This window comes from Proteus sp. CA142267 (genome assembly GCF_003336825.1).
GTDB classification, from domain to species: Bacteria; Pseudomonadota; Gammaproteobacteria; order Enterobacterales; family Enterobacteriaceae; genus Proteus; species Proteus terrae.
The window spans coordinates 749729-865071 of record NZ_QPMG01000001.1 but is presented as its reverse complement, the minus strand read 5'-3'; the positions used below and the strand labels follow the sequence as shown (position 1 = coordinate 865071).

Sequence of the window (115343 nt, the reverse complement as noted above, 5' to 3'; positions counted from 1 at the left end):
TTACAAGCGCGTTATTTCAAACAGCAATTACCTAATTATGGTGTGTTTGATGAGAAGCGTTATTTCCAACAAGGAAATGAGCGTTGTGTGGTACCGTTTAAAGGTTATCACCTAGGTTTGTTAATTTGTGAAGATATCTGGATCAATGAACCTATTGATGCATTAAAACAAGCGGGTGCCGATCTCGTTCTATCTATTAATGCTTCACCTTATAATCGTGAAAAACCGCATGTTCGTACACAGCTAATTAAGGAACATTGCCAAAGAACACACCTTCCAGTGATTTATCTTAACCAAATTGGTGGTCAGGATGAGTTGGTATTTGATGGTTGTTCAAAAGTATTTGATGAACGGGGTACTATTACACATCGTTTAGCTGCATTTGATGAACAGACTGCTATTGTTGAATTCGACGAATTAAACATTATTCCAATGGCAGATCCTGCTCCGGAACTTTCACCTTTAGCGCAAGTTTATCAAGCATTAGTGCTTGCAACGCGTGATTACGTCACTAAGAACGGTTTTAAAGGGGCAATTCTAGGGTTATCTGGTGGTATTGACTCTGGATTAACCGTTGCTATCGCAGCTGATGCCTTAGGCAAAGAGAGTGTTCAGGCTGTTATGATGCCATTTCGTTATACATCAGAAATGAGTATTCATGACGCTAAAGAACAAGCCGATTTATTAGGTGTTGAGTTTGATACGGTTTCTATTGAACCCATGTTTGATGCTTTTATGGCGCAGCTTGCACCTATATTTAAAGGTACTGCCGCAGATACTACAGAAGAAAATCTACAAGCACGTTGTCGCGCTGTTATTTTAATGGCAATGTCAAATAAACGTCGCCGTTTAGTGTTAACTACAAGCAATAAAAGTGAATCAGCTGTGGGTTATTCCACATTGTATGGTGATATGGCTGGTGGTTTTGATGTACTAAAAGATGTGCCTAAAACATTGGTTTTTGAGCTTTCTAAATATCGTAATACGCTTTCGCCTGCTATTCCTCAGCGTGTTATTGATAGACCGCCATCAGCAGAACTTGCACCGGGACAAACAGACCAAGATAATTTGCCTCCTTATGATATTTTGGATGCGATCCTTGAGGGTTATGTTGAGCAAGATAAATCAGTATCTGATTTAGTTGCGGCTGGATTTGATGAAGCGACAGTCCGTAAAGTGATAAAATTAGTCGATATTAATGAATACAAGCGACGTCAAGCCCCTGTTGGGCCACGTATTACAAGTCGTAATTTTGGTAAAGATCGCAGATACCCAATTACAAGCGGTTTTGGTCGCCACAACTGGTAATAGCAGGATAATACGATGAAAAAAATTGAAGCGATAATTAAGCCGTTTAAATTAGATGATGTAAGAGAAGCACTCGGCGAAGTGGGTATCACGGGAATGACTGTAACAGAAGTGAAAGGCTTTGGTCGCCAAAAAGGGCATACTGAGCTTTACCGCGGTGCTGAATACATGGTCGACTTTTTACCTAAAGTGAAGATTGAAATTGTTGTCTCTGATGAAATTGTTGAAACTTGTGTAGATACAATTATGACAACGGCACAAACAGGTAAAATTGGTGATGGTAAGATTTTTGTCTTCGATGTGAGTCGTGTTATTCGTATTCGCACTGGCGAACAAGATGAAGAGGCTATTTAGTTAAGCTATATATTAATTAAACTTAAGCTAAATATTTATATTATTCATTTTTATTAAAGCCCGATATTTTTAATCAAAATATCGGGCTTTTTCTTTTTCTTGCGCATAATTTATTTTTTAATGTTTTGCCTATAATGCTATTTATATCTTATACAAGTCTATTGAAGATGCTGAACAATTTATTTTACTATTTTTTATGAACTTTAAGGCACAAAATGTTATTCAATAACTTTTAAGGAAAGTTATTATCATCATATTAAAAAATTATTAAGGTACGGGCAAAATAGTGTTTAATTATTTATTAAAGCGTTTCGCTTTATTTTTATGTGCAGCAGTGTTAATCGTCATCACTACGGGATTTATTTTTCTTGATATTTTGGTTCTTGATAATGGTATTTCTGAAACGTCAGTAACTGAATTAGGCCAAGAAATCATCGTCGCCATTATTTGCTTATTCTTTTTTATTAAAGCATGTCAAAACAGTGAACAACGGGGAGCGTTCACACTTATTATGGGCTTTTTCTTGTGTATTTTAATTCGTGAGTTAGATGGTGTTTTTGATCAGATTGCACACGGCTCTTGGGTTTGGTTTGCTCTAACGGTAACATTTATTTGTATTGCTATCGCAATTAGAGAAGGCAAGAGAACGTTGAAAGGCTTAATCCACTTTATTACTCATCCTAGCCATGGGATATTAGTTGCTGGCCTGTTATGTATTTTACTGTTCTCTCGTCTATTTGGCATGGGAATACTTTGGTATAAATTATTGGGTGAAGATTATAACCGGGCCGTTAAAAATATGGTGGAAGAGGGCAGTGAATTATTTGGTTATACGCTCTGTTTAATTAGTGTTATTTGGTACGGTTTTTCTGCTAAAGATCATGTTATTCCTGCTGCGATTGAAAATAAATATCGACCATAAAAAGGCAGTGAAATAACCAAGAAAAGCGCTGATAAATATAACCAGCGCTTTTTTTATTCAATTTAAAATTGAACGTTAATGAAGGTATTTTTATTGTAAGTCTTGTGTAATAACAGTATGAGGACCAAAACATTCATAATGAAGTTTTTCACTATTAATACCTAGTTCAATAAGTTGTTTAGCAACAGATTGCATAAAAGGTAATGGACCACAAAAATAGAAATGCATATCGGGAATAGTTAGCCAATCTTCAACTTGTTTTAATGTCATTAAGCCTTCGAATTGATAATCTTTATTTTGTACATCTTCAGTGCGTGGCGTGCGATACCATATCGCTTGTTGATAGTGTGAAAGTTGATTGCCAACTTGATTAACTTCATCTTTAAATGCATGGACACCACCATGCTCAGCCGCATGTAACCAATTAATATTAGCTTGATGAGCTGAAAGCGTGTGCAACATAGACAACATTGGTGTTAAACCCACACCTGCTGAAATTAAGGTTACTGGTGTTGTTGGTGATATATCTAAATAGAAATCGCCCCCTGGTGCGGCAACTTGTAAAGTATCACCTTCTTGAATATGGTCATGAAGAAAATTCGATAAAATACCTTTCTCTTCGCGTTTTACTGCAATGCGATAGGTTTTATTATTTGAGGATTGAGTTAATGAATATTGACGTATTTCTTGATTTTCAAGGCGCTCATTACGGATATAAAGGCTTAAATATTGGCCCGCTTGATAAGGAGTAACAGCAAGTCCATCTTCAGGCTCTAATTCAAAACTAGTAATGACATCGCTTTGTTTTATTTTATGTTTAACTTTAAAGTTCCGTAATCCTCTCCAGCCCCCGTTTGTTTGTTCTTTTTGCTGATAAATTTGTTCTTCACGATTGATAAAGACATCTGCCAATACTTGATAAGCGGCACCCCAAGCATCTAATACTTCTTGCCCAGGATTAAACATCTCATCAATTGTTGCTAATAAATTTTCACCGACGATGGGATAGTGCTCAGGAAGAATATTTAAACTGACATGTTTTTGCGCAATTTTCTCCACGGCAGGCAATATGATGGCTAAGTTTTCAATGTTCGTCGCATAAGCGCATATCGCATTAAATAAGGCTTCGCGTTGTGCACCACTGCTTTGATGGCTCATGGTGAAAATATCTTTTAATTCTGGATGGCGAGAGAACATTCTGTCATAAAAGTGGGCAGTTAATGCAGGGCCTGTTTTAGCAATGAGAGGGATTGTCGATTTAATTGTCGCGATAGTTTGTGCATCTAACATAATTGCTCCTGAAAAATTTTCAGTTTATTGTGAATTTTTATAAATTGTATTTTATATGCAACTTATCTCTTTTTGATTATTTTGTAAATCTCTGTTTTTATTTTTTAACAAAAAATCTCAATTCTTAGAGAATGATGCGGGGTGTTTGCAAAATAAGGCGAGATGTGCCTCAAAAAGGGGAATAAGTACAGGATAAAATGAGGTTGTTAAAAAGTAATAATGTGCTGTTATAGTTGGATAGCAATCGATTGCGTATTTTTTCATTAGGGGCTATCTCAATGAAGAAAAAGAGTTTACACTGTATGCCATTCTTTCTCCCGCATGGGAGTTTGTCTTTAGTGAAGTTAGCTGAGTCAGGAGATGTGAATGTTAAAACGTGAAATGAATATTGCTGATTACGATCCAGAATTATGGAATGCAATGGAAGGTGAAGTGACTCGTCAAGAAGAGCACATCGAACTTATTGCTTCTGAAAACTATACCAGCCCTCGTGTTATGCAGGCGCAGGGATCTCAGCTGACAAATAAATATGCTGAAGGCTATCCGGGTAAACGTTACTACGGTGGTTGTGAGTATGTGGATGTTGTAGAGCAACTGGCTATCGATCGTGCTAAAGCATTATTTGGTGCAGATTACGCTAACGTACAGCCTCACTCAGGCTCTCAAGCGAATGCCGCTGTCTATATGGCATTATTAAAACCAGGTGATACTGTTTTAGGTATGAACCTAGCACAAGGCGGTCACTTAACTCATGGTTCACCAGTTAACTTCTCTGGTAAACTGTATAACATCGTACCTTATGGTATTGATGAATCAGGTAAAATTGATTACGAAGATATCGCTATTCAAGCTAAAAAACATCAACCAAAAATGATCATTGGCGGATTCTCTGCTTATTCTGGTCTGGTTGACTGGGCTAAAATGCGCGAAATCGCAGACAGCATTGGTGCATTCTTATTTGTTGATATGGCACACGTTGCAGGTATGGTTGCAGCAGGTGTTTATCCTAACCCTGTTCCTCATGCACATGTTGTTACAACAACAACCCATAAAACCTTAGCAGGTCCACGCGGTGGTCTTATCCTTGCTAAAGGTGGCGATGAAGAGTTTTATAAAAAACTGAACTCTGCTGTATTCCCAGGCTCTCAAGGTGGCCCTTTAATGCATGTTATTGCAGGTAAAGCGGTCGCATTAAAAGAAGCTATGGAGCCAGAATTTAAAGTTTATCAGCAACAAGTTGCTAAAAACTCGAAAGCAATGGTAGAAGTTTTCTTAGATCGCGGTTATAAAGTAGTGTCTGGCGGAACTGAAAACCACCTGTTTTTATTAGATTTAGTTGATAAAGATATTACAGGTAAAGATGCAGATGCTGCACTGGGTCGTGCAAATATCACTGTTAACAAAAACAGCGTACCAAATGATCCACGTAGCCCATTTGTAACTTCTGGTGTTCGTATCGGTTCTCCAGCAATTACACGTCGTGGTTTTAAAGAAGCGGAAGCTCGTGAATTAGCCGGTTGGATGTGTGATGTCCTTGATAATATCAATGATGAAGCGAACATTGAGAAAGTGAAACAAAAAGTCTTGGATATCTGCGCTAAATTTCCAGTTTACGCATAAGTTTGTAACGATATAATAAAACCCGTTGTACAAGCCCGCTTCGAGAACTTGTTCTTGGCGGGTTTTTTTGCATCTTAAAAATGGGGGATTGGATGGTTATTCCATCAACATTGTGGCTTGCCTTAGATTATTTTACCTATTTCTTTTCATACGGCATCTTTTTACCCTTTTGGTCCATATGGCTAAAAGGAGAGGGCGTCGATCCTGCAATGATAGGTCTGTTATTAGGTGTAGGTTTAACCGCACGTTTTGTTGGTAGCCTAATTTTAACGCCTGCGGTAAAGGATCCGTCAAAACTTATCACTGCATTGAGATTGTTTGCTTTTCTCTCATTACTTTTTACTGTTGCATTTATGATGGGTAGCCATTGGGCATGGTTATTCTTTGTGATGACAGGATTTAACGTTTTCTTTTCACCGATGGTACCTTTAGGGGATTCTCTAGCTGGAACGTGGCAAAAACAGTTTCCTTTTGACTATGGGAAAATCCGCGTTTGGGGCTCAATTGCTTTTATTATTAGCTCATCATTGCTAGGTGTTTTAATTGATGTTTTTGGGCATCCCATTATTCTTTATGGATTGATTGCTAGTACTTTTGCACTATTCCTAACATCTATGCTCCGTCCTAAAGTTATGCCACAGGGTAAAGTAAAAAAAGCAGAACACAGCAATGTATCCTTTATGAAACTCATTTCAGATGGGCCAGTTTGGCGTTTTCTGTTGTGTGTCTCTTTACTGCAAGGTGCGCACGCCGCTTATTATGGTTTTAGTGCACTTTATTGGGAAAAAGCAGGGTATGACACCGCAACAATCGGCTATCTTTGGTCATTAGGTGTGGTTTCAGAGGTGGTTGTTTTTATGTTGAGCCATCGTTTATTCCGTCGTTGGAGCGCAAGAAATCTACTCTTACTTTCTGCTTTTGCTGGGCTTCTACGTTGGGGATTAATGGGGAGTTTTACCGCATTACCCGCGCTTATTGTTGTTCAAATCTTACATAGTGGTACGTTTACGGTGTGCCATTTAGCGGCAATGCGCTTCATTAGCGCACGTCAAGAGCACGAAATTATTCGTCTACAAGCGGTGTATTCGGCTTTAGCGATGGGCGGAAGTATTGCGATCATGACTATTGTCTCTGGTTGGCTGTATGAAAAACTTCCTAATCAAGAATCGCTGATCTTCTGGTTAATGGCTGCATTAACGATCCCTGCAATGTTTATTAGACCAAGAGTACAACCTCAAAATACCTAATTCCTCTATTTCATAAAAATTAAGATCTGTAATGTCCTTTGATATTGCAGATCTTTTAATGATGATCGCCGATCATATGCAGGCAAAACTACGTGGTGATTTGCAGTGGATTGATGAAGACAATCTTGTTGTAGGAAAAACAGGGCGTAATATTGCTCAATTATGGACCTATTGGCTTTGATACTGCTCCGGGTATCGAATCATTACCATTGGCGAGTCGTTATAAACAAATTGAACGATTACCAAATCCGGGTCGAGAGCTTGTGTTACAAGAAGGTATGACGTTTGCGTTTGAGCCTAACTGTGGCTTTGGTCATCACTTATGTAACTTAGGTGGTACGGTTGTAGTTGGTAAAAGTAAAGGGATTGAGTTAAATTCAAACTCAACACAATTAATGCGGGCTGATTTATAAGCCTAATAATAAATAGTTAATAAATAATGAAAAACACCAGTAAAACCGCAATAAGTACAGAACAGACTCAAGAAAAGTTAGTACAAGAAGGTATTAAGCTTTTTGCACTACACGGAATTAGTGGGTTGAGAACGAGACAACTTGCGCAGGATGCTGGTGTTAATCAATCAGCAATTCCTTATCATTTTGGTGGAAAACTAGGCGTTTATACCGCCGTTATTCAATATATTGCGACAGAATTAGCGTCAGAAATTCATTTTGACCAATTTGATAATAAGCTTCAGTTTTTATTAAAAGAAATAAGTTAGATCGTGAATTACTTGCTTCTCTGATCCCTTTATTAGTCACGGGATTAACGCGTGCTTTATTAGCACCTGAACGTCATTATTACAGTCAGTTGATTTTACGTGAGCAATTGGAACCGACTGAAAATTATGAGTTGATTTATCATAACTTAATTGAGCCTTTTCATTTACGGCTATCTCATCTCATCGAATTAATCGATAAAAAGAGTGATACATTAACTACTACTATTCGTGCTCATGCAGTTATTGGGCAAATACTTGGGTTTGTGATCGCGAGAAAAGCATTTTTATTACGTATTGATAAACAAGAAATGACATCGCAATTATTAGATAAAATAGCTCAAGAAATTAGCCAATTATCAGTAAATGCACTATTAACGATAAATCAGTAGGCAATAAAAAAGACCATAATATTATGGTCTTTTTCTCTTATATTTTTTATTCGTATCAACGAAATTAACGTTTTAATGCGTCTGTTAATTCACTACGAATTTCAGCTAATAATGCTCTGACAACGCGCGGGTTACCTGCCACAATATTACCTGTTTGTAGGTAGCCATGATTACCAGTAAAGTCAGAAACGATAGCACCGGCTTCACGAGCGATTAATTCGCCACCTAAGAAATCCCAAGGTTTTAAGCCAATCTCAAAGAAACCATCAACACGGCCTGCAGCAACATAAGCTAAATCTAATGCTGCTGAACCTGTGCGACGGAAATCAGCACAAGGTACAAACAGTTTGCCTAACATATTCATGTAAGCGGCTGAATGTTGTTTGCTTTTGAATGGGAAACCAGTCGCAAGAACAGCACCGTCTAAATCGCGAGCGTTAGAGCCACGTAGACGATAACCATTTAATTGTGCGCCTTGACCACGAACGGCTGAGAATAATTCGTTACGCATAGGGTCGTAAACAACAGCCACTTCAGTACGGCCTTTAATGCGTACAGCAATAGAAACAGAGAAGTGTGGAAGACGTTTAATGAAGTTAGTCGTGCCATCAAGTGGATCAATAACCCATTGTATGTCGTGATCTTCACCGAGTAACTCGCCACTTTCTTCCGTAATAATGGTGTGTTTTGGATAAGATTTACGGATGATTTCAATGATTGCTTGTTCTGCGTCACGGTCAACGTTAGTGACAAAATCATTGGTACCTTTCTGATTAGTTTCTACAGATTCAGGATTTTCGTAATTTTTGGCGATTAAATTACCAGCCTTACGTGCGGCACGTATGGCAATATTCAGCATCGGATGCATGGTTATCTTCCACAAGATGTTAAAGAACGGGGATAAAAAACGTGCGAGAGTATAACAGGCATTCGTGTTTCTGGCTACAATTGTGATAAAATAGATGGATCACAAAGCAATTAACAAGAAATCAATGTTAGAAAATATTCGCATCATCCTTGTAGAAACCTCGCATACAGGCAATATGGGCTCTACAGCTCGTGCTATGAAAACCATGGGATTAACCAATCTTTATTTTGTTAATCCAAAAGAAAAACCAGATTCACATTCTATTGCCCTATCAGCAGGTGCAAGTGATGTTATTGGCAATGCACATATTGTTAATAGTATCGATGAAGCGATTGAAGGCTGTGGTTTAGTCATAGGAACAAGTGCCCGTAGCCGTACACTTTCTTGGCCAATGCTTGCACCTCGTGAATGTGGTGAGCGTTGTGTTATGGAAGCTAAAAATAAGCCTGTTGCTGTTATTTTTGGCCGTGAACGTACAGGTTTAACCAATGAAGAATTACAAAAATGTGATTTTCATCTATATGTTCCGACTAATCCAGAATATGGTTCTTTAAATTTAGCGATGGCTGTTCAGCTTGTTAGTTATGAAATTCGTATGGCAGCACTTGCCCAAGAAGAAAAACAAGAGGAAAATAGCCCATCAGAGATTGATTATCCACCAGCAGACGATATAGAACGTTTTTACGTTCACTTAGAGCAGGTGCTTAATGAATCTGGTTTTATTCGTCCTAAACATCCGGGACAAGTGATGAGCCGTTTACGCCGTCTATTTACGCGTGCACGTCCAGAAACACAAGAGCTTCATATCTTACGTGGTATCCTAACGTCAGTTGAGAAATGGGCTAAGAAATAGAGGGCAAAGTTGATTAACTTAAGTCAACTTTTGGCTGAGTATAATACTTGACTAAAACACTCGGATAAATAGTTGACTAAATTACTCGGGAATGACACAATTTGATTATTGTTCACCACGGAGTATTTGTTATGAGACTGACATCAAAAGGGCGTTACGCAGTTACTGCAATGCTTGATGTTGCATTGCATTCACAGCAAGGCCCTGTCCCCCTCGCTGATATTTCAGAGCGTCAAGGGATTTCCCTTTCTTATCTTGAGCAGCTTTTCTCACGTTTGCGCAAAAATGAATTAGTCGCAAGTGTTCGTGGTCCTGGTGGCGGTTATTTATTAGGCCGTGATGCAGGGCAAATTTTTGTTGCTCAAGTTATTTCTGCGGTTGATGAATCTGTCGATGCTACTCGTTGTCAGGGTAACAAAGAAGGTTGTCAAGGTGGCGATCGTTGCCTGACTCATACTTTGTGGCGTGATTTAAGTGATCGTATAACCAGTTTCCTAAGCAGTATCAGCCTTGAAGAGTTAGTAAATAACGAAGAGGTTATGGATGTCGCCGATCGTCAAGACAATGAAAAACGCCATGCTATTAATGGTCGTTTACAAGAAACCATTGTTAATATGCGAGTTTAACGGCGATCTCTAGGTAGGCAAAAACAAAATTATTAAAGAAGATCCGTCGTCTTTGGAGTTAGTGAGCAATGAAATTACCCATTTATCTAGATTATTCAGCAACCACTCCTGTTGATCCACGAGTTGCTGAAAAAATGATGCAATGCCTGACTATTGATGGCATTTTTGGTAACCCAGCCTCTCGTTCACACCGTTTTGGTTGGCAAGCAGAAGAAGCTATTGATATTGCACGTAATCAGATCGCTGATTTAATCGGTGCAGATCCTCGTGAAATCGTATTCACATCAGGCGCAACTGAAGCTGATAACCTCGCACTAAAAGGTGTTGCTAACTTTTACCAGAAAAAAGGTAAGCACATCATCACTTCTAAAACCGAACATAAAGCCATTTTAGACACTTGTCGTCAACTTGAGCGTGAAGGTTTTGAAGTCACGTATTTAGCACCAAAAAGTGATGGTCTGATTGACCTGAAAGAGCTTGAAGATGCGATGCGTGAAGACACTATTTTAGTTTCTATCATGCATGTAAATAACGAAATTGGTGTTGTACAAGATATTGCTGCTATTGGTGAATTATGTCGTAGCAAAGGTATTATTTACCACGTAGATGCAACACAAAGCGTTGGTAAATTACCGATTGATCTTTCTAAGTTAAAAGTTGATTTACTTTCTCTTTCTGCGCATAAAGTTTACGGCCCTATGGGTATCGGTGCACTTTATGTTCGTCGTAAACCACGTATTCGTTTAGAAGCACAAATGCATGGTGGCGGACATGAGCGTGGTATGCGTTCAGGTACATTAGCCGTTCATCAAATTGTGGGTATGGGCGAAGCTTACCGTATTTTGAAAGAAGAAATGGCTGATGAAACTAAACGCTTAAACGAATTACGTTTACGTTTATGGAATGGCATTAAAGATATCGAAGAAGTTTATATCAATGGTTCTTTAGAACACACTGCGCCAAACATTCTTAATGTGAGCTTCAACTATGTTGAGGGTGAATCATTAATGATGGCACTGAAAGATCTTGCTGTTTCTTCAGGCTCAGCCTGTACTTCAGCAAGTTTAGAACCTTCTTATGTACTGCGTGCGTTAGGTTTAACTGATGAACTTGCACACAGTTCTATTCGCTTCTCTCTGGGTCGTTTCACCACAGAAGAAGAAATAGATTATGCAATTGAACAAATTCACAGTGCAATTGGTCGCTTACGTGATCTTTCTCCACTTTGGGATATGCATAAACAAGGTGTTGATATCAACAGTATCGAATGGTCTCACCATTAATCAGACGTTTTCAGGAGTTAAATCATGGCTTATAGCGATAAAGTAATTGATCATTATGAAAACCCTCGTAATGTGGGATCATTTGATAATAATGACCCTACTGTAGGGAGTGGTATGGTTGGCGCCCCTGCTTGTGGTGACGTTATGAAACTGCAAATCAAAGTTGACGATAATGGCGTAATTGAAGATGCGCGTTTTAAAACTTATGGTTGTGGTTCAGCAATTGCATCAAGTTCACTGGTAACAGAATGGATGAAAGGCAAAACATTAGATGAAGCCGAATCTATTAAGAACACAGCAATTGCAGAAGAATTAGAATTACCACCAGTGAAAATTCACTGTTCAATTCTTGCAGAAGATGCAATAAAAGCAGCGATTGCAGACTATAAAAGCAAACGCCAAGGCAAGTAATTGTCTTTTATAATAAAAAAATAAAATATTGGCGGATGCTGAAACTTTTTTTCAGTATCCGCTTTCGTTCTTTATGAGTGAGGTGTGCCATGTCAATTTCCCTTACAGAATCCGCCGCTAATCGTGTTCGCTCTTTCCTATCTAACCGTGGAAAAGGTGAAGGTTTACGTTTAGGCGTAAGAACATCCGGTTGTTCTGGAATGGCTTATGTTCTTGAGTTTGCTGATGTCATCAATGACGAAGATACTGTTTTTGAAGACAAAGGTGTGAAAGTTATCGTTGATGGTAAAAGCATGGTCTATTTAGATGGAACAGAGCTTGATTTTGTCAAAGAAGGATTAAACGAAGGCTTTAAATTTAACAACCCAAATGTATCGAATGAGTGTGGTTGTGGTGAAAGCTTCACTGTGTAATTTGTGTTAAAACACAGTATTAACGTTAATTAATCCAAGAGTAGATGTATGGACTATTTCACACTATTAGGCATGCCTAATCGTTTTGATATTGATAAACAGCAACTTGCTACACGTTATCAAGATATGCAGCGTCAATATCACCCAGATCGTTTTGCAGGTCAGTCTGAAAAAGAACAGGCTCAAGCAATTTCGCTTGCTTCAACCATCAATCAGGCTTATCAGACCTTAAAAAACCCACTCTCAAGAGCTGAATACATGCTCTCATTACACGGTATCGATATTGCTAATGAGCAACAAACGATGCACGATACTGCTTTTTTAATGGAGCAACTCACATTACGTGAAGAGCTGGATAACATCGAACACAGTGCTGAAGCCGAAAGTTTGTTAACCGACTTTTCTGCGCGTTTAGAAAAAATGTACACAGTACGCCATGATGAAATGGTCAAAACGCTAGAGGATCAAACTTGGGATGTTGCTGCAGATAATGTGAGAAAATTGCGTTTTCTCGCGAAATTAAAAGAGCAAGTAGAACAACTTGAAGAACGCTTGTTTGATGGTTTTTAAGGGAAATAGTTATGTCATTATTACAAATTAGTGAACCAGGTCAAACGCCTGCACCGCATCAGCGCCGGCTAGCAGCGGGTATTGATTTAGGTACGACACACTCATTAGTTGCCACTGTACGTAGTGGGCAAGCCGAAGCGCTTTCTGACAGCGAAGGTCGCTATTTATTGCCATCTGTCGTGCAGTATCAAGTTGATAATATCAACGTTGGCTGGAATGCTAAAAAAGAAGCAGAAAAAGATCCTGCTAACACGATAAGCTCAATTAAAAGAATGGTGGGTCGCTCACTGAGTGATGTGACAAGCCGTTACCCGAATCTTCCTTATCATTTTCATGAAAATGACAATGGGTTACCGCTGATCAAAACAGTGGCAGGTATTGTTGATCCTATTCAAGTTTCTTCTGACATCTTAAAAACATTGGCTGAACGTGCAACGCAATCATTAGGTGGAGAACTTGATGGTGTAGTTGTCACTGTACCTGCTTATTTCGATGATGCTCAACGTCAAGGCACAAAAGAAGCCGCTCGCCGTGCTGGTTTGCATGTTTTACGTTTATTAAACGAACCTACAGCAGCCGCTATTGCCTATGGCCTAGATTCAGGAAAAGAAGGCACCATCGTTGTTTATGACTTAGGTGGTGGTACTTTTGATATCTCCGTTCTTCGTTTAACTAAAGGTGTTTTTGAAGTTTTAGCGACTGGCGGTGATACTGCGTTAGGTGGCGATGATTTTGATATGATGCTGGCAGATTGGATAAGAGAACGTGCCGGTTTTGGACATCAGAAAGACGCTGTATTACAACGTCAATTACTGGATGTTGCATCAGAAACTAAAATTGCACTGAGTGATAACGATGTTGCAGATATTAATATTAATGGATGGAAAGGTGAGATCACTCGTGCTGAGTTTGAATCATTAATTCAATCATTAGTGAAGCGTACACTATTATCTGTTCGTCGCGCATTAAAAGACGCAGATGTCGAAATAGATGAAGTTTTAGAAGTGGTTATGGTTGGTGGTTCAACACGTGTACCATTGGTTCGTCAAATGGTTGGTGATTATTTCAAACGTGAACCTTTAACCTCTATCGATCCAGATAAAGTGGTTGCCATTGGTGCTTCAATCCAAGCTGATATTTTGGTGGGTAATAAACCGGATAGCGAAATGCTATTGCTGGATGTTATTCCTCTTTCTCTTGGCCTTGAAACAATGGGCGGATTAGTTGAGAAAGTGATCCCTCGCAATACCACTATTCCTGTTGCTAGAGCACAGGAGTTTACGACATTCAAAGATGGTCAAACTGCAATGAGTGTTCACGTTGTTCAAGGTGAGCGTGAAATGGTGAGCGATTGCCGTTCTCTTGCTCGTTTTACACTGCGTGGAATTCCGCCAATGGCTGCGGGTGGCGCACATATTCGTGTCACATTCCAAGTTGATGCTGATGGCTTACTCAGTGTTAGTGCGATGGAAAAATCAACGGGTGTTGAAGCCTCAGTACAGGTCAAGCCTTCTTATGGTCTTAGTGATACTGAAATCGCTAAGATGATCCAATCTTCGATGGAAAATGCCCAAGAAGATTTACAAGCTCGTCGTTTAGCCGAGCAAAAAGTCGAAGCAGCTCGTGTGTTAGAAAGTTTAACCGCAGCATTAGAAGAAGATGCTCATCTGTTAAATGAAGATGAGAAAACGGCTATCGACAAAGTTGTAGATACCTTAATAGAGAGCGTTGAAGGAACAGATCCTGTTGCTATTGAAAACGCGATTAAACTACTGGATAAGCAAACTCAGGATTTTGCAGCGCGTCGTATGGATTCATCTATTCGACAAGCGTTGGCAGGTCATTCTGTGGATGAGATATAACTATGCCTAAAATTGTATTTTTACCCCATAGCACACTGTGCCCTGAAGGTGCTGTTGTTGACGCAACAGAAGGTGAGTCTATTCTAGATGTCGCATTACGCAACGGTATCGAGATTGAACATGCTTGTGAAATGTCTTGTGCATGTACAACTTGTCACTGTGTAGTGCGTGAAGGTTTTGATTCACTCGAAGAGAGCTCTGAGCTTGAAGACGACATGTTAGATAAAGCATGGGGTTTAGAGCCAGAAAGTCGCTTAAGTTGCCAAGCAAAAGTGACTGACGAAGATTTAGTTGTTGAGATCCCTAAATATTCGATTAACCACGCAAGAGAGCATTAATTTTAGGAGTCGAGCATGAAATGGAGTGACACGCGTGAAATAGGGGAGGCGTTATTTGATCTTTACCCTGACACTGATCCTAAAACGGTACGCTTTACTGATATGCATCAGTGGATTTGTGATTTAGAAGATTTTGATGATGATCCACAGAAATCCAATGAAAAAATTCTTGAGGCTATTTTACTTGTTTGGCTTGATGAATTTGAATAATTGACGACATCGTAAATTTAAAAGACTGGCTTATTGCCGGTCTTTTTGCATTATGACCTTTTACATTTTACCTTGTCAGTGATTTAAAAATAACCATAAAGTTGGTAGTAGAGATATTTTGTTATGCGATCCTCTTCGAAGAATATCATGTAAATACGGAAGATCACTGGATGATAATGGTGACCTCTTGGTTTTTGCAGTAAATTGATCACGCTAAACGCTAAATATCTGGTAGTCTGAATAGGTTAACTGCCACCAGTAATAATAAGTGAGACAATAAATGAATAAACAAATTATGCCTATCATGCTGTCAAATGAACCTGCTGCTGCATGTTGGGGTGAAAAAGCACTAATTAGCACTAGCGAAATCGGCATGACAATCCACTTAACGGAAGAAAACCGTTTAGGCGCTATTCAGCGTGGTGGACGTAAAGTTGATGGTCAAGGCATTCGTAATGTTGCACTTGTTGGCGACGGCTGGGATTTAGAACGTAGTTGGGCTTTCTGGTTAGGTTTCAGAGCACCTAAAGGCGCTCGTTCAATCGAATGGCCACAATTAAAGGATGCAGATAAACACGAACTAGAATCACGTATTCGCATCGTTGATTGGGTTAGAGATACCATCAATACACCTGCTGAAGAATTAGGCCCAGAGCAACTGGCACAACGCACGGTTGATCTTTTCTGTGGTCTTGATAAAGAAGACATTAGCTATAAGATCACCAAAGGTGCTGATCTACGCGATCAAAACTATGCAGGTATCTATACAGTAGGACGAGGATCTTCTCGTGATCCTGTTTATTTAGCGTTAGATTTCAACCCAACCAAAGATAGTAATGCTCCTGTATTTGCTTGCTTAGTCGGTAAAGGTATTACTTTTGACTCAGGTGGTTATAGCATCAAACCTTCATCATCCATGAATTCAATGAAAGCGGATATGGGTGGTGCAGCAACGTTAGCAGGTGCTTTAGCATTAGCGATTACTCGTGGTTTAAATAAACGTGTGAAACTACTGCTGTGTATCGCAGATAACATGGTTAGCGGTAATGCCTTTAAATTAGGTGATATTATCCGTTACCGTAATGGTAAATCAGTTGAAATCATGAATACTGATGCTGAAGGTCGTTTAGTTTTAGCGGATGGTTTAATTGATGCAAGCAATATTGCACCAGAATTGATTATCGATGCCGCAACATTAACAGGCGCCGCTAAAGTTGCGGTAGGTAATGATTACCACTCTGTATTGAGTTTTGATGATAAATTAGCAGCAGAGCTACTGACTAGTGCTGAACAAGAAAATGAATTGTTCTGGCGTCTACCATTAGCGGATTTCCATCGTAGCCAATTACCTTCTAGCTTCGCTGATTTAAACAATATCGCCGCACCTTCTCATACTGCGGGTGCAAGTACAGCTGCTGCATTCTTATCGCACTTTGTAACTAACTACAAAAAAGGTTGGGTACATATCGATTGTTCAGCAACGTACAGAAAATCTTCTGTAGAGCAATGGGCAGCAGGCGCTACGGGTTACGGTGTGCGTTCTATCGCGAATCTGTTATTAGCAAAAGCAAAATAATAAACGTTATTTGATTTGGAGTTTGTAATGGGTGTATCTGAACAATTTGAGACACAAGAAATTGTTTCTGTTGAAGGTTCTTCTTTAAAGCTAAGCGTTCTAGAGCCACAACCTGAAAAATTAACAACCGCACTTAGCGAGTTTTTTGGTGAGCATAAACCGATCCGCCGTGCCTTTATTGTTAATGCTCAGGAGCAAGATAATGAAGAGTCATTTTATCTTATTGGTTTAGAAATAACAGGTGAAGAAGAGGTGATTGCGCAGATACTCCCACAAGCGGCTGAATCGGCTTTTGAATATTTAGAAGAAGGGCAATCTCTAGATTTTTGCTTTGTGGATAAAGATGAAAAAGGTGTAAGTCATTTTATGATCCACCATGTATCACCTTTTTATCAACGTAAACTTGGGGGATTCTTAAGAAAAGGGATCCCGATAGTTAATCTGGATAGTTAATTCAGCTCTCTAAATTTAGGCGATATCTCATCAGATATCGCTTTTTTTTACCTTATAATAGAAAATTGACTAAATTAGCAAGTCGTTTGCATTTTTATATAAGGCTTTGTTTTAGATAAGCTTTGTTTTTAAAGTAAAAATAAGGTGATTTCGTGTTGTAAATTATTTTGTTTTACGCGATAAAAAATAGCTTATCTCGTTATTTTTTATCTTATTAGAATGAAGAAATACATATATTATCTCTACCTGCATAAAACATCGCATTATTCAGGGGTTGAATTAAAGGAAATGGATATGAACCAAAACCAGTTTAGACAATATACAGAAAAGAGAGGTTATCGTTGGAGCTCTCTTGCTGTTGTATTGGCATCAGCATTAGCTCTCACAGGCTGTGATGATAAAGCGGACGAAAATGCATCATCTGCTGATAAGACGCAAAATACACAAGTTACCGAACAAAAAGACACTGCTCAGAGCACATCAGGCACCGCAACTCAAACAAGCGAAAAACCTGCAGTTACAACAAAAACGAATAACGAAACTGCATTAAAAAGCAAAGAAGTCCGTGATGAGTTAGCAATGCGTTTTGCAGGTAAAGAAGTCACTGTATTAGATGCATCAGAGTTACAACGTGATGGTGCGAGTACTATGGTTGTGACTTTCTCTGTACCGCTTGATCCTGACCAAAAGTTTGATGATGTTATTCATCTTGTTGATACCAAAAAAGGGAAGTTAGAAGGTGCGTGGGAGTTATCTGATAACTTAATGGAACTGCGTTTCCGTCATTTACCTCCATCAACAGAATTAAACTTAACGATTGATGAAAAAATCAAAGGTATTAATGAACGTACATTAACGACACCTTTTAGCCAGAAATTAACGACAGAAGAAATTTTCCCATCTGTTGGTTTCACTAGTAAAGGATCGTTACTGCCACTTGAAGCAGCTGAAGGTCTACCGATTATTGCGCTAAATGTGGGGCAAGTTGATGTAAACTTTTTCCGGGTTAAAGATGATCAACTAGCTCAATTCTTAACGCAATGGGAAAGCCGTTCCAATATTAATTATTGGGAATCAGATGAGTTTCTATCTCAAGCTGATTTGGTTTATACCGGTCGTTTCGAATTAAACACAGAAACAAATACCCGTGAAAACGTATTGTTACCGCTAAAATCGATAGATGCCTTGAAAAAAGAAGGTGCCTACATTGCGGTTATGCAACAAGCGGGTAAATACTCATATACAGTGCCAGCAACGGTATTCACATTTAGTGATATCGGGCTGTCAATGCACAGTTATCTTGATACGTTAGATATCTTCACCCAATCACTTAAAAATGGTTCAGCGCTAGATAAAGTAGAAATTCGTCTGCTAGATGAAAAAGGTGGTTTGATTTCTAAAGCGCAAACCGATAGCCAAGGACATGCCACACTTGAGAAGAGTGATAAAGCACGTTTATTAATGGCTATTCGTGATGGGCAAACCAGTATGATTGATTTGCGTAAACCTGCGCTTGATCTTTCTGAGTTTGATATTGGTGGGCCACAAGGTTATAGCAAACAATTTTTTGCTTTTGGTCCCCGTGATCTCTATCGCCCCGGTGAAACATTAATCGTTAATGCATTGCTACGTGATGGTGATGGTAATCCTATTAAAGAGCAGCCTGTTAAAGTCGATCTACTTAAAACAGACGGGCAAGTTTCTCGTAGTTTTGTTTGGCAACCAGAGAATGGCCTTTACCAATTAAAATTAGTTATTCCTGCGGATGAAAATACTGGTACACGTACCTTACGTTTTGATGTAGGCGATGGTACTCCTCGTTTCTATGAGTTTCAGGTCGAAGATTTTATGCCAGAACGTATGGCATTAGAAATCACGGGTAAGAAGGGAATTATACTAAGCGGTCATGACGCTTATTTTGATATTAAAGGTCGTTATCTTTATGGCGCGCCAGCTGCCGATAATCGCTTACAAGGGCAAGTTTTCTTAAAAGCCTCTCGTGAAGCTGTCAGTAAATTACCGGGCTATGAATTTGGTGCTGTAAAAGATGAAAACTTCAGTCGTTTACTGGATGAGTTTGAGCTTAATTTAGACTCTGATGGTGAAGGTGGCGTGAATGTTGATAGTGAACGCTATGAAGAACTGAAATCACCTATCAACATTATTTTACAAGCAAGCTTACTTGAAGCTGGCGGACGCACTGTTACACGTCGCTATCAACAAGCTGTTTGGCCTGCAACTCATCTTGCTGGTATTCGCCCTATCTTCCCTAAAAAAGAAGTCTATGACTATCGTACGGACAAATATAAATCAGGTTACAGCGTTGATGAAAATTCAATGGCTGAATTTGAAATAGTCTATACAGACCAAGATGGTAAGAAACTACCTGCTAATGATCTTAAAGTGAAGTTTATCTATGAACGTCATGATTATTACTGGCGTTGGTCTAGTTCGAATGGTTGGGAATCTGGCTATAACGAAAAAGATCTGCAAATGGATGAGCAAACAATCAAGATTGCAAAAGATGGCACTGCAAAAGTGGCATTTCCTGTTGAATGGGGCTCTTATCGTATCGAAGTTGTCGATCCTAAAACAGAATTAGTCAGTAGCCTACGTTTCTGGGCAGGTTATTCTTGGATGGATAACACTGGTGGAACAGGTGCGGTAAGACCAGACCAAGTTAAGCTTAAACTGGATAAAGAAGGTTATTTACCGGGTGAAAAAGTTAAGTTAAACATCGTTGCACCTCATCCGGGTAAAGGTTATGTGTTACTAGAATCAAGTAATGGGCCTTTATGGTGGCAAGAAATTGATGTACCAGAAAAAGGGCTTGATGTTGAAGTGCCTATTAATAAAGAGTGGGCAAGACATGATCTCTATCTGACTTCTGTTGTCGTAAGACCGGGAGATACGTCAAAACAGGCGACAGTAAAACGTGCTGTGGGTATTTTGCATTTACCATTGCAGGATAAAAACCGCCGTATTGATATTTCACTTGATGCACCGGAAAAAATTCGCCCTAACCAAGATTTAAAAATCCGTATTAAAGCGAATCCAGTTGCAGGTCAGCCATTACCTGAAAATATTAATGTATTGGTTTCTGCGGTTGATACTGGTGTATTAAACATCACAGAGTATAAAACGCCAGATCCTTACGATGCTTTCTTTGGTCGTAAACGTTATAGCATCGACCAATATGATGTTTACGGGCAATTAATTGAAGGGCAAGGACGTTTAGCTAATTTACGCTTTGGTGGTGATGGTGGTGAAGCAGCAGCATTATCTCGTGGTGGTAAAAAACCATTAACTGATGTGCAAATCATTGCTCAACAAACGGCTCCAGTAAAATTAAATGCACAAGGTGAGGGTGAAGTTTCTTTACCTATTCCTGAGTTTAATGGCGAAGTTCGTTTAATGGCACAAGCTTGGACTGCCGATAAATTTGGTAGCCAAGAAGGTAAAGTTGTTATTGCAGCACCGTTAGTCACTCAGCTTTCATTACCTCGCTTTATGGCTGGTGGTGATAATGCACTTTTATCTTTAGATTTAACTAATCTAACGGACGACGCTCAATCTATTACCTTAAATTATACCGCTTCAGGTTTGGTGGGGTTAGGTGGCGCAGAAAGCAAAACCGTCTCGCTAACGAAAGGTGAACGTACTCAAATTCAAATTCCAGTAAAAGCGAAACATGGCTTTGGACAAGGTGAATTCTCACTATCTATTTATGGTATTAAAGTACCGGGTGAAGAGATTAAACCTTACCACAATACATGGAATATTGGTGTTCGCCCTGCATTCCCAGCAGAAACTATTCACTATGCAAGTACATTGCAAGATGGTGATACTTGGCGTTTACCATCAGAAATTTTAAGTCGCTTTAATAGCTCAACGCTTGAAGGTGAATTATTACTGACAAGTCGTCCTCCATTGCAGGTGGCGCGTTATGTTAGAGAGCTGTTTGCTTATCCTTATGGTTGCTTAGAACAAACAGTCAGTGGGCTTTATCCTTCACTGTATTCAACGGAAAAAGAGTTGAAACAGTTGGGAATTAAAACGCAAACTGATGCTGATAGAAAAGCAGCTATCGAGAAAGGTATTACTCATCTACTGACGATGCAAAAATCAGAAGGTGGATTCTCTCTGTGGGATCAGGGTGGACGTGAAGAATATTGGTTAACTGCGTATGCAACCGACTTCTTATTCCGTGCATCACAACAAGGTTACTCAGTTCCTGCTGATTCATTAAAACGCGCAAACGATCGTTTATTACGTTATTTACAAGATAAAAACTTAGTTAACTATGAATATGCAGTTAACCAAGATGCAGCGCGATTCTCAGCAAGGGCTTATGCTGCGTTAGTATTAGCAAATCAGCAAAAAGCACCTTTAGGTGAATTACGTCGTCTCTATCTTGAGCGTAATCAAGCAGGAAGTGGCTTAGCTTTAGTTCAGTTAGGTATCGCATTAAAATTAATGGGTGATAGCAACCGCGCTGAAAGCTTGATTGCTGAAGGTGTGACAACAACACGCAAATATAATTATGGATTGGGTGATTACGGTAGCACCATTCGTGACCAAGCATTAATTATTGCATTGTTAAGTGAAAATAACCTTGAAACACAATCTCGTGATGCAAGTGTGATTGCACTATCTGATAACTTAACCAGCCGTGAATGGTTCTCGACCCAAGAAAGTAACTCGTTATACCTTGCTGGACGCTTCTTTATTAATATGGCTGAACAGCCTTGGGAAGTTGCTGTTAATCGTCAAGTCCCTGCAATCAGTAGCGATCGAGCAGTCAATGAGACATTAACATCAGCACAATTACAAGAAGGCTTAGAGCTAAATAACCGTGGTGGCGCCGCGATTTATTCTCGTATGAATATCGTGGGTTATCCGAAAGTTGCTCCTGTTCCTTATAGTAATGTATTAAATGTTTATCGTAGTTATTATGATTTGAAAGGAAACCGCGTTCATCCTAATCGCTTACAAAGTGGTGAAATGCTGGTGGTTAAACTGGAAGTTTCTGCTGATAGAGACGTACCTGATGCATTAGTTGTTGATTTATTACCAGCAGGTCTGGAAATCGAAAACCAAAACTTAGCATCAAGTAGTGCAAGCTTAAGTGATAGTGCGGCAGACTTGCAGGAATTTATCGACGATATGGGACAAGCTAATATCAAACATCTCGAATATCGTGATGATAGATTTGTTGCTGCTATCTCTGTTGATAAATATCGTCCAACAACATTGCTCTATTTAGCGAGAGCTGTAACACCAGGTAGCTATCAAGTACCACCACCACAAGTTGAATCTATGTATGTGCCTTATTGGCGTGCAATAGGGTCAACAGAAACCAAGATTGACGTTGTTCCTTAAGTCTTGTAGCCCTTTCTTTGGAAAGGGCTTTTTCCTTTGAGTGATTGAATGAAACTAGGATATAAACGGCTTATTGCTGTTATCATTATTTTTTTGCTAGCAACGCCTATTTTAGTCTGGTTCGCAGATAAAATTTGGCCCCTCCCTGATCCTGAACCTCAAATTGCGACTATTGTTACAGCGCAAGATGGTACACCTCTTTGGCGCTTTGCAGATAAAGAAGGGGTATGGCGTTATCATGTCAAACTCACTGATGTCTCTCCTGAATATTTAGAAGCCTTAATTACTTATGAAGACCGCTGGTTTTATCAACATCCCGGTGTTAATCCGATGGCGATATTACGTGCGGCATGGCAAGACTTAAGTTCAGGAAGAATTGTATCTGGCGGAAGTACGCTATCAATGCAAGTGGCTCGTCTTATTGATCCTCACTCTCGTACTTTAGGGGGGAAAATCAAACAGCTTTGGCGCACCTTGCAATTAGAGTGGTATTACTCAAAAGATGAAATTCTGGAGATTTACCTCAATAGAGCACCCTTTGGCGGCACGTTAGAAGGTATTGGTGCTGCAAGCTGGGCTTATTTAGGTAAGTCACCCGCTGATTTATCTGCGGGAGAAGCGACTTTGATGGCGGTATTACCACAAGCGCCAAGCCGTTTACGACCAGATAGATACCCTGAACGTGCTCAAGCTGCTCGGGATAAAGTATTAGATAGACTGGCAGAATATCAAATATGGCCACAAGAAAAAGTTGATGAAATTAAGGAAGAACAGGTTTTATTAGCACCAAGGCAAACACCACAATTAGCACCATTGCTGGCTCGTCGTATGTATAACGAAAAGCGAGAACCTGTTATTACAACAACGATTGATATCAATATTCAACGACAGCTCGAAGATATTGCGAACCAATGGAAGTATCAATTAGCGGATAAAACATCTTTAGCTATCTTAGTTGTTGATCATACAGATATGAGTGTGAAAGGGTATGTCGGCTCTGCTGATTTTAATGATAATTCGCGCTTTGGTCATGTCGATATGATTAGTGCATGGCGCTCACCAGGTTCAACATTAAAGCCATTTATTTATGCACTTGCATTAGATGAAGGACTTATTCACGCAGAATCGCTTTTACAAGATGTTCCTCGTCGATTTGATAATTATCGTCCTGGTAATTTTGACTCTGATTTTAATGGTGCAGTTAGTGCCAGTGAAGCATTAAGTCGCTCTTTAAATTTGCCAGCAGTACAGCTTATCGAAGTGTATGGTGCAAAGAAATTTGCAGCAAAATTACGTCATAACCATCTTGAAATGCGCTTTCCTTATGGTTCAGAGCCAAACTTAGCACTGATCTTAGGAGGAACTGCGACGCGAATGGATGAGCTTGTTTCTGCCTTTAGCGCATTAGCAAGGCAAGGAAAAACAGCACCGTTACGTTTTAAACCGGAACAAATAATAGAAGACCGAGTGTTGATGTCACAAGGATCAGCATGGATTGTTAGACGTATTTTAGCCGGAGAAGCCAGACCTCGCCCAGATAGCGCAATTTCACCCGTTGTTCCTTTAGCTTGGAAAACAGGTACAAGTTATGGTTATCGTGATGCATGGTCTATTGGTGTGAATGCACGCTATACCATAGGTGTTTGGGTAGGTAGACCTGATGGAACACCTGTTGCAGGGCAGTTTGGCTTTGCGACAGCAGTCCCTATTATGAATCAAGTCAATAACTTATTAACGAGCTACTTCTATCAAAATAAACAAAGACCACCAACAGATTTACGCCCTAACAGTGTAACGGCAGCCACTATCTGTTGGCCGACAGGTAAGGTATTACCTAAAGAAGATAGCAACTGTAGAGTCAGTCGTCGAAGCTGGATCTTAGATAACACCATTCCACCAACTTTGTTAAATGATAGCCAAGAAGGCATTTTGGGGATCAACGAAAAAATTTGGTTAGATAATGAAGGCAAACGTACAGGCCCTAATTGTCCTAATGCAGAGTTAAAAGATATTGCCTTATGGCCGATAGCATTAGAAGCATGGTTGCCAGAAAAAGAGCGCAGAGCAAAACGACTGCCGCCGATTTCTGAAACTTGTCCACCAATTAAAGAAGATATTATTCCTCTGTTTATCTCGGGTATTCGTGCAGGCGATTTATTAAGACCATTACCCGGCGAAACTAATCTTGAAATAACTGTTTCTACGCAAGGTGGAAGTGGTATGCAATGGTGGTTTTTAAATGGTGAGCAAATAGGTAAGACAGAAAACGGAGAAACATTTTCTTATTTATTAGAGAAACGAGGTAAATATCAACTTTCAGTGCTTGATCTAAGTGGTCAAACGGATATGGTTAATTTTATATTTCGTTAAACTAAAACGATAAAATAAACGAGAACTGGGTGATTTTTCACTAAATTAGTTTTTTCGATAAAGATAAAGAGGCTATTTATCGTGTTTCATTTCGATTCTTTTTTATTCTTATTTTCAAGGTTGAACATGGAAAACGTCAAAAATGTGATTAGATCGATAATTTATAACTTTTTTGCCACAGTTTTTTAAAAAAAAAGGATATTCAATCTGTGCAATTCATTTTTATCCTCCTATAATCGAGCACTATTTTTTGCAGGGAATGCGGTTTTTGATTCGTTTTTCCATGATCTGCGATAAAAGAGATAACAAAAGTTATCATTAATAAAATAATTTAGAGGTAAGACATGGCTATTCAGCGCACATTTTCTATTATCAAACCAAACGCAGTGAAAAAAAATGTTATCGGTGCTATCTATCACCGTTTTGAAAGCGCAGGCTTTAGCATCATTGGTGCTAAAATGTTGCATTTAACGCGCGAACAAGCTGAAGGCTTTTATGAAGAACACAAAGGCCGTCCTTTCTTTGACGGTTTAGTTGAATTTATGACTTCGGGCCCAATCATGGTTCAAGTGTTAGAAGGTGAAAACGCAATCCAACGTCACCGTGATCTGATGGGTGCGACTAATCCAGACAACGCATTAGCAGGTACATTACGTGCTGATTACGCTGATAGCTTTACTGAAAATGCGGTACACGGTTCAGATTCAGAAGCTTCTGCTGCTCGCGAAATTGCATACTTCTTCACTGAAAACGAAGTTTGCGCGCGCTAATTTATTAGCATCTCTACGCGAAAAACAGTACAATGCGACGCCCTGTTTGATAATTAACAGGGCGTTTTTTATTATTGTTTAATTATACAAATATATAAGTATCCCATTAGCATCAATGCTAATGCAGGCCGCATAGTGTAACAACGAGGCAATGTCATGACCCAATCTACTACCCCAGCGCCAAGCGCTTCTGTCGCTGTTTCTAAAGAAAATACTGTGAATCAAAAAACTAAAATTAATCTGTTAGATTTAAATCGTAAACAGATGCGAGAGCTTTTTGTCTCTATGGGCGAAAAACCTTTCCGTGCTGACCAAATTATGAAGTGGATGTACCACTACTGTTATGACGATTTTGATCAAATGACAGATATCAACAAGGTGTTACGCAATAAATTAAAAGAAATTGCTGAAATTAAAGCACCTGAAGTTTCTGAAGAACAACGTTCAACAGATGGCACGATTAAATGGGCAATTAAAGTTGGCGATCAACAAGTAGAAACTGTGTATATCCCAGAAGATGATCGCGCAACATTATGTGTTTCTTCACAAGTTGGTTGTGCTTTAGAGTGCAAGTTCTGTTCAACTGCACAGCAAGGCTTTAACCGTAACTTGAAAGTGTCTGAAATTATTGGGCAAGTTTGGCGTGCAGCTAAAATTATTGGCTCATTAAAAGAGACAGGCCGTCGTCCTATTACTAACGTTGTTATGATGGGAATGGGTGAGCCATTACTGAATTTAAATAATGTTATTCCAGCACTTGAGATCATGATGGATGATTTCGGTTTTGGTCTATCTAAACGTCGTGTCACTGTTTCTACATCGGGTGTTGTACCTGCATTAGATAAACTAGGTGATGCAGTTGATGTGGCTTTAGCAATTTCATTACATGCACCAACTGATGAAATTCGTGATGAGATCGTTCCAATAAACAAGAAATATAATATTGAAATGTTTCTTGAAGGTGTTCGCCGTTATATTGCTAAATCAAACGCGAACCAAGGGCGAGTGACTATTGAGTACGTCATGCTTGATCATATTAATGACAGCACAGATCAAGCTCATCAATTAGCTGAACTTTTAAAAGACACGCCATGTAAAATTAACTTAATTCCATGGAACCCGTTCCCGGGTGCGCCATACGGACGTAGTTCTAATAGCCGAATTGACCGTTTCTCTAAAGTATTAATGGAATATGGCTTTACGACAATTGTACGTAAAACGCGTGGCGATGATATTGATGCGGCTTGTGGGCAATTAGCGGGTGATGTTATTGACCGTACAAAACGCACACTGAAAAAACGCCAACAAGGTGAACTAATTTCAGTAAAAGCAGTCTGATACAGTTGGATATCTCTTTCTTTGTGAAGTGTATTACACAATTTCAATGTAAAGAGAACAAGGATGAATTTATTTAAGGAATATAACGATGATAAGGATATCATCAGTAATTATAACTATTGGTTTGATGTTATTGACACTCGGTTGTCAATCATCAGCCAATCAAGGGCGTGTTGCAGTGTCTACACGTTTACAATTAGGTGATGCTTACTTAGCTGAAAGACAATATCAAATAGCGCAATATCATTTCCAAAAAGTGTTATCGGTGATGCCAAATCACTCCGATGCAAATTTAGGAATGGCGTTAACATCGCAGTTATTGGGAAATTCTATTCAAGCGTTAGATTATTACAAAATAGCGATGAACTCGAAGCCAGTAAATGTTAATGTATTAAGGCTTTATGGTAATTTCCTTTGTGAACAAAAACTATTAAACAATAATAGTGTGTTAATTGAGGATATACCGCCAGATTATTTGGTCTGTCAGCAAAGTGATAATAAAATATCAAAAAATTCGCGGTGATACGTTAAGGTACTTTGTGCTTTTGCGAGTTCATCAATGTTAAACATCCAATAGCCACAGTGCCTAGATTGCTAATGAATACTGAAAACAAAACCGAAGAAGTGAAATTAACAGCAGGTCAACTTTTACGCCAGGCACGAGAAAAGGTGGGGCTAACACAACAAACTGTTGCTGATCGACTTTGTTTGAAGTTATCGACAGTTCGCGATATTGAAACAGACACCGTTTCTTCTGATATTGCACCAACATTTTTACGCGGATACATGCGTTCTTACGCTAAGTTAGTTGGCGTTCCTGAAAAAGATATCCTTGGTTTTATCGACCAGCAAGCTCCTGTCAAACAAATTAGAATGACAACCACACAAAATTACTCATTAGGCAAACGTCATAAAAAACGTGAAGGTTGGTTGATGAAACTCACATGGGTGATTCTGATTGTTATGGTTGCTTTTGTGGGGGTTTGGTGGTGGCAAGGTCATCAGGCTGATCAACAAGAATTAGTCTCTATGGCTTCTCAAGACATAGGGCAAAATAGTACCCAAGAAAATACCAACACGATAGATTCTCCTTTAGCAACCACCTTAGATAATACGTCAACATCTGAAGGTGATAATTTACAAGTACCTGCGTCGCCATTAGTTGATAATCAGGCGAATAATGTTGCTATATCACCAACGACTGAAACGACGTCACCAGCATCAACAGAAGTGAGAACGGTTCCATTACCCGTCTCACCTCTAACAACATCAACAACTTCTCGTGCAAATTCAGCACAAGAAGCTACCTCATCAGAAGCAACTGCTATTGCGAATCAATTGGTTCTTATGTTTGATGGTGAATGTTGGTTAGAAATTCGTAATGCTCAAAATAAAGTCTTATTTAATGGTATTAAGAAAGCGGGTGATCGTTTGGAATTTGATGGTGAGCAACCTTATAAACTAAAAATAGGCGCCCCTTCTGTTACTCGCTTACAGTTTAATGGTGAATCAGTTGATTTAAGCCGTTTTACTGGAAAAATAGCAAAAATAACAGTACCGAGCGCTTAATCTGACACACATTTGAGCAAGCATGGAAGCATGGGAGAATTAATCAATGCATAAAGAATCACCTATTATTCGTCGCAAATCGACACGAATTTATGTGGGTAATGTACCTATTGGCGATGGGGCTCCTATCGCGGTACAGTCGATGACGAATACACGAACGACAGACGTAGAAGCGACTGTTCGCCAGATAAAATCACTGGAACGTGTTGGGGTTGATATTGTTCGTGTTTCTGTACCAACAATGGATGCTGCGGAAGCATTCAAGTTAATTAAGCAGCAAGTTAATGTACCTTTAGTTGCTGATATTCACTTTGATTACCGTATCGCATTAAAAGTCGCTGAATATGGTGTTGATTGTTTACGCATCAATCCAGGTAATATTGGTAGTGAAGAACGTATTCGTCAAGTTGTTGATTGTGCTCGTCACAACAATATTCCTATTCGTATTGGTGTAAACGGTGGTTCGCTTGAAAAAGATATTCAAGAGAAATACGGCGAGCCGACACCAGAAGCGTTAGTTGAATCAGCCATGCGTCATGTGGATATTCTTGATAGACTGAATTTCGAACAGTTTAAAATCAGTGTAAAAGCTTCTGATGTTTTTCTTGCCGTTGATTCATACCGCTTGTTAGCGAAAAAAATAGATCAACCACTGCACCTTGGGATCACCGAAGCTGGTGGTGCAAGAGCAGGATCGGTTAAATCTGCAATTGGTCTTGGGATCTTATTATCAGAAGGTATCGGCGATACATTAAGGATCTCATTAGCAGCAGATCCGGTTGAAGAAGTTAAAGTGGGTTTTGATATTCTCAAATCCTTACGTATTCGCTCTCGCGGAATTAACTTTATTGCTTGTCCAACGTGTTCACGTCAAGAATTTGATGTCATTGGAACAGTCAATGAATTAGAGCAGCGTCTGGAAGATATCATCACACCTATGGATGTTTCTATTATTGGCTGTGTGGTTAATGGACCAGGTGAAGCTGAAGTTTCAACGTTAGGTGTAACGGGCGCTAAAACACGTAGTGGTTTTTATGAAGATGGCGTGAGACAAAAAGAGCGTCTTGATAATGTTAATATGATTGATTTATTAGAAGCGAAAATTCGCGCTAAGGCATCAATGCTTGATGACAGTATGCGTATAAATATAAATCAATTGGACAAATAACACTCAAAAAAACTGGCTCATTAATCAATGAGCCAGTTTTACTATTGATTTCACATTGAATACTGATTGATTTCGCTTCTATAATCAGCCTAACAATCAATTAATAACTATTAGAGAAGAAAAGTGGCACAAAAAATCCAAGCCATTCGTGGTATGAACGACTATCTACCTGCTGACACTCGTGTATGGCAGAAAATTGAAAATACGCTAAAACAAATTTTAGCGGGTTACGGCTTTAGTGAAATCAGAACACCTATCGTAGAGCATACCCCTCTATTTCAGCGAGCAATTGGTGAAGTGACCGATGTTGTTGAAAAAGAAATGTATACTTTTACCGATCGCGGTGAAGATGCCCAAAGCCTAACATTACGCCCAGAAAATACAGCGGGTTGTGTTCGTGCGGGTATTGAGCATGGTTTACTTTATAACCAAGAACAACGTTTATGGTATTTGGGACCAATGTTTCGCTATGAGCGTCCTCAAAAAGGTCGTTATCGTCAATTTCACCAGTTAGGTGCTGAAGTGTTTGGTCTACAAGGTCCAGATATTGATGCGGAATTAATTATGTTAACTGCGCGCTGGTGGAAAGCGTTGGGTATCGCAGAACACGTAACATTAGAACTTAACTCTATTGGTTCATTAGAAGCGCGTGCTAATTACCGTGAAGCATTAGTGGCTTTCTTAGAGCAGCATGTTGATAAGTTAGATGAAGACTGCAAACGTCGTATGTATTCTAACCCATTACGCGTTTTAGACTCAAAAAATCCAGAAATTCAGACTTTATTGAATGATGCGCCTGAACTTTTCGATTATCTTGATGACGAATCAAGAGCGCACTTTGATGGTCTTTGTGCGCTACTTGATGCTGTTGGTATTACATACCGTGTTAATCAGCGTTTAGTTCGAGGTTTAGATTATTATAACCGTACTGTTTTTGAGTGGGTTACTAGTGCATTAGGTTCGCAAGGAACAGTGTGTGCAGGTGGCCGTTATGATGGTCTTGTGAAGCAACTTGGTGGACATCCAACACCAGCTGTAGGTTTTGCAATGGGTATGGAGCGCATGATCTTATTGGTTCAAGCGGTTAACCCTGAATTTGTAGCAGATACCAATGTGGCTGATGTTTATCTTGCTTCATTTGGCGATAAGAGCCAAAGCGCAGCGTTAATGCTGGCTGAAGAAATTCGTGATCAATTACCAACATTACGTTTAATGACGAATCACGGTAATGGTAACTTTAAAAAGCAGTTAGGACGAGCTGATAAACAAGGCGCTAAAATTGCGCTGATTTTAGGCGAAGACGAAATTAATGCCGGTACTGTTGCAGTGAAAGATTTGCGTTCAGGGGAACAAACAATCGTTGCTCGCAATGAGCTCGCTCAGCAATTGACTCTGTTATTAGGTTAAGGAGAGACTTGTGGAAGTTTATAGCACCGAAAACGAACAAGTTGATGCAATTAAACAGTTCTTTAAAAACTACGGCTTAACTATCGTTTTAGCCGCTGTTATTGGTTTTGGTGGTGTGTTTGGTTGGAAATACTGGCAATCGCATCAAACAAATCGTCTGCAAGAAAGTGCGGATGCTTTTGCAACAGTTAGTGAGGCACTTGCTAAGCCTACACCTGAAAATATTGCATTAGCTGAAAAATTTGTTACCGATACAAATGATATCTATGGTGCTTTAGCTTCATTAGAGCTTGCCCAAATCGCTATTGATGCTAATGATTTAGTCAACGGTGAACGTCATCTAACTAATGCTGTGGCAAAAGTAAAAAATGACGCATTTGCAGATATGCTTAATCTTCGTTTAGCCCGCGTACAATTAGCATTAGATAAAACAGATGTTGCTTTAGTTTCGTTAGAGCAAGTGAAAGGCAAAGCATGGAATGGAATGAAAAATTATATCCGTGGTGATGTCTTAGCGAAAAAAGGCGATAACGCAGGTGCAACAACCGCTTATCGTAGCGCATTAACTGATGAAAATGCGGGTGCTATTCGCTCACTGGTTGAACTTAAACTCAATAATTTATCCAATTAAAGGGATCTTCAGACATGCAACTGCGTAAAACTCTCCTGGTTGGTCTACTAGCATCTGCTTTGTTGGCAGGATGTTCTAGTGAACAGGATAATGTGACAATGTCTCCATTGCCTGAGGTGCAGAGCCAATTTACACCTAAAGCTGTTTGGGACAAATCAGTTGGAAATGGTATTGGTAAATACTATTCTCACTTGTCACCTACATGGGATGGCGCAGTTGTTTATGTCGCTGATCGCCATGGTTTAGTTAAAGCATTAGAGGTAGAAACAGGTAAAGAGCTTTGGTCACAAGATCTCTCTATTAAAACGGGTTTTCTTTCATCCAATGAGTCTGCATTACTTTCTGGTGGATTAACCGTTTCAGGTACTCGTGTTTTTGTGGGAACTGAAAAAGCGAAAGTATATGCACTGAACACTGAGGATGGCTCCATTGATTGGGAAGTAGATGTTGCTGGTGAAGCTATTTCAAAACCTGTTGTTAGTGATGGTTTAGTACTTATTCATACCAGCAATGGCATGTTACAAGGACTCGACTTATTAACGGGTGAAATTTCGTGGACTATTAATTTAGATACTCCATCATTATCTCTGCGTGGTGAGTCTGCTCCTGCTGTCGCTTATGGTGCAGCTATTATTGGTGCAGATAATGGTCGCGTCAGTGCAGTTGTTCTTTCTCAAGGACAATTAATTTGGCAACAAAATATTTCACAAATTAAAGGCTCTACTGAAATTAGCCGATTAAGTGATGTGGATATCACACCAATCATTGATGAAAATACCGTTTATGCCATGGCGTATAACGGTAATTTAGTTAGCCTTGATATGCGTTCTGGGCAAATCCTTTGGAAACGCGATTTAGGCTCAGTCAATGATATGGTACTGCTGGGTGATAATCTTTACCTTGTTGACCAAAATGACCGAGTTTTATCTGTTCGTAAATCTGATGGTGTGACATTATGGACACAAGAAGATTTATTGCATCGTAATTTAACCGCACCAGCTATTTTTGATGGCTATTTAGTGGTTGGTGATGCAGAAGGTTATCTCCATTGGATTGATACCAACACAGGTAAATTCATTGCACAAAACCAAGTGAACAGTTCAGGTTTGTTAAGTCGCCCTCAAGCGGTACAAGATAAACTGATGATCCAAGCTCGTGACGGTAAGCTTTATCTTTATAGTCGGTAATTAATTGCTGACAAATCTATTTATTTTACGGCTCCTTTAAAGGAGCCGTTTCGTCTTTTTAGTAATTACATGTAAAATACAATCAGGTTCGTGATTGTATTTTTATGAGGCATCAAAAAATGATACCCGTTATTGCCTTAGTAGGGCGCCCTAACGTGGGTAAATCCACGTTATTTAATCGACTAACACGCACAAGAGACGCATTAGTTGCTGATTTTCCAGGCCTCACCCGTGACCGTAAATATGGTCGAGCAGAGTTAGAAGGCGAAGAATTTATTATTATTGATACTGGTGGTATTGATGGTGCTGAAGAGGGTGTTGAAACCCATATGGCATCACAATCGCTACAGGCTATTCAAGAAGCCGACATCGTACTGTTTTTAGTTGATGCACGTGCAGGTTTGATGCCTGCAGACCAAGGTATTGCAAAACACCTTCGCGGTGTTGAGAAAAAAACGTATTTAGTTGCGAATAAAACTGACGGTATCGATATTGATACTGCATTAGCTGATTTTTATTCTTTAGGTTTAGGTGAGATCTTCCCTATCGCGGCATCCCATGGTCGTGGTGTTGCTCAATTGATTGAACAAGCACTATTACCAATTACAGGTAAAGTGGTGGAAGAAGAGCTAGAGCTGACAGAAGAAGAAGAGAATGCAGCTTATTGGGCCGCCTTAGAAGCAGAACAAGAAGCACAAGCATTAGAAGAGGAAGAAGATGACTTCGATCCTTCTACATTACCAGTAAAATTAGCGATTGTTGGTCGTCCTAATGTTGGGAAATCAACACTGACAAACCGTATGCTTGGTGAAGATCGTGTGGTTGTTTACGATATGCCGGGTACAACGCGTGACAGTATCTATATCCCAATGGAACGTGATGAGAAAGAATATATCATCATTGATACTGCAGGTGTTCGTAAGCGCGGTAAAGTAAAAGAAACAGTAGAGAAATTCTCTGTTATCAAAACGCTACAAGCTATTGAAGATTCTAACGTTGCATTACTGGTTATTGATGCTCGTGAAGGTATTTCAGATCAGGATCTTTCATTATTAGGTTATATCCTGAATGCTGGTCGTTCATTAGTTATTGCTGTCAACAAATGGGATGGCATGACACAAGACGATCGCGAACAAGTTAAAGCAATGCTTGATCTTAAACTGGGCTTTGTTGACTTTGCACGAGTGCACTTTATTTCTGCATTACATGGTAGTGGCGTGGGTAATCTTTTTGAATCTATTCAAGAGGCTTATGTCTGTGCAACACGTCGCGTAGGGACTTCTATGCTGACTCGTATCATGAAGATGGCAGAAGATGATCATCAGCCACCGATTGTCCGTGGACGCCGTGTAAAAATGAAATATGCACACGCCGGCGGTTATAATCCACCAGTTGTGGTTATCCATGGTAATCAGGTAACTGATTTACCAGATAGCTATAAGCGCTATTTGATGAACTATTTCCGTCGTACTCTGCAAGTTATGGGTACGCCGATCCGTATTCAATTTAAAGAGGGTGAAAACCCTTATGCGGATAAGAAAAATAAATTAACACAATCTCAGTTGCGTAAACGCAAGCGTTTAATGTCACATTTGAAGAAATCGAAATAAGATAATTAAATTTCTTATTTAAACAAAAAAGCCACATTTTTATGTGGCTTTTTTATATCTATAATTCAATAGGTTGTTTCAATATCATAGTTATCAGTGGTTTTTTGCATTTCATAGAAACTTAATTTTTCAAGTAATCGTTTAAAATATAATTAATTCCTATTCGTATTAATGAGCTATTACTTTGAAAAAAACAATTATCATTGCATCAATTTTTATGCTTTCTGCTTGTGCAACACCTGAAAAATGGGAAGCAAACACCAGCACACCATCTCCTTTAGATATCGCTAAAAATATGTGTATGCAAGAAGCCAATACGCGATATCCTGCGAGATATGTGACTTCAAGTCAGCCTTCTTTTGCTCCAATGAAAATAAATGGTAAAGATATTCCAAATTCAGGGGCTGGGACATCTTTTCCTTCAGATGCGAATGAATGGCAGCGTAGGGATTATTTTAATACCTGTATGAGAGGAGAAGGCTGGGAAAATAAAAATAAAGTTACAGGGTTATTGGCTTTTTTGTTTAATTAATTTTAGAAAATGTTTGTCATTAAACCTGTAGTTTTACTTCAGTAAAGCCACATTTATAATGTGGCTTTATCGTTAATAATTTATTTTCTCTACACCCACTCTTTTTGGATCAAAAAGTCACTGTATAACTTTGCTTCTGGAGTATTTGGTTCAGGGGAATAATTATATTCAAAACGGACTAAAGGTGGCATAGACATTAAGATTGACTCTGTTCTACCGCCACTTTGCAAACCAAATAATGTACCTCTATCCCACACTAAATTGAATTCAACATAACGACCACGGCGGTAGAGTTGGAATTGGCGTTCATGCTCACTCCAAGGCATTGATTTGCGCTTTTCAACAATAGGTAAATAGGCATCAAGATAACCAAGTCCTACATGTTGGACAAACTCGAAACAGTGGTCAAAATCAGGAGTATTTAAATCATCAAAGAAAAGACCACCTACACCACGAGGTTCATTGCGGTGTTTAATATAAAAGTAATCATCACACCATTTTTTATAACGAGGGTAATAACCTTCACTAAAAGGCGTACAAATTGATTTAGCAACCTTATGCCAATGAATAACGTCCTCTTCAAATCCATAATAAGGGGTTAAGTCAAAACCACCACCAAACCACCATACAGGATCCTCACCGTCTTTTTCAGCAATAAAAAAACGGACATTGGCATGAGAAGTCGGAATATAAGGATTAAGTGGGTGAATAACTAATGAAACACCCATTGCTTGAAAACAGCGTCCCGCTAATTCAGGGCGATGTGCCGTGGCAGATTTTGGTAATGTGTCGCCATAAACATGTGAAAAATTAACACCAGCTTGTTCAAAAAGAGCGCCATTGGTTAAAACGCGAGTACGACCACCACCTCCTTCTTTTCTTTCCCAATTATCTTGCTGAAAAGTGGCTTTTTGGTCTATGTTTTCAAGAGAGCGACAAATCGTATCTTGTAGTGATAAGAAAAACTCTTTAACGCGATGAATATCAGGTAAATTCATAATAACCTACAATTTTTATCATATTTATTAAAAATAGAACTCCATATTGTATATGTTCTCATTTTCAAGTTGATTCATAAACCAAACAAGCGATAATAAATTCAGATTTATATGACCGATAATGGGCAAAACCATGGAAATACGTGTATTTCGCCAAGATGATTTTGAGGCAATTATTACACTTTGGGAGCGTTGCGATTTGATATCGCCTGATAACGATCCTGAAATTGATATTGAAAGAAAACTAAACCACTCACCTGATTTATTTTTGATAGCAGAAGTGGCTGGTGAGATTGTGGGTAGTGTGATGGGAGGCTACGATGGTCATCGTGGCTCTTTATACTATTTAGGCGTTCACCCAGACTTTCGAGGAAGAGGCATTGCGAATGCATTGATCTCTCGATTAGAGAAAAAGCTAATAGCGAAAGGGTGTCCTCAAATTACATTAGTTGTACCAGAAGAAAATGATGCGACTATTTGTATGTTTGAGAAGTTGTTATATGAAGATCAAAACCAAGAAAGCACAACTTATACTAAGCGATTAATTGTTGATCAGGATTTTGATCTTTAATTGTATTTAAAGCCCCTAATTTTTCTAGGGGTTATTTCTCTTTCCTTTCTATTTATCTCTTTTTTCCTTGTTTCTATTTTTACGTTTGTATCGCTTATTTTATGCGTAAAATCTGATATTGCCTTTTCTGTGGAACAAAATGTTCTGTTAATGGTCGTAACTAAGCTTTCTTTTCATGTGGTTATCTAAGATCAAATCAGTAGATATTTTGTTATGCTGACTTATCGCGACAGTTTTAGCCTGATGATTGAGGTGATACAAAGAGTAAGATAAGGTGTGCTTAATACCTCAGTATCTATTTTAATGTGTGACGAAGAAGTTTAACGGAGAAACAAATGATGCCTAAGTTTTGGTTACCCTTGTGTTTAAGCGCAAGTGTTTTGCTATTAAGTGGCTGTTCATCCATGGGAGGAATGTCTTTTTCTGCATTAAATCCGATGAATTGGTTTTCAAATAATACGCTAACTGTTTATGCCAATGGATTAGGAAATATCACCAGCTCGACAAAAATAACAGAAAGTGAAATAAAAAATGAGCTAGGTGGTAGCTTCAATTATCGTGAAGGTATGGAGATGCAAGGTAGTGATATTATTGTGGTCGTCCAAGCTCTCGAAGATAAGAACGTTCAACTGGCTTTTTATGGTAAAGAAAAAGGCACTGTTGAAAAAATAGAAGTCTTTGATGCCAAAGCAACGACGGATTGGGGCACAACGATGGGTACACCATTTAAAGATATCTATAAAAAAGCATTTGGTGCATGTAGCAAAGGCCCTAAAGATGAAAAACAGAGAACTATTTTATGCCAATCTACAGAAGCTAAATCGGTGAGTTATGTCTTTAGTGGTCAATGGGATGGCCCTGATGGATTAATGCCACCTGATGAAGTTTTATCTAACTGGACATTAACGCAAATTATTTGGCAGAACAAATCGCCTTCACGCTATTCCTTATAAAATAAGGAAGATTTTATAATCAGACTGTCCGATTTTTGTTAAAAGGCAAATCTTCAGGAAAAAATATTCGATATAATTAACATCATTCTAGGTGTTTTGATTATTGATTAGGAAAGCAATATGTCTCATGCACAAAGTGGCATTTTAGTCGCACATAGTAAATTTGGTCTTTTTATCGAAGCAATGGTCGTAGGTGAATTAGAAGCTCTGCGTGAAGGGTGCCAGAAATTCATGCAATCATTATCTGATTTACAAAAGCAATTTCCTGATGCATCACTAGGCGCAGTTGTTGCATTTGGTTCTGATCTTTGGAAAAAACTTTCCGCTGAAAACAGCGCACCAGAGCTGAAACCTTTTCGCCCTTTAGGCAAAGGTTTAGCGCCTGCAACACAGCGTGATCTTCTTATTCATATTCAATCTATGCGTCATGATGTCAATTTCTCATTAGCACAAGCGGCAATTGCAGCTTTTGGTGATGCAATCAAAGTTGAAGAAGAAATCCATGGTTTCCGTTGGATAGAAGAACGTGATTTAAGTGGTTTTATTGATGGTACAGAAAATCCACAAGATGATGAGCGTTATGGTGTTGCACTGATTAATGACGGTATTGATGCTGGTGGTAGTTATGTTTTAGTTCAACGTTATGAGCACAACCTGAAGAAATGGGCTCGTTTTAGTGAATCAGATCAAGAAAAAATGATCGGTCGTACTAAAAAAGACAGTGTTGAACTTGATGAATCTGAACGTAATGTCACATCTCACGTTTCTCGTGTTGTGATTGAAGAAGATGGTGAAGAGTTAGCCATTCTACGTCATAGCCTACCTTACGGTACTGCAAGCGGTAAACATGGTTTATATTTCTTAGCTTACTGTGGTCGTTTATATAATATCGAACAACAATTATTGAGTATGTTTGGCGAATTAGACGGCAAACATGATGATCTCTTACGTATGAGTAAACCTGTAACAGGAAGTTATTACTTCGCACCTTCTTATGAAGTATTAAAAGCACTGTAATCATTATTTCGTGCTAAATACGTTTTTATTAATGAAATGTCCGCTTTAAATGCGGGCATTTTTGCCTGAATTTTTTTCACGTTAATGACAATCGATGCAAATTTAATTAATTAGCCTGAGTTTTATTCATTTTTAATAGCTTGTAGTTATATCAAATAACAAAAGCTAACTACACTGTTATAAATAAAATCGATAGAGTAACCATTAGAACAAAACTTACAATGATGGGTACTTTTGATGAAGAAAAATACAATCAGAACCTTTGCATTACAAGCAACCGCAGCATTGTCTTTGGTTGTTAGTAGTTATGCTGGGGCTGCTCAATTACTTAATAGTTCTTACGATATCGCAAGAGAGTTATTTTCACAGTTAAATAGCGATTTTAAAGCGCAATGGGATGCTCAACATCCTGATGATAAAGTCACCATCAAACAATCACATGCAGGCTCATCTAAGCAGGCACTTGCAATATTACAAGGTTTACCCGCAGATGTAGTGACCTATAACCAAGTTACAGATGTGCAAATTCTGCATGATAAAGGCAAATTAATTCCTGCTGATTGGCAACAACGTCTTCCTAATAATAGCTCGCCTTATTATTCCACTATGGCGTATTTAGTACGCAAAGGAAATCCAAAGAACATTACTTCATGGGAAGATTTAACGCGTGAAGATGTCAAAGTGGTTTTCCCTAATCCTAAAACCTCTGGTAATGGTCGCTACACTTATTTAGCCGCGTGGGGTGCTTTCGAAAAAGCTTATGGTAATGATGCAAAAACCCAAGAAGCGATGAAGAAATTCCTCAAGAATGTTGAGGTATTTGATACAGGAGGGCGTGGCGCCACAACTTCGTTTATCGAACGCGGACTTGGAGATGTTCTGATCAGTTTTGAATCGGAAGTTAATAATATTCGTCAACAATATGGCGAAGATGAATACCAAGTTATTGTGCCACCTGTTGATATTTTAGCTGAGTTTCCTGTCGCTTGGATTGATAAAAATATTCAACGTAATGATACCGAAGCACTGGCAAAAGCCTATCTAAATTATTTATACAGTCCTAGAGCACAAGAGATCATCACGCAATTTAATTATCGCGTAAATGATAAAGCGGTCATGACGCAAAAATCAGCACAGTTCCCAACAACGTCATTATTTACGATTGAAGAGGTATTTGGTGACTGGAATAACGTGATGAAAACACATTTCACGACAGATGGCATGCTTGATAAGTTGTTAGCGCAAGGACGTCAATAATGTTTACTACAGCCAGCAAACGGGTCTTACCAGGATTTGGATTAAGTTTAGGTGGAACACTGTTTTACACCTGCTTGATCTTACTGTTACCAATGAGTGCGCTGGTTGTACAACTTTCTGATATGAGTTGGTCCCAGTATTGGGCGGTGATAACGCACCCCCAAATTGTGGCTGCCTATAAAGTCACATTACTCGCAGCAGGCGTTGCCAGTATTTTTAATGCAGTTTTCGGTATGTTGCTTGCGTGGATCATTACTCGTTACCGTTTTCCTGGTAGACAACTGCTTGATGGTTTAATGGATTTACCTTTTGCTTTGCCTACGGCTGTTGCTGGTCTCACGCTTGCGACGCTTTTTTCAACACAAGGCTGGTACGGTTTTGTATTGGATAAATTTGATATCAAAGTTATTAACACATGGATTGGTATCTCTGTTGCGATGGCTTTTACCAGTTTGCCTTTTGTTGTAAGAACTGTTCAGCCAGTTCTTGAAGAATTAGGCCCTGAGTATGAAGAAGCTGCTGAAACGCTAGGGGCAAGTCGTTGGCAGACTTTTCGTAAGGTTGTATTACCTGAGTTATCACCAGCACTAATAGCGGGAACAGCGCTCTCTTTTACGCGCAGTTTAGGTGAGTTTGGCGCTGTTATTTTTATTGCTGGCAATATTGCATGGCAAACAGAAGTTGTTTCCTTGATGATTTTTATTCGATTACAAGAATTTGATTATCCTGCGGCAAGTGCTGTTGCTTCTGTGATTTTACTTGTTTCATTAGTCTTACTGTTTTCAATTAATGGATTGCAAAGCCGATTTGGACAACGGTTGAGGGGGCATTGATGTCAGATATTATGCAACAACGCTCTGTTTATCGTCGTCAAATTGATTGGGTGAAGTGGGGATTAATCCTTACAGGTGTTGTGTTATCCATTTTATTTTTAGTTGTGCCTATTGCGTGGATCTTTATGACCGCGTTTTCAAAAGGTATTGAAATATTTACTGAGAACTTATTGGGCAGCGATATGTTACACGCTGTCTGGTTAACCATACTCATCGCGTTAATTACTGTACCTGTCAATATGTTGTTTGGTGTCAGCATGGCATGGCTTGTCACGCGTTTTCGTTTCCCGGGGCGCCAGCTATTAATGACATTGATTGATATTCCATTTGCAGTGTCTCCAGTGGTTGCTGGATTACTTTATTTGCTTTTTTACGGTAGCAATGGATGGGCAGGGCAATGGTTATCTCAGTTTGATATCCAACTTATGTTCTCATGGCCAGGAATGGTATTAGTTACGGTGTTTGTCACTTGTCCTTTTGTGGTGAGAGAACTGGTACCAGTGATGATGAGCCAAGGCAGTCAAGAAGATGAAGCAGCCGTGTTATTGGGAGCGAGCGGTTGGAAAATGTTTTGGCGAGTGACGTTACCAAATATTCGCTGGGCATTGTTATATGGCGTGGTATTAACCAACGCTAGGGCCATCGGTGAATTTGGTGCAGTTTCTGTGGTCTCTGGTGCTATTCGTGGCGAAACCTATTCACTACCGTTACAAGTTGAATTACTGCATCAAGACTACAATACCGTTGGGGCATTTACTGCAGCTGCATTACTCGCAATGATGGCAATTTTCACCTTAATGTTTAAAAGTGCATTGCAATGGCATTTAGCTCGTCAGCAATGACATCATATTTACACAAAGTAGAGGCAAAATATGAGTATTGAAATTAATAGTGTCACAAAATATTTTGATCGCACTGAAGTGTTGCATGATGTCAACCTTGATGTGGCCTCAGGTGAAATGGTGGCGCTGTTAGGGCCTTCAGGATCAGGTAAAACAACGCTTTTGCGTATTATTGCAGGTCTTGAACATCAAACTCAAGGAAGTATTTGTTTTGAGGGGCAAGATGTTAGCCGATTACATGCTCGGGATCGCAAAGTTGGTTTTGTTTTTCAGCACTATGCGCTGTTTCGCCATATGACTGTATTTGAGAATATCGCTTTTGGTCTAACGGTATTGCCTCGACGAGAGCGTCCTAACAAAGAAGCTATCCATAAAAAAGTGCAACAGTTGTTAGAGATGATCCAATTACCTCATTTAGCGCAACGCTATCCAGCACAATTATCTGGCGGGCAAAAACAGCGTGTCGCTTTAGCAAGAGCTTTGGCTGTTGAACCTCAAATCTTATTACTTGATGAGCCTTTTGGCGCTTTAGATGCCAAAGTAAGAACGGAATTACGCCGTTGGTTACGTGAATTGCATGAAGAGCTTAAATTTACCAGTGTCTTTGTTACTCATGATCAACAAGAAGCGATGGAAGTAGCTGATCGCATTGTGATTATGGGGAATGGTAAAATAGAGCAAGTAGGTACACCACAAGAAGTGTGGCAATCACCAAAAAGTCGCTTTGTTTTAGAGTTTTTAGGTGATGTGAATCATCTACAAGGTGAAATTAACGGTGCTCAATTACAGATTGGCGGATATCACTTGCCATTATCGGTGACACCGCTTTATCAAGGTGCGGTAGATGTGTTTTTACGTCCTTGGGAAATAGCATTAAGTGTACATGCCAACAGTGTTTGCCGATTGCCTGTTAAGGTTATTGAGGTGTCACCAAAAGGGCATTATTGGCAGTTGATTTTACAGCCATTAGGATGGAGTGAAGCACCGATTACTGCGGTCTGGAATGATATTTCTTCGGCGCCAACAAAAGGAAATACCTATTATATGGGAGGTGCTCAAGCCCGTTTATATACGGGGGATACTCCCTTAAATACGGTGTCGTTAGCCTATACCGCTTAATTTTATTATTAATCTATCGTTTCATTTCGCAATTTTTCACCCATGCTTATTTTTGGCATGGGTGTTTTAGTTTCTATGAAAATAAAGAGACTTGTCGAATTACGTTAATATTATTGCGTTAATAAGTTAAATGTGATTTCTTCATTAATACAGACAAACAAATGAGCAGGAACTTATTGTGGCAGGGTTAGAACAATTTATTGGTAATACACCATTAGTAAAACTACAACGACTTACACAAGAGGTGGACGCTGAAATCTGGGTTAAGCTTGAAGGCAATAATCCCGCAGGTTCAGTAAAAGACAGAGCTGCATTATCGATGATTGAACAAGCGGAATTACGCGGTGAGATAAAACCGGGTGATACGCTGATTGAAGCAACCAGTGGTAATACAGGTATTGCCTTGGCGATGATTGCAGCGGTAAAAGGTTATCGCTTAAAGCTGTTAATGCCTGAAAATATGAGTAAAGAGCGTCAAGCATCAATGCAAGCTTATGGCGCAGAGTTGATTTTAGTGAGTCGTGAAGTTGGTATGGAAGGTGCGCGAGATCTCGCACAACAGATGGAACAACGGGGCGAGGGTAAGGTATTAGACCAATTTAATAACCCGGATAATCCAAGAGCACATTTTATTTCTACTGGCCCTGAAATTTGGCAACAAACACAAGGTCGTATTACGCATTTTGTTTCGAGTATGGGAACAACAGGGACGATCACCGGTGTGGGTAGTTACTTAAAAACACAATCTGACAGCGTGCAAATTATTGGTCTTCAGCCTGAGGAAAAAAGTCAGATCCCAGGTATTCGTCGTTGGTCACCGGCTTATTTGCCGGGCATTTTTAAAAAAGATCTGGTGGATAGTGTGATAGATATGTCACAAACCGAAGCAGAATCAACAATGCGCCTTTTAGCCAGACAAGAGGGTATCTTCTGTGGAGTAAGCTCTGGAGGAGCTGTTGCTGGCGCTCTGCGCGTTGCAAGAGAGAATCCTGGTGCGGTGATTGTTGCGATTGTTTGTGATAGAGGGGATCGTTATTTGTCGACAGGCGTTTACTCGTCATAATTCATGTTGTAGCGTTGTTGACTGCGCTCATTCGCACTAGTCACATACTTTGTCGCCTAGCTACATCTTGAATTATTTAGAGTAATAATATTGTCGAATTATTTAGAGAATTTTTAGTCTTGGTTTTTTGAATATAAAAAAACCGCCACATATGGGTGGCGGTTTAAGTAGAGAACTTCACAGAAGATTATTTTTTAATCTGAATAATAACGGTTTCACCAACAGTAACTGGGCCTGTCATTTTGGTTAAACCTTGGATTTCATCCATATTAGAGATAACAACTGGCGTTAGAACTGATTTTGCTTTTTCTTCTAAAACAGCCAAGTCAAATTCTAAAATAGTATCACCGACTTTTACTTGCTGACCTTCTTCAGCGATACGTTTAAACCCTTCACCTTTCAGTTCAACAGTGTCGATACCGAAGTGGACAAATAACTCGATACCGTTGTCAGACTCAATAGAGAAAGCATGGTTAGTCTCGAAAATTTTACCGATAGTACCATCGACTGGTGCAACAATTTTATTACCAGCAGGTTTGATAGCAATACCGTCACCTACGATTTTTTCAGCGAAAACAACATCAGGAACATCTTCGATATTGACGATTTCACCAGAAAGTGGTGCAACAATATCAATCGTGCCACTGCCTTTCTTTTCCTCTGAAACCAGTGATTTTAATTTATCAAACAGACCCATGAATCTTCTCCTAATTATTGTAGTTGGGACCGGGCTCTGGCTAATGCGATTAGCACAGTGTCTTTTCTTTAGTAAAAGTTTCTACTAAGTCCATCAATTCTTTTGCAGTTGGCTGAGCAAGTGCTTGTTCTGCCAGTGCTTTAGCATCATCGTAATTCGCATTACGGATCACTTTCTTGATGCGAGGAATTGAAATAGCACTCATACTAAACTCATCTAATCCCATGCCGAGAAGGAGCAACGTTGCTCGTTCATCTCCAGCAAGTTCACCACACATTCCAGTCCATTTACCTTCTGCATGTGATGCATCAATCACCTGTTTTATCAGGTTGAGTACTGCAGGTGACATTGGATTATATAGATGAGATATCAGCTCATTTCCACGGTCTACAGCCAGAGTATATTGTGTTAGATCGTTAGTCCCAATACTAAAAAAGTCAACTTCTTTTGCCATATGACGAGCCATTACTGCTGCGGCTGGGGTTTCTACCATCACACCGACTTCAATAGATTCATCAAAAGCTTTCTTTTCTTCACGAAGCTGGCTTTTTAGTATTTCAAGTTCTGCTTTCAATGCACGGATCTCTTCAACAGAGATAATCATTGGAAACATAATGCGTAGTTTACCAAAAGCAGATGCTCTTAAGATAGCACGTAATTGCGAATGAAGGATCTCTTTACGGTCAAGACAAATACGAATTGCACGCCAGCCTAAGAATGGGTTCTCTTCTTTTGGTAGGTTCATGTAAGGTAAGTCTTTATCACCGCCAATATCCATAGTACGAATAATGACCGCAGGACTTCCAACAGCTTCTGCTACCGCTTTATAGGCTTGGAATTGCTCATCTTCTGTTGGTAAAGAGTCTCTATCCATAAATAAGAATTCGGTACGATACAGACCAACACCTTCAGCGCCATTACGTTCAGCACCAGCAACATCTCGAACTGTACCAATATTAGCGCAAACTTCAACTTGATGCCCATCAAGTGTAATAGCAGGTAAGTCTTTGAGTTTTGCTAATTCTTCTTTTTCGTGCAGGTACTCTTCTTTGATAGCTTTTAATGTTTCTAGTTCCTCATCTGATGGATTAATAATGATTTTGTTATTAATCGCATCAAGAACGAGATAATCGTCTTTTTTAATGGTTTGTGTCGCATTAGATGTTCCCACAATCGCTGGAATTTCTAATGAGCGAGCCATGATAGAAGTGTGAGATGTTCTACCACCTAAGTCAGTGATAAAACCTAATACGTTGTCTAAGCTTAATTGTGCAGTTTCAGAAGGGGTAAGGTCAGTTGCAACTAAAATCACTTTTTCTGAGATAGCGCTTAAATCGATAATTGGCATCTCTAAGATATTGCGCATTAAGCGTTTACCAATATCGCGAACGTCAGCAGCACGTTCTTTTAGGTATTCATCGTCTAATGCTTCTAATGCAGTTGCTTGATCTTCAATAACAGATTGAACAGCAGCTTCAGCGGTTTTTTTGTCGCTTTTGATGAGAGTAACAATTTCTTGTTCTAACTCTTCATCTTCTAGCAGCATGATATGGCCTTCAAAGATTTCGGCTTTATCCGCACCAAGGTTCTTTTCTGCACGCTCTTTAATGATTTCTAGTTGTTGCGCAGATTTGTTACGGCCGTCTTTAAAGCGTTCGATTTGATTCTCAATCTCATCACTTTGGATCTTACGTTGGCTAATGATGATAGGTTCTTCTTTGAGGAGAAGGGTTTGACCAAATGCGATACCGGGTGATGCTAAAATTCCTGAAATCATAATTTATCCTACGACTTGCTGGTGATAATCTTAAAAGAATAGGATTGCAAAATACTGTTGTTTTAAAATCATCATTGAGATTATTAACTCCCCTGAATAGTTTCAGGGGAATAAGTACTGTGTTAAAGCTTAATCGCGAATTACTCTAATTCCGCCATTAATTTTACTAACGCTTCAACAGCTTGTTTTTCATCTTCGCCTTCAGCAGAGATAGTCACTACAGTACCTTGGGTTAAGCCTAAAGTTTGTAATTTGAAAAGGCTCTTAGCGCTGGCAGATTTACCGCTAGAGATAAGCGTGATATCAGAAGAGAATGTTTTGGCTTCTTTTACAAATTGTGCCGCAGGACGAGTATGTAAGCCGTTTGGTGCTGTAATAGTAACTTCTTGCTGGTACATAGGATTTTTTCCTTTTATAACTCAATTGTTCACATTAAGTCAGGACTTAGTAAGTGTAGATGAATTTGTCCTGCTTTGCGTAGCAATATCAGATAATATTAAGTCGTAAAGCGTCATCTGATAAAAATAGTGTTCAGAAAGATAAAAGAGTTTGTTTTTGTCATCTCGGTTATTTTCTGATTAATTTCGACCTTCGAAATAATTAATTGATTAAATACTAAACTCGAAGAAATAAATCACCTGTCTGGATGACAAACTTTGATCTCTACCACAAAAAAAGCACCATTCAGGTGCTTTTTTAATAAATATTTTACAATTGAGATGACGCGATTTAGCTGTCAGAAATGTCAGCAAAAAGTGGGGTGCTTAAATAACGCTCACCTGATGAAGGTAAAATAACCACGATTTCTTTGTTTGCAAATTCGGGTTCTTTTGCGAGTTTTACTGCTGCAGCAATCGCTGCACCAGAAGAAATACCGGCGAGAATACCTTCTTTAGTCATTAGTTCACGAGCGGTATCAAAGGCTTCTTCGTTAGAGATTTGAATAACACGATCCAGTAACGATAAATCTAGGTTTTCAGGAATAAACCCAGCACCAATACCTTGGATTTTATGTGGGCCTGGTTTAATTTCTTCACCTGCTAAGGCTTGTGTAATAACAGGGGAGCCTGTAGGTTCAACTGCAACCATTGTTACCGCTTTACCTTGAGTCTTTTTCAAATAGCGACCAATACCCGTAATTGTACCACCAGTGCCGACGCCAGCAATAACAGCAGCTACTTCACCATCTGTATCATTCCAGATCTCTGGGCCTGTGGTTTTTTCATGGATTTCAGGGTTAGCTGGGTTGCTAAATTGTTGTAGTAAAAGGTAGCGCTTAGGGTCGCTATCGCGAATTTCATTGGCTTTATCAATGGCACCTTTCATGCCTTTAGCGCCTTCAGTCAGCACTAAATTAGCGCCCAATGCCTTGAGTAATTTACGGCGTTCTACACTCATGGTGTCTGGCATGGTCAGTGTTAATTTGTAGCCACGAGCCGCTGCAACATAAGCAAGAGCAATCCCAGTATTTCCACTGGTAGGCTCTACAAGCTCAACGCCTTCTTTAAGAATACCTTTCTTTTCTGCATCCCAAATCATGTTGGCACCGATACGGCATTTTACACTGAAGCTTGGGTTACGAGATTCCACTTTAGCCAGAATGTTACCATTTCCGAAATGCTTTAAGCGAATTAAGGGAGTGTGTCCAATAGTTTGCGAGTTGTCTTCGAAAATCTTGCTCATTTTTATCCTCGGTACATGATTTTTATAAGGTCAGATGAAATTACCATACGCCATCAAGCTAAAGATGGAAATAAGCTTTATGAATATACTTATAACTTTTTCATCTTTTTATTCCAAAAGGTTCTAATCAAGAGTCAGTGAGACGATTCACAAATTAATAAATCAAGAGATGTACAGTATATTGATGGCTGATAATCTATTTTTAACTACATTTATTACAAATACAGGGGTCATAATGGAAACTATTGAAGAGTTGATTAGCGCACTTGAACTCGCTGTACCTGAATTAGACGCGCAAGCTTTGCGTGAAAATTTACCTGAGTCAGATGCTCAAGACGATGTCCTTAATTGGTTATATGAATCACTCTCAGCTCAAGGATTAATGGACTATGTGGAGTGGACAGAATATTTTGGTGATATTCCGAATCTAAAATCGTTAGAGCATATCTCTTTGCCTGAATCACCGAGTGCATTGATTTTATCTCAAGTTGAAAATATTGATTGGGATGAAGTGAGTGTAGACCCTTATATGTTGCCTTATGAATTACCTTATCTTGAATATATTAACCACTTTTTGACAGAGAAAGGGTTACGATTAGTGGATCTTACACCATTTGAAAATGCTTATATTTTCTGTATTCGAGATGATGAAGAGATTATGGAAAAATTAGATGGTGCATTAAATATTTTTGAAATGGGTATTAATGAGCGTGAGCCGATGGATAAGGAAGAAACGAAAGATTATATTCGCTCATTAATAGAGTAATGCACTCAATAACTAAATAAGCCAAACCACGATTAAGAAAAAACGATAAAATAAAACCCCGTCTTAATAAAACGGGGTTTTTCTCATTGACCGATAAGTCGTTAAATTAAATTTACCACTGCCCATCTTGTACATGCTGTTTACGATAACGATCGCACCACATTGCGGTTGCACCACAAATTGCAACTGGCATGATGACTAAATTTAGAATAGGGATCATAGTAAAAATATTAATAACCATACCAAATTGAAGATTATTCCATTTGTCTTGTTTCAGCGAAGATTTCATCGCTGCAAATGAAATTTTATGGTTATCAAATGGGAAGTCATTATATTGAATTGCCATCATCCAAGCACCAAAAGCAAACCATAAAACAGGGGCAACAGTTTGTCCTATAGCAGGAATAAAATAGAGCAATAACAAGACAATAGCACGAGGCAAATAATAAGCTATTTTAGTTAGCTCACGTTTTAAAATACGAGGAACATCCTTCAATATACCTGCAACGCCCGTATCTGGTGGTGCAATGCCAGTTATTTGACCTTCTAACTTTTCAGCCAACAATCCATTAAACGGAGAAGCAATAATATTGGCTAAAGTGCTAAAGAAATAAGTAAACACCAATAAAATAAAAATAACGGATAATGGCCAGATTAAATAACTCAACCACTGTAACCAATCTGGGACTTTTTCCATCATCCAATTGACCATGCCACCTATTTGACCATATAACCACCAAAAGGCGCTTCCGAGAATAATAATATTGGCAAGTAGGGGTAAGATAACAAAACGTTTTAGCCCTTTGCGTGTAATTAAACGCCAACCAAGAGCAAAATAATGAAATCCATTTAAATTTTTATTCGTTTCTGTCAAATTTGTCATACTTCCTATTCTCTCCAATGAGGGCAAGCTAGTATCATATAGGGAGATAATCAGCCTTACTAGTCATGAATTGTCTAAAAAATGCGCATAAGAGATTGATGTGTGTATCTTTGTGACAAGAAAATTAAGTATTGGCTTGCACTTATGAGCATTGGCAAATACTCTTAGTAAAAAGTAATATTTGCCAACGTGGCTATTAAACCTCAAGACAACAGAGATAGAAATGATGCAGCAAAATTTGCGTCTGATATTAATCGTTGTTGGTGCGATTTTAATCATAGCTTTGTTATTACACGGCTTATGGATTGGTCGAAAAGAGCGTTCTAAGCTTTTCCGTAATCGCCCAGTAAAACGTCAGAAACAGAATTATCAGTCAGATGAGAACGATGACGAACCACAATATGCTGAGGCTAGTCATCAGACATCAACTTTATCCTCTACTGAAAAGCGGGAGAGTGAGCCACCGATAAAATCGGAGTCTCTACATGAACCTAAAATTTCAGAGGCAGATAGAGATCCATTAATGTCTGAAACCCAAACTAAAGGGAACTCTCACGATACTTCATTACAGCAAGAGCCTAGTCTTGGTGTTTTTGATGTCATTGAAAAAGAGCCTGTACCGATTGTTAGGGATGAGCCAAAACAAGCACCAGTGGTTAATGTTGCGAGTGAAATAAAATCACACGTTAATACAGTAAGCCCATCTGCGAGTTTTGAGCCGTCAATTTCAGAAACAACGGCTCATGTGACTCCTGTTGAAACTGAGGCATTGCATCATGCTCCGGCTGAAGAGCCGATAGCTGAATCTGCTCCGCAAGCAACAGAAGCAGAGAAAGAGCTGGTTATTGTTCTAAACGTAAGTGCACATCATGGTCAAATGCTAGATGGTGAAGCATTGATGCAAAGTATCATTCAAGCTGGATTCCAGTTTGGCGAAATGAATATTTTCCATCGTCATCTCAATCCAACAGCCAATGGACCTGTTTTGTTTAGTTTAGCGAATATGGTGAAACCGGGAACATTTAATATTGATACGATGGCTGAATTAACGACACCAGGTGTATCGATGTTTATGATGGTGCCATCTTATGGTGATGCTAACCAAAACTTTAAGTTGATGTTGCTTACGGCGCAACGTATTGCATCTGATGTAGGTGGTGTTGTGCTAGATGATGAACGTAAACTCTTAACGCCACAAAAAATCGAGCTTTATAAATCTAGGATCCGCAGGACGCTGGATTTAAACCAATAGCTTTTGTCTGTAAAAAGCCCCCGCTTGCGGGGGTTTTTCTTCTTTGGTGATAATCATGAATAAAAACACTCAACAAAAAATTGATAAACTTCGCGTTACTCTACGTCACCATGAATATCTCTATCATGTCATGGACGCACCTGAAATACCTGATGCTGAATACGATCGCTTAATGAATGAGCTAAAAGCATTAGAAGCTGAACACCCTGAATTAATTACTTCTGATTCGCCAACACAGCGGGTCGGCGCCTTGCCTCTGACAGCATTTGAGCAAGTGAGACATGAAATTCCGATGCTCTCTTTAGATAATGCTTTTGATGAAACAAGCTATCTAGCTTTTGATAAGCGTTTGCGTGATCGTTTAAAAAATAGTGAAGAGATCACTTTCTGCTGTGAATTAAAATTAGATGGATTGGCAGTCAGTTTACTTTATGAAAATGGAGTATTAGTACAAGCTGCAACGCGTGGTGACGGTACAACAGGGGAAAATATCACTGAGAATGTGAGAACAATTAAGGCCATTCCACTGCGTTTATACGGTGAAGATATCCCTGCTCGCATTGAAATTCGTGGCGAAGTTTTTATGAATGAAAAAGGCTTTGAATATTTAAACGAGGAGGCGCGACGTACAGGCGGAAAAGTTTTTGCTAACCCTCGTAATGCCGCAGCTGGCTCATTAAGACAGCTCGATCCTCGTATTACAGCAAAACGGCCATTAACCTTTTTCTGTTATGGCGTTGGTGTACTCGAAGGAGGTGAATTACCAACAAGCCACTATGAGCGCCTACAACAATTTAAAAAATGGGGATTACCCGTTAGCGATGCTGTAAAACTTTGCACAGGTAGTAAAGCAGTCCTTGATTTTTATCACCATGTAGAAGAAATTCGCTCTAATTTAGGTTTTGATATTGATGGTGTTGTTATCAAAGTTGATGATATTGCACTGCAAGAAGAACTGGGTTTTGTATCAAGAGCACCACGTTGGGCTATTGCTTATAAATTCCAAGCTCAAGAGCAAATGACGATTATCAAAGATGTTGAATTCCAAGTAGGGCGTACTGGTGCTATTACACCTGTTGCACGTTTAGAGCCTGTTCAAGTAGCGGGTGTGGTTGTGAGTAATGCAACGTTACACAATGCTGATGAAATTGAACGCTTAGGGATACGCATTGGCGATACCGTAGTTATTCGTCGAGCCGGTGATGTTATTCCCCAGGTTGTCAGTGTGATTGAAGAAAAACGTCCCGATGATGCTCAAGAAATTATCTTTCCGACACATTGCCCTATTTGTGATTCTGATGTTGAGCGCATTGAAGGTGAAGCTGTTGCACGTTGTACTGGTGGTTTAATTTGTGGCGCACAACGTAAAGAAGCACTTAAACATTTTGTTTCACGTCGAGCCATGGATGTGGATGGAATGGGTGATAAAATTATTGATCAACTGGTTGAGAAAGAATATGTCAAAACGCCAGCTGACCTTTTCCGTTTAGATGAAAAAATTCTGTCTGGTTTAGAGCGAATGGGCGAGAAATCAGCTAAAAAATTAATCACAGCTTTAGATAAGGCTAAATCAACGTCATTTGCACGTTTTATTTATGCACTGGGTATTCGAGAAGTCGGTGAAGCAACAGCAAGTGGATTAACAACACATTTCTCAACGCTTGATGCATTACGAAATGCAGATGTTGAAGCACTAAAATCCGTTCCTGATGTGGGCGATGTTGTGGCTAAGCATGTCGTTAATTTCTTCCAAGAAGAACACAATAGAACGGTTATTGATCAATTGATCAATGATGCCGGTATTACATGGCAAGCGCCTGTTATTATGACTCATGAAGAGGGTGATAATCCTTTTGCGGGTAAAACTGTTGTGTTAACTGGATCACTTTCACAATTAACGCGTGATGAAGCAAAAGACAGATTAGCTGCATTAGGTGCAAAAGTGAGCGGAAGTGTTTCTAAAAAAACCGATATGGTGATTGCTGGTGAAGCTGCAGGCTCTAAGTTAGTGAAAGCTAACGAATTAGGGATAACCGTTATCGATGAAGATGAAATGATACGATTACTTGATCAATCGAAATAATCATTCTACTATTTAATAAATGCTACTGGGAAAACCTTCTCAGTAGCATTTTTACTTAAGCTAAATTTACATTTAATGTTTCTTAAGTAACTCACAAAGTGTGATCAACCTATCTTATTTAATAAATAGTGTGTATGTGGTTTCATTAGATTGTGACAATAGTCACATCCTAATGTTACGCGTTACATAAAATGCTCTACAAGATTTATTTTTATTTTTGGAGCATGCATGTCCTCTATCATTCACTTCGTTTTAGCACTCGCTGTTATTGGCGCATTAGCATTCGTTGCGAGTAACAATCGCAAAGGGATCCGTCTGCGTTATATCGTGCAGTTATTAGTTATTGAAATCGCATTAGCATGGTTCTTCCTCAACTCTGATGTTGGTGAAGGCTTTGTTCGTGGCTTCGCTGGATTATTTGATCACTTATTAGGTTATGCCGCACAAGGTACTGAATTCGTATTCGGTGGCATGATGAAAGGTGGTTTAGCATTCTTCTTCCTGAATGTCTTATGTCCAATTATCTTTATTTCTGCATTAATTGGTATTCTTCAACATATCAAAGTATTACCTTTCGTGATCCGCATTATCGGTACTGTGCTTTCTAAAGTGAACGGTATGGGGAAACTGGAATCATTCAACGCAGTGAGCTCACTAGTTCTTGGTCAGTCAGAGAACTTTATTGCTTATAAAGATGTATTAAGCAAAATGTCTCAGCGTCGTATGTACACCATGGCTGCAACAGCAATGTCGACAGTATCAATGTCGATTGTTGGTGCATACATGACAATGTTAGATCCAAAATACGTTGTTGCTGCTCTAGTACTGAATATGTTCAGTACTTTTATCGTCCTTTCTGTGATTAACCCATACTCTGTTGAAAATGAAGAAGAGATCCAAATGGGTAATCTGCATGAAGGTCAAAGCTTCTTTGAAATGTTAGGTGAATACATCTTAGCAGGTTTCAAGGTTGCATTAATCGTTGCTGCAATGCTGATTGGTTTCATTGCATTAATCGCTGCTGTGAATGCGATTTTCAGCATGATTTTTGGTATTAGCTTCCAAGATTGCTTAGGTTACGTTTTCTATCCATTAGCATGGGTAATTGGTGTACCAGAGCAAGATGCATTGCGTGTTGGTAGTGTTATGGCAACTAAATTAGTGTCTAACGAATTCGTTGCAATGGGTAGCTTACAAGGTATCGCTGCGGAAATTTCACCGCGCTCTGTAGGTATCTTATCTGTATTCTTAGTTTCATTTGCTAACTTCTCTTCAATCGGGATTGTTGCAGGTGCGATTAAAGGTCTAAACGAAGTACAAGGTAACGTTGTTTCTCGTTTCGGTCTGAAATTACTGTTCGGTTCTACATTAGTTAGCTTCTTATCAGCAGCTATCGCAGGTCTGTTTGTTTAATCTTTGAAGATAAAACAGATAGCATGTGAATAAAATAACAATGTAAACAGAGTTACTTGTTAATCAAGTAACAGAAAATCAAGCAGTACCTTCGGGTACTGCTTTTTTTATCTTTAATTTACCCTATAATCGGTTTTATTCCTTCAATGACGACGTGGTAGAGAACATGTTAGAGAAACAGCACCTTATCGATATAGCAAACACACAAATGCCATTTGGCAAGTACAAAGGACGTATGCTGGTTGATTTACCTGAAGAGTATCTATTGTGGTTTGCAAAGAAAGGCGAGTTTCCTGAAGGTAAGCTTGGCCAACTCATGGAGATGACCTTAGCAATTAAAATTGAAGGTTTAGAAGGGCTATTAAAACCATTAAAGCGGTGATGTTAATCATTATCCATAGCTGATTTATCAGGTGTTAATGCACTAATGATTTTCTGACTTAATTCAATAAATAATGTTTGCTCTCCGAGCGTTAAGCATTCACTTATTTTCTCAGCATTTTGTTTTCGACCTAATGCTGCTCTTGCCAGAAAAGCGTGACCCTCATCAGTTAAATGAGTAATAAGCTCACGCTTGTCTTTTTCAGAACGATACTGTGCAATAAATCCTAAGGATTTTAATCCCCGCATAAATTTCGATAAATTCTGTCTTGAAATCGCCAATGAATCACTTAATTGAGAAGGGGTTAAGTCACCTCGTAAGCGCAATAATTCTAAAATATCATATTGACCCCAAGTGACTTGTTCTGGGGTATAACGAGTTCGTTGCGCGACTAATGTACATTGTAATAATGACAATGCATTTTCTAATTCACACTTCTCCATAAATACGCTGTCTCATAAATTATGTTAACTAAAGTTAATATTATCAGGTCATTCATTACGAATAAACTTTATATTGATTAACTAAAGTTAATCAAATAAGATAATATATAGTTAACTTTGGTTAACTACTTTATAATTGCCCGATAAAACTTGATGCAGTTGATAAGAGGTGAAGTTGAAATGATGGACTATTTTAAAGATAAAGTGATTTTAGTCACAGGAGCAAGTACAGGTGTGGGTGAAGGTATTGCACAATTGCTATTCCAACGTGGTGCAACGGTTTTCATTACTGGTCGGCATTTAGAGGAAATAACAAAAACAGCACGTTCTATTGATATAACTGGCAAAAAAGTCATCGCTTTACAGGCGGATATGACCTCATTTTCTCAAGTTGAAAAAATGATTGAAACAATTATCGCTCAAGTTGGAGCATTACATGGCTTAGTTAATAATGCAGGGATCACAGGACCTCATAACACATCTATTGTCGATTATGAGATTGAAGATTGGAAATCAGTTATTGATACAGACATTAATGGCGTATTTTATGGTTTGAAATATGGCATACCTGCAATATTAAAAAGTGGGGGAGGGAGTATTGTGAATCTTTCTTCATCTAATGGCATTGTGGGAATTGCGGGTATTTCAGCATATACAGCAGCTAAACACGCCGTATTAGGGATCACGCGTTCAGCTGCACTTGAGTTTGCAGACAAAGGAATAAGGATCAATGCAATTGGGCCTGGTTATGTCGATACACCAAAAATGCAAATGCTACCCGATGAAGTACGTGAATGGATGGCAAATACGCATCCAATGAAACGAATGGCAACCAGAGAAGAAGTTGCTAAAACGGTCGCATTTTTACTTTCAGATGAAAGCAGTTTCTCAACAGGGGCATTTTATGCTATTGACGGGGGTTACACTGCACAATAAAAATAAATAAAGAGGGAGAGGAGAAAACAAAAAATCCCGAAGATTTCTCTTCAGGATCTTAAAATTCTGGTGGAGCTAAACGGGATCGAACCGTTGACCTCTTGCATGCCATGCAAGCGCTCTCCCAACTGAGCTATAACCCCACATATTGGATTGTTCTAATATATTGGTGGAGCTAAGCGGGATCGAACCGCTGACCTCTTGCATGCCATGCAAGCGCTCTCCCAACTGAGCTATAGCCCCAACATACTGGAACGGGCTTGATAATAGGCAACAAGCACAATACTGTCAATCAGTTAATCTCACATTATTTATTGATTGCTGAAAAAGAGTACAAAAAAAAGATACATTCCTTACTTTAGGAATGTATCTTTCTTAATAAGCAAGATTAACGAGTAAATTAAGCTTGGTTTTCTCTTTCAGTAATAAAGTCTAATGCTTTATTAATGCGTGCAACGCTACGAGTTTTACCAATAGCGTGAACGGTAACATCTAAGCCAGGAGATTGACCTGCACCTGTTACAGCAACACGTAATGGCATACCTACTTTACCCATACCCACTTCTAATTCATTAGCGGTATCTTGAATTGCCTGGTGAACATTTTCAGCTGTCCACTCTGTAATTGCTGATAATTTATCGCGAACGACTTCTAATGGTTGACGAGCAACTGGACGTAAATGTTTTTTCGCTGCTGTTTCTTCAAAGGTGTCGAAATCAACATAGAAGTAATGGCAACTTTCAGCCATCTCTTTTAATGTTTTGCAACGTTCGCCTAATAATTTGATCAGCTCAACTAATGATGGACCATTACTGGTATCAATATTTTGTTGTTTGATATGCCAATCCAAATGGACAGCAACTTTCTCTGCTGGCAGTGTATTGATGTAGTGATGGTTTAACCAAAGCAGTTTATCAGTATTAAATGCACTTGCTGATTTACTGATAGCTTCTAAAGTGAAATGCTCAATCATTTCATCAATAGTAAAGATCTCTTGGTCACCGTGAGACCAGCCTAAACGAACTAAGTAGTTTAATAATGCTTCCGGTAAATAGCCGTCATCACGATATTGCATTACGCTGACCGCGTTATAACGTTTAGAAAGTTTTTTACCATCATCACCTAAAATCATTGATACGTGAGCATATTCAGGTACAGGTGCACCTAATGCTTTGAGAATATTGATTTGGCGAGGTGTGTTGTTGATATGATCTTCACCACGAATAACGTGAGTGATTTCCATATCCCAGTCATCAATAACAACACAGAAGTTATAAGTTGGAGAACCATCAGTACGACGAATAATCAGATCGTCAAGCTCTTGGTTACTAAATTCAATTGGACCACGAATTTTGTCATCAAAAATGACAGAACCTTCTTGTGGGTTTAAAAAACGCACAACATGAGGTTCATCAGCGCTGTGATTGTGGTTACCACCACGGCAACAACCATCGTAACGAGGTTTTTCACCTTTCGCCATTTGATCTTCGCGCAGTTGCTCTAAACGCTCTTTAGAGCAATAGCAACGGTATGCAGTACCCGCAGATAGCATTTGATCAATCACTTGGTTATAGCGATCGAAGCGTTTAGTCTGATAATAAGGACCTTCATCCCAATTCAGATTTAACCAATTCATACCGTCCATGATTGCATCGATGGCTGGCTGTGTAGAACGTTCTAAGTCGGTATCTTCTATACGCAGTACAAATTCGCCCTTATTGTGACGGCTATATAACCAGGAATAAAGTGCGGTACGCGCACCACCAACATGTAGATAGCCAGTAGGACTTGGTGCAAAACGGGTTTTTATTTTACTCATTGGGATTGCCTTTGTACGTCTTACTTATATATAGATAAGTAATCGTGATTATCAAAAAAACGAAATGGTTGCCTTATTTTATCACTGGATGCTAATTCCTCAATGCCATTAAGCTTTTAACAGAGATAAAATTTTCAAATTGATGATTTTTTGTTTGACGAAGAGTATCCGTGGGATTACTTTGGTTAATTGCTGTGTCACTAATGGTGTTAAAAAAAGCATCTTGACTAAAAATAAAACGAACGATCATTTTCACGATAAAAAACTGATAAAAATCGTTGACTCATAGCGCAGTATCCCTATAATGCACCCCATCACGACGGGCGGTTAGCTCAGTTGGTAGAGCATCTCCCTTACAAGGAGGAGGTCGTTGGTTCGAGCCCAATACCGCCCACCATTATTTTCGTTGTGATAAGTTGTATGATTTAGTGTAATTGGGCGGTTAGCTCAGTTGGTAGAGCATCTCCCTTACAAGGAGGAGGTCGTTGGTTCGAGCCCAATACCGCCCACCAATTACATTAAAGCGTGGTAGTGAGAATTTAGTCATCATGAAGTGGGCGGTTAGCTCAGTTGGTAGAGCATCTCCCTTACAAGGAGGAGGTCGTTGGTTCGAGCCCAATACCGCCCACCACTTCATACGGTTATTTCACGCAATATCACACATTTAGGTATGGGTCGTTAGCTCAGTCGGTAGAGCAGTTGACTTTTAATCAATTGGTCGGGCGTTCGAATCGCCCACGACCCACCATCCCTAAAAATACAACATAAAGTAGTGAACATTGTGACGGGTCGTTAGCTCAGTCGGTAGAGCAGTTGACTTTTAATCAATTGGTCGGGCGTTCGAATCGCCCACGACCCACCATTCACAAAGCTACTTATAGATTTACGCAAAATTATTAAATGGGTCGTTAGCTCAGTCGGTAGAGCAGTTGACTTTTAATCAATTGGTCGGGCGTTCGAATCGCCCACGACCCACCATTTAATAATAAAGCGGGCGGTTAGCTCAGTTGGTAGAGCATCTCCCTTACAAGGAGGAGGTCGTTGGTTCGAGCCCAATACCGCCCACCACTTCTTCATATCTTCGTTATGCCTTCTTATTTACTTTCCTAGTATTTTTCTAAAAGAATTAATAATAATTATTTGGTTTCTAATACCTGCGTTATTATTGCCGTTAGTTGCATTCTTTGAGCCTTGATCTTTTTCTCTGTGTATACTGTTCTATTACGTTGCTCGTGGCTTCACTTATGGCTACATATCCCTATAGACATGCTTTCCTAGCCCCTTGTATTGGCATCATCTCTTTATCCTCACTTAGCTACTTATTTTGTTTCCTTGGAGCTCTTAGTTTCTAAGACTGCTTTAACTAGTTATTGCATTGTGCTTGTTGTGAGAAGGCTCATAAGTCAGTTTCTTTATTACGCTTTTTACATCCTGTCATATTTTTATCATTTAAGTGGAGCCACTTAAAAAAGAAAAGATTCTTCTAATGTTAAGTCAATCATTTTGGATGAGGATTGCGCTCAGTAGAAAATATGTATTTATTTTTGAGCGGGGTTCAAATTTTGCTCTAAAAATATTAAAAAAATTACTCTAATTGAAAAAGAAAGATCTACTCCTTTTGGGTTTAGATATAGGCATTTTCAGTTTATTAATAAAATTAAATAACCTTAGATGTACTGTGATAAATTATTTACTCATTTTTTATGAGCAATATCTCTCATAAAATGAGCAAGTTAAAACATTTTTAGTTAGTATTGAAAAATATGTGGCACTCATTTTTTAAGAAAAAATACAGAAGATTAAAAGATAAAAATTGGGCTTTATAGTTAATCTTTCTTACTTTTTATAAATCATTGGATATAGTACTAGCAAGAATAAATATTAAATATAATGATGTTTTATCTTCTTTTTTGAAGGGATGATATAGCAAGGGGGTTTGTATAACTATTTGATTTAAAATTAACTAAATTTAAAATTTGATATTTATCAATCCTTACATCATAATGAGCTGGATAGTAAATGATATAAAGCAAAAAGCACTTATTTCATCAGTAATTGATTTGTCCTGAAGTAGTTAATTTCATTTTTTACGAAAAATGGAGAAATTTGTGCATTTATCAGGAATATAAATTATATAAAAATATTAATGTTTATTTTCTCCTAAGAATAACTCTTATATGGAATACGTGTAATTACTTAGGATGTAAAAAGATTAATTTTTGTTTTTTTTAACAAAATTAGATCATGCTAAAGTTGATATTTAACAGTTCATTCTCTTATGAATTTAACTTAAGATGTGATTGTTTTTCTGTTTTTACAACGTGCCAAATACGCGTATTTGAGTGAAAAAGAAAGAATAGTATTACATGATCATAAAAAGAACGATTTTTATAACAATACGCTTAGCCTTCAAATAACCTACTGATAAAACAAAAATATTTATATTAAGACTTACTTTTTTTCTATTTCATAAAGAAGATTTTTAATCTAATTGAAAATTAAAATAAGTTATTCATTAATAAAAATTCAAAAAAAATGAGTAATTAACTCTATTATTTATTTATTCTAGAGTAATAAAGAATTGTAGATCTTGAAATATATTTAGTTGAAAGAGTAAGGGTTTATGCTTATATAAATTAATTAACAAATGTTTAAAATGTGACTTGTGCCAGTTTATTAATGTAATTGTTGTAACTTTTTGATATAAAAGCACAATATCGACTTGTTTGTAAATTAATCAGATTTCATTGATATTGCTTAAGCTATTTAATAAAAATAAGAAAATCGTTATCTTTATGAGGTTAATTTATTATTTTAAATAAATTAGACTGACATAAGTTGATTTATTTTTGCACAACTCAAACAATCACACTTTAAATTAAGCTTATACTAGAGAATAATTCTAATTAGTGAGTAAAGTTTAAGAAAAAAAAAGCGTGATTTTATAAATAAAATATTTTAACTATATGAAAATAAAGGGTATATAGTGTTATCCTAGGTATTATTAACTAGCATGAGTAAATTGTTGTGCTTGTACTGTCTTTTTTTGACTAGTTGAAAGTGTTTAAATGCGTAGTATATTATTTACATATGATAAGTCATGTTATGAATTGTAATATTTCTTATCTACTAAATATAATATTTTATTAAAACAAAAAGGTGTCCTCTATAATATATATTTTTATATATTATTGCGCAGGAACACACCATTATAAATTAGATATCAATCAAAGTGAAAAGCGAGATCAATATTATGAGTAGCAAGTATCCAGTCGCTTATGCAGTTGGACAAAAAATTAAGTCATTAAGAAAATCTCAAGGTTATACTGTATTTCAGTTAGCAAAAGAGATTGATATTAGTGAACAACAGTTATTTCGTTATGAGCGTGGTGTAAACCGTATTGATATTGATTGCTTAGTTAGAGTACTTGAAGTACTAGGCGTTAATATTGGTAGCTTCTTTGAGGAAGTTACAGGCGGAATGACTCAAGAAACTGAGCGTAATGAACAACATATTCCAGCTCATTTCGATAGTAAGGCTCTTTCTATCTTCTAATAATATTCTTAAATTAGAAGGTAACTCATTTTAGAATAACTAAACTGAGTAAGATAATTCTTATATATAGGCTTTTCTCTTTAACTAGTTAATAATAAGAATTTTCTTAATGGGTGATATAAAGCCTCTATATGAAATTAATGCCCTTATTAGGGCATTTTACGTTTATAGGGAATGAGAATTTTTATTTTTTATAAAAAAAAGAATAATTTTATTGCAAATGAACCGAGACTTTCATGCTTGGAGAAATATATTCTCGTATTTATTTGTATGAGAAAAAATAGCTAATTAGTGCTTTTGTAGAATAAGCTATTCATAAAATTATCTCTTATATTACCTACCATGATTTTACCTCTTGATAACATTTTTGAAGCTATTAAACCTATGACTTATGTGTTTCATACCAATAAATTCGAAAAGAGTGAATCCTAATATGATAAAAGCAAAATGTATGCATTGGTGAAAATGTGTTATCAGATCAAAAATTAAGTACTTATCATTAAATGACTACCTATGGATAATGGTAGTTAATATCATATTGGGATGGGTTATTGTTGCCTCTTCATCGTGAATATTATGAAGAGGCGGTAACAATTAATCTTTGAGAGGTTTAAGAATGTGTTTGAGCTGCTGATCGGTGAGGGTGATATTAAAAAATGTTTTATAAAATTGTTGAGTCTCTTTAGAGATATCAATATGCTTTGTTTGTTCTGGATATAAAACAGTCGCTAACCATAAAAATTGTAAAGCTTCCTCTGTGGTTTCACGGCACCACCAAAATAGGCCTTTAGGGTTTGTGTAAACTCGGCCTTCACGTACGGCAGTGATGGATTGCCATTCAGGTGTATTCTTAATGATTTCAGTATCTCTTGCATACATAGTGACAATGACATCAGGATTGGCATGAATAACTTGTTCTAAGGAAACATCACCAGCTCGGCTTGGCACATTATCAAACCAATGTTCTGCAACGTTAACACCGCCTGCAAGTGTTATCCAATCATGATTTAACGAAGGTGCTCCAGATGTTCTTAATGGCGAACCAAAAGCATGATAGACCTTCATTGGTTTATAAGTGCTTATCTCGTTTACCGCATTTTTTACAAGTTCTTTATTTCGCTGAAAGTAAGCTAAATAATCTTTTGCTAATTGGTGACTACTTGAACCTAAAATCTCACCAGTGATCAACGTTCTTTCTAACAATGCATCCATTGAACCTGATTTTAATAATGCAACACTGATCCTTGCATTTTTTAGCGCTGTCATTTGTGCATCAGATAGCTTTCCTGTTACAAAAAAGATTTGAGGCTGGCTAACAATTAATGTTTCGATATTCAGTGTGTCATTATTACCTTTACTAGAAATTGAAGCTGTTTTTATAGCGGGAACAATCTCGGTAAAAAAGGGAATAGTTTTGACTAAATCGGTTGTGGAAACAATTTTATCTCCAGCACCAAGCATAGCAAGTATCGCATTTTGAGCATTCCAACTCGTGGCGACTCTTTCATTGTATAATATTGTATATAACGAGGATGGGCGCTGACTATACACCGAATAACATGTAAATAAAATGATATATTTGCTAATAATAAAATTATGAAATTATTTCTGAATTTAGATCAAAAAAATGCCCGCTAAAGCGGACATTTGAGGAAATGAATCGTAACAGAAGGGATCTTGAGAAATTAATGCTCTGTTTTTTCTGTTACTGAACTATGATCATCATGTTTTTGGTGACGGTGATGACCATCGATCATACTGCGGAATGTTTGAGTAAAAGTGTCACCCAGTGTACATAAGTAGAAGTGTGCACAAATAAACATTAATGCCACGATCCCTAATACTAAGTGTGCTTTTAGCATCCAATAGCCTTCGCCAAGTACTTCAGGATATAAACATAATAATCCAGTAACCAATAACAGCGGCACTAAACCAAACATCACACCTAAGTAAGCGAGTTGTTGAAGAGGGTTAAACTTGTCATTTTCAGTTGCTGCAAAAGGATGAGGTTCGCCTTTCATTATGCCATAAAGATAAAAGCGAGCTTGTTTGATGCAACGACCAATTAGCCCACTAAATCTTACTTTGTAATGTACACCATTACTGGTTGTTAGATTGATAAGGATAAAACCAATCCAAAATGCAATCAGTACAAAGCCACAGATCTTATGTAATAGCACCATTGAAGTGACATTACCGATAGAGAAGTGCCCTAAAAATCCACTTAATAGTAATAGGATAAACAGTAAAGCATTACCCCAGTGCCAAAAACGAATTGCTTTAGAGTATAAATAAACGCGTTCTTCTTCATAATGACCAGAATGTTTTGGTGCAAGGGCATAGCGTAGTAAGCCATGAATAACTAATACTGCTATCATAGCAACGATTAATAAACCGGCTGCCATTAACCATACAGGCCAATAATCTGGCGTATAATGGAGTTCTGCTCCCCAGATACTAGTCATGCTTTATCTCCCTGATGGATTTCTTTACGACGGAATAAACTTGGTTTTCCGACATTATCTAATTGGTATTGATAAACGGATTTTTGTTTGATCCAAGCCTGAATTTCAGGTGAGTCAATGCGACCAAAAGCAAGCGCATCTGTTGGGCATACCGATACACATGCAGGTAATTCACCTTCAGCTAATCGAGTATCAGAACAGAAATTACATTTATCTGCGATATGCGTCATTGGGTTGATATAACGGACATGGTAAGGGCAAGCACCAACACAGTAATCGCAGCCGATGCACAGCTCTTTTTTCACCTGAACGATACCATTCTCATCAATAAAAGAGGCACCAGTAGGGCAAACAGAAACACAAGGTGCATCTTCACAATGCTGGCAAGAAACACGGAAAAATTGGTAATGTGGATTACCCGCTTCGTCGTCATGAGGGCCTTGAATTTGGACTTGAAGTCGGCTAAATCCTTCAGGAATGTCATTGATGACTTTGCACGCAACAGTACAAGCTTGGCAGCCAATACAACGTTTCTCATCATGTAACATGACAAATTGTTTATCATTATTGTTCATTGTTATTTTTTTCCTTAAGCCCGACTAATTCTGACACCTGATGTATGCACATCAGTACCTGATACAGGACTAATTTCATGAGGTAATAAGTTGCCACAGTGAACGCCTGTTGTAGTCGCAGCTGTTCTCGCACCTGCTTTTGCACCTGATCCCATATAAACAAATACAGTGTCAGGGCGAATGCCTTCTGTTATCAAAGCATGTGCTTTTTCTTTACCTATACTGTTTTCCAGAATGATTTCATCACCATGTTTAATTCCATGGTTTTTAGCTGTTTCAGGGTGAAGCCAAACAGGGTTTTCCCACATTAATTCAGCTAATAACGGTACATATTGTGTTGCACCATTAGTATGAACGGCGACTTTACCTTGGATAAAATAAAGCTCGTCTTTTTCTTTTAATGGGAAGTTGTGGAAGCGCGGAATACCGTAGTTTTCTAAACGGCTTTCTAATTCTTCAGAGTAGATTTCAATTAAGCCACTTGGTGATTTAAATGAGAGGGCTTTTTCCATTGTATTGTTGCTATCAACATGCTTAATTGCATCTGGATATTGCTCAACAAAGGCTTTTACATAAGAAGGTTCGCGTAATAACAGTGGAATACCATAAGAGATATAGCCTTTTTTATGCATCTCTTTATAAAGTTCTTCACTACCATTAACTTGATAAAGCTGTCTTACTCCCATATTTTCCCAAGGGAAACAGGCTTCTAATCCTAATGCTTTACCTAATTCCATCCAAATTAACCAACTTGGTTTAGTATCACCAATCGGTTCGACAACTTGCTGGCGTAATGCATAAGCTGGGTTTAAACCTGAAACATCGGCAACTTCTTCATCACGTTCTAAATAGGTACATTCAGGTAGAAGATAATCGGCATAAGCGGCACTTTCACTTAAATACACATCACAGCTAACAATTAAGTCTAATTTCTGTGCGGCTTTCTCTAGATCAGGACGACAACTCACTGTTTGGAATGGGTTATGACGAGACATAATCCATGCTCGTGTTTGATACGGCACACCTTCTAATGTTGAATCGATAATTGATTGAACAATACCGCCACCTTTATTGATGTATTTAAATTGAGGAGCTGTTGCATCAATACGTTTTGCGGTAATTTCAGGCATACCTTTAACGCTTGGTTTCGCTAATTCAGGCGCAACATTAATACCTGCTAATTTATTGTATTTTGTTGCTGCTTTTTTCTGATACATTCCACCTTCACGTTCAATGTTGCCAAGTAACGCATTGAAGGTGAAGATCATTCTGCGCATATTAATTTCTTCTTTATTAAAGGTTGCGCGGTGACCTGGCATAATCAGTGCATGAGGTGCTTTTGCTGCAATCTCACGAGTAATACGAACAATATCTTTAGCTGGAACATCAGAATGTGCTTGAGCCCATTCAGGTGTTGTATCTTGTAGAACTTCTTTTAATTGTGGGAAACCTACTGTAAATTTCTCAATAAACGCTTTATCGTAGAGATCTTCTTTAATTAGGATATGGCACATTGCCATCAGAACAGGTAAATCTCCGCCTGGGCGGATTGCGAACCACTCATCTGCTTTACTTGAAACAACAGACAAACGAGGGTCAAAACTGACGAGTTTTGCGCCACGTTCTTGTGCTGTCATCAGTTCATGAGTTTCGGCGACTTCAATACCTTCATAAAGGTTGTGACCAAAAGAGAGAATATATTTAGAGTTCGCTAAATCCATCTTAAGATCACCGCCCATCATAACGGATGCGGCAATGGCTTTGCCTGCTGGACAAGTAGATGCGTGTGTAAAGGTATTTGGAGAGCCAAAAGCGGCTGCCAAATGGAAAAGATGAGAAGAGAGTGAACCTGATTTAGATGAAAAAGAGATACTTTCTGCACCATAGTTTTGTTTTATGGTGTTCATCTTTTCTGCAATTTCTTTATAAGCTTGTTCCCAGCTTATCACTTCCCACTCACCAGCGCCTCGTGGGCCTTTGTGTTTCATGGGTTTGACAATCCGGTTTGGATCATTAACTAGGCTAACACCACTTCCGCCTCTTGCACAAACTCGGCTACTTTGGTGTTCAGCATTTCTATTTCCTTGGATAAAGACGGTCTTGTTGTTAACAACCTGGGCTTCTATCGGACAACGATAAGAACACATTTCACACAGGCTAGGTGTTAATTTTGACTGACCCTTAAGAGAATCTACAGGATTAAATGCAAGAGCACCCGGTGGTAAACTACTCACGGTACAACCTACACATCCTATCCCCATCCCCTTAATGAAAGAACGACGACTAATACTCATATAACCTCCAGTTTCTTCTTATAGCTAAATATTATATACGGACGGTTAAATAAATATTTGAAGGCGTCTCCATTTTATTAATCCATAAGTGATGAGTTAGTTGTAAATAATAAATAATAGAGAATAAGAAGTTAATAAATGTCACTAAATAAATTAACTAAAATAGACAAAATTAAATGATAATTATTTTCTTCTATTGAATGCTATTATAAAAGTTTGGGGAAGGAATAGGGGATTGTAAGGGATATGGCAGTTATGGATAGTCCTTTTAAATTCACAGACTTATATCATTAATCTATTTTATTAAAGTGTATTTAAAATATATGATTAATAATAATTAAAATTTGACAAAAAAGCCTACCGATATATAATTATTTATATATCGAAATAACATTATATTGTAATTAATTTGTTATTTAAAAATCAGAATAAATAATAATTTTTATGCTATTTAAATCCAGTTTCTTCTTAATTTTTTTTCTTATAAAAAATAGCTAACTTATTATTTTGATGATAAATACAAATAAAATAGAAAAATAAATAGGTGATTTTTTGTACAAAAAATATTCATCGAAACGTGATCAGACTGATACTAAACATGAGACAATTTATAAATTATTGTTCATTATGTTTAAATATTAATTAATGATATTAATCGTTATGGAACTGTATCGCGATTGTCAAAAAGAGACATTTTTTGTTTGATGTGTCTTAATATCATTAGTACTAAGTGAAGGCGCGTAGGAAAAAGATGAAGTGAAATGTTAAAAAATGGCGACTCTTTTGAATACTCAAAGTCACCATCTTATGTGTAGTCGTTATTGTTTTTTCGTTGTTTGTTGTTTTGGTATTGTCTATATAGAAGAAAGGATTTAAAACAGCATGACAATTAAAACAAGACTCAATAACAGAGGATAAACTCTTGCGTGCCATTTATCAGGAATGCGAGATAAAAAGCGTTCAGAGATCTTCAAGCCAACCCAAGTACTACAAATCAGAATAAGTGCAGCTTTTAACCAAATATAACCAATAAAACCAGATTCACTATTTAAAGGTGATGTAAAAGAAAGGGCGACATAAGTAAATGTTGCTGTGAGAGCTAAAGGTAAGGTTAATGCATTTGCCATTGCTGCTGATTGTGCCATGGGTGTTCCTCTACGGCGCAATAAAGGTACTGTCATGACACTCCCACCAACGCCAAGAAAAGCGGCAATAATACCAATCACTGTACCATTAATACTTTCTTTTGCTTTGGTTACTGTTTTTGAGTTGTGAGTCGGAGCCATAAAACCTGGGCGAAAATAACAATCTAAAATAGTGACAAAGAGATAACCAATAAAGATCCATTTGATCCACGTACCTTCAACTGTTAATGCGAGAAGAGCACCTAAGATCCCACCAAAAGCGATACCCATAAACAGAATGGACATGATATTCCAATCAAGCCTTTTGGCTTTATGGTGTTTAATGGTGGTGACTGTCGCAGAAAACAACATAATTAATGCGGAGGTAGCAACTGCGATTTGCATAGCATGTTCGGCAGGTAAACTGTCTATTCCCCAAAGTGTCAGAATAAGTGTATAGAGTAAGGGAACAGTAACAAAACCTCCGCCAAAGCCAAATAACCATGTTGTGATGCCTGAAATTAAACCAAAAGAAATCAGCCAGAGTGTCATTTCAAATCTCCTGTTGAGTCAGGAGATAAACAATATAGAATAAAGTGATGGCTTACCCACGCGATAATGACAAGTTTATACGAATTTAGGACAATTTAAATATTATGCGTAATATCGATATCAACAGTGTGGATGATCTTCCTCGTGATATTTTGGCATTAGGCTCTGATTATCCTTATGACACATTACTTGAAGCTCATCATCATCGGCGTGCGCAATTTTTATATGCCCCTAGTGGGGTAATGAAAGTTAAAACAGAAGATGGTCAATGGATTGTATTGCCTTACAGTGGCGTGTGGATCCCTGCAGAAAAAGTACATCAAGTGCTAATGTTGGGTAGTAGTACTTATAGTCTCTATATTGAGCCTAATAAAATTCCTCGATATTCAGAATATTGTGAGGTTTTACAAGTTTCCCCTCTGCTTCATCAGTTATTACTTTCTGCCAATGAACTTCCTTTACTTTATGATTTAGGCGGGCGAGATAGCGCATTATTGGCTTTGCTTTGTCATGAATTATCCCAAGCTAAGCCATTACCTTATTTTACGCCATTACCGCAACATGCTTTATTAGATGAATTGTGTACTGAATTTATGTCACGACCTAATATTCGCACAACACCAGAAATGTGGGCTGAAAAATTAAATAAGAGTCTACGTACATTTACTCGTCTTTTTCATAAGGAGACTGGACTTTCTTTTCGAGATTGGCGTCAAAAAGCGTGTTTAATGTATGCGTTAACCGCTTTAAAGAAAGGAGATTCAGTCACTGAGGTTGCTTTAGAGCTGGGTTATGAAAATCCGAGCGCTTTTAGTGCAATGTTTAATAAAGAGATGGGATATTCACCGAAATTGTTTTTAAAACGATTGAAAGAGTTTTAATAAAACAGACATATATAAGAGTAAACATAATCAGTGATAATGATATTTATCAGATACTTTTTAAGTCAAATTGCATTGTTCAAAAAAGAAACAAAAAAATTCCTTCCAATATCAGTGCGTTAAAACTTGATTAATAGAGAGTGAGGGGGGTAAAATGTAGCCCGTCCATAAGTCATGCTTTATCTTCCTACGTATGTTCCCTTAGTTAAATGGATATAACAAGCCCCTCCTAAGGGCTAGTTACAGGTTCGATTCCTGTAGGGAACGCCATCTATACATCTCATGATATTCAGTAATGTCTAAAATAATAATTTAAACAATAAGTTATTTAAAATCAGTGTTCAGTAATGTTCTAAGATGTTTACTGGAATCCAGCCTCTAATGTGTATAAGATTGAGTGTACTTCTAGATTCAATGGAAAAACTATACACATTATGCCATTAACAGATATTCAAATCCGCAAAGCTAATCCCAAAGAAAAGCCGTATACATTGAATGATGGTAACGGATTATCTCTATTGGTTGAACCTAATGGCTCTAAGGGATGGCGTTTTCGTTATCGTTTTGCGGGTAAACCTAAAATGATTTCGTTGGGCGTATATGGACAAGTCACATTAGCTGAAGCAAGAAAGAAACGTGATGAAGCTAAAAAGCAGTTAGCTGAGAATATTAATCCGAGTGATGCCCGTAAATCAGAAAAGATAGCGTTAAGATACGCAACAGAAAATACGTTTTATGCAGTCGCGATGGAGTGGCATAGATCTAAATGCTCTACATGGAGTGATGGTTATGCAAGCGAGATATTGCGTTGTTTTGAAAATGATATTTTCCCCTATATAGGAAAGCGACCTATCGACCAAATTGCTCCCTTAGAATTATTAGCTGTTCTTCAAAAAATTGAGAAAAGAGGTGCATTAGAACAAGCAAATAAAATCCGTAGGCGCTGTGGTGAGGTTTTTCGTTATGCGGTCATAACGGGTAGGGTAAAATATAATCCTGCACCTGATTTAGCGGGAGCAATGAATAAGCCTGAAACTAAACACTTCCCATTTTTACGTGAAGATGAGATCCCTGATTTTGTTAAAGCGTTAAATAACTATCAAGGCAGTAAAATAACGAAGTATGCCACCCAGCTGTTAATGCTGACAGGTGTTAGGACTGTTGAATTGAGACTAGCTGAATGGTCAGAATTTGATTTCGATAATGCTATTTGGGAAATACCCAAAGAGAGAATGAAAAAGCGCCGTCCTCATTTAGTACCATTATCCCCACAAGTTATTGCGATACTCAATGAGTTAAAAGTAATTACAGGATATTACCCATTATTATTTCCTGGTCGAAATGATGTAAGAAAACCAATCAGCGAAGCGAGTATTAATAAAGTTATTGAAAAGATAGGTTATAAAGGCAGATTAACAGGGCATGGTTTTCGCCATATGATGAGTACAATTTTACATGAAAAAGGTTTTGATAGCGCATGGATAGAGTTACAGCTTGCTCATGTTGATAAAAATTCCATCCGTGGAATTTATAATCATGCTCTTTATTTAGAAGGACGAACTAAAATGATGTTTCAGTATTCAGATTATTTTTCTATTTAATGGTCAGTATCTTGAGTGTTTTTTAATTTTTTCAATTAATTAGATGTTATTTTTTATTTAATAAAATTAAGGGCACTTAGGGGTACACGCTAAAAAATCGGTACATTAAAGAACGGAAAAACTACTTTAATAAAAGAGAAGGAAAAAAAGGCATATGCAGTAATTATTTTCCAAGTCTTTTTAATGATAAACAAATTACCTAAAAAACTTCTTTTTCTTCTAATAGAATGTAGTTGCTGATGTAAAAAACTCCTTTCTTCATCCGACATTTTTGATTGTTGAAGTTGATTTAAAAATTTATGCTCTGTTTTTGTCGAATATGAGTGCTTTTTGGCTAGAACACTAAATTTTGCTAAAAAAAATGCAGCTCCAATAATAAAACCAGTAACTTTAAAATGTAACTCAGTATCAGGAACTCCCCAACAAGCCAATGTTAATAAAAGAGTCCATTCTGCAATATACGGCTCTTGTAAAGCATCCCACCATTCGTACATTGATTTTTCATGCGCATCGATATCTTTTTTTAAGGTTGTGAAATCTGGAGAATAGTGTTTTTCAATCATTATTTTCTCTTTATGACACAGGAGTCCATATGGACTCCTATGTATTGATTTAAAAGGAATTAATATAAATTTAAGTTTATACCTACTCTACTCACAATGAAAAATTACCACATTAATCAATAAGAAGAATTATGTTGTTATAAATTTGTCTGATCATTACTCATTCTCATCTTGTTGATTAGTATTTATTACAAATGAAAATTATTTATCTTTTTAATCATTCCACTTTATTTTTCTGAATTTATAGATTTCCTGACGTATTTCCTCTTCAAAACCTGCTTCTACACTAGATAGATATGATAATTTGTTACCTCTATCTATGTCTTCTTCAGAAATTCCAGCTGCTCTTGCTAGCGAATTAAATGAATTTTCCAAAAAAGAATCATTTTCAAAATTAATATCTATTTCATTGTTATTTAATGATTTTTCTACTTCATAATATTTATTAATATTTTCTTGTCTTAACTTAGAAACTCGTTCTGCAAGTAAATTTAATTCTTTTTTAAACGTTACTTTGTCATTCTGCGATAGAATATTCATTACAGGATCAACATATTCTGTTTTTTTTAAACAGCCTTCAATATCTTGATTTAACTTAGTTAATTCTCTTTTTATGATAGTATCATTAATATTTTCTGAAGATGCTGATGTTATTTGTTCTGTGTTAGATAAAGAGGTACATCTCAAAGAAACCGAAACAGTATACTGAGATAAAGCCATGTGCCTTTGTAAGGCCTTTTCTCTCTTTTCCATTTCACTTAATTTATTAACTAATAACTTTAATTCTCCTTCTTTTTTTGCTATTGATTCTTCTAAGGAAGCTGTTCGATATAATGGTATCACTGTATAAAAAATTGTAACTACCATTACAATTAAAACGCCTATTTGAGAGATGTTGCCAACCCGTTGCAACCAAACATCAATCTTATTTTCCTGTAACATTCAATCCCCCTTAAAAATTAAAAATACTAGCTTTATGTTATCCCATTGTGTAATAGAGTTAACCTTTATATTCTATTATTTATACTAAAGAATAAATTATTTATTAAAAAATAATGCATATTTCATATAAAGAAACTCATACGAAATAAAATAAATTGGCACGTCAAATGCACTACACCGCACCCGCCTGCACAATTTGGATCTTAAAATTATTTCAGTTTGAATTTTTTACAAAATATATCGCGAGAGCGCATGGTGACTGGATTCTTTGCGTCAGTGTCAAACTGAAATGATTGAAAAAGATTTCAGGTTATTTCAGTTTGACGAAAAAAAGAGAGAAGCAAGTAGACTTGTAATGCCTTGAAAATAAAAGAGTTTTCATACTTTACATGAGAATTATTTTTAATGTAAACTCCACATGAAAAACTGAAATGCCTAATTCATGCGGGTTCACAGAAAATTCAAACTGAAATCGAATGAAAAAAAATCAGGAGTAGGGTGGTAACAATGGATGTTTTACTTGTTCTGATACGAGAGTTTGAATAATTTTTATTGCATCCTCAGCACTAAATCCAGATAAATTAATCACCATTGAATTTTGGTTCACTTCGACAGAAATAGACGGTGTTGTTTTAAATAACATGACTATTTTCTCCTTGCTCAATGAAAGAACGTGATTTCGTTGATTTACCGGGAGTAATCACATGTGAAAAAGTAACATCTAAAACAAACGTCATGCCACACTCTAGGTTATTACAAGAACAATACAATTCAGGGTCATTGTTTTCGCCTTTCATTTTAATGTAATGGATCTTCGCTTTTGTGGAACATTCAGGGCAGAGGACTTTCATTACTTTCACGTTATTCTCCTTATCGGGCGTTATGCCTACCAGAAAAAAGCCAATTAAATACATCTCTTGCTATTTTGAGGTGTAACAGGTGTAACATGGGTTACACCGTTGAATTATAAGACTTTCCTTTGTTACATTTTCAAAAAACAGAGGTGTAACAGGTGTAACAAAACGGTTATGTTACACCTTGTTACCCATTTAAAAGCAAAAGGTGTAACAGATAAAAACCTTTAAAATCAATCTTGTAACACCTGTTACACCTGTTACACCAAAAACATAAGACGGTCAGTTTTTCTTACTCTATTTCGGAACAGCCTAAAACGTCGCTATTAAAGACATAAACCCGTTTAACGCCTATTTCTGGCAGGCGAATACTGGTTTGCGTTTTTCCATCCTTACCTGTTTCAAGCCACCCTTTTTCAACACACAAACGCACCACTTTACGGGCATCAAATCCCTTGCAAATTTCTTTCCATGCAGTGGGTAATACATAAAAGGTGATACTGCTTTCACCGTTACCCGTGTCTTTTTCAACACGCCTAAAACCCATCATGCTTGCAGGTCGGCTGTATTCATCGTACCAATCCGCAAAACGGCTAAATTGATGACGAGAAATAAAATCACTGACTTGCTCCAATGCGGTCATATCTTCCTGATTTGCCGTGTGCCCGCGTTCTTTCATCCATGCGGATAAGCATTTCTTCGCCGATATAAACGCTTCGCCTTCTTTCCAGCCTGTAATGCCTGCACGTGTAGCCATTTCTCCTGCCATAGCCACTAACGCAAAGCGTGTAATAGCGCGACCCACTTGATTCCCTGCATTTTCAGGCATCAATTTTGTGGTGTACTCTTTCAATAAGGCTTTAGCGGTATTCGACACATCAGATAAATTGTTAGTGATGTATTTGAGCCAGTCGCGAAAGGGCGTTCCGTGATAACGCGTGACCGCATGTTCAAGGTATTCGGCAATCGCTTTACCGCTAGCAAAGTGGTGTAGGTCTTCAAAAACACCGTATTTACCAGAGTCACTCGGAATTTGTATCATACGCACTTCAACCCCTGCATAAGTGCGTTCGCCTGCGTTTGAGGCGTGTTCAACAAGCGAGAGTTCCCCTGTTGATAGGAATAAGAGATTCCAACGGTTAGTCTCACGGACACTGCCGTCTGTTTTGGCGCGGGCTTTTCCTTGTCCGTTTGCCAGCATATAAGCAATGTTACCCGCTTCGCGTCCGTCTACTTCCCTGATTTCATCTAACATCAACGTGGCATCATTACGACGGCAAGCCGTTCCTTCAAGGGCATTCCCCGTAGCACGCCATGTATACCAATAATCCGTACCGCCACACACTGACGATGCCACTTTCATTGTGGTTGTTTTACCGTCTGTGGATTCACCTTTTAAGTGATAACCGCCACCGCCTACACCTGCTAACCGTAATAAAGGGGAAGCAAAGGCAAGGCTCACCGAAAAGGCAAGGCGGGCATTACCGACACAATATTTACCAATATGCTCACGCCATTGTTCGCTTGTGCCTGAGACTCTAAAGTCTTTACCCTGAACGCTAGACGTTTGTAAAATTACCGAGTCCGCCCCGTTGCCGACCACTTCATCTTGCAGAACGTATACATTGCCATGCCAACCCGTTTTATTTACACAGGTGACTTTTCTTTCTGGACGACAAAGGGAGATATACTCCATTAAATGGGCGCGTGCCTGTCCTGAGATATTGATATAAGATAATCCGTTCACCAAAAGCACACGGCGCAATTCTTCTCCACTTCCGCTTAACATCTCCATGGGCATTGCCCATTTACGGCAATTACCGTAAGTGTCTTCCCATTCCAATAAGCGCCCGTAGTTACTCCCATCTGCATCACACGTAATCGCGGTAACTTTTATTGGACTGCTGATTTTGATGTTTCTGACTTCGATATCACCGTCTGATTTAGTGATTTGTTTATCAAACCACAGATATTCTTGCGTGAGACGAAAACCTTGCGGTAAACGGGTACGGTCTTTGCCGTAATACGTCATTTCCTCAAAGAACGCTTCTTTGAGTTTTTCAAGGCTATTTTCTTGTCGGAAATCATCCCAATCGGCTTTATAGTGCGTTGGCGGTAATGTTACCCATCCATCAACGGCTTTCCCTGCACGTTCTGCCCATATTTTGCCCGTGTTATCTTTACCATCCACAAAGTCATTATCCCCTGCGATAATTATCTTTATTTCTGGGTATTGCGCCCGTAGCTGTTGAGCGACTTTCACTAAGTTAGTCGCGGAAACACTCGCCACAATCAACGCATCAAGGCATTTTGAGAGACTTAATCCCGTGGCAAAGCCTTCTGTGATAACGATTTGCTCTAAAGGCTTCTTCTCTGGCTGGCGAACGACAATAAAAGAGCCCGAAAGAGTTGAGCCTGATAACAGACTTTTTTCACCGTTTAGGCTAATCAGTTGCCCGCCTTTAATCACCGAATCAGTATCAACCAACGGAAGCAATAAAGAGCCCACTGGAAAGTTAAACTCACCCTGTGTATACTGTTGGCGAGTTATTAAGCATTGATGGTTGGCTAACCCTTTATTGATTAAATATTGGCTTTCGCCCAAAGAACAAAAGGCTTTTATTTTTTCATAATGTTCAATGCCTTTCTTAGCGCTAACTTTTTTAATCGGGGTTGGCGCTATTTCTTTAAATGCGGGTAATAAAATAATTTTATTCACTTCCTGACACGCTGTTTTCGTCTCTTTCCCTGTTACCAATTTGACTAAATCTAACCCGTCACCGTGCCCACATTGGTTACAAAACCATGTGCCTTTGCCGTTCTTATCATCAAAACGAAATCGGTCTTTACCGCCACATTTAGGACATGCACCGTGTTTATGATTATCAGGTACGGTAATACCGAGATTCGCTAGGATATAGAGCCAGCGTCCTTGTGACGCTTTCACAATATCGGTGACAGAGGGTGTTTCTGCTGAAAAATGAGTCTGAGTCATGACTTGATCTCCTCATTCATTAAACTGCTTTCTTGAATAATGGATTCCATTTGTTCAGAAAGGCATTCCATCAGTGCGCCCATACCTTCACAAGATACGGCTTCGCTTCCTGTCATGCTGTGGCTGACTAAAAGTTCAGAAATAAATGCGGTAACTTGTGCCGTGCGAATGAGTTGCTTTTCACCCACAGAAGACAGCGTAGTCAATTGAGATAAGCCGTTTTTCATTGTGCATTCCCTCTTGTGTCATGTAAGGGAATTTGTCCTGCAAAATACAAGGCATAATCGGAAGAATATTGTGCGCGGGCCTCTTGCTCGTTAACCGCTGTAATTTCAAGACGACAAGGTTTAGCCTTGCTATCTGTTCGATTAACGCTCAAAAATAAGAATTTGATTTGAATAGAGGTAGGGATAGCCATCATCATGATGATCTCCAGTAACTTAGTTAAGGAGTCACCACCAGAGTTCTCACGCTCTAAAGGGGTGGTGACGCTGACAGGGGTGAGAATACTGGAGTTACTGGAATCCAGCCAACCTTGCGGTTGCCCTATCAACGCCACCATTGAATAAGGACGGTATAATACCGTATTTTTTATCGGTGCGCAGATATGGACACAAAAAAAGACGCTTGGCGCGTCATGTGTCGCCAGTAACTGATTCAGGTTCTCACGCCTGACGTTAGATTTTGCTAACGCGCCAACAATATAGCCCATCCATTTGAAGAGATGCAACACTTTTATGCTCCTTAGAAAATAACCCAAGACGAGTAGAGGGGATATTGCCCAGCCGAAACTGGGCATCGTATTAACCCGCAGAGATAGCGGAAAACCAGAGGTTTTTGGCTTGCTTCAAGTCTTTATCTAAATGAAAAACGGAAGGTGAACTTAAACTCAACTTACGTTTTCTTCGGGAAAAATGTGCCCGATTGATACTAAATTGAAGCCTATCCGTTCCTACACTGGCGGGGCTATCAGTGACGGCAAGTCCACCTAAATAAAAAATTCCTCTGCCTTGAAAATCGTCTTCTACTTCGATTGAACAAAATAGCTTTTGTCCTTTTTCGTTGTAATTCAGTAGTTTTCCATTTGGTCTTAAACGAACATAGAGTTTTGTTTCACCGTCAACGATATCCACTTTGGCATCGAGCACTTCGCCTAGATTATCCAGATTACGGTTATGCTCTTCCCAAATTAACGCGGTGTAATAACTGGGATCGTAATACTCGGCAATATCAGTTAGCCATTCCGCCTCAATTTCACGGTCATCCATACTCGTGAGTCCCGCTGTTGCGACACAAATCCAACCTGTTGTTAATTGTGATGTGCTTTTATCACTCATAAGGAATAGACTCCTTCCTCAATCTCAATGGCACTTTCATCAATCGAAGCATACAAATTGATATCACCTAAGCCATAACCCTCGTTACGTAAATAGCTATGCTCATAGGCTGAACGGTCATCAACAAACTCAGCTCTAAAGCGACGGCTTCCTGTTTGTGTGTAGATATGCAAATTATCAAGACGAGTAACAACAATGCGTCGCCCAGGCATAAAGGGGGGAACAATAGCAAGACGACCTGCAACGGTACTGAGCATTTTTTGACTGGCATTTAAATCGGATGGGCTGTTAGCACCATTAAATAAGGATGTGCGATACATGCCTGCTAATTCAGCGCCCACAAGTACCACTAAGCGCGGGTCTTCGCGGTATTCTTCGGGAATTTTTTGCATAATGAGGTAATTCACCAACGCATCTAAATTAGGAAATTTTCCATCCTTACCTAAGGTAATTTTATCAGTAATAATTTGAGCACCATCATTCGTGGTTTTGGCGATTTCATGCCAACCGATATTGACATCTTGCCCTTTAGGGAATTTTTGCGGATTGGTCGGATAGTTACAAAAGTGACCATTAAAGCCAATACGTAACATATCTAAAGCAACCGCTTTTGACATATAATCGGACATGGATTTATTGATATGGTCATCATCTCCACTGCCACTATTGCAAATTAAAGATAATTGTTGATACGTGAGCGAACAGCAGGTATCCACTTCTTCTAACGCAAAAGGTGTTCCCGCAAAGGCGACATTTTTATAGAAACGGCTTTCAACTTCTCGCCCCGTATGCAGTGAATTATCCCCTAAATTAACGGTATCCCCTTTAGCTTCATCAACATCAGCAAGCGTTAATTGATTAATTAACCAATTGGAATCCATTAACGCCACACGAATTAAATTCGTTGACGGTTCTGATAATGAAAAATAACGACGTGATGAAGATAAATACTTTACGCCACGGGTAAAATTCTCGTGAAAAACCCTTGCGCCTTGAGGTACAATATAAGACATAATTAATTTCCTTATTATTAAATAAATGATTTAGTCATTAAGTGTTTTTTATCGTGAACTTCTTTCTCTTGAGTTAGAATATAATTCACATAATCATCTGCACTCAAAATAGTTTTTATAATCCAATCCGTCTGACTGTAATAATATTGATATAACTCAACGCCTCGTTGGTTCTCCCACATTCGCAGTTTGTATCTATCATTAGAGGGTGTGCAGGAATTAAGAATGCGTAAGATATTTTCATTCAGTTTTTCAAAAGATGATTCAATATATTGATACGCATCTTTATATTTCATCGGTTTTCCATAAAATACATTTATACTAAATTTATTCCCTTTATATATTTCATCAGGAATGATATTCATCTGTTTTTTGTTAATGTTTTTTATATTTTCTTGCGGAAGAGATTGAATGATTATTCTCAACAACCCAAAAATGCCATTGAAATCACTTGATTGCTCTTTAGCAATAAGTAAATTACTTTCATGCTGACTTACTCTAGCAGAAAGACTTTCTTTCCAAGCCTTTACTGATGGGGCGCTATCAGGTTTTTTAAGTCCACCTTCTTCGGCTTTTTCTTTTATATTTTTTGCCAAATCATAATTCTTTGATAATTCAGTAACGATTTCTTCATTCTGCTTTGAAATAGCTTTCCCTCGTTCAATTAATGCAATAACTTCTTCTATTGATGGTTCGATATTATCTAACGTTAACCCTGTAAGCTTTTGCAATTGTATTAATTGATTTTTAATTTGAGTAAACTTAAATAGCTCAATAACACGAATAATAAAACCATTGTCCTCGTGTTTTTCATTAAATGGAATGGCTTTATAATTTGCAATGGCGTGTAAGTTTTCATCTTTATAAAACTTTATTTCATTTATCATTATTTTTTCCTTTTGTTAATTTGTCATTAATCCATTCATATATATCTGCTTCAAGCCAAGCGATAGAGCGCTCACCTATTTGTATTTTGGGTGGAAATTCTTTCTTCTTCATTTTGAAATAAATGGAAGAACGAGATAAGCCTGTTAGTGAAATAACATCTGGCATCCTTATTAGCCTACTTTTTTTAGGGCGAAGGCTACCCTCAGATAATAAGCTCATGGCTTTTCCTTGATATAAATTAGACGTTATTGTATTTTGTTGAATATTATTACATCTCATTGAATGAGGTGATGTTTACATATAATCAGTAAATGGTAAACCCGTTAAAAATATCGTGAAATAGTTTTTTACGAATAAAAAAATTGCCAAAGATACAAATAGAGCTAAATAGAACCAAATAGTGTTAACCTTAGTTAACCGTTGTTTATTTATGCTAATAAATATGCATATTTATTTCTTTGTAAATAAATGTAAAAAATCATGAGCTAAGTTATGACTTTTAAAAATCAAATCAGACATTGCTAAATTTTATTAAACGCTATTGCATCTCTTTGGATAAAACAATATTTACATATAACTACCTAAGGGTAAAGTAGCTCAAACTATAATCAAATCATCTATTCTTGCATAAAGAAAACGATGATTTCACGAACAAGACTGAATAAAACTGAATACTACTGGATTAAATTAATAATCGGGTATTTATGTAAACTTTGTGAATAAAGTTACTTTGTAAAAAAATGTAAATTTAGTAGTTGTAACCATTTTATGGTTTTCCTAATACTAGTTTGGATATCTTTGTTGTTTCTTAAATGTTATTGCATCTTGTTGGATGAAATAATCTTTGCATAGAAATCAGAAGGGGTAAAGTAGCTAAAATTACTCACTTTTTTGCATAAAAAAAATCATATGATCGCAAATAATGATAAATATTATTCAATATTGGTGAATTAAAATAAAAAGTGTTTATTATCTTAAAGTTATTGATTTTTTATTCATTGTAAAGAATTGTAAATTATATTGTGTGATTTTAAAATAAGTTTACTAACTCTAGAGAGTTTTTTGTGTGTAGTTTTGTGTGTAGTTTTGTGTGTAGTTTTGTGTGTAGGTATATTTTATTTTTTTTAAATTATGTTTTAATTCAATGTGTTATTTGCATTTTTAGATTCCTGTAGGGAACGCTCTGAATCCATTCGTATTAGTTCGCCTTCGTTCGTAAAATCCCACAAAATTCAATATACACAATAATTTCCTTTCCGTTGTGGTTCATATTAGTTCGTTGGAAAACCTCTATCTTTATTGGATAAATTTTTTCTCCAGCGAGATTTTACCCAAAATGTTAACTGTAAAGCAGACATCATCATTTAAAGCAAAAGATAAACCGTATAAGGGCTCTGGTGGTATCTATTTGTGTCGGTAACACATCAAACATTCAATTTCATGGACAATAAATAATTACTGCGATGGTAGAAAGTATTGTTTATGTAGCAATGAAGTCGATTGTAGAAAATCTTGGTATGAGTTGGTTGATTAAATCAAAAAAATCAATAAAAACAATGATAAATACAACTTTGTTCATATGAATATGGTCGTTATAGATAAATAATTACGTAATATTTTATGTATGGCATTAAAGAAATTAAATGGTTGGCTACTCAGGATTAACTCATCTAAGGTGAAAGAAGGTATCCGTAACTATTCCGACTATAGCCGAAATCAGACGATTGTTTTGCAATTATTATTGAATGTACTGTGTTTGTATACAGTGATTATGTGCTGTTAAATATAAAAAGGAATTTATATGAGCGATAATGAAGATAGAGATATTCGGATTGAAATAACCGATGGCGTCAATAGTCATGATTACGATGATTATGACGAAGATGATAATTCAAATTACACAGATAATGACAATGAAGATCGAGACAGAAACGAAAGAGAAAGAGATATTCAAGATGCCTCTGATATTGATTTAAACCAATATCCTGAAAAGTTAGTAATGGCATCAGCTGGCCTCCCTGCTTTAGGTTTCCTTACCTATCAAGGTGTTCTTAGTTTTACATCAAGTCCATTTGTTTCCGCTAATATTAAGAGTGTCTTTTCTAAGTCATTGACAGCGTTAAAAGCTAGCGCATTAGAAGCAATTTCTGTTGCTCCAAAACTGGCTAGAGTTACAGGTGTCGGAATTGCAATCGAAGGATTGTGGCCAAGTAGTAATATTATGTCTACTCAAGCTGAAATGGCTCTGCTGGGAAAATACGGTGTTTTAGACAGAGATATTTTTGATAGAAATAAAGCTCGTAAAGTTACAACCATGCCTGCTGATATTGTTACTAATCAAATTAGCAACATTGGTAAAAAAACATCATTAAGTATACATACTCAGGTTATGTCTGCTTTAGATAAGAATACTGGAAAGCAACGAACCATTGTATCAACGGGTCAGGCTATTAGTATTCCAATCGTAAAAGCAACAGCAACAAGTACACCTAATGTTTATACCGCTCCTATTATTGCAGGCGCAAAGTCAGTGCGTATTAGCGTTTCTGAAAACAAAGTAGATAAAAATAAACAGGTAGTCATCAACTCTAAGCCTAATGCTAGATATTATATTCCTTCATCTAAATTAAAGACTCATCATGCGATTGTTGATTTTGGCGGAAAGCATGAAGCTCTTTATGTCTCTATTATTGACGTTATTGATATAAATAATGAAAAGCAAATAGTGGAAAAAGAATGGGCTGAATGGTCGACTCTATATCCTTTAGAAGCCGCATTATTAGAACTTGAAGAAGCAAAAAAAAGATTAGCTGATATTGATAAACAATATCAGGCTCAAGTTGCTGTTATTAATAAACTCAAAGCTACGCCAGAAGGTTTGGCGTTAGCCGATCCTGTTAAAAATCCTCTTGTTTACCCTCAAAAAAATAAACAAAAAGAAGCGCTAAAAAATATTGAAATTTCATTTAATAATAAGAAGTTTCTATCTATTTTACTTAAGGATGGAGTCAAAAGTTATTTAGGAAATGTCGTTAATGAAGCAGTAAAAGAAAATATAGTCTCTGGTTGGCAGATAGTACTATTTTCCGCTCTCCATAATAGATTGGCAGACCAAGTGTTAGCAATGCATACTCAAATCGAAGATGCAAAGAAAAAACTGGCTCCCATTCTCGAATCACGAAAAAAAGCAGAGGGAAAGAAAAAAGCTGCTGAGGATAAGGTCGAGGATATAGAGAAAAAATTGGGTGCTTATGGTGAGGTAAATACCAAAGGAAAATCTAGTGGCCGTGAATTTAATAAAGATAAAGCTGGTGGACCAATTAAAGATTTAGATTGGAAAGATGTAAAAATCGATCGTGATGGCGTTGATAAAGTAAAATTACACACAGGGCGTTTTGGTGAGTCAGCTGATAACAAGGAAATGATTGATCGACTGGAAAAAATATTGCGTGGTGAAATAAAAGCTACTGATATTGACAAGCGGTTTTATACACATGAAATTAGAGAATTGGAACGGTATCGTAATTTAGGTATTAAAGATGGCGAGGTTCCGAATAATATTGATGAGGTTTGGAATAATACTCATACAGCGACACTAGAAGATTATAATATCAATGAACGGACGCAGCCTTTATATACACCAGAGGCTATCGAAGCATATGATAAATCTCAGGAGATAAGATAATGATTGATGTTGAAAGTATTTATAAAAACGAAAGCGTAGAAGATGTGCTTCTATATTTTGCCCCAAAAACGACGTACCCAAGCATTGATCGTTGTTATGTGAGATATAAATTTGAAGTTGTTGAAAAAGCTACACTTATAAAAACAATGGGTAAGCTTTTACAGGAAGGTAAATTAGCTAAAGATAAGAAGGGGCTAACAATTAAAGGCCCTAATTGGAAAGAGCCTAAATTTGTTACTCAAAAAAAATACGGAATTAAATAGATTTAAATCCATTTCGGTGGATTTTTTATTTTCTCATTAAAGTACGTTCTCAAATGTGCCAGTTGTTGCTGTTCAACTTCGGACGCAACGACTGGCATGTTTAGACATTCTATATGCGACACCACTTGTGGCTAAATCGACATTAATCTTGTCTTTTTCTTCTTGAGTTAGATTAGCTAAGTTCATATCGGATCCAGTTAGTTTTTTGGAGAGTATAGCGAGGAGGGGGGATTAAAAATGAAGGGAGGGTATAAAAGTATCACCTTTCTCACAGGTTCGATCTACAAATTAACTTCACTTTTCTTGATTGGGTAAAATATTTTAAATTCTATAATTTCCACATATAAATCAATATCAACTCTATTGTTTGTGAAGTCTGTAGGGAACGCTATCTATTACCTATTTTGTAAATTTAGAAATTATTCCTAGAGCAGCGTTTATCAATCCACGCTATTATCGCTATTATTTTGCTTCCTCATTCAATAACCAACAATAAATTTAGGTTTTTATATAGATATAAAATCAATTAATGATATTCGATATTTAAAGTTTTTATTTATTACTTATTTTTTCTGCTGGTGGGGTGTAACTCTAGACCAACAGATATCCTTGTATCTCCTGAAAATTTTTATCAAGTTTCAGAAAGAGTTTATCGTTCAGGACAACCAACACCTGGTGAAATGAAATGGTTAGAAGCCCAAGGTATCAAGACGATTATTAACTTACGTGAATATCATAGTGATAGTAATGATGTAAAAGGTACGCAATTAGAAACTTTTCACGTAAAAATGAACACAGGTAGAATTAATGATAAGGGCGTTATTGAGGTATTACGTAAAATAAATAGCACGTCTGATCCTGTGTTAGTGCATTGTTGGCATGGCAGTGATCGCACTGGGACTGTTATAGCAATGTATCGGCTAATATTTGAGAATTGGACAAAAGAGCAGGCTATTGCTGAATTAAGAAAAAAAGAATACGGCTATCACGAACTCTTTTTTCCTAATATTATTCAATACTTAGAAGAAATTGATATTTCCGCAATAAAACAACAAGTCTTTAATCAGCAGGTTGCGGATAAATAAACAAATTATTGATTTAATACGCTATTTAAGAAATGAAAATAGCGTATGCTAAATAATAAAGACGATGTTTATAAATTTATGTGGAAATAAAATGTCAAACAGTCAGATTAACTTGATGTCAGAAATCACTTGCCCACATAGTCATACAAAAAATGAAAACAATGCCAACGGATGCTTGCCAATGGTTTTATGAATGCACACATTGTCATATTCTATTAACCCCCCTTGAAGGCGATTGTTGTGTGTTTTGTTCTTATGGAACAGTACCTTGCCCACCGATTCAAGAAGAAAAATCATCTGAGAAAACATCATGTTGCTATCAACATGAGAGCAAATAATTATTTATCTATAACAGTTAAATAAAATAGTTTTATATTCAAAGGTAAATTAAACATCAATTAATTTATTGGTTTGATTTTAAAAATATATTCTTGTTTAAAAAATAAATTACTGCTAGATTTTATTTAGTCTATTTATAAGGTTTATTTTTATGTCATATTTTACAACCTCTCCAGCAATTATTATTACCATCACTTAGTGGTGGGGGATTGGTTGTATTAAGAACCCGCCAGATAAGCGGGTTTTTTTATTTTTAAACTCCTTATCTGGTACAAAGATAAAGATAAGGACAATAAATGTTTACTCCAGAAGAAGTTGATCAATATACCCAATCTCTAACGCAGCTAATTGCAAATGCAGACCAAGCTATTACTGACGAAAATTTTGAGTATCTAATGAGTTTTTATACTGAAAATGGCACCTTAGTGGTTAAAGATGATTTGCATGTTTCTGGTAAGCCTTCACTAAAAAAAGCATTTATGGCGATTGCTGGATTTTTTAATCACTCATTACAAGTTTCTCAAGGAAGAGTGAAAGTTATTTTGGGTGAAGATTGTGCGCTTGTTTTAGCACAAACACTTTTAAGTGCAAATATGCCAAATGAAGGAAAGTTTAATACAGTAAGAGAAGCCACTTATGTTTTTAAACTTATTAATGACCAATGGCTTTGTGTTATCGATAACTCTTATGGAACTGATTTATTAAAATCATCTTCTGATGCTCGTTTGCATTTTTTCTGTGGAAAAATTGCTTCTGGTAAATCAACGTTAGCAAAATCATTTGCTAAATTACCCAAAACGGTATTAATCAATGAAGATGAATGGTTATCGCGACTTTATCCAAATCAAATAAAGACAGTAACTGACTATATTGAAAAAAGTGAGTTAGTGAAGGGGGTATTAAGCGAACATATTGCAGTTCTTCTTAATGCTGGAAATACCGTTATTATGGATTTCCCAGCGAATACACCAAAGCAGCGACAATGGCTAAAATCATTAGCTGATAATACGGGAATGCCTTATTTATTTCATGTTTTGAAAGTAGAAAGTGCTGAGTGTAAAAAACGATTATCTTTACGTAATCAATCAGATGAGAACCCGTTTAAAACCACGGAAGTAGAATTTGATTTTATTACACAGCATTTTTCGTACCCTGATCCAGAAGAGCGATTAGTGATAAAAGAATATAATTAAATAACACCATAGATTTTTATATTAGCCCATAATATTGGGCTAATATTTTAAATCAGCTCAATAAGATAATCACAAAAACCGAATTATCTTATAAGATCAAAACCTAATAAAAGTACCACTTATCATGCATTGACAGTATTATGTGTAGAGTTTATGAATATGCGAACTATGATGCTGTCCATCATAAGATAATTAGCGGAGAACATTATGAAGTATCGCCTGTGCGGTGTTGCTCTTTCAGTCGCCTTACTTTCAGGATGTGCAAGTACCCCTAATAATGGGGAGGGGCGCTCTGACCCATTGGAAGGGTTCAACCGCCAGATGTTTGATTTTAACTACTATGTTTTAGACCCTTATATCTTACGCCCTGTTGCGGTTGTTTGGCGTGATTATGTGCCACCACCAGCAAGAAATGGCTTATCTAACTTTTTAGGTAACTTAGAAGAGCCTGCAAGTATGGTGAATAGCATATTGCGTGGTGATATTGAGAAAGGTGCGAAACACTTTGGTCGTTTCTGGATTAATACCGTTTTTGGCATGGGTGGCTTAATAGATGTCGCTGGTATGTCTAAAGAAACGATGGAAAAAGAAGTCCCAATGCGATTTGGTAGCACGTTAGGTCATTATGGTATGGATTATGGCCCTTATGTGGTTGTACCGGGCTATGGTAGCTTTACTGTCCGTGAAGAGGGCGGTGACTGGGCTGACTTAACGTATCCTATGCTGAGTTATTTAACGTTTTGGATGTCAGCAGGTAAGTGGGCATTAGAAGGAATTGAAACACGGGCACAATTGCTCGATTCAGATGCGATTTTGCAAAACTCTTCTGATCCATACTTAATGATGCGCGAAGCTTATTTCCAGCGTAACGACTTCCAAGCAGATGGCACTGTAAAAGAAAATCCTAATGCGAAAGCCATTGAAGATGACTTAGATTCTATCGATTAATTTATTATCTTTGTTAACTTGATGAATAAATAAAAAATGGTCTTAAAAAAGACCATTTTTTGTATAAAAAGCACAGTGAGAAATTAGAAACGGTAGTTAAAGTTCATACCGTATAACCACGCTTTACCTGATGATTCAAACTCATATGCAGGTAACGGTAAATCTTCAGATAATTTCTCTTTGATGGTGACTTTTTTACCATGCATATATGCTAAGCCAACATCAACAGACATATCTTTGTTAAATGCGTAAGTTGCCCCTGCACTTAACCAGAAACGGTCTTGGTCTGGAATAGAGATTGAGCGTTTATCAGCCGGAACAGGACTATCATCGAAAGCAATACCAGTACGGAATGTCCAGTTATCATCATGATAATAGGTTGTACCTAAAGCAACACGCCATGCGTCACGGAAGCCTTCTTCTTTCTTGAATAGTTGCTGACCATCACTCTTACGAGTGGCTCTTAACTCTTCAAATGCGCTCCAGCTTGTATAAGCGAAGTTATAGTGAACCGCCCATTTTGGTGCAACGCGGTGATAAGCGGCAAATTCCCAAATTTCAGGTAGGTTAAGGTCAAGTTTACCTTTAATGGTTTCACCGTTAGTGCCTACAATTCCCATTCCTTCGAGTTGTGGAATTGAACGTAAGTCACTTTGGTATTCACCGTCTTTAAATTTGACTTTCACTTTAGAACGGTAAGTGAAACTAATACGGTTACCTTCATCAAATTCATATAATAAACCGGCGTTCCAACCAAAGCCCCATGCATCACCCTTCAATTGAGCAAAGCGGTCACTTGGCGATAGGCTTGATAAATAACCGCCTAATTGCCCCATTCCCGGTTTTTGTGATAAAGCACCACCTAACACTTTACCCGCTTCGCCAACATGGCGAGTAATTTCTGCATCTGCATACAGAGCATTTAACCCTAAACCGACACTAAATTGGTTATTAACACGGTAACCTGTACTTAGATTTAAGTTCATGGTTCTTAAATCGGTTTTACCACCGATGAGTCCCGCAGGATAATCGTTCGGAAAATCTGTTGCTAAACCAAAGTTTGTTGTACCTGATGCGCCAATGGCCCATTTATCATTGATTGGTGCTACAAAGTGGATATTAGGCACTAATGCACTTGGTGCGATATCTTTTGCAGTGGTATCAGTACCAGTAAGAGGTGATTTACCTTTAACATCAACACTTGGATTAATAAGAATAGCACCGACAGAAATCTCAGGGCGATCGAACATGGTAAGTGCTGCTGGGTTACGGCTACCTACGCTTGCGTCATCGGCGATAACGCCTTCCCCTGAAAATGCACGCCCTAGTGCTGAAGTAGAATATTCATTTAACTGAAAACCGGCAGCGCCTGCTTGAGAGGAAATTGTTCCTACAATGGCAGCTAGTGCTGTGCGAGTAAACAGGTTTTTACGGTTCATGACCTAAACCCTCATAATTTTTTTAAGTTAGTAACTTCTGATTAGAAGCGCTGGATTTTAGGTGCGGTTGTCGTTATGACAAATCAGACCAGTTGATTAAGTATAAAGTTGAATACCCCAAATGTTGCAAGTATGTTTTACAAATATTGCCATTTAGATTCAATAATTGAGATTTGGTTAACATATTTTTCACAAAACATGCCAATAAAGATGTTTTTGATTGTTAAATAAACAGAATAATCAATTATTTTTGTAAAATTGTAATAAAATTTGAGCTAAAGCAGTTTATTTTATTTTTTTGCGATTATGATAGATAATTAACATTTCTTTCGTTGGGAGACTAAAATGGCAGACGCAATTAATCGTTGTAGTGCAGAAGAAACCGCTGCTTGCTGTTGTGTAGATGTGGGTACTATTATTGACAATAAGAATTGCACAGCGTCATATCAGCATGTCTTCGCTGATAAAGTACAAGCGCAAGCAATGTTAGATCAACTTAGTGCAAAAGCACAATCTATCGCTTCAGAGCCTTGCAAAATTAATCAACAATTTGCTGATGTTGATGGTGGTGTTCAACTTACCGCTGATTTTACATTCTCTTGTGAAGCAGAAAACCTAATTTTCCAATTAGGATTACGTTAATCCTCTGAAATTAATAGATTTAAGGCTGTTGAAATTCGACAGCCTTTTTTATATCTCTAGATCACTTCATTCTCTTTTCTATTATTATTGTTAAGTTTCAGACATTTCCTCGAAATATTGAGCGCTAACTCCCACTTCTCGTAAAATGACGTTTCTGAAAGGTGAAATTTTTGTTAACACTATTATCAGGTCAGACCTCTTTGGTGTCAGGAAATCATTTTGTCAGGAGTCGTTATGAAGTCATCAACGAACAGTGCTATGAAAGATCGCATCGCCATTATCAGCGGGCTACGCTTACCTTTTGCTAAACAAGCGACGGCGTATCGAGGAATACCTGCGGTTGAATTAGGGCGTTCAGTGGTTCAAGAATTAGTAACTCGCAATGAAATTCCTCCCGAAATTATTGATCAACTTGTTTTTGGTCAAGTGGTTCAAATGCCAGAGGCACCTAACATTGCCAGAGAAATTGTTCTCGGCGCAGGGTTAAGTGTAAAAACTGATGCTTATAGTGTAACAAGAGCATGTGCAACAAGCTTTCAGGCGATTGCTAACGTTGCTGAAAGCATGATGGCTGGACATGTTTCTGTCGGTATTGCTGGTGGTGCAGACTCTTCTTCAGTTTTGCCTATCGGCGTTAGTAAAAAGCTTGCAGATGTTTTATTAAGCCTTAATAAGGCTAAATCATTAGGCCAGAAATTAAGTTATTTAAGTCAATTACGATTTCGTGATCTCCTTCCTGTGGCACCCGCAGTTGCTGAATACTCAACGGGGTTGCGTATGGGAGATACTGCGGAGCAAATGGCAAAGACTTATCATATTTCCAGAGTTGCTCAAGATGAATTAGCGCATCGCTCTCATCAATTAGCAACGAAAGCATGGGAAATGGGTAAATTAGATGATGAAGTCATGACTGCGTTTTTCCCACCTTACAAAGAAGGCTTTCATCAAGATAATAATATTCGTAAAAACTCTGTTCTTGATTCTTATGCCAAACTCAAACCTGCCTTTGATCGTCGCCATGGTAGTGTCACTGCCGCAAACAGTACGCCATTAACCGATGGCGCAGCCGCTGTATTAATGATGAAAGAATCTGTTGCTAAAAGTCTCGGTTATCAGCCTTTAGGTTATTTGCGTAGTTATGCGTTTACAGCGACAGATGTTTGGAAAGATATGCTACTGGGACCATCATATGCCACACCACTTGCGCTTTCTCGCGCTGGTCTTGCATTGAGTGATTTAACGTTAATTGATATGCATGAAGCTTTTGCTGCACAAACATTAAGCAATTTGACACTATTTGCCAGTGAGCGTTTTGCTAAAGAGCAACTAGGATTATCCAAGGCGATTGGAGAAGTGGATATGGATAAATTTAATGTGCTAGGCGGTTCTATTGCTTATGGACATCCATTTGCAGCGACTGGCGCAAGAATGGTCACACAGACACTACATGAGCTTAAACGTCGAGGTGGAGGGTTTGGGCTAACCACTGCTTGTGCGGCTGGTGGATTAGGTGCAGCGATGATTTTGGAGGTGGAATAATGGAACAACAACAAACAACACTAGATAAATCATCTGTTTTTCAATTCTCAGTTCGTAATGACAAAGTGGGCGTTATCACTATTGATGTTATTGGCGAAAAAGTAAATACGCTAAAAGCAGAGTTTGTGCAGCAGTTTCAAGATATTTTAAGGCAAGCTCAGCAACACTCTGGTGTAAAAGGATTGATTATCACTTCAGGTAAAACAGACAGTTTTATTGCGGGTGCGGATATCTCCATGATTGCGGGTTGTAAAACCAAAGAAGAAGCGAGTGCATTAGCAAAAGCAGGACAGGATCTTTTTACGCAACTTGAAAATTACCCATTACCTGTTGTGGCCGCTATCAATGGTGCATGCCTTGGGGGAGGGCTTGAATTAGCCTTAGCCTGTCATGGACGAATTTGTTCTGATAATATCAAAACACGTTTAGGGCTTCCTGAAGTGCAACTTGGATTACTGCCGGGATCTGGCGGAACTCAACGTTTACCTAGTCTTATTGGTGTGACATCTGCGTTAGATATGATCTTAACGGGTAGACAAATTAATGCGAAACGAGCCTTAAAATTAGGCCTTGTAAACGATGTTGTCTCACAAGATATTCTATTAGAAGTTGCGGCTAAATGGATTTTATCGGGTAAAAAAGAGCAGAAAAAACATTCGATAATGGATCGCTTTTGGGCAAATACGACTTTAGGTAGAAATATACTGTTTGGGCAAGCAAAAAAACGCACATTAGCCAAGACGAAAGGTCACTATCCAGCAGCAGAGCGTATTCTTCATGTTATTGAACGAGGCCTTGAGAAAGATATTCAAACAGGTTTTAAAGAAGAGGCTAATGCATTTGGTGAACTAGCGATGACACCCGTCTCATCGGCATTAAGACATCTATTTTTTGCCTCTACGGCACTTAAAAATGAAAATGGATCATCCGAGAAACCAGATAATTTACACCATATCGGTATTTTAGGTGGTGGATTAATGGGCGGTGGTATTGCCTTTGTGACTGCAACAAAAGGTAATTTACCAGCAAGAATTAAAGATATTAGCGATAAAGGAATTGCTCAGGCGCTTAATTATAGTTGGAAAGCGCTTTCAGCCAAAGTGAGCAAAAAAAGGTTATCTCCACGCGAACGTCAACGTCAAATGGGGCTACTCTCGGGTTCTTTGGATTACAGCGGTTTTCATCAAGCAAATATTATTGTTGAAGCGGTTTTTGAAGATCTGACCTTAAAACAGAAGATGGTTGCAGATATCGAAGAAGTAGGAAAAGGTAAAATTATTTTTGCTTCAAATACCTCTTCACTCCCTATTCATAAAATTGCAGAAACAGCAAAATACCCAGAAAAAGTGATCGGACTTCACTATTTTAGTCCAGTAGAAAAAATGCCTTTGGTTGAAGTTATTCCGCATGAAAATACCGATGAAAAAACTATTGCTACAACAGTAGCTTTTGCGAAAAAGCAGGGTAAGGTTGCAATAGTTGTCGGTGATAAACCGGGATTCTATGTTAACCGTATTCTTGCTCCTTATATCAGTGAAGCATTGACATGCTTAGTACAAGGAGAGCCTATTGAGAATATTGATAAAGCTCTTGTTCAGTTTGGTTTTCCTGTAGGGCCTATTCAGTTATTGGATGAAGTGGGGATTGATATTGGAACCAAAATAACACCAATACTAGTGAATGCATTTGGTGAAAGGTTTGCTTCTCCTCCGGCTGTCGATGCCATTATTGCTGATGATAGAAAAGGTCGTAAAAATGGACGAGGTTTTTATCTTTATGTAAAACATGCATTACCTTTCTCATTAGGTAAAAATAAAAAACAGCCTGATCCAGCTATATATCGGTTATTACAAATTAAACCTAAAAGCCAATTATCTTCCTCTGAAATTACGGAGCGTTGTTTATTATTAATGTTAAATGAGGCCGTTCGTTGTTTAGATGAAAATATTATAAAGCAACCACGAGATGGTGATATTGGTGCTGTATTTGGTATCGGTTTTCCTCCTTTTTTTGGTGGTCCATTCCGTTATATGGACAGTATGGGAACCACAAAAGTGGCAGAAAAGCTCAATCAACTTGCCGATAGGTATGGAGAAAAATATCGGCCTTGTGAACGTTTAGTTGAAATGGCTAAACGAAATGAACGTTTTTACGATTAACATCATCACATTACCATTGCTTTTTCCTTTTGTGACATTTGTTTTGATTGAGGCGCTTAGGCGCCTTTTTTCTTGTACTTTTTGCGTCAGATTAATAATTGGTGAATTTTTAATGGAAAAAGAGGTCGAAAGTGTTAATGATAGCCAGATATAGCAAAATAGTTATTTGAAAATAAATTTAAAAACGAAGTTATTTAAAATAAAATTCTGAAAATGATGTTGATTTGTAAACCAACGGCATGATCTTAAAAATATTAATAATGCTATTGCAATTAAGGTATTGAAGATTTTTATATGGGGATATATTGATTTAAACTGAATTAAATTAAGTATCTTAAAACTGTAAATGCCAGTAATTACAAAAATAAAATAGGTTTGATAATTTACTATGCAAATTTTTATTATGCGCCACGGAGAAGCAGCTCTTGATGCTGCTAGCGATGCACTAAGGCCACTGACTGAACGTGGAAAAAGTGAATCAATAAAAATGGCTGAATGGATGATAAAGCAAGGACATATAATTGATTATGTTTTAGTCAGCCCTTATTTACGTGCTCAACAGACATTGGATGCAGTAAAAGCAGATTTAGCTCTACCTAATAAAATAGAAACAGATGATGGACTTATCCCAGGAGGTAATCCTTCACATGTTGCACATTACTTACGTGCCTTGGGCGATACAGGATATAAAAATATTCTTGTTATTTCTCACTTACCTTTAGTGGGTTATGTTGTCGCTGAACTCTGTCCTGCGGTATGTGCTCCTATGTTTTCAACATCAACCATTGCCTGTGTTGATTTTGATTTATCAAAAGGTGCAGGGGAGTTGCTATGGCAAGTGTCACCCTCAATATTGAAATAAAAATCAACTAATTAAGTAAATAATTAACACCTTATTTCACCCGATAGGTGATTTAAGGGTTAATGCAATAGAATCTTTGAGATTTAGCGGCGAGCAATATCGTCGTTTTCTACGAGTACTAATAATGCTGCATCACCTCCCCATTCTTTAGGGGCTTGATGAAAAGCAATTACATCAGGGTGTTGTGCTAACCAAAGAGGTGTTTGCTGCTTTAAAATATGTTTGCCATGTCCATGCATAATACAGGCACAATAAACATGTTCTCGTCTACATGCCGCAATCAATGCGCCAATCTCTTGTTTTGCAATTAACTGTGTTAATCCGTGCAAATCTAGAAAAAATTCAGGTACATAATCACCACGACGTAGTTTTTTTAATTCATAAGCATTAGCGCCTTCCCTTAAATAGCGCATTGGGCCTTCTGTGGCTAAGTTAGGCTGAAATTCATCTGAAAAATAATAAGAGGCATCAACTTGCTCTTGTTGCAGACGTTCAGGCGCATAATGTGTTACTTTTTTACGTTTTGGCGAATGAAGTATTTTATCCTGAGGTAATTTCTTAGTACCTTTTATCATCTCCTGAAACAACTCAATTTCAGAAGGCGGTAATGAAAATTTTTTATTCATTTTTTACGATTCTTCATAGTGTTACTGTCTTTATAAGGCAATAGTACATGAAATAGCGTCAGAGATAAAAAAGTATAGGCCATAAATTTAGCGTAAAAAAAGGCAGGGAATTTACCCTGCCGAAATAGTCACATAGTTAGCAAATATAGGCTAGTTAACAAGTTGCTCTACTCATGATATCTGTGGAACATAAAATATTGCTATATCTTCAGGTTGTGATGAAAAACGATAAAAAGATATTTAAATAGTCTTTAAAATTAGTTATTTGCTTTCAAGTGACTTCATATTGAATGAAAAACATCTACAGGCGCATTTTGGTACACAGTTAATTCTTTCATGCTCTAAGTATGGTTCAATTTCATTTACTTGCTAATAAAAGTTAAATTAAAAGTATAAAATGCCAATCTTTATTTATGAATAGATCATAAATTTTGCTTTTGATTACCTGATTGAAGTTTAAAACCACACTAAGTATGCGGGTATGGTAAAGAGAATAATAATGTAGTGATGTTTTTTTATGGTTTCCCGCTGATTTATCGCGATCTTCATGGCAAACTACAGACTTTCTATTTCTTCAGAGGACAACAGTTTTGGATATAACACTAAAAGAGGAAGCGGTTGCTGATCTAAGCACGATCCTAGATATGTTACGTTGGGCTATGAGTCAGTTTAATTCATCTGATATTTACTATGGTCATGGCACAGATAACGCGTGGGATGAAGCATTACAGCTGGTATTACCGACCATCGCACTTCCTTTAGATATTCCAGATGCGCTGTTATCAACCAAGTTAACAACTTCTGAAAAGATGGAAATTATTACGCTGATCGAAAGCCGTATTGAACAGAAAATCCCAGTTCCTTATTTAACGCATAGCGCTTGGTTTTGTGGCCACGAATTTTATGTCGATGAACGTGTTCTTATTCCTCGCTCTCCTATTGGCGAATTAATCAATAATCATTTTGATGGTTTAATTCAGCAAGAGCCCGCACGCATTCTCGACTTATGCACCGGAAGTGGCTGTATTGCTATTGCTTGTGCTCATGAATTTGAAGATGCTGAAGTTGATGCGGTTGATATTTCTGAAGATGCACTGGAAGTGGCTGAATTTAATATTGAAAACCATGGTTTAGTGCATCGTGTTTATCCAATGCAGTCAGATTTATTTAATGCAATTGTTCCAACACCTTACGATATTATTGTGACAAATCCGCCGTATGTTGATGTAGAAGATATGGGCGATTTACCTGATGAATACCAAGTTGAACCTGAATTAGCATTAGCTTCAGGTATTGATGGTCTTGATATTACAAGACAAATTTTGCTAAAAGCGCCTGAATATCTGAGTGAAAAAGGTATTTTAGTGTGTGAAGTGGGTAATAGTATGGTTCATTTAATTGAGCAATTCCCTGAGGTTCCATTTACATGGCTTGAGTTTGAAAATGGTGGACTCGGTGTCTTTATGCTGACTCGTGAACAGCTCATAGAATATTCAGCGTGTTTTTCTACTGATAAACATTGATGTAACAGCAATGAGACGGTAGATTGTTATTTATTGTAAATAACATATTGATAACATCACACAGTAAAAGATAGGAATAAAGGGATGGCAGGAAACAGTATCGGACAATTATTCAGAGTCACTACTTTCGGTGAGTCTCATGGTATTGCATTAGGTTGCATTGTTGATGGTGTGCCTCCTGGATTACCTTTAACAGAAGCTGACTTACAAATTGATTTAGATAGACGTAGACCCGGAACATCGCGTTATACCACTCAACGCCGTGAACCTGATCAAGTACGCATTTTGTCAGGTGTATTTAATGGTGTTACAACAGGAACAAGCATTGGTTTATTGATTGAAAACACTGATCAACGCTCCCAAGATTACAGTGAAATCAAAGATGTTTTTCGCCCTGGTCATGCTGATTATACCTACGAGCAAAAATATGGTTTGCGTGATTATCGTGGTGGTGGGCGCTCTTCTGCACGAGAAACTGCAATGCGTGTTGCTGCTGGTGCAATCGCTAAAAAATACCTAAAAGAGAAAATGGGTATTGAAGTAAAAGGCTATCTTTCTCAGCTAGGCCCAATTACTTGTGATCTTGTTGATTGGTCTATCGTTGAAACCAACCCGTTTTTCTGCCCAGATCCTTCTCGTTTAGAAGCACTTGATGAATACATGCGTGCGCTTAAAAAAGAAGGCAATTCGATTGGTGCAAAAGTGACTGTGGTTGCAGAAGGTGTACCAGCCGGATTTGGTGAGCCTGTTTTTGACAGACTAGATGCAGATTTAGCACACGCGTTAATGAGTATTAATGCAGTTAAAGGAATTGAAATTGGTGATGGTTTCGGTGTTGTAACCTTAAAAGGCACTAAAAATAGAGATGAAATCACTAAAAATGGTTTTACTAGCAATCATGCAGGTGGCATTTTAGGTGGGATTAGCAGTGGTCAGCCTATTGTTGCTCATATCGCTTTAAAACCAACATCTAGCATTACTATTGCAGGAAAAACAATTAATCGTGATGGTGAAGAAGTCGATATGATAACCAGAGGTCGTCATGATCCTTGTGTGGGAATTCGCGCTATCCCTATTGCAGAAGCAATGATGGCAATTGTATTGCTCGATCATGCATTGCGCCAACGTGGACAATGTGGTGATGTTGTACCTCCGCTAATGCAATGGTAATCATTCTACATCAATAACGTGGTCGATAAACTGTTGTAAGTTTGATGTTAGCTTTAAAGGTGTGAGCGCCTAATTTTATTATGCTCAGATCGTGTTGCTGTGGTTTTTTTAAATAATGAGATAAACACAGCAACGCGTCCTTCATTCCTAATAATTCGGATAGATAAATGGATTGGCTCTTTTCAGATGGCATCTACCTTCTTCTCTTCTGTGTTGCTTTAATCGCAGGTTTTATTGATTCAATAGCTGGTGGCGGTGGATTAATCACCATTCCAGCTTTGTTATCTGCGGGGATCCCGCCAGTTCAAGCTCTCGCAACAAATAAATTACAATCAGTAGGTGGCTCGTTCTCAGCTACGCTCTATTTTATACGTCGAAAGGTTATTGATTTAAAAGCGCAACGATTTGCAATTTTAATGACTTTTATTGGTGCAGTTTCTGGTGCAATGTTAGTGCAGTTTATTAACCCCGAAATTCTTAAACAAGCGCTTCCTATTCTTACCATTGCCATTGGCCTTTATTTCCTTTTTACTCCATCAATAGGTGCTCAAGACAGTAAACAACGCATTGGTTACTATACTTTTGGGGTAATATTAGGCGGCGGTGTCGGTTTTTATGATGGTATTTTTGGACCAGGTACAGGTTCTTTTTTCGCTTTAGGTTATGTCATGTTACTTGGATATAATCTTTCAAAAGCGACTGCTCATGCTAAATTGCTCAACTTTACCTCTAATTTTGGCTCTTTACTGTTTTTTATTATTGGTGGGCAGGTTATTTGGACTATTGGTTTAGTTATGCTTTGTGGGCAATTTATTGGTGCTCGCTTAGGTGCAGGTTTAGTATTAACAAAAGGGCAAAAATTAATAAGACCTATGCTGGTCATTATCTCCTTTTTGATGAGTATCAAACTCATTCATGACAATCATGGCGATACTATTGCACTTTGGTTTTCTGCACTTTTTAATTAGGAATAGATGGTTTTTAAATGTCAGCACATCATTATCAACAGTTAATTGATATTTTTAATCAATGTTTTAGCGAAAGTTTTCAAACTCGTTTAGTTAAAGGGGATGATGAGCCGATTTATTTGCCTGCAAATGAAGAGACGCCTTATCACCAAATCATTTTTGCTCATGGCTTTTATGCCAGTGCTTTACATGAAATATCACATTGGTGTATTGCTGGAGAGGCTCGCCGCCAACAAGTTGATTATGGTTACTGGTATTGTCCAGATGGACGAGATGAAACCACTCAAGGACAGTTTGAAGTTGTAGAAATCAAACCTCAAGCATTAGATTGGTTATTTTGCCAAGCTGCTGGTTATCCTTTCAATGTCAGTTGTGACAATTTAGAAGGTAACTTTGAGCCTGATCGTTATGAGTTCAGAAATAAAGTTAGAGAACAAGTACTCGCTTATTTACGAGATAAAAACACGCCACCTCGTGCACAGCTATTTATTAATGCGTTACATTTGTTTTACAATACCCCAGAGCTAACCGAAGAGATGTTTCCTTATCAGGAAAATCCTTTAGTTAATTAAGGATTGCGAGAATAACTATCGCTTATCCACTGTGAAGGTTTTACCCTATAGGGTGGAGTCTGAAGTAGTAAGGTTGCTAGAACACATGTATTTATGCTCTGTTAATACAGGGTAAATATAAAAATAGCAACATTATATATTGAGGATAAATAATGCTTTCTGAGTATGAAGCGTACTTATTAGATAAAATTGACAGCCGTGTTGAACATGCCACTGATGATGAATTATTTGCAGGTGGATATTTACAAGGCCATATTACACTGGCTATTGCTGAACTTGAGCAAGAAAATAACACACAGTTAGAAGCGTTAAGAGCGCGTGTAGAAGAGAGCATTCAAAAAGCGATAAAAGCAGGTGAGCTTTCACCACCTGATCAAGCGTTAGTTTTATCTACTTGGCATGATTTAGTTAACTCAATTAATTAGTCCTGCATGTCTATTAAGAGAACAACCGGTATAAATCGGTTGTTTTTTCTTTCTTAATATCTTATTAAAATCACAGCCATTAAGTCATATTTAAGATATTTACTGTTGAATTAGATTGGTTTTTATACAAAAATTGATCCTTACTATTTATCAATTGTTTTTATTTGATTTTTCAAAGTCGATGTATCTCTCATTGATTAAGCATAATAGTGCTATCTTTTGTAACTCCTTGCCATTTCTGTAAAATTACTTTTAAATGTTTTTTAGGAATGTTTCTCGGGATGCAAATGATTTGCATAGAATATTTATGATAAGGATAACGATACGATGAAAAATTTCTTTAAAATAGGCTTACTGACTAGCGCAGTTTTATTTTTATCTGCTTGTGATCAATTTGATTTAGATAATAAAAAAAACAAGTTTTATTACAGTAATCCAAGCGAAAAAGTCATTAGTTTTAGTGTCGATGATAAAGAATATCAGGTTGAACCAGGTAAAAATGGTTATATAACGCTGTCACCTGGTGAGCATAGCTTAAAAGATAGTGCCGGTAATGATGCTCGATTTATGGTTTATGATCAGAATAATGGTGGCATACTAAATCCTGATAATTTTATGTATTACACCCTTTCAGAAGTTTATGCAGTAAAGGGAAAAACAGATCAATTTAAACCTGTCGATTACCCCGTTATTATTAATGGCTATGAATTTGAACTTCCAGTGCGTAGCACTAATGCCACATTAATCGATGGTAATATCTTTCAGTGTACTTATGCCTTAGGTGAGCCATTTCCTAATGAAATCCGCACTCGCAATAAAAATAATAATGGTGGCATAAAAAATAAATGCTTTGATAAACCAGAATTTATTAAATACATTTCAGCGGAATACAACAAAGATTTAGAGCCGTTTACTCAAGAAGATGAATATAACGATTCTGTTAATCTGGATTTAGACTATATGTTACCGACAGCAGAATTTACTGATCCTGATATTCAAGCTGAAGCAGAAGAGCTTGTTTCATTGTTAAATCAAGTTCAAGAAAGTGAAGATCCGAAGATCCATAACACACTAAAAGATAAACTTCATAAGGCGACACTTGCTGTTGTTCGCGCTTATAGTAACCGTGTGGTGAAGGATTCAGTGGAAGACAATATGTACTATAATCGTTTTATTATAGAGACTCAGAAGTTTCAATCTTACGGTATATTACCTAAAGATTAACAACTTAAAAAATAAGAAGCTATTTTAGTATTAACATAAGCCATCCAACAGGATGGCTTTTTAATAAATTAAGTATAAAAGCATAAAAGCATAAAAGTATAAAAGCACCTAAGCTGGAAACAGAGATGACAACAACACAAAACAAAATAAAAAATAACGATATTACGATCCGTCAAACACAAATCGATGATGCCACTAAATTGCCTGCTATTGAGCAATCAGCAGGACAGCTCTTTAGTACTTTAGAAGACTTACGTTGGATAAGTGAAAGTGGCGTACAAAGTGTTGAAAAACATTTAGCGTTTATTGATCAGCAAGGGCATTGGGTAGCAGTTAATAGTGATAACGAACCAGTTGGTTTTATCATGACGACTGATTTACCAGAAAGCTTATTTATCCATGAGCTCTCAGTGAGCCAAGATTGGCAAAATAGGGGAATTGGTAAGTTACTTATTAAAAAAGTAAAAGATGAAGCAAAAGTACATAAGTTTGACTCTGTTACGTTGACAACATTTCGCCATGTTCCTTGGAATGCACCGTATTATCAACGTTTAGGTTTTTCTATTTTACCAGAAAGCGAGATCCCTCATTCTTTGCAAGAAATCTTAGACGATGAAGTTGAAAGAGGGGGTTTTGTAAAAGAAACGCGCTGTGCAATGAAGTTTGAGATTTAGCTTCTCCTTGGACATGGTGATCTCGGATATAATAGCGAGATAATCAAAAAGTAAAAAATAAGCAACCGAGTTTGGTTGCTTATACATTTATTCCACTTCAATAGGCTTCCCACGCAGTAATGGTCTTACCCAAAAACGATTAGGGTGTAAGGCATTCAATACATTATCTTCAACCGGAAAAGGCTCGTCAAAAATTTGGCTTGCAAGAATTTCTGCTGATAAAGGCGCTGAACATAATCCACGAGAGCCTAATGCACTGATAATATAAAGTTGAGGATAAGCAGGGGCTAAAGCTGGCGTTTGTTTTCTACGTTTAAATCTATCTAAATGCGTATATGCCGCTTGTAGTTTTTCAAAATCAGGTACTTCGCCTAATAACGGCAGGTGGTCACGTATAGTGCAACGAATACCTATTCGAGCTTCATTTCGGCTAAAATCAACATCTTTAACCCAAGGCGCTTTTGCTAAGCACTGTGTAAGATGAGCTTGATTGCTTTCTTGTTCTTGCGTTGAGACTGCTAAATCTAATCTATCGCGACGAAAGCTTGCTCCCACACAATGCAAATTATCTTGGTGATCAACAGGTGTAAAATAGCCATCATAACAAAGCACAGTTTTTAGTTTTGATAATGTCTTTGTTGTTGGAATATGGCTAACTTGCCCTCTGACTGCGCTAATAGGTAATTTTTCACTTTGAGTAAAGTCTGTAATTCGATGTCCATTTGCCAAAATAACGCAATCATGTTGTGATTGAAATTGTGTCGTACTTTCTCCATCGTGATGAACAACCTCTAAGCGCCAAGATGCTTCTTGTGCGCTTATTTGAGTAACTTGATGATTAAATCGCAATGTTAACCCTAATTGTTCAGCATATTTTAATGTATTGATTGTGAGCTCAGTCGGTGAAAGCCAGCCCGCTTGTGGGTAAAACAAAGCATCATAATTAACGTCTAATCCGCTGAGTTTATTGATTTCGTCTTTATCGAGGTAACACGCTATTTGAGCAAAGGGTATGGAATTATCGATAATTCTCTGCGCTTTTTTACGAACTTTTTCGTTATAAATAACTTGTGCAACGCCAGACCATTGATGTGAAAAAGGAATGCCTGCTTTACTTAGGTTGTCATAAGTGCGATGAGCAAATAAAAATGCGGTTGTAAAAAATTGTTCTAGTTCATCGGATTTGCCATTGAGTAAAGGATACAATACGCCTTGTCGATTACCTGAGGCATTAGTTGCAGGTTGTTTATCTTCACAATACAAGGTGACATTGGCATCTCTTCTTAGGCAAGAAAGCGCGGTAAATGTGCTGGCAATGCCACCGCCTATAATTGCAATGTTCTGTGCTTTGGTTGCACTTGGTCTGGCATAGTAAGGGAGAAATTCAGGAGATGAAGGATGTGGAAAAATACCTGTCAGCATCTCTCTTTTTTGGCCAAATCCTTTGATTTTATTTATCTCAAAACCAACACTTTGCAAACCTCGTTTGACAATCCCTGCGGCGGTAAACGTTGCGAATGTGCCGTTTTCCCGCATTGAATCAGCCATCGATTGAAAGAGAGTTTCGCTCCACATTTGTGGGTTTTTAGAAGGCGCAAAACCATCTAAGAACCAAGCATCCACTTTATTATGTAGTGCTTGGCGAGTTTGGGGCAACAAGATATTGATATCACCAAACCATAAATCCAGTGTAATTGCTCCATCAGCAAGAATAATGCGATGACAACCCTCAATGGCTAATGGCCATTGAGAACAAAGTGCTTGTGAATATTTTTCCAGTTCAGGCCAATGGCAATGTGCAGATTGTAAGTCACTTTTTGTAAGAGGAAATTTCTCGAAACTAACATAATGAAGACGTTTTAAACGAGAGTCAGGGGATGTTTGCCTAAATTGCTCGAAAGCTTGCCACAGTGTTAAAAAATTAAGCCCAGTACCAAATCCTGTTTCTGCGATAACACATTCAGAGCGTACATGTGTACCAAAACGTGATGGAAAATGATTTCCATGTAAGAACACATGTCGAGTTTCTTCTAGACCGTCTTGGTTTGAAAAGTAAATATCGCCAAATTGTTCAGAGATAGGCGTACCAAGTTCATTCCAACTTAAAGACGCAGTAGTTATCGGGCTATTATTCACGGAACTGCCTGTATTTCTCGAAAAAATTAATTAATATCTTAGCGCCGTTAGGTTGCTTGCGCCAGCCTTAAAGGGGAAAGTGTTTTATTAGCTTATCTGTATTTTTGTAAAAAAGATCCTGATCGGACTTGTTCGGCGTACAACTGTACGCTAAAGTGCTACTCAGAAATCCCGCAGCTACAACTATTATTGTAAAGAGGTATGAATGAAGCGCGCAGTGATCACGGGTCTGGGTATTGTTTCGAGCATTGGTAATAACCAGAAAGAAGTGCTGGATTCTTTAAAAGAAGGTCGTTCCGGGATAACTTTCTCAGAAGAATTTAAAGAGATGGGGCTTCGTAGCCACATTTGGGGCAACGTTAAGCTTGATACTGAAGGTCTTATTGACCGTAAAATCCGCCGTTTTATGAGCGACGCATCGGTTTATGCCTATTTATCTATGCAAGAGGCGATAGCTGATTCAGGTCTGACTGAAGACCAAGTTTCTAATATTCGTTCTGGCTTAGTCGTTGGTTCTGGTGGTGGCTCTCCACGTAACCAAGTCCAAGGTTCTGATGGCATGAGAGCAAAAGGCCTACGTGGCGTAGGTCCTTATATGGTAACTCGTGCAATGGCATCAGGTGTTTCAGCTTGTTTAGCAACACCTTTCAAAATTAAAGGCGTTAACTATTCAATCAGTTCTGCTTGTTCAACATCGGCACACTGTATTGGTCACGCCGTTGAGCTTATCCAGTTAGGCAAACAAGATGTTGTATTTGCTGGTGGTGGTGAAGAGTTAAGTTGGGAAATGACCTGCGAATTTGACGCAATGGGCGCACTCTCAACTAAATATAACGAAACTCCAACCAAAGCTTCTCGTACTTACGATAAAAACCGTGATGGTTTTGTTATCGCTGGCGGTGGCGGTATTGTGGTTGTTGAAGAGTTAGAGCACGCATTAGCGCGTGGTGCACATATCTATGGTGAAGTCGTAGGTTATGGCGCAACGTCTGATGGTGCAGACATGGTGGCTCCTTCAGGTGAAGGTGCAGTGCGTTGTATGCAAATGGCGATGCAAGGTGTTGATAAAGTTGATTATATCAATACACACGGTACTTCAACGCCAGTTGGCGATCTAAAAGAGCTTGAAGCTATCGCAGAAGTGTTTGGCTCGCATACACCAGCTATCTCAGCAACAAAAGCAATGACTGGTCACTCATTAGGTGCGGCTGGTGTGCATGAAGCAATTTATAGCTTACTGATGTTAGAGCATGGATTTATTGCACCAAGCATCAATATTGAAGAATTAGACGATAAAGCAATGGGTATGAACATCATTACTCAACCAACAGAACAGAAGCTGGAGACTGTAATGTCAAATAGCTTTGGTTTTGGTGGTACAAATGCTTCACTAGTCATGAGTAAATATAAAAAATAGTTAGATATACTTATATTTTCTTATTAAAAAAAGCAGGCTTCATTTAAATGGAGTCTGCTTTTTTATTTTAAATTCATTATGCCAAATAATTTATTATTCTAATAAAGATATCTTTCGAATAAAAATCATTAAAAAAAGATTATATAAATAACGCTTAAAAATACCTTTTCTAATAGTTACTCATTTTATTATTCTAATAAAATAGACTGTTTTTGTTAATGTGTTGTTTACATTGATAAAATTAAATCAGGTTCATTTTATCTCAATCGTTTAATTTAATTTCACCCAAAACCATTAAATGTTTTGTTTTATATGGGGTTAGGAGAATGGAACGGTTGAATAAGATAAAAAGAGCGCGAAAAAATTGATCTGGGTTATTTTATTACAAATAAGTAGGAGCTATTTAATATAAAAGTTGGTAATGTTTGCCACGGATACTTGTATTACTTTATATTTTATACTTTGATTTCTTGTGTCAGTTTTATTTATTAAACCTAACATTATGAATGTGACCGGCTAAGAATTTAGCCGGCATTTTTTTATTGTTGTCTTTTTGACATTGACTCACATCTCCTGGCGACAATCTGCTTTTTTCTGAGCAGACCGACGTCGGAAATTCAGTGGCGTTCTGAGTTGTTGCACTAAGAGCACGCCAAGTAACACAATACCACCACCCACTAAGTGATAACTATGCATTTCTTCACCAAGAAGCGCGATAGCGATCATTGCAGTAAATAATGGCATTAGGTTCATAAAAATAGAGGTCGTATTTGCACCTAATTTCATTACACCTAAAATCCACAAATAAGGTGCAAGAATAGAAGCACCGATACCTGCGAAGATAACTAATCCAATATTATCTTTTGTTAATGCAACACTTTCGGCAAGAAAGAAGTTTGGTAATAATAACAAAACACCAAATCCAATTTGTACATAAAGTGATTGCCAGTTAGGTAGCGCAATTGACCAGCGTTTTGTTAATACGCCATAGAGGGCGTATGACGCCGAAGCAATAAACATCATCAGTTCACCATAACCCAAACCTTGAGAAAGCAACTGAGAAGGTTCGCCACGGCTAATTAGCCAAACTAAGCCACTAATTGAAAGCACTGTGCCTAAAACAATACCTACTGTCGGTACAACACGTAAAACAAAAATACTAATAATAACGGTCAATAATGGGATGAGAGAATTCAAAATCCCCATAAATGTTGCACTAACGTAATGCGCCGCATAGTAAGCCAAACTTTGGTACATCACCATCCCTAATGCACCAAGAATAAACAATTTCCACCAATATTGTTTGACGGTTTTACGATGATGCCAAACTGGCATGATCAAAAAAGGAGTCATAATTAAAAAGGCGAGGAACCAACGATAAAAAGAGATTGCAGCGGGATCGATAACAGACGCGGCTGCTTTATTAACGACTGCATTAATGGACCAGATTAGCACCGCTAAAAGCGGAAAAATTGCGTTTTTCATTATTCTCACATCTATTTTTAAACCAGGTCGCTATTGTAAGCCTGTCTGATTAGATATATATAATGAAAACCAGACAAGTGATAGGCCAATAAAGACAACATGACAAGAGAACAACATAAAGATGACAATTGAACAACAAAAAATGCAATGGTTATTGTCTGATCCAGATACGGTTCGATTTCGTGATGAGCAACTATTAGCTGAAACCGAGTTTGTTTATCATCAACATGATTTTGGTCAGCTACTTTATGTAATTTCTGGTGTAATGGATTTAGAAGCTGGGGGACAGCGATTTTTGGCGCCACCAGAGTTTAGTGTATGGATACCCAAAAATGTAGGGCATGCCAGTTACAATAAAAAAACACTCTCTTTTAAGGTATTAGATATCGCGCCGAATTGGTGTGAAGGACTATTAGATAAACCTTGTTTGATTCAATTGAGTGCTATTTTTTCAACCATATTTTCTGACTTTTTCCATCGTGGTGTCTGTAAACCACAAACAGAAGAAGATTTTCGCTTAGCCCAAGTACTGATTGATCAACTTAAAGCTTCACCAATACATCATACTTATTTACCTTCCTCTAAAGATAAATTACTTGCCCCTATACTTTCTGTATTAGAGCAAAATCCGGCAGATAACACCTCGTTAGAAGAATGGGCTAAAAAACGTTATACCTCAGAAAGAACACTTTCTCGTCGTTGCCAACAGGAATTAGGTATGTCTTTTAGCGAATGGCGTAAACGCCTACGCTTTTTACATGCAATTTCTTTATTAGAGCAAGGGAAAAGTGTGAATGAAATTGCATTTGATGTGGGATATAGCTCTTCGTCTTCATTTATTGCGATGTTTCAACAATTTGCTGGCACAACACCAGAACGTTTTCGTCGATTACCCAATTGTTAAGCCTTCTTTGCATATATTTACTTAAAATCTAGGCGGATTTTACTGTCAATAATAGGCTTTGCTGTGAATAAGTGGCAAAATAGGTCGCTTAATTTTGTTTTTCGATTGATTGCTTACACACATAAATACCAAATCAGTGAGATAACACCGTGAAAATTCTGGTTGATGAAAATATGCCTTATGCGGAACAACTTTTCCGCCAATTAGGTGAGGTAAAAGCTGTTTCTGGTCGCCCATTACCTACTGATGAGCTTAATGATTCTGATGCCTTAATGGTGAGATCAATTACTAAAGTCAATGAATCCTTATTATCAGGCAAGCCAGTGAAATTTGTTGGAACTGCGACTGCGGGTTTCGATCATGTCGATATTGCATGGTTAGAACAACAACAAATTGGTTTTTCATCTGCCCCAGGCTGTAATGCTATCGCGGTTGTTGAATACGTATTTTCTGCACTGATGATGCTAGCAGAGCAAGATAGCTTTCAATTAACCGATAAAGTTGTCGGTATTGTTGGTGTGGGAAATGTGGGGGGGCGATTAGCAACACGCCTTCGTGCATTAGGTGTAAATGTTTTACTTTGCGATCCACCAAGAGCGGATAATGGTGATGATGAAGAATTTTACCCATTGGAAACATTGTTAGAAAAAGCAGATATTCTAACTTTCCATACACCTCTCAATAGATCAGGCCCATACAAAAGTTATCATTTAATGAATGAGAGCAATCTCGAAAAATTGCCTGAAGGACGCATTTTAATTAATGCTAGCCGTGGCGAGGTTATTGATAATCAAGCATTATTGTCTGTACTTGAGAACGGAAAATCCTTACGCGTTGTATTGGATGTTTGGGAGCCAGAACCCGATCTTTCTATTGAGTTATTAAATAAAGTTGATATCGCAACACCACATATTGCAGGTTATACCTTAGAAGGTAAGGCGCGCGGTACAACTCAGGTTTTCGAAGCTTATTGTGATTTTATTGGTCAGTCCCAAACTGTTGAATTATCAACATTGTTGCCTGCTCCTACTATTTCCACTATTTCTGTGCAAGGTGAGTTAACACAAACACTTTTAAAACAACTTATTCATCTTGTTTATGATGTGCGTCGTGATGATGCTCCATTACGAAAAGTGGCTGGAATAAAAGGGGAGTTTGATAAATTACGCAAATTTTACCCTGTACGCCGTGAGTGGTCTTCACTACACGTTATTTGTGACAATCAAACCACTGTTGACACATTAAATGCAATTGGCTTTAGTGCTACATATAAAAGCGCTACACACAAATAAAGCAAAATATTATTTTAAAAATTTTATGGTATTGGAGGATATCTTATGGGAGAAGGTTGGAATATTGCAGTTGTTGGTGCAACAGGTGCTGTTGGTGAAGCGATTTTAGAACTGCTACAAGAACGTGAATTTCCCATTGGTGAATTAACAGCAATCGCAAGTGAAGATAGCATTGGGAAATCAGTGCGTGTAAACAGCAAAAGTGTTGCAGTTCAAGGTATTCACAATATCGAATGGGCTGATATTCAATTAGCTTTCTTTGCTGCACCGGCAGAGATCAGCGCGCAATATGCACAACAAGCGGCTGATGCTGGCTGTATTGTCATTGATTGTAGTGGCATCTTTGCAATGGATTGGGATGTGCCATTGGTTGTTCCGGGTGTGAACAGTGCAATGCTTGCGGAATATCGTACTCGTAATATTGTTTCAATTGCAGATAGTATGGTGAGCCAATTATTACGTGCCATTAATCCATTAACAGAATCTGCGGGTTTAACGCGCCTTAGCGTGACAAACTTAATGTCGGTTTCTCGTTTTGGAAAACAAGCTGTAGATGAACTGGCAGGTCAAAGTGCTCGTTTACTTAACGGTATTCCTCCTGAATTAGGTCGTTTTAATAAACAGTTAGCATTTAACATTTTACCTTTAATGGTTGATGACGAAGGCTCTATACAAGAAGAGCGTCGCATGGTTGACCAAATTCGTAAAATTTTACAAGACGAAGGCTTGCCAATCTCTGTTACTACGCTGCAAGCGCCAGTTTTTTATGGTAATGCACAGTCAGTACAATTAGAAACCTCACGGCCAATGGGAAGTGATGAAGCGCGTGAAACATTACAAGAAAATGAAGATGTTAATATCAGTGATGAAAATGATTTTCCAACTCAAGTCACCGATGCATCTGGTAATGTGAGCTTAAATTTAGGTTGTTTCCGTAATGATTATGGTATGCCAGAAGCTTTACAATTCTGGTCAGTTGCAGATAACGTGCGCTTTGGTGGGGCATTAATGGCTGTCGAAGTGGCAGAGCAATTAATGCAGGAGCAGTTTTACTAATGAATGCGCAAGTGAGTGCGGAAGTAACAGAACAACCCTTGACTGAGTCAGTGGTTATTTCTGAAAGCACAACAATTAAAATTGCTCTAGGCGTTGAATATGATGGTAGTCGTTATTATGGCTGGCAACGCCAAAATGAAGTGCGCAGTGTACAAGAACGGTTAGAAAAAGCACTTTCACAAGTGGCTAATGAACCTGTATCTGTATTTTGTGCGGGAAGAACTGACGCTGGAGTACATGCAACGGGGCAAGTTGTCCATTTTGAAACAACTGCACACCGTAAAGATCCCGCTTGGACAATGGGTGTTAACACTCATTTGCCTGCGGATATCGCAATACGTTGGGTAAAAACAGTTTCTGATGATTTTCATGCTCGCTTTAGTGCAACGGCAAGACGTTATCGCTATGTGATTTTTAATCATCGTTATCGTCCTGCTATCTTGTCATCTGGAGTGACACATTTTCATTATCCTTTAGATGCTGAACGTATGCACCAAGCTGCGCAATGTTTACTGGGTGAAAATGATTTTACCTCTTTTAGAGCTGTCCAATGCCAATCGCGAACGCCATGGCGTAACGTTATGCATGTTAATGTTTCTCGATACGGTGACTATGTTGTTGTGGATATTAAAGCGAATGCTTTTGTTCATCATATGGTGAGAAATATTGTTGGCAGCCTTTTAGAAATAGGGTGTGGCAATCAGGATATTACTTGGATGGCTGAATTATTAGCCTTAAAAGACAGAACCAAATCCGCAGCAACAGCTAAAGCGAATGGATTGTATTTGGTCTCTGTTGATTATCCTGATCATTTTGAATTACCAAAACCTGCAATGGGCCCACTATTTTTAGCGGATAACCCTATTGAGATATCTCAATCATAAAGACACCCAGTTTTCTGAGGATTTATGGAAATATTAACGCAATTTGTTGATTTGATTAAATTTATAATTGATTTTATTTTACATATTGATGCGCATTTAGCAGAGCTTGTTGCACAATATGGTACATGGGTCTATGCCATTTTGTTTCTTATTGTTTTTTGTGAAACAGGGTTGGTGGTAACGCCTTTTTTACCCGGAGACTCCTTATTATTTGTTGCAGGTGCTTTAGCTTCATTAGAAACCAATGATGTGAATGTTCATATTATTGTTTTACTGTTACTTTGTGCCGCCATTTTAGGTGATGCTGTTAACTATTCTATTGGGCGACTTTTTGGTGAGAAACTATTTAGTAAGCCGGATTCAAAGATTTTCCGTCGTGAATATTTAGATAAAACTCATGCTTTTTATGAAAAGCATGGTGGTAAAGCGATAATTTTGGCAAGATTCGTGCCGATTATCCGAACTTTTGCTCCATTCGTTGCAGGAATGGGTAAAATGTCATATCGTCATTTTGCCTTTTATAATGTTACTGGGGCAATTGTATGGGTACTGCTATTTACTTATGCAGGATACTTTTTTGGTGACTTAGATATAGTTCAAAAGAACTTAAAATTGCTAATTGTTGCCATTATTGTTATTTCTATTTTACCGGGCGTTATTGAGATCTTACGCCACCGCAGAGCGAGTGCAAAAGCAAAGAAAGAAAGTGATAACAAAGAGGTTTGAGCAGTTATCATAAGTTTTTGCCGTAGAATAGCCATAATAAAGAGATGCGCTGAAATTCAGTAAGCGGTATCATCATAAACTTTGCTAACCACACAGCCAGTGCATTGTGGTTGATACGCTAACAATAATTTTACTGGCGAAGGTCAGATTCAGACGAAAAGGTCCATTAATGAGCTGGATTGAAAAAATTTTAAACAAAAGCACTATCACAAGTTCACGTAAAGCCAATATCCCTGAAGGGGTTTGGACTAAATGTGACAGCTGTGGGCAGGTACTCTATCGCGCAGAATTAGAGCGTAATTTAGAGGTTTGCCCTAAATGTGATCACCATATGCGCATTTCAGCGCGCCGTCGCCTTGAGACTTTCCTTGATACAGGAAGCACAACAGAATTAGGCAGCGAATTAGAACCTAAAGATATTCTGAAATTCCGCGACTCTAAAAAATATAAAGACAGAATCAGCGCTGCTCAAAAACAGACGCAAGAAAAAGATGCATTAATCGTGATGAAAGGAACGCTGAAAGAGATGCCTGTTGTTGCTGCATCCTTTGAATTTGCGTTTATGGGCGGTTCAATGGCTTCTGTTGTAGGTGCGCGTTTTGTTCGTGCTGTTGAACAAGCATTAGAAGATAACTGCCCATTAGTTTGCTTCTCAGCAAGTGGTGGCGCGCGTATGCAAGAAGCGCTGATGTCATTAATGCAAATGGCAAAAACCAGTGCAGCATTAGCAAAAATGCAAGAGCGTAGTTTACCTTATATTTCAGTAATGACTGACCCTACAATGGGGGGGGTTTCTGCAAGTTTAGCGATGCTAGGTGATATAAACGTTGCTGAACCTAAAGCACTGATTGGTTTTGCAGGCCCTCGCGTTATTGAACAAACAGTACGTGAAAAATTACCTGCTGGTTTCCAACGCAGTGAGTTCCTGTTAGAAAAAGGGGCGATCGATATGATTATTCGTCGTCCTGAAATGCGTGATGAGCTGGCTGAATTACTGGCTAAGCTGACTCAGTATGATTTAGTTGAAGATGAAAATGAAGATGAAATCATCGGTGAAGAAATGATTGCTGATGAAATTGAATCTACAGACAACGAGCCAGAAATTAACATCGAAACGAATAAAAAAGAAGATGTCTAATATCATAACTGCTCCTAAAGCCACATCGCCTTTGTCGGTGTGGCTTTCTTATCTTGAACATTTGCACTCTAGCGCCATTGATATGGGATTAGAGCGAGTAGGCAAGGTAGGAAAAATATTAAACGTGTTACGCCCTGCACCTAAGGTAATTACTGTCTCAGGTACCAATGGGAAAGGCACAACCTGTCATATGCTAGAGTCAATCTTGATGGCATCAGGATTGAAAGTCGGCGTTTATAGCTCCCCTCATCTTGTCCGTTATACAGAACGTGTTCGTATTCAAGGCAAAGAACTTTCCGAAGATGCTTTTTGTGAAGTTTTTGCAGAAATTGAACAAGCTAGAGGCGATATATCTCTGACCTTTTTTGAATATGGCACTCTGGCTGCGCTGAAGTTATTTCAACAAGCACAACTTGATGTTGTTATTCTTGAAGTAGGATTAGGCGGTCGATTAGATGCGACGAATATCGTTGATGCGGATATTGCTGCTATCACAAGTATTGCACTCGATCATACTGATTGGTTAGGTGCAGATAGAGAGCATATAGGCTACGAGAAAGCCGGTATTTTTCGTGCTAATCACTACGCCGTTGTGGGTGAGCCGGATATGCCTCACTCCATTGCTGAAGTTGCCAATGAAAAACAGGCTAAGCTTTTCCGTCGAGGAATGGATTGGTCTTTTGTTATTGAAGGTGATCACTGGCATTGGCGTTGTGCTGATTGTGAATTTGATGCGTTGCCAATCCCTAATATTCCATTAGCCAATGCGGCGACAGCGATGGGGGTTATTCGTTGCTTGCTCAAGTCTGATGATAAAGTCAGCCAAGCAATCACACAGCAAAGTATTGTGGAAGGTATGTCTCGTGCACAATTACCGGGTCGTTTTCAGGTAATTTCTCAGCATCCTTTGGTTATCTTTGATGTAGCTCATAATCCTCATGCGGCGGGCTATTTAGCGGAAAAATTATCACAATTACCACAAAAATCTGATACTCAGGTGCGTATTGTTGTTGGTATGCTGGGTGATAAAGATATTGCAGGAACATTAGCGTGCTTAACACCATTGGCTGATAGTTGGTATATTGCTCCACTTAATGAGTTTCGTGGCGCTCCTGCGGAGGTATTAGCTCAACATCTTGAGAAACCAATGGTATTCGATAGTGTTGAAAATGCATGGCAACAAGCAATGTCTGATGCTGCGCCTAACGATATTGTTGTGGTTTGTGGCTCATTTCATACTGTCGCGCATGTGATGGAACTTTTGGAAAAGGAGAGTGTGGGTGGCAAGTAAATTTCAAAATCGCTTAGTCGGTGCCGTTGTATTGGTGGCAGTAGGGGTTATTTTTTTACCTGCACTGCTCGACGGCGATAAGAAATATAACGAAGACCAGTTCGCCTCTATTCCTCTAGTACCCAAACCCGGTGATGAGCAAGAAATAGAATCTATCGCCCCGATAGAGCAAACCTCAGTGCCATCTACTCCGTCAGAAGGTGCGTCTGAAGGTATGCTTTCTGAAGCTGTGACAGGTGTTGAACAACCTACTGTTACAACACCCGAACCACCTGCTGTTGTACCTGTTACACCATCAGTACAACCACCAACGCCTACACCAGAGCCTCCTGCTGTGGTTACGCCACCTGTACAACCACCAGCACCACCGGTGCAAGAAACTAAGCCACCGAAAGGTGAGGCTTGGGTTGTTCAATTAGGTGCGTTGAAAAATGCGACGAAGGTAGAAGAAATTATTGCGAAAATGCATTTCTCAGGTTATCCGGTATATACCATACCTGCACGCCCAGTTGCAGGGCAAGTGACTCGAATTTATATCGGCCCTAGTGCATCTAAGTCAGAATTACAGGCGATTTTGCCTCATTTAAAAGAGCTTACGGGCTTACAAGGTGAGGTAAGGGCATATAAGCCTTAATTTTTTCTAAACGAGTCATCAGATGTGTGATGTAACAAAGCGTTAACTTATTGCGGCGATTATGATTTTTCATATCGCCGTAAATTATTTTGAAATTAGTGAAAATTAGCATTACGCAAACGTTTTCGTTTTCTGTTAGAATGCTTCCGTATTAATGCGGAGCATCATTATTGGATAAAGAATTTATGGTCTGGATAGATTACGCCATCATTGCCATTATTGGTTTTTCCGCATTAGTCAGCCTGATCCGTGGCTTTGTTCGTGAAGCATTGTCACTCATCACCTGGGGTTGTGGTTTCTTTGTTGCTAGTCAGTTTTATCCTTATCTTGCCGTCTATTTTACCCGGTTTGAAGATGAGCTGGTTCGTAACGGGATTGCGATAGTCACGTTATTTATTGCGACACTGATTGTCGGTGCTGTTGTGAATTATGTGATTAGCTCTCTTGTTCAACGCACAGGGTTATCAGGTACAGATCGTGTATTGGGGGTCTGTTTCGGGGCTTTAAGAGGCGTGCTGATAGTCTCAGCATTACTTTTTGTTTTAGGTGCATTTACGCCTATGGCAGATAGCGCTGATTGGCAACGTTCTGAGCTTATTCCTCAATTCAACCATATTATTAGGTGGTTCTTTGACTACCTGCAAAATGCGTCAAGTTTCGTGTCGGAGGGAATATAACCTCTCCGTCTGGCTGATGAGGATCTATTCATGTGCGGTATTGTCGGTATCGCTGGAGCTAATCCAGTAAACCAATCAATTTATGATGCGTTAACGGTGTTACAACACCGAGGTCAAGATGCAGCAGGCATTGCAACGATAGACGGTAATAACGGTTTCCGTCTTCGCAAAGCGAACGGACTGGTTAAAGATGTATTCGAAACCCGTCATATGTTGCGTTTAAAAGGTACTATCGGGATAGGGCATGTCCGTTATCCTACAGCGGGTAGTTCTAGTGCATCAGAAGCGCAGCCTTTTTATGTGAATTCACCTTTTGGTATTACGTTGGCGCACAATGGTAATTTAACCAATGCGCATTTATTACGTCGCCAATTATTTGAAACAGCGCGTCGCCATATCAATACCACCTCTGATTCTGAAATTCTGCTTAATGTATTGGCATATGAATTAGACCGTTTTGACCATTTCCCTCTTGAACCTGATAATATTTTTGCAGCCGTTGCGGCAATGCATAAAAAACTCCGTGGTGCTTATGCTTGTGTTGCTTTGATCATCGGTCATGGTTTACTGGCTTTTCGTGATCCCTTTGGTATTCGTCCTTTAGTATTAGGTAAACGTACCTTAGAAGATGGTCGCCATGAATATATGGTCGCATCTGAAAG

The 115343-nt window shown here is 38.0% G+C and carries 106 protein-coding genes, 10 tRNA genes and 2 pseudogenes (2 of these 118 running past the window's edge); 85 read left to right on the top strand and 33 right to left on the bottom strand.

Annotated elements, in window-relative coordinates; genetic code table 11:
• The 3 genes from C0T34_RS04065 to C0T34_RS04055 form a co-directional block, all read left to right on the top strand.
• Positions 1-1308, top strand: partial view of an NAD+ synthase gene (locus C0T34_RS04065; RefSeq protein WP_098942291.1) — the 3' portion only. It extends 309 nt beyond the left edge of the window; only the last 1308 of its 1617 coding nucleotides appear in the window; its start codon lies beyond the left edge, outside the window; its stop codon occupies positions 1306-1308.
• A gap of 15 nt (positions 1309-1323) precedes the next feature.
• Positions 1324-1662 (top strand): nitrogen regulatory protein P-II, encoded by a 339-nt coding sequence (glnB, locus tag C0T34_RS04060; protein WP_023581614.1) that lies wholly within the window; start codon positions 1324-1326, stop codon positions 1660-1662.
• A gap of 283 nt (positions 1663-1945) precedes the next feature.
• Positions 1946-2584, top strand: a complete 639-nt coding sequence (locus C0T34_RS04055; RefSeq protein ID WP_098942292.1) for a hypothetical protein — start codon at positions 1946-1948, stop codon at positions 2582-2584.
• Positions 2585-2674: 90 nt separating this feature from the next.
• Here C0T34_RS04055 and hmpA read toward each other — a convergent pair whose 3' ends face one another.
• The gene (gene hmpA / locus C0T34_RS04050; RefSeq protein ID WP_098942293.1) at positions 2675-3874 is read right to left on the bottom strand and encodes an NO-inducible flavohemoprotein; all 1200 of its coding nucleotides are present in this window, start codon (positions 3872-3874) and stop codon (positions 2675-2677) included.
• Between the two features lie 366 nt (positions 3875-4240).
• Between hmpA and glyA the strand changes: the two genes are divergently transcribed.
• The 6 genes and pseudogenes from glyA (at position 4241) to C0T34_RS18290 (ending at position 7851) form a co-directional block, all read left to right on the top strand.
• Positions 4241-5494: a serine hydroxymethyltransferase gene (gene glyA, locus C0T34_RS04045; RefSeq protein WP_088495048.1), complete on the top strand. Its 1254-nt coding sequence runs from the start codon at positions 4241-4243 to the stop codon at positions 5492-5494.
• A 92-nt stretch (positions 5495-5586) separates the two neighbouring features.
• A complete protein-coding gene (locus C0T34_RS04040; RefSeq protein WP_192940863.1) occupies positions 5587-6741 on the top strand; it encodes a 3-phenylpropionate MFS transporter in 1155 nt (384 codons plus the stop codon).
• Between the two features lie 31 nt (positions 6742-6772).
• Positions 6773-6922 (top strand): hypothetical protein, encoded by a 150-nt coding sequence (locus C0T34_RS18100; protein ID WP_162556812.1) that lies wholly within the window; start codon positions 6773-6775, stop codon positions 6920-6922.
• Positions 6897-7154 (top strand): annotated as a pseudogene (locus tag C0T34_RS04035) (aminopeptidase P family protein); the annotation flags it as partial. The gene C0T34_RS18100 and the pseudogene C0T34_RS04035, both read left to right, overlap by 26 nt.
• A 26-nt stretch (positions 7155-7180) precedes the next feature.
• The gene (locus tag C0T34_RS18295) at positions 7181-7462 is read left to right on the top strand and encodes a TetR family transcriptional regulator (RefSeq protein ID WP_226892278.1); all 282 of its coding nucleotides are present in this window, start codon (positions 7181-7183) and stop codon (positions 7460-7462) included.
• A gap of 89 nt (positions 7463-7551) precedes the next feature.
• Positions 7552-7851, top strand: a complete 300-nt coding sequence (locus C0T34_RS18290; RefSeq protein ID WP_231039400.1) for a CerR family C-terminal domain-containing protein — start codon at positions 7552-7554, stop codon at positions 7849-7851.
• A 64-nt stretch (positions 7852-7915) separates the two neighbouring features.
• On the opposite strand, the gene suhB is transcribed toward C0T34_RS18290, so the two are convergent.
• Positions 7916-8719, bottom strand: coding sequence for an inositol-1-monophosphatase (gene suhB, locus C0T34_RS04025; protein ID WP_023581619.1), 804 nt, complete (start codon positions 8717-8719; stop codon positions 7916-7918).
• A gap of 124 nt (positions 8720-8843) precedes the next feature.
• Here suhB and trmJ point away from each other — a divergent pair, with 124 nt between their 5' ends.
• From trmJ to C0T34_RS03910, 23 genes are all read left to right on the top strand, one after another.
• A complete protein-coding gene (gene trmJ, locus C0T34_RS04020; protein ID WP_088495051.1) occupies positions 8844-9572 on the top strand; it encodes a tRNA (cytosine(32)/uridine(32)-2'-O)-methyltransferase TrmJ in 729 nt (242 codons plus the stop codon).
• A gap of 131 nt (positions 9573-9703) precedes the next feature.
• Positions 9704-10198, top strand: a complete 495-nt coding sequence (gene iscR, locus C0T34_RS04015) for a Fe-S cluster assembly transcriptional regulator IscR (protein WP_006533450.1) — start codon at positions 9704-9706, stop codon at positions 10196-10198.
• A 68-nt stretch (positions 10199-10266) separates the two neighbouring features.
• Positions 10267-11481 carry an IscS subfamily cysteine desulfurase gene (locus C0T34_RS04010; RefSeq protein ID WP_098942295.1) on the top strand — a complete coding sequence of 405 codons (1215 nt, stop codon included), beginning with the start codon at positions 10267-10269 and terminating at the stop codon, positions 11479-11481.
• A 24-nt stretch (positions 11482-11505) separates the two neighbouring features.
• Positions 11506-11892, top strand: a complete 387-nt coding sequence (gene iscU, locus C0T34_RS04005) for a Fe-S cluster assembly scaffold IscU (protein WP_023581622.1) — start codon at positions 11506-11508, stop codon at positions 11890-11892.
• A gap of 89 nt (positions 11893-11981) precedes the next feature.
• Positions 11982-12305 carry an iron-sulfur cluster assembly protein IscA gene (iscA, locus tag C0T34_RS04000; RefSeq protein WP_006533446.1) on the top strand — a complete coding sequence of 108 codons (324 nt, stop codon included), beginning with the start codon at positions 11982-11984 and terminating at the stop codon, positions 12303-12305.
• 48 nt (positions 12306-12353) lie between these two features.
• Positions 12354-12875 (top strand): co-chaperone HscB, encoded by a 522-nt coding sequence (hscB, locus tag C0T34_RS03995; RefSeq protein WP_098942296.1) that lies wholly within the window; start codon positions 12354-12356, stop codon positions 12873-12875.
• An 11-nt stretch (positions 12876-12886) separates the two neighbouring features.
• The gene (gene hscA, locus C0T34_RS03990; RefSeq protein ID WP_109849728.1) at positions 12887-14737 is read left to right on the top strand and encodes a Fe-S protein assembly chaperone HscA; all 1851 of its coding nucleotides are present in this window, start codon (positions 12887-12889) and stop codon (positions 14735-14737) included.
• Positions 14738-14739: 2 nt separating this feature from the next.
• Complete coding sequence (fdx, locus tag C0T34_RS03985) at positions 14740-15075, top strand: ISC system 2Fe-2S type ferredoxin (RefSeq protein ID WP_006533442.1); 336 nt, start codon at positions 14740-14742, stop codon at positions 15073-15075.
• Between the two features lie 15 nt (positions 15076-15090).
• Positions 15091-15285: a Fe-S cluster assembly protein IscX gene (gene iscX, locus C0T34_RS03980; RefSeq protein ID WP_006533441.1), complete on the top strand. Its 195-nt coding sequence runs from the start codon at positions 15091-15093 to the stop codon at positions 15283-15285.
• A gap of 280 nt (positions 15286-15565) precedes the next feature.
• Positions 15566-16861 carry an aminopeptidase PepB gene (gene pepB / locus C0T34_RS03975; protein ID WP_098942298.1) on the top strand — a complete coding sequence of 432 codons (1296 nt, stop codon included), beginning with the start codon at positions 15566-15568 and terminating at the stop codon, positions 16859-16861.
• A gap of 27 nt (positions 16862-16888) precedes the next feature.
• Positions 16889-17314 (top strand): enhanced serine sensitivity protein SseB C-terminal domain-containing protein, encoded by a 426-nt coding sequence (locus C0T34_RS03970; RefSeq protein ID WP_098942299.1) that lies wholly within the window; start codon positions 16889-16891, stop codon positions 17312-17314.
• A 288-nt stretch (positions 17315-17602) separates the two neighbouring features.
• Positions 17603-22696: an alpha-2-macroglobulin gene (locus tag C0T34_RS03965; protein WP_109849727.1), complete on the top strand. Its 5094-nt coding sequence runs from the start codon at positions 17603-17605 to the stop codon at positions 22694-22696.
• Between the two features lie 48 nt (positions 22697-22744).
• Positions 22745-25066 carry a peptidoglycan glycosyltransferase PbpC gene (gene pbpC / locus C0T34_RS03960; protein ID WP_109849726.1) on the top strand — a complete coding sequence of 774 codons (2322 nt, stop codon included), beginning with the start codon at positions 22745-22747 and terminating at the stop codon, positions 25064-25066.
• A 344-nt stretch (positions 25067-25410) separates the two neighbouring features.
• On the top strand, positions 25411-25836 hold the full coding sequence (gene ndk, locus C0T34_RS03955) for a nucleoside-diphosphate kinase (RefSeq protein ID WP_023581630.1): 426 nt from the start codon (positions 25411-25413) through the stop codon (positions 25834-25836).
• Between the two features lie 156 nt (positions 25837-25992).
• Positions 25993-27174, top strand: a complete 1182-nt coding sequence (locus tag C0T34_RS03950) for a bifunctional tRNA (adenosine(37)-C2)-methyltransferase TrmG/ribosomal RNA large subunit methyltransferase RlmN (RefSeq protein ID WP_023581631.1) — start codon at positions 25993-25995, stop codon at positions 27172-27174.
• 88 nt (positions 27175-27262) lie between these two features.
• Positions 27263-27697, top strand: coding sequence for a hypothetical protein (locus C0T34_RS03945; RefSeq protein ID WP_075670488.1), 435 nt, complete (start codon positions 27263-27265; stop codon positions 27695-27697).
• A 74-nt stretch (positions 27698-27771) separates the two neighbouring features.
• Positions 27772-28743, top strand: coding sequence for a cytoskeleton protein RodZ (gene rodZ / locus C0T34_RS03940; RefSeq protein WP_109849725.1), 972 nt, complete (start codon positions 27772-27774; stop codon positions 28741-28743).
• A 46-nt stretch (positions 28744-28789) separates the two neighbouring features.
• Positions 28790-29911 (top strand): flavodoxin-dependent (E)-4-hydroxy-3-methylbut-2-enyl-diphosphate synthase, encoded by a 1122-nt coding sequence (gene ispG, locus C0T34_RS03935; protein WP_075670492.1) that lies wholly within the window; start codon positions 28790-28792, stop codon positions 29909-29911.
• Between the two features lie 123 nt (positions 29912-30034).
• On the top strand, positions 30035-31318 hold the full coding sequence (gene hisS, locus C0T34_RS03930; protein ID WP_075670494.1) for a histidine--tRNA ligase: 1284 nt from the start codon (positions 30035-30037) through the stop codon (positions 31316-31318).
• A 10-nt stretch (positions 31319-31328) separates the two neighbouring features.
• Positions 31329-31949, top strand: a complete 621-nt coding sequence (locus tag C0T34_RS03925) for a YfgM family protein (protein ID WP_098942306.1) — start codon at positions 31329-31331, stop codon at positions 31947-31949.
• Between the two features lie 14 nt (positions 31950-31963).
• On the top strand, positions 31964-33136 hold the full coding sequence (gene bamB / locus C0T34_RS03920) for an outer membrane protein assembly factor BamB (RefSeq protein ID WP_098942307.1): 1173 nt from the start codon (positions 31964-31966) through the stop codon (positions 33134-33136).
• A 119-nt stretch (positions 33137-33255) separates the two neighbouring features.
• The gene (gene der, locus C0T34_RS03915; protein ID WP_098942308.1) at positions 33256-34746 is read left to right on the top strand and encodes a ribosome biogenesis GTPase Der; all 1491 of its coding nucleotides are present in this window, start codon (positions 33256-33258) and stop codon (positions 34744-34746) included.
• 184 nt (positions 34747-34930) lie between these two features.
• Complete coding sequence (locus tag C0T34_RS03910; RefSeq protein WP_231039401.1) at positions 34931-35278, top strand: hypothetical protein; 348 nt, start codon at positions 34931-34933, stop codon at positions 35276-35278.
• Between the two features lie 89 nt (positions 35279-35367).
• Here the strand turns inward: C0T34_RS03910 and hemF are convergent, their stop codons facing one another.
• Positions 35368-36276 carry an oxygen-dependent coproporphyrinogen oxidase gene (gene hemF, locus C0T34_RS03905; protein WP_109849724.1) on the bottom strand — a complete coding sequence of 303 codons (909 nt, stop codon included), beginning with the start codon at positions 36274-36276 and terminating at the stop codon, positions 35368-35370.
• A 133-nt stretch (positions 36277-36409) separates the two neighbouring features.
• Between hemF and C0T34_RS03900 the strand changes: the two genes are divergently transcribed.
• The 8 genes from C0T34_RS03900 to cysM all read left to right on the top strand — a co-directional run bounded on the left by C0T34_RS03900 (position 36410) and on the right by cysM (position 43931).
• Positions 36410-36847: a GNAT family acetyltransferase gene (locus tag C0T34_RS03900; protein ID WP_075670504.1), complete on the top strand. Its 438-nt coding sequence runs from the start codon at positions 36410-36412 to the stop codon at positions 36845-36847.
• A 335-nt stretch (positions 36848-37182) separates the two neighbouring features.
• On the top strand, positions 37183-37800 hold the full coding sequence (locus C0T34_RS03895) for an RpoE-regulated lipoprotein (RefSeq protein ID WP_239450315.1): 618 nt from the start codon (positions 37183-37185) through the stop codon (positions 37798-37800).
• A 120-nt stretch (positions 37801-37920) separates the two neighbouring features.
• Complete coding sequence (locus tag C0T34_RS03890) at positions 37921-38817, top strand: Dyp-type peroxidase (protein WP_098942310.1); 897 nt, start codon at positions 37921-37923, stop codon at positions 38815-38817.
• 237 nt (positions 38818-39054) lie between these two features.
• Positions 39055-40074: a thiosulfate ABC transporter substrate-binding protein CysP gene (cysP, locus tag C0T34_RS03885; RefSeq protein WP_109849723.1), complete on the top strand. Its 1020-nt coding sequence runs from the start codon at positions 39055-39057 to the stop codon at positions 40072-40074.
• On the top strand, positions 40074-40907 hold the full coding sequence (gene cysT / locus C0T34_RS03880) for a sulfate/thiosulfate ABC transporter permease CysT (protein WP_109849722.1): 834 nt from the start codon (positions 40074-40076) through the stop codon (positions 40905-40907). Before cysP ends, cysT begins: the two co-directional genes overlap by 1 nt.
• Complete coding sequence (cysW, locus tag C0T34_RS03875; protein ID WP_098942313.1) at positions 40907-41749, top strand: sulfate/thiosulfate ABC transporter permease CysW; 843 nt, start codon at positions 40907-40909, stop codon at positions 41747-41749. The genes cysT and cysW overlap by 1 nt, the downstream gene beginning before the upstream one ends.
• Before the next feature lie 30 nt (positions 41750-41779).
• The gene (cysA, locus tag C0T34_RS03870) at positions 41780-42868 is read left to right on the top strand and encodes a sulfate/thiosulfate ABC transporter ATP-binding protein CysA (protein WP_098942314.1); all 1089 of its coding nucleotides are present in this window, start codon (positions 41780-41782) and stop codon (positions 42866-42868) included.
• A gap of 178 nt (positions 42869-43046) precedes the next feature.
• On the top strand, positions 43047-43931 hold the full coding sequence (cysM, locus tag C0T34_RS03865; RefSeq protein ID WP_109849721.1) for a cysteine synthase CysM: 885 nt from the start codon (positions 43047-43049) through the stop codon (positions 43929-43931).
• A 187-nt stretch (positions 43932-44118) separates the two neighbouring features.
• On the opposite strand, the gene crr is transcribed toward cysM, so the two are convergent.
• From crr to cysK, 4 genes are all read right to left on the bottom strand, one after another.
• On the bottom strand, positions 44119-44628 hold the full coding sequence (gene crr, locus C0T34_RS03860) for a PTS glucose transporter subunit IIA (RefSeq protein ID WP_036935451.1): 510 nt from the start codon (positions 44626-44628) through the stop codon (positions 44119-44121).
• Between the two features lie 49 nt (positions 44629-44677).
• Positions 44678-46405: a phosphoenolpyruvate-protein phosphotransferase PtsI gene (gene ptsI / locus C0T34_RS03855; RefSeq protein ID WP_109393009.1), complete on the bottom strand. Its 1728-nt coding sequence runs from the start codon at positions 46403-46405 to the stop codon at positions 44678-44680.
• A gap of 140 nt (positions 46406-46545) precedes the next feature.
• On the bottom strand, positions 46546-46803 hold the full coding sequence (gene ptsH, locus C0T34_RS03850) for a phosphocarrier protein Hpr (protein WP_006533407.1): 258 nt from the start codon (positions 46801-46803) through the stop codon (positions 46546-46548).
• Between the two features lie 331 nt (positions 46804-47134).
• Complete coding sequence (gene cysK, locus C0T34_RS03845; protein ID WP_098942317.1) at positions 47135-48088, bottom strand: cysteine synthase A; 954 nt, start codon at positions 48086-48088, stop codon at positions 47135-47137.
• A 235-nt stretch (positions 48089-48323) separates the two neighbouring features.
• Between cysK and C0T34_RS03840 the strand changes: the two genes are divergently transcribed.
• Positions 48324-48854, top strand: coding sequence for a hypothetical protein (locus tag C0T34_RS03840; protein WP_098942318.1), 531 nt, complete (start codon positions 48324-48326; stop codon positions 48852-48854).
• 112 nt (positions 48855-48966) lie between these two features.
• Here C0T34_RS03840 and cysZ read toward each other — a convergent pair whose 3' ends face one another.
• Entirely contained in the window at positions 48967-49737 is a 771-nt protein-coding gene (gene cysZ / locus C0T34_RS03835) for a sulfate transporter CysZ (protein WP_088495075.1), read from the bottom strand.
• Between the two features lie 223 nt (positions 49738-49960).
• Here cysZ and zipA point away from each other — a divergent pair, with 223 nt between their 5' ends.
• From zipA to C0T34_RS03815, 4 genes are all read left to right on the top strand, one after another.
• Positions 49961-50989 (top strand): cell division protein ZipA, encoded by a 1029-nt coding sequence (gene zipA, locus C0T34_RS03830; RefSeq protein ID WP_109849720.1) that lies wholly within the window; start codon positions 49961-49963, stop codon positions 50987-50989.
• A gap of 55 nt (positions 50990-51044) precedes the next feature.
• Positions 51045-53072: an NAD-dependent DNA ligase LigA gene (ligA, locus tag C0T34_RS03825; RefSeq protein WP_109849719.1), complete on the top strand. Its 2028-nt coding sequence runs from the start codon at positions 51045-51047 to the stop codon at positions 53070-53072.
• 228 nt (positions 53073-53300) lie between these two features.
• Positions 53301-54485 carry a NupC/NupG family nucleoside CNT transporter gene (locus tag C0T34_RS03820; RefSeq protein WP_098942321.1) on the top strand — a complete coding sequence of 395 codons (1185 nt, stop codon included), beginning with the start codon at positions 53301-53303 and terminating at the stop codon, positions 54483-54485.
• A gap of 166 nt (positions 54486-54651) precedes the next feature.
• On the top strand, positions 54652-54867 hold the full coding sequence (locus C0T34_RS03815; protein ID WP_023581656.1) for a DUF3820 family protein: 216 nt from the start codon (positions 54652-54654) through the stop codon (positions 54865-54867).
• Between the two features lie 2 nt (positions 54868-54869).
• Here C0T34_RS03815 and C0T34_RS03810 read toward each other — a convergent pair whose 3' ends face one another.
• Positions 54870-55310, bottom strand: a complete 441-nt coding sequence (locus C0T34_RS03810; RefSeq protein ID WP_098942322.1) for a MarR family transcriptional regulator — start codon at positions 55308-55310, stop codon at positions 54870-54872.
• Positions 55311-55493: 183 nt separating this feature from the next.
• Here C0T34_RS03810 and C0T34_RS03805 point away from each other — a divergent pair, with 183 nt between their 5' ends.
• A complete protein-coding gene (locus C0T34_RS03805; protein ID WP_098944060.1) occupies positions 55494-56246 on the top strand; it encodes an SDR family NAD(P)-dependent oxidoreductase in 753 nt (250 codons plus the stop codon).
• Between the two features lie 67 nt (positions 56247-56313).
• Here the strand turns inward: C0T34_RS03805 and C0T34_RS03800 are convergent.
• From C0T34_RS03800 to gltX, 3 genes are all read right to left on the bottom strand, one after another.
• Positions 56314-56389 (bottom strand) — tRNA-Ala (locus C0T34_RS03800).
• Positions 56390-56413: 24 nt separating this feature from the next.
• Positions 56414-56489: transfer RNA gene (locus C0T34_RS03795), tRNA-Ala, on the bottom strand.
• A gap of 157 nt (positions 56490-56646) precedes the next feature.
• Complete coding sequence (gltX, locus tag C0T34_RS03790) at positions 56647-58065, bottom strand: glutamate--tRNA ligase (RefSeq protein ID WP_098942323.1); 1419 nt, start codon at positions 58063-58065, stop codon at positions 56647-56649.
• A 321-nt stretch (positions 58066-58386) separates the two neighbouring features.
• On the opposite strand from gltX, the gene C0T34_RS03785 reads away from it, so the two are divergent.
• The 8 genes from C0T34_RS03785 (at position 58387) to C0T34_RS03750 (ending at position 61621) form a co-directional block, all read left to right on the top strand.
• Positions 58387-58462 (top strand) — tRNA-Val (locus C0T34_RS03785).
• A gap of 39 nt (positions 58463-58501) precedes the next feature.
• Positions 58502-58577, top strand: a tRNA-Val gene (locus C0T34_RS03780).
• Positions 58578-58620: 43 nt separating this feature from the next.
• Positions 58621-58696 (top strand) — tRNA-Val (locus tag C0T34_RS03775).
• A gap of 41 nt (positions 58697-58737) precedes the next feature.
• Positions 58738-58813: transfer RNA gene (locus tag C0T34_RS03770), tRNA-Lys, on the top strand.
• Between the two features lie 38 nt (positions 58814-58851).
• Positions 58852-58927 (top strand) — tRNA-Lys (locus C0T34_RS03765).
• A gap of 40 nt (positions 58928-58967) precedes the next feature.
• Positions 58968-59043: transfer RNA gene (locus C0T34_RS03760), tRNA-Lys, on the top strand.
• 14 nt (positions 59044-59057) lie between these two features.
• Positions 59058-59133 (top strand) — tRNA-Val (locus C0T34_RS03755).
• A gap of 2185 nt (positions 59134-61318) precedes the next feature.
• Positions 61319-61621, top strand: coding sequence for a helix-turn-helix transcriptional regulator (locus C0T34_RS03750; protein WP_088495080.1), 303 nt, complete (start codon positions 61319-61321; stop codon positions 61619-61621).
• A 594-nt stretch (positions 61622-62215) separates the two neighbouring features.
• On the opposite strand, the gene C0T34_RS03745 is transcribed toward C0T34_RS03750, so the two are convergent.
• The 5 genes from C0T34_RS03745 to C0T34_RS03725 all read right to left on the bottom strand — a co-directional run bounded on the left by C0T34_RS03745 (position 62216) and on the right by C0T34_RS03725 (position 68631).
• A complete protein-coding gene (locus C0T34_RS03745) occupies positions 62216-63172 on the bottom strand; it encodes an ABC transporter substrate-binding protein (RefSeq protein WP_162556811.1) in 957 nt (318 codons plus the stop codon).
• 134 nt (positions 63173-63306) lie between these two features.
• On the bottom strand, positions 63307-64086 hold the full coding sequence (gene phsC / locus C0T34_RS03740; protein ID WP_109849717.1) for a thiosulfate reductase cytochrome B subunit: 780 nt from the start codon (positions 64084-64086) through the stop codon (positions 63307-63309).
• Positions 64083-64661: a 4Fe-4S dicluster domain-containing protein gene (locus tag C0T34_RS03735; protein WP_023581663.1), complete on the bottom strand. Its 579-nt coding sequence runs from the start codon at positions 64659-64661 to the stop codon at positions 64083-64085. The genes phsC and C0T34_RS03735 overlap by 4 nt, the downstream gene beginning before the upstream one ends.
• Before the next feature lie 14 nt (positions 64662-64675).
• Positions 64676-66955 carry a thiosulfate reductase PhsA gene (gene phsA / locus C0T34_RS03730; RefSeq protein ID WP_098942325.1) on the bottom strand — a complete coding sequence of 760 codons (2280 nt, stop codon included), beginning with the start codon at positions 66953-66955 and terminating at the stop codon, positions 64676-64678.
• An 872-nt stretch (positions 66956-67827) separates the two neighbouring features.
• A complete protein-coding gene (locus C0T34_RS03725) occupies positions 67828-68631 on the bottom strand; it encodes a sulfite exporter TauE/SafE family protein (protein WP_109849716.1) in 804 nt (267 codons plus the stop codon).
• Between the two features lie 104 nt (positions 68632-68735).
• Here C0T34_RS03725 and C0T34_RS03720 point away from each other — a divergent pair, with 104 nt between their 5' ends.
• From C0T34_RS03720 to C0T34_RS03710, 3 genes are all read left to right on the top strand, one after another.
• Positions 68736-69512, top strand: coding sequence for a helix-turn-helix transcriptional regulator (locus tag C0T34_RS03720; protein ID WP_098942327.1), 777 nt, complete (start codon positions 68736-68738; stop codon positions 69510-69512).
• Positions 69513-69707: 195 nt separating this feature from the next.
• Positions 69708-69782, top strand: a tRNA-Arg gene (locus C0T34_RS03715).
• Between the two features lie 164 nt (positions 69783-69946).
• Positions 69947-71113, top strand: coding sequence for an integrase arm-type DNA-binding domain-containing protein (locus C0T34_RS03710; RefSeq protein WP_109849715.1), 1167 nt, complete (start codon positions 69947-69949; stop codon positions 71111-71113).
• Between the two features lie 89 nt (positions 71114-71202).
• Here the strand turns inward: C0T34_RS03710 and C0T34_RS03705 are convergent, their stop codons facing one another.
• The 11 genes from C0T34_RS03705 to C0T34_RS03660 form a co-directional block, all read right to left on the bottom strand.
• A complete protein-coding gene (locus C0T34_RS03705) occupies positions 71203-71676 on the bottom strand; it encodes a hypothetical protein (RefSeq protein WP_109849714.1) in 474 nt (157 codons plus the stop codon).
• 213 nt (positions 71677-71889) lie between these two features.
• Positions 71890-72618, bottom strand: coding sequence for a hypothetical protein (locus C0T34_RS03700; protein WP_109849713.1), 729 nt, complete (start codon positions 72616-72618; stop codon positions 71890-71892).
• Positions 72619-73105: 487 nt separating this feature from the next.
• A complete protein-coding gene (locus C0T34_RS18095; RefSeq protein WP_162556810.1) occupies positions 73106-73261 on the bottom strand; it encodes a hypothetical protein in 156 nt (51 codons plus the stop codon).
• A complete protein-coding gene (locus tag C0T34_RS03695; protein WP_162556809.1) occupies positions 73251-73469 on the bottom strand; it encodes an ogr/Delta-like zinc finger family protein in 219 nt (72 codons plus the stop codon). The genes C0T34_RS18095 and C0T34_RS03695 overlap by 11 nt, the downstream gene beginning before the upstream one ends.
• 295 nt (positions 73470-73764) lie before the next feature.
• Positions 73765-76467 (bottom strand): DUF927 domain-containing protein, encoded by a 2703-nt coding sequence (locus C0T34_RS03690; RefSeq protein ID WP_109849711.1) that lies wholly within the window; start codon positions 76465-76467, stop codon positions 73765-73767.
• A complete protein-coding gene (locus C0T34_RS03685; RefSeq protein WP_109849710.1) occupies positions 76464-76694 on the bottom strand; it encodes a hypothetical protein in 231 nt (76 codons plus the stop codon). Before C0T34_RS03685 ends, C0T34_RS03690 begins: the two co-directional genes overlap by 4 nt.
• Positions 76691-77200, bottom strand: a complete 510-nt coding sequence (locus C0T34_RS03680) for a host cell division inhibitor Icd-like protein (RefSeq protein WP_239450314.1) — start codon at positions 77198-77200, stop codon at positions 76691-76693. The genes C0T34_RS03685 and C0T34_RS03680 overlap by 4 nt, the downstream gene beginning before the upstream one ends.
• A 70-nt stretch (positions 77201-77270) precedes the next feature.
• Positions 77271-77804, bottom strand: coding sequence for a GPO family capsid scaffolding protein (locus C0T34_RS03675; RefSeq protein ID WP_109849708.1), 534 nt, complete (start codon positions 77802-77804; stop codon positions 77271-77273).
• Complete coding sequence (locus C0T34_RS03670) at positions 77801-78817, bottom strand: P2 family phage major capsid protein (protein WP_072068656.1); 1017 nt, start codon at positions 78815-78817, stop codon at positions 77801-77803. The genes C0T34_RS03675 and C0T34_RS03670 overlap by 4 nt, the downstream gene beginning before the upstream one ends.
• Positions 78818-78834: 17 nt before the next feature.
• Positions 78835-79704, bottom strand: a complete 870-nt coding sequence (locus tag C0T34_RS03665) for a hypothetical protein (RefSeq protein ID WP_109849707.1) — start codon at positions 79702-79704, stop codon at positions 78835-78837.
• Positions 79694-79924: an AlpA family transcriptional regulator gene (locus C0T34_RS03660; protein ID WP_036918688.1), complete on the bottom strand. Its 231-nt coding sequence runs from the start codon at positions 79922-79924 to the stop codon at positions 79694-79696. Before C0T34_RS03660 ends, C0T34_RS03665 begins: the two co-directional genes overlap by 11 nt.
• Positions 79925-81506: 1582 nt before the next feature.
• On the opposite strand from C0T34_RS03660, the gene C0T34_RS03650 reads away from it, so the two are divergent.
• Complete coding sequence (locus C0T34_RS03650) at positions 81507-83390, top strand: colicin-like bacteriocin tRNase domain-containing protein (RefSeq protein WP_109849705.1); 1884 nt, start codon at positions 81507-81509, stop codon at positions 83388-83390.
• Entirely contained in the window at positions 83390-83653 is a 264-nt protein-coding gene (locus C0T34_RS03645; protein WP_098942329.1) for an immunity protein, read from the top strand. The genes C0T34_RS03650 and C0T34_RS03645 overlap by 1 nt, the downstream gene beginning before the upstream one ends.
• Before the next feature lie 2 nt (positions 83654-83655).
• On the opposite strand, the pseudogene C0T34_RS03640 reads toward C0T34_RS03645, so the two are convergent.
• Positions 83656-83839, bottom strand: a pseudogene (locus tag C0T34_RS03640) (DNA polymerase III subunit theta).
• A gap of 392 nt (positions 83840-84231) precedes the next feature.
• On the opposite strand from C0T34_RS03640, the gene C0T34_RS03635 reads away from it, so the two are divergent.
• The 4 genes from C0T34_RS03635 to mlaA all read left to right on the top strand — a co-directional run bounded on the left by C0T34_RS03635 (position 84232) and on the right by mlaA (position 87218).
• Complete coding sequence (locus C0T34_RS03635) at positions 84232-84738, top strand: dual specificity protein phosphatase family protein (RefSeq protein WP_162556808.1); 507 nt, start codon at positions 84232-84234, stop codon at positions 84736-84738.
• 152 nt (positions 84739-84890) lie between these two features.
• Positions 84891-85076: a GDCCVxC domain-containing (seleno)protein gene (locus C0T34_RS03630; protein WP_196556227.1), complete on the top strand. Its 186-nt coding sequence runs from the start codon at positions 84891-84893 to the stop codon at positions 85074-85076.
• Between the two features lie 297 nt (positions 85077-85373).
• On the top strand, positions 85374-86270 hold the full coding sequence (locus C0T34_RS03625) for an AAA family ATPase (protein WP_231039402.1): 897 nt from the start codon (positions 85374-85376) through the stop codon (positions 86268-86270).
• Positions 86271-86477: 207 nt separating this feature from the next.
• Positions 86478-87218, top strand: coding sequence for a phospholipid-binding lipoprotein MlaA (gene mlaA / locus C0T34_RS03620; RefSeq protein WP_098942332.1), 741 nt, complete (start codon positions 86478-86480; stop codon positions 87216-87218).
• 83 nt (positions 87219-87301) lie between these two features.
• Here mlaA and fadL read toward each other — a convergent pair whose 3' ends face one another.
• The gene (gene fadL / locus C0T34_RS03615) at positions 87302-88657 is read right to left on the bottom strand and encodes a long-chain fatty acid transporter FadL (RefSeq protein ID WP_098942333.1); all 1356 of its coding nucleotides are present in this window, start codon (positions 88655-88657) and stop codon (positions 87302-87304) included.
• Positions 88658-89002: 345 nt separating this feature from the next.
• On the opposite strand from fadL, the gene C0T34_RS03610 reads away from it, so the two are divergent.
• From C0T34_RS03610 to sixA, 4 genes are all read left to right on the top strand, one after another.
• Positions 89003-89299 (top strand): YfcZ/YiiS family protein, encoded by a 297-nt coding sequence (locus tag C0T34_RS03610; protein WP_006533378.1) that lies wholly within the window; start codon positions 89003-89005, stop codon positions 89297-89299.
• Positions 89300-89533: 234 nt separating this feature from the next.
• On the top strand, positions 89534-90838 hold the full coding sequence (gene fadI / locus C0T34_RS03605; protein ID WP_109849703.1) for an acetyl-CoA C-acyltransferase FadI: 1305 nt from the start codon (positions 89534-89536) through the stop codon (positions 90836-90838).
• Entirely contained in the window at positions 90835-92997 is a 2163-nt protein-coding gene (fadJ, locus tag C0T34_RS03600; RefSeq protein ID WP_109849837.1) for a fatty acid oxidation complex subunit alpha FadJ, read from the top strand. Before fadI ends, fadJ begins: the two co-directional genes overlap by 4 nt.
• A gap of 388 nt (positions 92998-93385) precedes the next feature.
• A complete protein-coding gene (gene sixA, locus C0T34_RS03595; protein WP_098942335.1) occupies positions 93386-93859 on the top strand; it encodes a phosphohistidine phosphatase SixA in 474 nt (157 codons plus the stop codon).
• A gap of 83 nt (positions 93860-93942) precedes the next feature.
• On the opposite strand, the gene smrB is transcribed toward sixA, so the two are convergent.
• On the bottom strand, positions 93943-94485 hold the full coding sequence (smrB, locus tag C0T34_RS03590) for an endonuclease SmrB (RefSeq protein ID WP_075670570.1): 543 nt from the start codon (positions 94483-94485) through the stop codon (positions 93943-93945).
• A gap of 590 nt (positions 94486-95075) precedes the next feature.
• On the opposite strand from smrB, the gene prmB reads away from it, so the two are divergent.
• From prmB to C0T34_RS03555, 7 genes are all read left to right on the top strand, one after another.
• Positions 95076-96008 (top strand): 50S ribosomal protein L3 N(5)-glutamine methyltransferase, encoded by a 933-nt coding sequence (gene prmB, locus C0T34_RS03585; protein WP_109849702.1) that lies wholly within the window; start codon positions 95076-95078, stop codon positions 96006-96008.
• 84 nt (positions 96009-96092) lie between these two features.
• Positions 96093-97178, top strand: coding sequence for a chorismate synthase (gene aroC / locus C0T34_RS03580; protein ID WP_109849701.1), 1086 nt, complete (start codon positions 96093-96095; stop codon positions 97176-97178).
• A gap of 167 nt (positions 97179-97345) precedes the next feature.
• The gene (locus C0T34_RS03575) at positions 97346-98146 is read left to right on the top strand and encodes a sulfite exporter TauE/SafE family protein (protein ID WP_098942336.1); all 801 of its coding nucleotides are present in this window, start codon (positions 97346-97348) and stop codon (positions 98144-98146) included.
• Between the two features lie 17 nt (positions 98147-98163).
• On the top strand, positions 98164-98718 hold the full coding sequence (locus C0T34_RS03570) for an elongation factor P hydroxylase (protein WP_088495095.1): 555 nt from the start codon (positions 98164-98166) through the stop codon (positions 98716-98718).
• Positions 98719-98870: 152 nt separating this feature from the next.
• Entirely contained in the window at positions 98871-99143 is a 273-nt protein-coding gene (locus C0T34_RS03565; protein WP_006533359.1) for a YfcL family protein, read from the top strand.
• Positions 99144-99470: 327 nt separating this feature from the next.
• Positions 99471-100367 (top strand): hypothetical protein, encoded by an 897-nt coding sequence (locus C0T34_RS03560; RefSeq protein ID WP_109849700.1) that lies wholly within the window; start codon positions 99471-99473, stop codon positions 100365-100367.
• Between the two features lie 125 nt (positions 100368-100492).
• Positions 100493-101041: a GNAT family N-acetyltransferase gene (locus C0T34_RS03555; RefSeq protein WP_098942338.1), complete on the top strand. Its 549-nt coding sequence runs from the start codon at positions 100493-100495 to the stop codon at positions 101039-101041.
• An 87-nt stretch (positions 101042-101128) separates the two neighbouring features.
• Here the strand turns inward: C0T34_RS03555 and mnmC are convergent, their stop codons facing one another.
• Complete coding sequence (gene mnmC / locus C0T34_RS03550) at positions 101129-103177, bottom strand: bifunctional tRNA (5-methylaminomethyl-2-thiouridine)(34)-methyltransferase MnmD/FAD-dependent 5-carboxymethylaminomethyl-2-thiouridine(34) oxidoreductase MnmC (protein ID WP_098942339.1); 2049 nt, start codon at positions 103175-103177, stop codon at positions 101129-101131.
• A gap of 205 nt (positions 103178-103382) precedes the next feature.
• On the opposite strand from mnmC, the gene fabB reads away from it, so the two are divergent.
• Positions 103383-104594 carry a beta-ketoacyl-ACP synthase I gene (fabB, locus tag C0T34_RS03545; RefSeq protein WP_098942340.1) on the top strand — a complete coding sequence of 404 codons (1212 nt, stop codon included), beginning with the start codon at positions 103383-103385 and terminating at the stop codon, positions 104592-104594.
• Positions 104595-105158: 564 nt separating this feature from the next.
• On the opposite strand, the gene C0T34_RS03540 is transcribed toward fabB, so the two are convergent.
• Positions 105159-106079: an EamA family transporter gene (locus C0T34_RS03540; RefSeq protein ID WP_098942341.1), complete on the bottom strand. Its 921-nt coding sequence runs from the start codon at positions 106077-106079 to the stop codon at positions 105159-105161.
• A gap of 121 nt (positions 106080-106200) precedes the next feature.
• On the opposite strand from C0T34_RS03540, the gene C0T34_RS03535 reads away from it, so the two are divergent.
• The 10 genes from C0T34_RS03535 to purF all read left to right on the top strand — a co-directional run.
• Positions 106201-106983 (top strand): helix-turn-helix transcriptional regulator, encoded by a 783-nt coding sequence (locus C0T34_RS03535; protein WP_075670590.1) that lies wholly within the window; start codon positions 106201-106203, stop codon positions 106981-106983.
• Between the two features lie 149 nt (positions 106984-107132).
• Positions 107133-108275: a 4-phosphoerythronate dehydrogenase PdxB gene (gene pdxB, locus C0T34_RS03530; RefSeq protein ID WP_109849699.1), complete on the top strand. Its 1143-nt coding sequence runs from the start codon at positions 107133-107135 to the stop codon at positions 108273-108275.
• Positions 108276-108320: 45 nt separating this feature from the next.
• Positions 108321-109331, top strand: a complete 1011-nt coding sequence (locus tag C0T34_RS03525; RefSeq protein ID WP_109849698.1) for an aspartate-semialdehyde dehydrogenase — start codon at positions 108321-108323, stop codon at positions 109329-109331.
• On the top strand, positions 109331-110215 hold the full coding sequence (gene truA / locus C0T34_RS03520) for a tRNA pseudouridine(38-40) synthase TruA (protein WP_233063726.1): 885 nt from the start codon (positions 109331-109333) through the stop codon (positions 110213-110215). The genes C0T34_RS03525 and truA overlap by 1 nt, the downstream gene beginning before the upstream one ends.
• 24 nt (positions 110216-110239) lie before the next feature.
• Entirely contained in the window at positions 110240-110941 is a 702-nt protein-coding gene (locus C0T34_RS03515) for a DedA family protein (RefSeq protein ID WP_109849697.1), read from the top strand.
• 169 nt (positions 110942-111110) lie between these two features.
• Positions 111111-112079, top strand: coding sequence for an acetyl-CoA carboxylase, carboxyltransferase subunit beta (accD, locus tag C0T34_RS03510; protein ID WP_109849696.1), 969 nt, complete (start codon positions 111111-111113; stop codon positions 112077-112079).
• A complete protein-coding gene (gene folC, locus C0T34_RS03505) occupies positions 112072-113370 on the top strand; it encodes a bifunctional tetrahydrofolate synthase/dihydrofolate synthase (RefSeq protein ID WP_109849695.1) in 1299 nt (432 codons plus the stop codon). Before accD ends, folC begins: the two co-directional genes overlap by 8 nt.
• Positions 113360-114004, top strand: a complete 645-nt coding sequence (dedD, locus tag C0T34_RS03500) for a cell division protein DedD (RefSeq protein WP_098942346.1) — start codon at positions 113360-113362, stop codon at positions 114002-114004. The genes folC and dedD overlap by 11 nt, the downstream gene beginning before the upstream one ends.
• Positions 114005-114189: 185 nt before the next feature.
• Positions 114190-114681 (top strand): colicin V production protein, encoded by a 492-nt coding sequence (cvpA, locus tag C0T34_RS03495; RefSeq protein WP_109849835.1) that lies wholly within the window; start codon positions 114190-114192, stop codon positions 114679-114681.
• 30 nt (positions 114682-114711) lie between these two features.
• On the top strand, positions 114712-115343 hold the start of the coding sequence (gene purF, locus C0T34_RS03490; RefSeq protein WP_075670606.1) for an amidophosphoribosyltransferase. Its footprint extends 886 nt past the window's final position; 632 of the gene's 1518 nt are visible here — the first part of the coding sequence; its start codon is at positions 114712-114714; the stop codon falls past the right edge of the window.

What these genes read in the sequence shown, in the direction of transcription:
- bamB (WP_098942307.1), top strand. Translation starts at nt 31,964, where the DNA reads ATGCAACTGCGTAAAACTCTCCTGGTTGGTCTACTAGCATCTGCTTTG.
- C0T34_RS03720 (WP_098942327.1), top strand. Translation starts at nt 68,736, where the DNA reads ATGCGTAATATCGATATCAACAGTGTGGATGATCTTCCTCGTGATATT.
- C0T34_RS18295 (WP_226892278.1), top strand. Translation starts at nt 7,181, where the DNA reads ATGAAAAACACCAGTAAAACCGCAATAAGTACAGAACAGACTCAAGAA.
- hscB (WP_098942296.1), top strand. Translation starts at nt 12,354, where the DNA reads ATGGACTATTTCACACTATTAGGCATGCCTAATCGTTTTGATATTGAT.
- C0T34_RS03810 (WP_098942322.1), bottom strand. Translation starts at nt 55,310, where the DNA reads ATGGAGAAGTGTGAATTAGAAAATGCATTGTCATTATTACAATGTACA.
- ptsI (WP_109393009.1), bottom strand. Translation starts at nt 46,405, where the DNA reads ATGATTTCAGGAATTTTAGCATCACCCGGTATCGCATTTGGTCAAACC.
- C0T34_RS03725 (WP_109849716.1), bottom strand. Translation starts at nt 68,631, where the DNA reads ATGACACTCTGGCTGATTTCTTTTGGTTTAATTTCAGGCATCACAACA.
- ndk (WP_023581630.1), top strand. Translation starts at nt 25,411, where the DNA reads ATGGCTATTCAGCGCACATTTTCTATTATCAAACCAAACGCAGTGAAA.
- sixA (WP_098942335.1), top strand. Translation starts at nt 93,386, where the DNA reads ATGCAAATTTTTATTATGCGCCACGGAGAAGCAGCTCTTGATGCTGCT.
- fdx (WP_006533442.1), top strand. Translation starts at nt 14,740, where the DNA reads ATGCCTAAAATTGTATTTTTACCCCATAGCACACTGTGCCCTGAAGGT.
- phsA (WP_098942325.1), bottom strand. Translation starts at nt 66,955, where the DNA reads ATGAGTATTAGTCGTCGTTCTTTCATTAAGGGGATGGGGATAGGATGT.
- glyA (WP_088495048.1), top strand. Translation starts at nt 4,241, where the DNA reads ATGTTAAAACGTGAAATGAATATTGCTGATTACGATCCAGAATTATGG.
- C0T34_RS03965 (WP_109849727.1), top strand. Translation starts at nt 17,603, where the DNA reads ATGGATATGAACCAAAACCAGTTTAGACAATATACAGAAAAGAGAGGT.
- phsC (WP_109849717.1), bottom strand. Translation starts at nt 64,086, where the DNA reads ATGACTAGTATCTGGGGAGCAGAACTCCATTATACGCCAGATTATTGG.
- C0T34_RS03815 (WP_023581656.1), top strand. Translation starts at nt 54,652, where the DNA reads ATGTTAGAGAAACAGCACCTTATCGATATAGCAAACACACAAATGCCA.
- C0T34_RS03805 (WP_098944060.1), top strand. Translation starts at nt 55,494, where the DNA reads ATGGACTATTTTAAAGATAAAGTGATTTTAGTCACAGGAGCAAGTACA.
- iscR (WP_006533450.1), top strand. Translation starts at nt 9,704, where the DNA reads ATGAGACTGACATCAAAAGGGCGTTACGCAGTTACTGCAATGCTTGAT.
- C0T34_RS04040 (WP_192940863.1), top strand. Translation starts at nt 5,587, where the DNA reads ATGGTTATTCCATCAACATTGTGGCTTGCCTTAGATTATTTTACCTAT.
- ligA (WP_109849719.1), top strand. Translation starts at nt 51,045, where the DNA reads ATGAATAAAAACACTCAACAAAAAATTGATAAACTTCGCGTTACTCTA.
- C0T34_RS03540 (WP_098942341.1), bottom strand. Translation starts at nt 106,079, where the DNA reads ATGAAAAACGCAATTTTTCCGCTTTTAGCGGTGCTAATCTGGTCCATT.
- C0T34_RS03950 (WP_023581631.1), top strand. Translation starts at nt 25,993, where the DNA reads ATGACCCAATCTACTACCCCAGCGCCAAGCGCTTCTGTCGCTGTTTCT.
- cysZ (WP_088495075.1), bottom strand. Translation starts at nt 49,737, where the DNA reads ATGACAAATTTGACAGAAACGAATAAAAATTTAAATGGATTTCATTAT.
- glnB (WP_023581614.1), top strand. Translation starts at nt 1,324, where the DNA reads ATGAAAAAAATTGAAGCGATAATTAAGCCGTTTAAATTAGATGATGTA.
- C0T34_RS03515 (WP_109849697.1), top strand. Translation starts at nt 110,240, where the DNA reads ATGGAAATATTAACGCAATTTGTTGATTTGATTAAATTTATAATTGAT.
- cysK (WP_098942317.1), bottom strand. Translation starts at nt 48,088, where the DNA reads ATGAGCAAGATTTTCGAAGACAACTCGCAAACTATTGGACACACTCCC.
- C0T34_RS03650 (WP_109849705.1), top strand. Translation starts at nt 81,507, where the DNA reads ATGAGCGATAATGAAGATAGAGATATTCGGATTGAAATAACCGATGGC.
- C0T34_RS04010 (WP_098942295.1), top strand. Translation starts at nt 10,267, where the DNA reads ATGAAATTACCCATTTATCTAGATTATTCAGCAACCACTCCTGTTGAT.
- C0T34_RS03575 (WP_098942336.1), top strand. Translation starts at nt 97,346, where the DNA reads ATGGATTGGCTCTTTTCAGATGGCATCTACCTTCTTCTCTTCTGTGTT.
- pbpC (WP_109849726.1), top strand. Translation starts at nt 22,745, where the DNA reads ATGAAACTAGGATATAAACGGCTTATTGCTGTTATCATTATTTTTTTG.
- C0T34_RS03560 (WP_109849700.1), top strand. Translation starts at nt 99,471, where the DNA reads ATGAAAAATTTCTTTAAAATAGGCTTACTGACTAGCGCAGTTTTATTT.
- zipA (WP_109849720.1), top strand. Translation starts at nt 49,961, where the DNA reads ATGATGCAGCAAAATTTGCGTCTGATATTAATCGTTGTTGGTGCGATT.
- C0T34_RS03900 (WP_075670504.1), top strand. Translation starts at nt 36,410, where the DNA reads ATGGAAATACGTGTATTTCGCCAAGATGATTTTGAGGCAATTATTACA.
- C0T34_RS03555 (WP_098942338.1), top strand. Translation starts at nt 100,493, where the DNA reads ATGACAACAACACAAAACAAAATAAAAAATAACGATATTACGATCCGT.
- ptsH (WP_006533407.1), bottom strand. Translation starts at nt 46,803, where the DNA reads ATGTACCAGCAAGAAGTTACTATTACAGCACCAAACGGCTTACATACT.
- hemF (WP_109849724.1), bottom strand. Translation starts at nt 36,276, where the DNA reads ATGAATTTACCTGATATTCATCGCGTTAAAGAGTTTTTCTTATCACTA.
- C0T34_RS03675 (WP_109849708.1), bottom strand. Translation starts at nt 77,804, where the DNA reads ATGAGTGATAAAAGCACATCACAATTAACAACAGGTTGGATTTGTGTC.
- fabB (WP_098942340.1), top strand. Translation starts at nt 103,383, where the DNA reads ATGAAGCGCGCAGTGATCACGGGTCTGGGTATTGTTTCGAGCATTGGT.
- cysA (WP_098942314.1), top strand. Translation starts at nt 41,780, where the DNA reads ATGAGTATTGAAATTAATAGTGTCACAAAATATTTTGATCGCACTGAA.
- truA (WP_233063726.1), top strand. Translation starts at nt 109,331, where the DNA reads ATGAATGCGCAAGTGAGTGCGGAAGTAACAGAACAACCCTTGACTGAG.
- accD (WP_109849696.1), top strand. Translation starts at nt 111,111, where the DNA reads ATGAGCTGGATTGAAAAAATTTTAAACAAAAGCACTATCACAAGTTCA.
- suhB (WP_023581619.1), bottom strand. Translation starts at nt 8,719, where the DNA reads ATGCATCCGATGCTGAATATTGCCATACGTGCCGCACGTAAGGCTGGT.
- gltX (WP_098942323.1), bottom strand. Translation starts at nt 58,065, where the DNA reads ATGAGTAAAATAAAAACCCGTTTTGCACCAAGTCCTACTGGCTATCTA.
- hmpA (WP_098942293.1), bottom strand. Translation starts at nt 3,874, where the DNA reads ATGTTAGATGCACAAACTATCGCGACAATTAAATCGACAATCCCTCTC.
- rodZ (WP_109849725.1), top strand. Translation starts at nt 27,772, where the DNA reads ATGAATACTGAAAACAAAACCGAAGAAGTGAAATTAACAGCAGGTCAA.
- C0T34_RS03670 (WP_072068656.1), bottom strand. Translation starts at nt 78,817, where the DNA reads ATGTCTTATATTGTACCTCAAGGCGCAAGGGTTTTTCACGAGAATTTT.
- C0T34_RS03625 (WP_231039402.1), top strand. Translation starts at nt 85,374, where the DNA reads ATGTTTACTCCAGAAGAAGTTGATCAATATACCCAATCTCTAACGCAG.
- cysP (WP_109849723.1), top strand. Translation starts at nt 39,055, where the DNA reads ATGAAGAAAAATACAATCAGAACCTTTGCATTACAAGCAACCGCAGCA.
- C0T34_RS03685 (WP_109849710.1), bottom strand. Translation starts at nt 76,694, where the DNA reads ATGAAAAACGGCTTATCTCAATTGACTACGCTGTCTTCTGTGGGTGAA.
- fadI (WP_109849703.1), top strand. Translation starts at nt 89,534, where the DNA reads ATGAAGTCATCAACGAACAGTGCTATGAAAGATCGCATCGCCATTATC.
- C0T34_RS03525 (WP_109849698.1), top strand. Translation starts at nt 108,321, where the DNA reads ATGGGAGAAGGTTGGAATATTGCAGTTGTTGGTGCAACAGGTGCTGTT.
- C0T34_RS03645 (WP_098942329.1), top strand. Translation starts at nt 83,390, where the DNA reads ATGATTGATGTTGAAAGTATTTATAAAAACGAAAGCGTAGAAGATGTG.
- C0T34_RS03750 (WP_088495080.1), top strand. Translation starts at nt 61,319, where the DNA reads ATGAGTAGCAAGTATCCAGTCGCTTATGCAGTTGGACAAAAAATTAAG.
- C0T34_RS03710 (WP_109849715.1), top strand. Translation starts at nt 69,947, where the DNA reads ATGCCATTAACAGATATTCAAATCCGCAAAGCTAATCCCAAAGAAAAG.
- C0T34_RS03610 (WP_006533378.1), top strand. Translation starts at nt 89,003, where the DNA reads ATGGCAGACGCAATTAATCGTTGTAGTGCAGAAGAAACCGCTGCTTGC.
- C0T34_RS03895 (WP_239450315.1), top strand. Translation starts at nt 37,183, where the DNA reads ATGATGCCTAAGTTTTGGTTACCCTTGTGTTTAAGCGCAAGTGTTTTG.
- aroC (WP_109849701.1), top strand. Translation starts at nt 96,093, where the DNA reads ATGGCAGGAAACAGTATCGGACAATTATTCAGAGTCACTACTTTCGGT.
- trmJ (WP_088495051.1), top strand. Translation starts at nt 8,844, where the DNA reads ATGTTAGAAAATATTCGCATCATCCTTGTAGAAACCTCGCATACAGGC.
- C0T34_RS03840 (WP_098942318.1), top strand. Translation starts at nt 48,324, where the DNA reads ATGGAAACTATTGAAGAGTTGATTAGCGCACTTGAACTCGCTGTACCT.
- C0T34_RS03695 (WP_162556809.1), bottom strand. Translation starts at nt 73,469, where the DNA reads ATGAAAGTCCTCTGCCCTGAATGTTCCACAAAAGCGAAGATCCATTAC.
- crr (WP_036935451.1), bottom strand. Translation starts at nt 44,628, where the DNA reads ATGGGTCTGTTTGATAAATTAAAATCACTGGTTTCAGAGGAAAAGAAA.
- fadL (WP_098942333.1), bottom strand. Translation starts at nt 88,657, where the DNA reads ATGAACCGTAAAAACCTGTTTACTCGCACAGCACTAGCTGCCATTGTA.
- pepB (WP_098942298.1), top strand. Translation starts at nt 15,566, where the DNA reads ATGAATAAACAAATTATGCCTATCATGCTGTCAAATGAACCTGCTGCT.
- folC (WP_109849695.1), top strand. Translation starts at nt 112,072, where the DNA reads ATGTCTAATATCATAACTGCTCCTAAAGCCACATCGCCTTTGTCGGTG.
- C0T34_RS03565 (WP_006533359.1), top strand. Translation starts at nt 98,871, where the DNA reads ATGCTTTCTGAGTATGAAGCGTACTTATTAGATAAAATTGACAGCCGT.
- C0T34_RS03945 (WP_075670488.1), top strand. Translation starts at nt 27,263, where the DNA reads ATGATAAGGATATCATCAGTAATTATAACTATTGGTTTGATGTTATTG.
- ispG (WP_075670492.1), top strand. Translation starts at nt 28,790, where the DNA reads ATGCATAAAGAATCACCTATTATTCGTCGCAAATCGACACGAATTTAT.
- C0T34_RS03705 (WP_109849714.1), bottom strand. Translation starts at nt 71,676, where the DNA reads ATGATTGAAAAACACTATTCTCCAGATTTCACAACCTTAAAAAAAGAT.
- C0T34_RS03630 (WP_196556227.1), top strand. Translation starts at nt 84,891, where the DNA reads ATGAAAACAATGCCAACGGATGCTTGCCAATGGTTTTATGAATGCACA.
- C0T34_RS03820 (WP_098942321.1), top strand. Translation starts at nt 53,301, where the DNA reads ATGTCCTCTATCATTCACTTCGTTTTAGCACTCGCTGTTATTGGCGCA.
- iscA (WP_006533446.1), top strand. Translation starts at nt 11,982, where the DNA reads ATGTCAATTTCCCTTACAGAATCCGCCGCTAATCGTGTTCGCTCTTTC.
- C0T34_RS03735 (WP_023581663.1), bottom strand. Translation starts at nt 64,661, where the DNA reads ATGAACAATAATGATAAACAATTTGTCATGTTACATGATGAGAAACGT.
- cysW (WP_098942313.1), top strand. Translation starts at nt 40,907, where the DNA reads ATGTCAGATATTATGCAACAACGCTCTGTTTATCGTCGTCAAATTGAT.
- iscX (WP_006533441.1), top strand. Translation starts at nt 15,091, where the DNA reads ATGAAATGGAGTGACACGCGTGAAATAGGGGAGGCGTTATTTGATCTT.
- C0T34_RS03700 (WP_109849713.1), bottom strand. Translation starts at nt 72,618, where the DNA reads ATGTTACAGGAAAATAAGATTGATGTTTGGTTGCAACGGGTTGGCAAC.
- cysT (WP_109849722.1), top strand. Translation starts at nt 40,074, where the DNA reads ATGTTTACTACAGCCAGCAAACGGGTCTTACCAGGATTTGGATTAAGT.
- smrB (WP_075670570.1), bottom strand. Translation starts at nt 94,485, where the DNA reads ATGAATAAAAAATTTTCATTACCGCCTTCTGAAATTGAGTTGTTTCAG.
- C0T34_RS03570 (WP_088495095.1), top strand. Translation starts at nt 98,164, where the DNA reads ATGTCAGCACATCATTATCAACAGTTAATTGATATTTTTAATCAATGT.
- C0T34_RS03890 (WP_098942310.1), top strand. Translation starts at nt 37,921, where the DNA reads ATGTCTCATGCACAAAGTGGCATTTTAGTCGCACATAGTAAATTTGGT.
- C0T34_RS18095 (WP_162556810.1), bottom strand. Translation starts at nt 73,261, where the DNA reads ATGTTATTTAAAACAACACCGTCTATTTCTGTCGAAGTGAACCAAAAT.
- der (WP_098942308.1), top strand. Translation starts at nt 33,256, where the DNA reads ATGATACCCGTTATTGCCTTAGTAGGGCGCCCTAACGTGGGTAAATCC.
- C0T34_RS03970 (WP_098942299.1), top strand. Translation starts at nt 16,889, where the DNA reads ATGGGTGTATCTGAACAATTTGAGACACAAGAAATTGTTTCTGTTGAA.
- cvpA (WP_109849835.1), top strand. Translation starts at nt 114,190, where the DNA reads ATGGTCTGGATAGATTACGCCATCATTGCCATTATTGGTTTTTCCGCA.
- C0T34_RS03660 (WP_036918688.1), bottom strand. Translation starts at nt 79,924, where the DNA reads ATGAGCTTATTATCTGAGGGTAGCCTTCGCCCTAAAAAAAGTAGGCTA.
- iscU (WP_023581622.1), top strand. Translation starts at nt 11,506, where the DNA reads ATGGCTTATAGCGATAAAGTAATTGATCATTATGAAAACCCTCGTAAT.
- C0T34_RS03535 (WP_075670590.1), top strand. Translation starts at nt 106,201, where the DNA reads ATGACAATTGAACAACAAAAAATGCAATGGTTATTGTCTGATCCAGAT.
- C0T34_RS03690 (WP_109849711.1), bottom strand. Translation starts at nt 76,467, where the DNA reads ATGACTCAGACTCATTTTTCAGCAGAAACACCCTCTGTCACCGATATT.
- C0T34_RS03665 (WP_109849707.1), bottom strand. Translation starts at nt 79,704, where the DNA reads ATGATAAATGAAATAAAGTTTTATAAAGATGAAAACTTACACGCCATT.
- hscA (WP_109849728.1), top strand. Translation starts at nt 12,887, where the DNA reads ATGTCATTATTACAAATTAGTGAACCAGGTCAAACGCCTGCACCGCAT.
- C0T34_RS18100 (WP_162556812.1), top strand. Translation starts at nt 6,773, where the DNA reads ATGTCCTTTGATATTGCAGATCTTTTAATGATGATCGCCGATCATATG.
- mlaA (WP_098942332.1), top strand. Translation starts at nt 86,478, where the DNA reads ATGAAGTATCGCCTGTGCGGTGTTGCTCTTTCAGTCGCCTTACTTTCA.